Below are 115,343 nucleotides of genomic sequence, written 5' to 3'. Positions count from 1 at the left end.
CTTGAAACACGCCCATCTTAGAAACTGAACAAAGGGATTGCTAATCTGTTTTTGAATATTTTGCCGCCCATGACGAGCCTTTTTTGGAGGCCGAAAGTCTTCAAGAAGCTCGTCCATGAAAGAAAAACCCTCCTGCCGTCCCTTTCGAAACGAATCCGAAGACGGAGGGTTTCCGACTACGAGGGTGATTGGCCTGGAAGAAACCTCATTCACATGCGACAATTCGACACCCTCTACGGTACAGGCTTCCTCAACAGTATTAAATGCCCGATCAATCAGCGTATTAGCCAACAAAATAACCCAATACGGAGATGCCCTCCCGGAATCCCCGTCAAGCATCGCCATCCTATAAGTCGCAAGCATATAAGGGGCAGGCAGCACTTCGATGCCGCAAAGCAGATACCTCCCATGCCCATCATCGCATTCGCGAAGCTGCTCCAAAAACGAACCCGTCCCACAACAAGGATCGATCGGAGTGTTTCCATCATCGAATATGCTTGCGCCGTCGAACTCATCGTCGGCAATTTCATTCGCCAAACGAACGACGCACGAAGCCAACTCGCGAGGCGTGTAGAAGGCACCGTAGTCGAAGCGGGAGTCCGGATCAAACTTCGACAGAAAATGCTCGAAAAGCCCATGATAATCAGGCTGCCTCTTTTGCTCGTCTGTCATATGGACATAAGAAAGGAACCGGATGCACTCATCAGCCCAGGTCATGATAAAATTCTTATCTCCATAAGCTCCGATGCGGTTCATAACCATGAGAAACGGCGACAACGGACGGCACTCGCCTCTTTTGAAAACTAGGAAATTTCTAATCTTTGCATGCTTGTCGTTTGCAGAATCTCTCTCCGAACACACCATCCTATGGGCATACAAGAGGGTGAACATGACCGTCTGCGCCACAAAATCGGCGAAAACTTTCGCCGTTCTCATTCTGAGATCGCCATGCTCGTATACAAATGATTTCAAATCATCCAGCAAGATGATTGCGTCCCGCTCTGCATCGTCTACGGCTTCGTCAAGCGGAACGGAAGCAAATTGAGTTACGATATCTGCAAAGTATCTTGTGCGCAATGCAACCTGCTCCACAAGCGACTCCTCATCGCAGTAACGAGGAACCGGCTCCGAAAAAAACCTGCGCATAACAAATTCGAATTTCGGATTTACCTCAAGATCAGACCAGTTGGAAAACTTCAGAAGCCCCTTATCCACAACGGAAACACATTGCGGTTCGCAACCTTGTTCGAATGCGTAGACAAAGTCGATGCCGTCAGTAATAGCAAGTCGATGACCCAGCGAGAGATACCTGTCAAACTGCCCTTTATATGAAGTCATATCAAAAGGTTCGAGTGAAAGTCCTTTCGCTTCAATATAACCATAAACGCCAAACGTTTCCCTGTCATGGACGCGCCAATCGGGTCTACCCATGCGCGCCTGGTTACGCGGCTCGAACACTACGCAGGTATCCCTTTCTCCTGCGAGCTCGTCGGCAAGCTTTTTGAAAAAACTGTCAAGACACGGATGAAAGGAGAGCTCTGCCGTGTGCTCTCCGTCCATGTTGGCGTCGTTCCATTCCGACTGAAGCTGCTTAAGATAGCCTCTTACTATCTTTTCGAACGACGCCATCTCCCAACCCTTTCTCGTAACAATCGATGATACTTGCCCCTATGAACTCGGCAAGACGCGGAGGCACTGCATTACCTATCTGCCTGGCTATCGCAACCTTCGATCCCGTGAAAGAGAAATCAATCGGAAACGTCTGCAACAACGCTCCTTCTTGAAGGGTAATGCTTCGGGGCTGTTCCGGATGACCGAACTGGCCCCTTGTGAAGCTGTCAAATCGGGCCGTTATGGTCGGAGCAACGTCATCCCAGGCCATTCGACCATAGACGTTTCTATGACCTATTACGGAACTTGATATCTTGTGACAATCGGCTAGAAGATCTTGCGGCAGGCAATCTCTACCCTGACCTTCTTTCAAGGCGTTTATTCTCGCAAGGTTTTTTTCCGACAAACGATCCCTACGGTGCAGAGGATGATCTGGATGGGGGGAGCCATCGAGAGGAGGCTCCGGCAAAAAGGAGATCGCATCTCGGACGGTACGCCGCACACATTTAGGCTCAGGGAACCGATAGGACGATCCCATGTCGTCCCTCTCGCCCACCAGAAACATACGATTCCGACGCTGCGGGACACCGTAGTTTTCCGCATTGAGAATCTTCTTATGAACCCTGTATCCTATCGCCTCCAGATGCCTCACCAAGCGTTGAAGGACGGCAGAACCGCGTTTTCCCTGGATACCAGCAACATTCTCCATAAGGAAGTACATAGGGCGTACTTCTTCGATCAGCCTTCCGTATTGAAGGACCAAACCGTTTCTTTCATCAACATCTTTCCCTATACGTTGAACCGAGAAACCTTGGCAAGGGGGACCCCCTGCAAGAAGAAAGAGTTCCCCTGGTTTCATCTTGAGCCTTTTAAGCAAATTTCCATCAAGCATGTTCTCGATGCCGGCACGCACAATTTCATGCTTGAAATATTTCCCGTTATCCTTCATGGTTTCAATGCACGTTTCGTCGATGTCGAAGCTCAGAAGGAGATCGAAACCGGACCTGCTCAACCCAAGGGACAGCCCTCCGGCCCCGCAAAACCCATCCACGCACGTATATTCCATTTACGAGCGCCTCCTTGCGTTTTTTAAGCCAGCAATAACGCTTGAGTAAGAATTGCTAACAGGAGCTTCCACGCATTGTGTGCCGGAAACGAGTTGCTCAAGGGTTGGCTCCACCGAAAGCAGTTCCACGATCACGCTTGCAGCTATCCCGCAGGATAAGAGCGGCGGAACCGCTTCCCCTATCTGCCGATACACGTCATCCGACCGACCTTCGAATAGAAATCCATCTGGAAAACTTTGCAGACGAGCAGCTTCGCGCGCCGTAAGCCCCCTATTTTGCTCAGGATGGCTATAGCGCCCGCTCGCTGGATTGCGCGCATAATGCGTAATCGTAATCGAGGGCTTATCCCAACTAAGCCTTCCATACACATCGGAAAAGCCCTTTACGCGGGCCAGGCATTCCGGACCAACCCCCTCCGGCAAGCTTCCTCCATCATGGGGAACTTGACGTATCACGTCAATCGTACTGCTCTTATGCGCGACCGCCTTATGCATCTTGTCCTCGGGATCCGCTTCGCCCGCTTCAAGGGGCCTGAGCGCCGCAATCGCCTGACGGACTGTTCGATACTCCGTCGGCGTGTATACCTCATCCGGCAGAAGGAACTCCTTTTTCATGCCCACAACCAAAGATCGAAACCTTTCCTGAGGCACACCGAAAGCCGCTGCATTGTATATCGCCTGTTTGACCGTATAGCCCGACTCCAAAAACACTTCGCGCGCAGATTCGAAATAGCGCCAATGACGCTTGGAAAGAAATTCGGGAACGTTCTCCATTACAAACACATCCGGCTTTGCGGCGGCAACAATATTCGAAAAGGCAATGGCAAGATTGTTCCTCAGATCGTCACCCAAACCCCAATCCTTCTTTCGATGCGATGAGAATCCTTGACAGGGAGCACAGCCTATCAAGATAAGGGGACGCGAAGCGTCGTAGCCTTTCGCTTCGAAAAAGCGCTGAATACTTTCAGCGCTTTTGGATATATCCAAAACATCTTCACAGGTCACAGGAGTGCCGAAGTTCGTCGCATAAGTATTCGCCGAAACTTGATCTATGTCGCATCCAGCCAAAAAGCGAAACAAAGGGACAACCTTGTTAAGCGCCGCAAAGCCAAGCGAAGTGCCGCCAGCACCGCTGAAAAAATCCAGTATCTGAATGGGATTTGAAGCCGACGAAGCCGGTTTGAGCGGCGCAAAGAGGGCCAAGGACTCCATGCTCGCCTCAAAGAGGGCACGCTTCATCGTCCTGAAGTCTTCGCTCTCGACACTTCCGATGGCAACTTGCCGCAGAAGGGAAAACCGCTCTCCGTTCGCCTTTCTTTCCATATCAAATATCACCACCCATTCGTTTCGATTTTGCCCATACGTTCTCTTCAAGGACCCACGAAACGTATTTACGCAATCGGGATACCGGAAACACCTGCAGCCGCATCAAGAGGTGTTGATTGACCTCATAGACGTTTGCCCACTGCAGCCTAGTTGAACTTGAAGATGCGCCGCGCCATCCGATAGCCGGAGATGCCGATCTTGCGGCCCAACTCGGTGGGCAGGTTCGTGCCCATGTTGAGCACGCTGCGGCGGATGCGCCGGTACACGTCCGGGTTGTTCGCCTTCAGATAGCTCCAGATGGCCTCGCGCTCGTCCTCGGCCTCGTCGGTGTCGATCATGCGCAGGAAAATGGAGCAGATGCACATCATCATGGACAGGTAGTTCTCCATGTAGCGCTCCAGGCGCTTCTCGGGCACGCCGTCGGGCAGCCTCACGGCGTCGATCATGAGGCGCGTCACGCGCAGCTGCTGGTCGATGCGGCCCATCATGACGCTCTCGTTGACGCTCTGGTCCTCGCGGCCGATGTAGTAGCGGTACATGTCCACGTCGCGGTAGTAGATGGTCTTCACATGCGGCAGCGGCACGTACACGAACAGGTTGTCCACGTAGAACGTGTGCTTCGGCAGCGTAAGGCCAATCTCGCGCAGAAGCTCGGTGCGGTAGATGACCGAGTGCATGAGCAAATACTGGCTCTGCCCGAAATGCCCCGCCTCGTCCCAGCCGAACTCGCGGCCCTCGGGAAACACGTTGCGGTAATGCATGACCGTGCGCGTGCCCTCATGAACCTTCTCGTACACGTAATTGCCGATCACGAGGTCGGTGGCTTCCTCAAGCTCGTTCTGACGGCGCAGGTAGGCCATGATCTCGCGCATGGCCGCCTCGTCGAGCCAGTCATCGGAATCGACCACCTTGAAGTACCGGCCGGTCGCGTGCGCAAGGCCCGTGTTCACCGCCTCGCCGTGGCCGCCGTTCTCCTGATGCACCGCCCGGATGATGTCGGGATGCTTTGCGGCCCAGGCGTCGGCCTTCGCGGGCGTGTCGTCTTTCGCGGAGCCGTCGTCCACGACGATGATCTCGACGTCGCCCTCGCCGCCGTCGCATTTCAGGATGGACTCGATGCACGCGTCCATGTACTCGGCGGAGTTGTAGCAGGGAACGGCGAAGGTGACGGTCTTCATCGCCGCCCCTCCAAACCGGGCACGAGCTCGTCGGCCAGCGCGAGCGCACGGCCGATGATGACGTCCATGTTGTAGTAGCGGTATTCTGCCAAGCGGCCGAGCGGATGGAAGTTCGCAAGCGGCGCGGTGAGCGCGCGGTAGCGCTCGTAGTGCGCCCGGTTCTCGTCGGAGAGGATGGCGTAGTAGGGAATCTGCCTCAGCGGATCCTCGTAGGGGCGGCTGTACTCCTTCATGATGGTGGTCTTGGGATGCGCCTGACCGGTGAGGTGCTTGAACTCGGTGATGCGCGTGTAGTCCTCGGTCACCGTGAAGTTCACCGTGCCGCAGGGCAGCACGTGCTCGACGTCGTGCGTCTCCCAGGCGAACTCGAGGCTGCGGTACGGAAGGCGGCCGAAGCGCGAAAGGAACAGCTCGTCGAGCGGGCCGGTGTAGACGATCGGCCCCTGGAAGGGCGCGCCCTTGATGAGGATCGCCGAGAGCGGCGCGTCCTCCGCGCCGCTTGCGAACTCGAGGTCGAACACGCTTTCGGCCTCGGTGTTCAGGCACACGAGGATGCCCTCGCTCTCGAGCATGCGCTCGAACAGCGGCGTGTAGCCCTCGGCCGGCATGCCCTGGTAGGCGTCTTGGAAGTAGCGGTTGTCGCGCGAGACGAACACGGGCACGCGCGCCGTCACCGAAGGGTCGACCTCTTCGGGGGTGAGGCCCCACTGCTTCTGCGTGTAGTAGAGGAACACGTTTCTGTACACGAAATCGGCGATCTCGGAGAGCTCAGGATCGTCCTGCTCGCGCAGCTCGGTGATGGTGACCTTGCGCTCGTCGCCGAACGCGTCGATGAGCTTCTGCGTGAGGTGCGCGGCGCGCTCCTCGCCGAAGGCTATCTCCATCGAGTTCTTGTTGAACGGCACGGGAAGGTAGGTGCCGTACCAGTCGGCCAGCACCTCGTGCTCGTAGTCGCGCCACTCGGTGAAGCGGCGCACGTAGTCGAAGGCGCGCTTGTCGTTCGTGTGGAAGATGTGCGGCCCGTAGCGGTGCACGAGCACGCCGGCCTCGTCGAGCTCGTCGTACATGTTGCCGCCGATATGGGAGCGCTTCTCGATGACGAGCACGCGCGCGCCTCCGCGCTCGGCCAGCTCGCGCGCGGCCACGGCGCCGGCGAACCCGCTGCCCACCACCACCGCGTCGAAGTCGCTGCGGTCGAGATCTTTGAAATCGCAGTAACGCACACCCATGGCGCACCCTTCCGTTCGTCGAAAGCGCGCGGACGCACCCGCGCCGCGCATCCTCAAGGGGGCGTTCGGCCCCTCCGATAAACCGGAGGCTATTTTACCGAAAAGCCGGGAAGGTGCGTGGATTATCATACGAAGGAGACAAATCCGGCGAGGAGCGCGCCGAGCGCGGCACGCTCCGACGAAAGGACGGTGCCATGAGTTCATTCCTCGAATCGATGCTGGCCCGCGCCAAGGCAAACAAGCGGACCATCGTGCTGCCCGAAGGCGACGACGAGCGCACGCTCGCCGCAGCCGAGCGCATCCTGGCCGACGGCGTGGCCGACCTTGTCATCTTAGGCGACGCGGAGGCCATCGCGAACAGCGGACACGCGCTCGACGGCGCGAAGATCATCGACCCGCGCGCCTCCGAGCTGCGCGACGAGTTGGCGAGCGAGCTCTTCGAGCTGCGCCGCCACAAGGGCCTCACGGAAGAGGGCGCGCTCGACCTCATGGACGACGTGCTGTACTTCGGCGTGATGATGGTGAAGACCGGCCGCGCCGACGGCATGGTGGCCGGCGCGTGCCATGCCACGGGCGACGTGCTGCGCCCCTGTCTGCAGATCCTCAAGACCGCGCCCGGCGTGAAGCTCGTCAGCTCGTTCTTCGTGATGGTGGTGCCCGATTGCGACCTGGGCCAGAACGGCACGTTCCTCTTCAGCGACTGCGGGCTCGAAGTGCAGCCCGACGCCGAGAAGCTCGCGCACATCGCCGTGAACTCGGCGCGGTCATGGGAGGCGCTCATGGGCACCGAGCCCACCGTGGCGCTGCTGTCGCACTCCACCTACGGCTCGGCGAGAAACGACGACGCGACGAAAGTGGTTGAGGCGGCGGCGCTGGCGCGCGAGCTGGCACCTGAGCTGGCACTTGACGGCGAGCTGCAGCTCGATGCCGCCATCGTGCCCTCCGTGGGAGCGTCGAAGGCGCCCGAGTCCCCCGTGGCGGGTCGCGCGAACGTGCTCGTGTTCCCCGACCTCGACGCGGGCAACATCGGCTACAAGCTGGTGCAGCGGCTTGCGAAGGCCGAGGCGTACGGCCCCATCACGCAGGGCATCGCAGCCCCGGTGAACGACCTCTCGCGCGGCTGCACCGCAGATGACATCGTGGGCGTCATCGCCATCACCTGCGTGCAGGCCCAGAAGGCCGCCGAGTAGGAGCGGGAGGGCCGCCGGAAGGCGGCCCTCCCATGTGAAACGGAGCATCGCGTCTTAGACCGCCGCGTCCCGACGGCCTTTTCCGCGCGAAAAAGAGGCCCGCCGATGCAGCGGCGTCCAGCGACTGCTTCGCGAAGCGACGGCATGCGACAGCATCCCCGTCCTTTTGCCGCGCGCGAACCATGCGGCGGCGGCTCGAACTCCCCGAAAGCGCGGAGGGCCCCGCAGGGCCCTCCGGAAGCGAACTCCCGGCGCATGCGCCGGGGCAGCCGACTCTCATCGCAGGCAGCCGCCGCACCTGGGCAGCCGGCGTCCCTTACGCCAGCACCGACCCCTCGCCGAGCACGCCGCCCGCCACGCCCACCTTCTCATGGACGATCTCGTAGGTGTCGCGGGCGATCATGTACTCCTCGTTCGTGGGGATGATGATGATCTTCACCGGCGAGCTATCGGTTGAGATCTCGCGCTCGAAGCCGCGCTGGCGGTTCTTCTCCTCGTCGAGGATGATGCCGAGCGGCTGCAGCCCCGCGAAGATCATGCGGCGCATCTTCTCGCAGTTCTCGCCGACGCCGGCCGTGAGCACGATGGCGTCCACGCCGCCCATCACGGCGATATAGGAGCCGATGTGCTTCTTCACCGAGTTCGAGTACATGTCGTAGGCCAGCTGCGCGCGCTCGTCGCCGCGTTCGGAGGCGTCGCGGACGCTGCGCAGGTCGTTCGAGATGCCGGATATGCCCAAAAGCCCCGACTTCTTGTTCATGAGGTCGTTCACCTCGGAGGGCGTGAGGTTTTCATGCTCCATGACGAACGGCACGATGGCCGGGTCGATGGCGCCGCAGCGCGTGCCCATCATGAGGCCGTCGAGCGGCGTGAGGCCCATCGAGGTGTCCACCGCCACGCCGTGGTCGATGGCCGACATAGAGCAGCCGTTGCCGAGGTGGCAGGTGATGAGCTTGAGGTCCTCAAGCGGCTCGTCGAGCACGGCGGCCGCGCGTTCGGAGATGTAGCGGTGAGAGGTGCCGTGCGCGCCGTACTTGCGGATGGCGTACTTCTCGTACAGCTCGTAGGGCAAGGGGTACATGTAGGCTTTCGGCGGCAGCGTCTGGAAAAACGACGTGTCGAACACGGCCACCATGGGTACGTCCGGCATGTGCTTGAGGCAGGCGTGGATGCCCATGAGCGCCGCCTTGTTGTGCAGGGGCGCAAGCTCGGCCAGCTCGTCGATCTTGGCGATCACGTCGTCGTCGATGAGCACGGAGCGGTCGAAGTACTTGCCGCCCTGCACGATGCGGTGCCCCACGGCGTCGATCTCGGCAAGCGAGTCGATGGCCTTCGCGGGACCGCTCGTGAGCGACTCCAGAACAAGCGCCATCGCATCGTCGTGGTCGGCCATCTTCGCATCGATGACCTGCTCGTTCTCATCAAGGCCGTGCTTGTGGAACGCCTCGGCCGACCCCACGCGCTCGCATATGCCCTTGGCAAGGAGTTCGTGGCGCTCGACATTGACCAACTGGTACTTCAAGGAAGATGATCCCGCATTGATGACTAGTACGTTCAACGGCCTGCCTCCTTACGCCTATCCTGAAACATCTATTTTAGGTGCAGCCGCCGAACGGTCGGAAGCAGACGAAGCGCCCCGTCGGCAAACGGCGCGCCGCTCGCCGAAAAGGAGCCGGACCGCCCCTCGGTCCGGCTTTGCGGAGAAGCGGCGCCTCAGGCTAGCTTTTCGACGGGTCGCCCGAGTTCATGGGCGCGCCGCCGAGGACGTGCACGTGGATATGGTGCACGGTCTGGCAGGCGTCGTCGTTCGTGTTCACGATCACGCGGTAGCCGCTCTCGGCGACGCCCTTGAGCTCGGCCACCGTGCTCACGGCGTTGAACAGGTGCCCCATCTCGTCGTCGGGGATGTCGTCGCCGATGTTGTCGTAGTGGTTCTTCGGCACGATGAGCGTGTGCACGGGCATCATGGGGCTCACGTCCTCGAACGCGAGCACGCGCTCGTCCTCGTACACCTTCGTCGACGGGATCTCCCCCGCAACGATCTTGCAGAACAGGCAATCGTCCTTGCGCATGGCGCGCTCCTCTCTCATGCTGCGATCCTTCTTCCCATCCGGCGGCCGCGCGGACCGTCGGCAAGCCCCTTTTTCACGAAAGGCTCGTGTCGCGCTTCTCGTCGTCGGGCCCCGGCGCAAGCTCCCCCATGAGCACGTCCACCTTCTGCTGCGCCTCGGACAGGCGCGTCTGCAGCGCCGCGAGCAAGGCCACGCCCCGCTCGTAGCTTCTCAGGCTGTCCTCGAGCTCGAGCGTGTTGCTCTCCAGTACGCCCACGATGCCGTCAAGCTCGGCCATGGCCTCGCGAAACGTCAGATCTTCGATGGGCCGGGGTTCTTCGGCTTCGGTCATGATGGGTCCTTCCACTCCACGATGTCGGTATCGATGCGCCGCGTCGCCTCGACGCGGCAGGACAGCACGCCGTCGGACAGCGACACGTCCAGCGCATCGCCTTGCCTCACGGCCTCCACGCTCTTCACCACGGCGCCCGCCGGCGTACGCGCGATGGCGAAGCCGCGCCCGAGCACGGCGAGCGGGGAGAGGTCGTGCAACCGGGCGGCCGCCACCGCCGCCTCTTGCGCGAAGCGCGGCACGAGCGCGCCGCCGCAGGCCGCAAGCCGCTCGCGGCCGCGCTCGATCTGCGCGCACCCGCGCTCGATGGCGCTCGGCAAGGCGCGCGCAAGGCGCTCTCGCTGCCGCGCCACGGCCACCGCGTCGCGCTCGAGGTTCGCGGGCAGGGCGCGCGCAAGGCGCTCCGCCGCCAGATCGAGCGTCTGCGCCTCGACGGAGAACAAAAGCTGCGCGTCGCGGAACAGAGGCCGCGTGGCGCAGCGGCGCACGTCGGCGGCGGCCCGCTCGAGCGCGCGCTCGGCGCAGACCGACAGCGAGCGCGCCCGCGCGGCGAAATGGCGCTCGAGGCTCTCGCGCGAGGGGCTTGCCGCCTCGGCCGCCGCGGTGGGCGTGGAGGCGCGCACGTCGGCAACCATGTCGGCGATGGAGGTGTCGGGCTCGTGCCCGATGCCGGTGACCACCGGCACGGGGCAGCGCGCGATGGTGCGCGCAAGGCGCTCGTCGTTGAAGGGCATGAGGTCTTCGAACGAGCCTCCGCCGCGAACGACGAGCACCATCTCGACGCCCGCCTCCACCACCCGGCGCAAGCCCTCCACGATGCCCGCCGGCGCCTGCGCGCCCTCCACCGCCACGCCCGCCAGAACGACGCGCGAGAGCGGGAAGCGGCGTCGCAGCGTGCGCAGCACGTCGTGCACGGCATCCCCGCGCGGCGAGGTGACCAGGCCGATAGCGAGAGGGTACGCCGGCAAAGGTCGCTTGCGGCCCGGATCCATGAGCCCTTCGGCCTCGAGCCTGCGCGCCAGCTCGGCCACCTGCTGGCGCAGACGCCCCTCCCCGGCAAGAGACAGGGAGAACACGTCGAAGTTCATGCGCCCCTTCGGCGCGTACAGCGTGAAGCGGCCGGTCAGCTCCACAAGCTGCCCCACGCGCAGCGCAATGCCGGCCGCGTTGAAGCGGTTGTTCCACATCATGCACGGCAGCGCCGCGCGCTCGTCCTTCACCGTGAAGTACACGGCCTTGTAGCCGGGCTTGTTGGACACCTCGGACACCTCGCCCACGAGGCGCACGACCACGCCCTCGAGCGCGCCCTTCGCGAGCGCCATCGCCCCCGATACCGACAGCGCCTCGGACGCCGCCCCTTCCCTCTCTCCGCGCGCCATGGGTAACGGCTACTCGCGGTTCTGGTTGAGCAGCCACAGAAGCTGCAGGATGGAGGTGAGCGCCGCGGCCACGTAGGTGAGCGCGCAAGCGCGCAGCACGCTGAACGACCCCGCCTGCTCGGACTGCGGAAGCCCGGTCGAGCCCATGTAGACCATCGCGCGGCGCGAGGCGTCGAACTCCACCGGAAGGGTGACCAGCTGGAACACCACCACGGCGGCGTACATGACGATCGCGAGCATCGTCAGCTGCGCCATCTGCAAGAACACGCCCAAAAGCAGCAGGAATATCCATGCGTTCGACGCCAGGTTCACCACGGGGACGAGCGCACCGCGGATCTTCATGGGGGCGTAACCCTGCGCGTACTGGTAGGCGTGCCCCACCTCGTGGCAGGCCGTGGCCGTGGCCGTGATGGTGCGGCCCTCGTAGGCATCGGGCGAGAGCGTGACCGAGTTCGTGCGCGGGTCGAAGAAGTCCTGTCCCGGCCCGCCGCGATGCACCTCCACGCCGGAGATGCCGTAGTACGAAAGCATCCGGCGCGCGGCCTCGGCGCCGGTGAGGCCCGTGGAGATGGGCACCCGCGAGTACTTCTTGAGCTGCGAGTTCACGTACCAGGTGGCGAACCCGCCGATGACGAGCGTGACGATGACCAGCATCCAATAGCCGGCGCTAACTCCGAAAAACATGGTTTGGGACACTCCTTCAAAGGATGGCTTGCGCGCGGCCTCCTAGGCCGCCGCCCTCTTTCGTCGTCCATTATACTTGACCGCGGCGGCGGGCCGCCCGCGGTGCCGTCCGAGCGTCAAACTTCCGTAACCTTGATCTCGCCGTTGGAAAGCGACAGCGCGATCTTGCCCTCGAGCAGCCTCAAAAGCTCCTCTCCCACAAGCGAGCGGCGCCAGCCGCGCAGCACATCGACCCCCTCCCGGTAGCCGCGCGCCACCCGCGCGAGGTCGTCGTGGCTGGCCAGCGTGGGAAACGCCACGCCGTTCTGCTTCGCTCGCAAACGCACGAGAGCGCACATGAGGTCGAGCTCCGCGTCCACGTTCGGCTCGTTCTTGCCGCAGCGGTCGGGTTCGGGCCAGGCGTCGGGCGGAGCGTCCAGCGCCGAGGACATGAGGGCCACGACGCATCGCGCGTCCTTCGTCGACAACCGGTCGGACATGCCGCGCACCATGAACAGCTCGTCGATCGTGCGCGCCTCGCGCTTGCACGCCTCCACGATCTGCTCGTCGGTGACCACCCACTTGCGCGGCACGTCGCGCCGCTGCGCCTCCAATTCGCGCCATGCCGCCACTTCGCGGGCGGCCGCGAGCTGGCGGCGCGACAGCTGTGAGACGCGCTTGAGCCGCCGGTAGCGCTCGCGCTCGTTGGTGGCGTAGCGCTTCGGGTCGGCCAGGTCCTCGAAGTCGCGGTCGAGCCACGCAAGGCGCCCCAGCTCCACGAGCTGCGCCCGCATCCGCTCGTACATGCGCGGCAGGTAGGCCACGTCGTCGGCCGCGTACTCCAACTGCGATTCGGACAACGGTCGGCGCGACCAGTCGGTGAACGAGTCGATCTTCTTGAGCGTCACGCCGCACTCGGCGTGCACGAGCGCCGCGTAGCCGATCTGCTGCGTGTGCCCCAGAAGCGCCGCGGCCACCTGCGTGTCGAACAAGGGACGCGGCAGCGTGCCCACCTCGCGCAGCAGTATCTCGAGGTCCTGCCCGCCCGCGTGGAACAGCTTCACCACGGACTCGTTCTCCAGCAACGGCGCCAGCACGCGCAAATCATCGACCTCGAAGGGATCCACGATGGCCGTCTCGTCGTCGGTGGCCAGCTGCAGAAGGCACAGCTTCGCGTAATAGGTCTTCTCGCGCAGAAACTCCGTGTCGATGGCGAGCACGCTCGAGCGCATCGCCCGATTCGCGAACGCCTCGAGATCTTCTTGGTTTGCTATGTACACCGAGGGATCCTCACCGTTCCTTGCCTTGTGTTTCCTGCTCCATGTTGTACCATGCCATCATAGCAATTGAAAGGGTGCCTGTGAAACTGCTCGTCATCAACAACCTGTCCTCGGGCTTCGGCGAGGGTGCCGTCTACGACTTCGCGCGCTCGTTCTCCCGCGACGGCGACGAGGTCTGCCTGCGTTCCACCGACGGCGCGACCGACGTGCGCGACCTGCTTCGCGACGCCGACGCCTTCGACGCGGTGGTGGCGAGCGGCGGCGACGGCACGGTGGCCACGGTGAGCTACCTCTTGGCGAACACGGAGGTGCCGGTGCTGCCCTTCCCCGCCGGAACGGCGAACCTGCTCGCGCTCAACCTGGCCTCGCCGCTCGAGCCGCACGCGCTTGCGAAGATGGTGCGCGAGGGGCGCACGCTCGACTTCGACCTCGGAGAGATCGAAGTGGCCGGACGCAAATTCGGCTTCGGCATCATGGCCGGAGCGGGCTATGACGCCGCCATCATGCACGGCGCCGAGGCGGGCAAGCGCCTGTTCGGCCCCATGGCCTACCTCTCGGCAGCCGTGCTCAACCCGATGCCCCAGAAGTCGCGCTTCTCCATCGAGCTCGACGGGCGCACGGTCGAAAGCGAGGGGCTCGGCATCCTGCTCGCGAACTTCTCGAAGATACAGTTCGACATCGCGGTCACGCACGGCAACGAGCCCCGCGACGGAGAGTTCGACGTGGTGGTGCTCAAGGCCAAGACCGCTTTCGAGCTCATACCCGCCGTGTTCGCGGGCCTGCTCGACCGCGGCGGCGAGTTCCCCGACCGAACGGGCGCGCTCGAGATACATCGCGCGCGCACGGTGCGCGTCGAGGCCGACCCGCCCATGGAGGTGCAGTACGACGGCGAGGCCACGCGCCTCACCACGCCGTTCTCCGCGCGCATCCTGCCCCGCGCCGCCCGCTTCTACGTGAGCGAGGAAGGATGGGGCCTGTTCGCGCAGGAGTAGCGAACAGGCGGCGTGACAGCGGGACGCCGCCGACCGAGGCGTCACTTCCCTTCGGGCTCCTCGTACTCGGGGGCCGCGTCGGCCACCTCCACGTCGCGCGCGTCGATCTCGAGCGGGCGCGAGAACGCTCGGCCAGCCGCATCGGACGTGGCCAGAAGCTCGCGGAACGACGCGGCGTCCTCGCCGGCCACCGGCATCATCACGTACACGTTGCTCCCGATGATGATCGGCTGGATGCGCCCGGCGCCGTCCGGCCCCTCCGAGGCGGACGGCGCATCGGCGGCCTTGGCCTCGGAGCGCTTGAGCTCCTCCATCATCTCGGCGCGCACGGCCTCGATCTGCGCGGCCGTCTCGGTCTTCCAGCGCTCCTTGCGCCATTCCAGGAAGTTCTTGTTGTAGCGCATCTGGATAAGCTCGAGCACGATGCAGAACACCATGGCGAAGTACACCATCAGCTTCTCGAGCGGCATGTGCAGAAGCTCGATGCCGGTGTGGAAGCCCGCGCTGTCGATGACGAGCAAGCAGCCGATGGCCACGATGAACGTGAGCGCGAGCATCTTCATTTCAGGGTGTCCGTTGATGAAGTTCGAAATAGGGTCGATGAAGATCATCATGAGGAACACGGCCAGCATGACGGCGATGATCATGATGATGAGGTGATCGGCCATGCCCACGGCCGTGATGACCGAGTCGATGGAGAACACGAGGTCCATGACCATGATGGTGCCCACGGCCTGCGGCAACGTGATGCGGTGCAGCGCCTTGTGCTCCTCGCAATGCTCGGCCTTGACCTCGGTGAGCTTGAGCGTCTCGCGCAGCTCGGCGACGCCTTTGTAAATGAGATAGCCGCCGCCCACGAGCAGCACGAGGTCGCGCACCGAGAACCCGTGCGCGTACGGCCCCAGATCGACGGTGAACAGGGGCGTGGTCATGTGCACAAGATAGGAGGCGAAGCACAGAAACACGATGCGCATGACGAGCGCGCCGGCCAAGCCGAGTTTGCGGCCGATATGCTGCTTCTCCTCGGGCAGGCGGTTCGTGGTGATCGAGATGAACACGAGGTTGTCAACTCCGAGCACGATCTCCAGGAAGATGAGGGTGATCAGGCTGATCCACGCTTCCGGCGTCGTGAAGATTGAGAGGTCCACGTCTCGTTCGCTCCTATCGTCCGTTGTGCGCAATCCCCGCGAAGCTCCGCAGGGCCCGAAAGAGGAGGAGAATCCACAAAAAAAGACTTATGGCGCCGTGCGATGCGACGGCGCCATGAGTCTCGTTATTTCAGACACGCCAGGCCGCGCGGCCATGATGTTGAACGTGCCGCACGCACCTCGCGGCGCATGCCAACTACTCCCCCATGGGCGTAGGGTATCCTAGCACGACGCCCTGCGCTCGGCAATGCTATAATGCCCAATGCACACAAACCGCTTCGAACATCACGCGACGCGCAGGAGGCGCAATGCTTTTCAACCCCCAGAGAAACGATTACGTCGATGCGGGCGGACCCGTCCGCTACCTCGACGACACCGGCCTCAAGCGGCCGCTCACCGCGCCCCGGCAGCAGATGGCCGCCATGGCCGCCTTCGTGCTCGCCGCCGCCGTCATCGGAGGGATCCTGCTGCACTCCGTGCTCGACGCGGTGAACGGCGGCGCGGCGCGCGCGCAGGCCAGCATGGAAGAGAACCTCGCGCGCGACGTGTCCTACGACCTGCCCGCCCTCGCCGCGCTCGCCTCCTTGGACGACGCCTCCATCAGGCAGACCTTCGCCGACGCCGGATACTCCACGGTGGATCTGTCCACGGAGGAGGAGTTTCCCTCCGGCGGGTTCGAACTGGCCAAGCTGCCCTCCGACGTGAGCACCGTCGACGCCGGCCTCATGTATGCGCAGGGTATCGCGCAGCTGAGCGCAGCCGATGCCGCCCGTCTCCTCAAGGGCTCGTGGACGCTCACCGTCGACCGCAGCGAGGCTTTGAGCATGAACGTGCGCTACGCCGACTTCTCCTCCGGCGACGTGAACGCGGCGGTGCAGGCGGCCGTGGCCGCCGAGGGGTTCGACCCCGCCACCGTCCCCGAGGACGGCCAAGGCGTCGACGAGGTGGGCAACACGTTCATGACGGGCACGGTGGACGTCGACGGATCCACCTACACCTGGCGCGTGTCGGCCATCGCCCTATCCGAAGTGTACGACATCTCCGGTCTGCCCGACTCCGCCGTCTACGTGGGCATCCGCCTGACCGCTTAGAAGGCTCGCCGCTTTCGGCGCCCCGCGCGCCCGAAGCCGATGCTCGGCATCCCAAGCTCCCCGGCACTCCAAGCGCCCCGGCGCCTCCCCTGAGCGCCCCGGGGCGCTCGCATACGGGCAAGACGCGCAGCGAAGCCCCGCCGTCGCCCGGTCCGACCGGCTTCGCCGCACAAGGCAATCGGATCGGACGACAGGGCGGCGGCGGGGCCGCGACAGGCGCAATGGGCGTCGGACGCACCGGAATTCGGAGAGGGCCGGATTCCGCAAGAACGCTCGCGCGCATCGAATCCCCGAAACTCCCCCGTCGCCGCCCAAGGTCGATCAACCTGGTCAGGATCATTCTTAATCGGAAATAGATACAATCCTTCACGCCGAACAGGATTTTCCCCTACTCGAATCGCGGGCGCGCCCCGATAGGCGCGCGCCGCGCGCGGGCGCATGATCTTCTCGCCAAGAAAGGGGGAGGCTCTGTGAAGCTGTCGAACGTCATCGCAGGCGCATCTGCGGCCATCGTGGCCTTCCAGGCCGCCGCGTGCGTGCTTAAGGGCGAGACCGACCTGCTGCGACCGCCCGGCGCCCAAAGCGAGGAGGACTTCCTGTCGCGCTGCGTCAAATGCGGCAAGTGCATCGAGGCGTGCCCCTACCGCTCGCTCTCCCCCGCTTCGCAAGGCGCGGGCGTCGCCGTCGGCACGCCCTGCATCGACGCGCGCGAGCAGGCGTGCCGCCTGTGCGAGGACTTCCCCTGCGTCGCAGCCTGCCCCACCGGCGCGCTGCGCGACGTCGACGGGCGCCGGGACGTGCGGATGGGGATCGCGGTCATCGACGAGGAACTGTGCATCGCGTTTCAGGGCATGCGCTGCGAGGTGTGCTATCGCGCGTGCCCCCTCATCGACGAGGCCATCGTCATCGACTACCGCATGCGCGAGGGAGACGCCATCCACTCGGTGTTCGCGCCCGCCATCGTGCAGGACGCATGCGTGGCATGCGGATTGTGCGTCGAACGCTGCGTGGTGGGCGAGCCGCGAACGGCCATCCGCATCATGTGCGACGCCGAGCGGGCGAGGACGGCGAACGACGGCTCTTGAGAAGGACCGGAGGTCGGAGGGTCGAAGGGCCGACGGCTCGAGCCAAGCGAAGGACGGCGGACAACGTGCCGGGCGACGAGCCGGCGACGGAAAGCAACGGGAGAAACAGGAGGGACGTCATGGACATCACCAGACGACAGTTCGTCAAGGCCACGGCGGTGGCGCTCGCCAGCGCCGCGGCGGCGGGCACCTTGTCGTCGCTCGTCGGATGCGCGAGCGGCTCGGCCCAGGGCGGCGCGCAGGCGGAGGGCCAGAAGTTCACGGCCGTCTGCCGGTTCTGCGGCTGCGGCTGCGGGGTCATCTGCGAGGTGAGGGACAACAAGCTCATCAGCGTCACGGGAGACCCGGACAACGAGTCCAACAGGGGCCTCAACTGCGTCAAAGGCTACTACCTGGGCAAGATCCTCTACGGGGACGACCGCCTGACCGTCCCGCTCATCCGCGACGACGCGTCCACGAAGGGCACGGCGGAAGGGCTGCGCGAGGCCACCTGGGACGAGGCGCTCGAGCTCGTGTCGGCCAAGCTCAAAGAGACGTGGAAGGCGGACAAGAGCCGTCTGGCCTTCTGGCTCTCGGGTCAGCAGCCCATCACCGAGGGCTACGCGTGCGCGAAGTTCATCAAGGCGGGGCTTCTGTCCAACAACGTGGACCCGAACGCGCGGCTGTGCATGGCGAGCGCCGTCGTGAGCTTCATGAACGTGTTCCAAACCGACGAGCCGGCCGGCTCCTACGCCGACCTCGACGAGGCCGACGTGTTCGTCACCTGGGGCGCGAACATGGCCGAGGCGCACCCGATGCTCTACTCGCGCCTGACCGCGCGCAAGCTCTCGGGCGAGGGAGTGCGCCACTACGACCTGGGGACCATCACCACGCGCACGTCCGCGAGCGCCGACAAGACGCTCATCTTCAAGCCGAACACCGACCTGGCCATCGCCAACTGCATCGCGAACCACCTCGTGCAGAACAAGCTCTACGACGAGGCGTTCGTGAACGACCACCTGCAGTTCAAGCAGGGGGCGGAGAACATCGGCAACGCCACCATGGACGACTACGAGCAAACCGAGGCCGGCAAGACCGCCGAGAACGTGAGCGCCATCACCTTCGAGGAGTACGCCGAGCGCCTCTCCCCCTACACGTTCGAATACGTCTCCGAGCTCTCCGGCGTGCCCGCCGAGGACCTGCGCGAGCTGGCCGAGGTGTTCGCCGACCCCGACGCCAAGGTCATGTCGCTGTGGACGATGGGCGTGAACCAGCACAACCGCGGCACGTGGATGAACCACAACATCTACAACATCCACCTGCTCTCGGGCAAGATCGCGCGCCCCGGCTGCGGCCCCTTCTCGCTGACGGGCCAGCCCACCGCCTGCGGCACCGCCCGCGAGGTCGGCACGTTCTGCCACCGCCTTCCCGCCGACCTGCTCGTGGCCAACGAGCAGCACCGCCGCTTCACCGAGGCCGTCTGGGACCTGCCCGAAGGCCACCTCGACGCCATCAAGGCCCCCGGCATGCACACGGTGAAGATGTTCCGCGAGATGTCGAAGGGCAACATCGACTTTCTGTGGAGCGCCCACAACAACTGGGCGCAGTCCATGCCCAACCTCACCCGCTTCCTCGGCATGGGCGACGAGAACCGCGGCATCTTCGACACGTTCATCGTGGTCAACGAGGTCTATCCCACCCTGTCCACCCAATACGCCGACGTGGTGCTGCCCGTTGCGCTGTGGGTGGAGCGCGAGGGGCAGTTCGGCAACGCCGAGCGCCGCACCGCCGTGTTCGAGAAGGCCGTCGACCCGCCGGGAGAGGCCAAGTGGGACCTCTGGGCGTTCATGGAGGTGGCGCGGCGCGTGCTCGACGGCGAGAAGATCGGCGATAAGGACGCCTTCGACCACCTGTTCGGCTTCATCTACGACAAGGACGCCGCCGACTTCAAGGGCGACGACCGCGAGACGAACCGGGCGCTGTGGGAGGAGTACCGCGTCTTCTCGAACCCGTCTTTGAACGAGCAGGCCCAAGCGATCAACGAGAGCGCCAAGCTCAAGATGGAGGCGAAGCAGCTCGCCCCCTACGACGAGTACCTGACGCATCACGGCCTCACCTGGCCCGTGCGCGAGGTCGACGGCACGTGGATGTCCACGAAGTGGCGCTTCGCCGACGGCGCGCAGGCCGACGGCTTCGACGAGGTGGGCGTGGCCACCTACGGCACGCCCGGCCTGGCGGGCGGGGTGAGCTTCTACAAGTCCACCGACATGAGGCCCTCGGTGGTGTTCCGCCCCTACGAGCCGCCGGCGGAGGAGCCCGACGAGGAGTACCCGTTCTACTTCGTCACCGGGCGCCTTCTGGAGCACTGGCACACCGGCACCTTGACCCGCCGCGTGCCCGAGCTCGACCGCGCGCTGCCCGAGGCGCTGCTCAACGTGAGCCCCGAGGACTGCGAGAAGCTCGGCGTGCTGGACGGCGACATGGTGCGCGTGAGGTCGCGCTTCGGCCAGTTCGACATCAAGGTGTCCACGGCCGGGCGCACCGAACCGCCCGCCGGCGTGGTGTTCGCCCCGTTCTTCGCGGAGGAGGCGCTCGTCAACCTCGCGGTGCAGGACACCTACTGCCCGCTGTCGAAAGAGCCCGATTACAAGAAGACCTGCGTGTCCATCGAGAAGATCTAGGGGGACAGGATGAAGAAGCGCATTGTTGCCGCCGCCCTCGCGCTCGCGATGGCGCTGGGAGCGGGAGCCGTCGTCGGATGCAGCGGCCAGCCGCAGAAAGAGGACGTGAACGCCGACGTGCCGCCCGGAGCGCCGCCTTTGATGCCTCCGGGGCACGAGGGCCGCTTCGAGCAGCTCGGCGCGAACGGCTGCTACGGCTGCCACGGGGCGAACGATCTGGCCAACCCCATGCTGACCGGATCGACCGCCCTGCCCGAGGACCATTACGAAGACGGCAGCTCAAGCACGCAGGAGCTCAACCCCACGCACGACCAGTGCATCACCTGCCATTCGCAGGGGTAGTGAAAAACCGCCCCCGGACCGAAGGGTCCGGGGGCTCTCGCCACGCAAGGAGGTCATCATGGTCATTTCGAGCCTGGTCGTCGAGACGACGCCCGAGCGCACCGACGAGGTGGCGCGCGAGCTGTCCGGCCGCGCGGGCGTCGAGGTGCACGAGACGAACGGCTGCAAGCTCGTCGTCACCATCGAGGCCGATACGGTGGACGACTCGCACCGCATCGCGAGCGACTTCATCGGCGTCGCGGGCGTGACCGGGGTCAACCTCGTGTACGCCAACTTCGAGGACGACCCGTCGCTCTATCCGGACGTCGCGCGATGAGCGAGGCGACGAAGAGGCGCCCCGGGCGCTGGACCGTCGCGCGGCGCATCGTGCAGGCAGGCGCCCTCGTCCTGTTCGCCGCGCCGCTCGTCATGGCGGGCTGGGGGCTTCTCGGCATCGGCTTCGGTACGGACGACGCCCTGCCTACGCCGGCCGACCTGCCGTTTTTCGGCAGCCTCTCCTCCACCACCATCCTCGGCGCGGAGGTGCTCGACCCGTTCGCGATGCTCGAGACGATCGCCGCCGCGAAGACGTTCGAGGTCGAGTGGCTCCTCGCTGCGCTGCCGGTGCTCGCGGTGTATGGGCTTGTGCGGGGACGCGCGTTCTGCGGCTGGATCTGCCCCGTGAACCTGCTGCTCGAAGGTGTGGACGCCCTGCGGCGCAAGTTCGGCATCGAGGTGCGCGAGGCTCCCGTGCCGCGCCATGCGAAGCTGTGGATCGCGCTTTGCGTGCTCGCGCTCTCGGCATTGACGAGCGTGCCGGTGTTCGAATCCTTCTCCCCCATCAGCGCCATGAACAAAGGTATCCTCTTCGGGGCGACCGCAGGCGTATGGACGCTTCTGGCCATCGTGCTCGCGGAGCTGTTCTGGGGACGGCGCGTGTGGTGCCGCGCGCTCTGCCCGCTCGGCGGCTTCTACGAAGCGCTCGGCCGCGCGGGCCAGGCGAACGTGAGGATCGACCATAAGGCATGCGTCCGCTGCGACGTGTGCCGGCGGGCGTGCCTGGCCGACCCGGCCATCCTCTCGCCCGCGCTCGACGGAGACGACGTCATCGTGCGCGCCGGCGACTGCATGGCCTGCGGCGCCTGTGTGGACGCCTGCCCTACGCGCGCCCTGTCGCTCGCCCTGGGCCGGACGGCGAAGCCGAAGGCGAAGGCGCACAAGTAGGCGCTCTCCTCCCTCTGGCGCGCTTGGACGCGCGCGAACAGGCGGGGCCCTGCGCGCTGTCAGAACGACCCTGCGGGTTGCTCGAACGGCGCGCGGGACCCCGCCGGCACGCCGGCGCTCGGATGCTCTGCAAGAGACGGGGGCCAAGACGCCATGCGCGGAAGAGGGCGCGTCCGCGCCGCGCGCAGGGGCTACACGTTCAGCAGCTTGTGCCTGAGGGCGTAGTCCACGAGGTCGGCGCGGGTCTTCAGCCCAAGCTTCTGGTAGATCTTGGAACGGTGGGCCTCAACGGTCTTCACCGAGAGGAATATCTGCTCGGATATCTCCTTGTTCGTGTACCCCTTGGCCAGAAGCTGGAGGATCTCCAACTCGCGATTCGACAGCTGGCGGTAGGAACGGTCCTCCTCCCCGCCCTCTCCCACGAGCTGCTTGGTGAGCAGCGCCGTCATCTTCGGGTGGACGTAGCTGCCGCCTTCGGCCACGGCGCGCACCGCAGCTAGGAGCTCTTCGGACGTCGAGTTCTTCAGCACGTAGCCCGCCGCTCCCCCGCGCAGCGTGTAGAACAGGTACTCGGGCTCGGCGAACATCGTGAGGATGACCACTTTGGTGGAAGGCAGGTCCTTCGCGATCTTCTCGCATGCCACAAGGCCGCTTTGGCCGGGAGGCATGGAGATGTCCATGAGCAGGATGTCGGGCTTCTCGCGCGCCGCCACGGCGTAGGCCTGCGCGCCGTCGGCCGCCTCGGCCACCACCTTGATGCCGGGGTCCTGTTCGAGGAGCATCCTGAGGCCCGAGCGGACCACCTCGTGGTCATCGGCCAGCATAACCCGTATCATAGCGCCGCCTCCTTGCCTTCAGCCACGCTCATCGGCGCGACGAGCGTGATCGTCGTGCCTTCGGCTCCCGATCTCAAGCTGAGCATCGCCCCGATCACGCTCGCGCGCTCCCGCATTCCCGCAAGGCCGCATCCGCTCCCCTTGACGGAGGGCTTCTCCGTGTCGAAACCGCACCCATGGTCGATGATGGAGGCGTGCAGCCAGCCGTCGGCGTCCTCGAGGGACAGGTACACCTTGTCCGCACCCGAGTACTTGCACGCGTTCAGGATGGCCTCTTGGCAGATGCGGTAAGCCTGGGTCTCGAGGGCCTGGTCGAAGCGGGTACGGGACAGGTTGCCCTCGAAAACGATCTCCGTGCCGTAGGTGCGCTCGAACACGGCCGCCTGGGAGCGCAGCGCCGCCTCGAATCCCAGATGGTCCAAAGCGGAGGGACGCAGCTCCACCGAGATGTTGTGCAGCTCGTCGAGGATGCGGTCGATAGCGCCGTTCGCCTCGGCGACGAGCGCCGACCCCTCCTCGTCGACATGCGCGGCGAGGCGCCTGATGGAAAGCGACACGGACAAAAGCTCCTGCGCGATGCCGTCGTGCAGCTCGCGCGATATGCGTTTGCGCTCGTCTTCCTGCGCGGCGATGACGCGCGAGAGCTCCGAACGCACGGAAATGGGGTTCGTCTTAGCGTCGGCGCGTCTGCCCGTCACGACGTTCTCGAAGTTCATGAAGTCGCTCGACACGACGTCCATGTCGAGAAGCCGGCCCCCAAGGTGCTCGATCAGGCACCGGTACGCTCCCTCATGGGCCTCGCTCACCGTCCGAAACGCCACGAGCAGCACCGCCACCACGCGCTTGCCCCTCGTGAGCGGCAGGGCGCAGAAGCCGTGCAGGTCTTCGGCGAACACGATAGGGTAAGACGAGTACTCGCGCGGATCGATCTCCTCGTCGATGTTCGAGAACATCATGGGCTTTCCAGACTTGACGGCTATGCCCCCGATGCCGTGGCCGGGCATGAGCACGATGCGCCGATGCCTCTCGCTGGTGGCGCCCGCGCTGTAGACCCATTTGAGCGGCGCGCCGACGAATGCCGTCAGGCCGATGGAGACGAAGTCGAACCCGAAAGCGGCCTTGATCTCCTCGACTGCGGCCGCATACACGCTGTCGCCTCCAGAAAGCGTCTCCTCGCTGAAGTTAGAAGCCCCCATCGAACCTTCGCGCCTCCCACCTTTCCCCTCGCCCTCGCCCCTCGTCGTGCGAACCGCCGCGCTTGCGGGCCTCGCGGTCACCGTGCGCCGACGCCCGTCGCCGTCGATCGCCTCGCCTTGCCATTATCCCTTAAATCGACCGGTTTGCACAGGTTTCAACCCTTCGGTGCCGCTCGATTCGAGGCGACCGGTCCCGCACCGCCGACATCTCGTCCGGAAGCGGTCGTCGCCAGCCGGACGGAAAGCCGTTGAAGAACCGCCGCCCGCAGACGGCGCGCGCATGGTAGCGTGGAGCGAGCCAGCGAGCAGAAAGGAGCCGACCATGGAGTACAAGACCGGCGACAAGCCCGGCGAAGGGGCGTACCGCTGCAAGCACTGCGGCTACGTCGTGCGCCTCGCAAGCGACAAAGAAGCCCTTCCCGCTTGCCCGAACTGCGGGCACCACGAGTTCGAAAAGGTGAAGGGCGACTGATGCGAAAAGCCCCGCCTGTTGAAGGCGGGGCTGCGCGTTTCATGGAGCGGACGACGGGGTTCGAACCCGCGACCCCGACCTTGGCAAGGTCGTGCTCTACCAGCTGAGCCACGTCCGCATATCAACTTGTCAAGCACCGCTTTCGCCAGAAGCGGTTGGAGGCGACGCCCGGATTCGAACCGGGGGTGAAGGCTTTGCAGGCCTCTGCCTTACCACTTGGCCACGTCGCCATCTCGGCGGCACCGTCATGAAAAGGGCCGGCCAAAACCTTTACGTATGACCGGCCTCTCGTAGACGATGGAGCGGACGACGGGGTTCGAACCCGCGACCCCGACCTTGGCAAGGTCGTGCTCTACCAGCTGAGCCACGTCCGCGTCGCGAGGAAATATAATAATGGAACGCATTCGTTCGCGCAAGCCCTGATTTTCGATTTTTTATCCGCAAGAAAGCACGGGCGATGCGGGCAGCGCGGCGGCAACGCAGCAACACGGGCAATGCGGGAGATCGCGCGAAAGCCGCTTTCCCAAGCGCTCGGCGATCGCCCGGGAAAGCAAAGCGGTCGCAGACGGTTTCGAGCACCGCCCTTCCACGCAAAGGGAGAAAAAACACGTCCGCACGTCGAACCGGGAGTCGGAGAGCCGATGCAAGCGCTCGGGGCTCACCCTTTAGTGCTCGATGCGAAACGCCTCCTGTCGCCGCATGGCGAGCATGGGCGTTCGCCGCAGACCGACAAGCTTCCTCACTGCTCGCCGACCGCGTGAACGCACGGCAGGACCGACGCGCACCTCGGATGCGCATCCCAGCTCGGGACACTGCAACCATGGTAATTTTTTCCAAGCTTCCGCACCATATTTTACCAATCTGGTCCATGCAAGGGAGAATCCAACCCTGCCGAAAACCCAAACGGTAATGCATGGAGAGAAATTGATTCATATATTACCGAATTCCTCTGATTCGAGCCGCATCGGAAGCCTGATCGCCTACGTTCGGTAAAATATCAAGAATAGTTCCTGGATTCTTTACCATTCGTTCGTCTAGCTTCGCCGCATGCAAGCAAGGGGCCCGCCGCCTCAATAGCTGCCGCGCTCCCGAGCCCTTCAGCAGCACCAAGAGCCGACGACGCGAGCGCGACCAAAATTGGACGCAAGACGCGATCACCGCTTCTCCCCGCCCAACCGCCTCCATGAGCAATCGAACGCTCGACCGCAACCAAGCCATGAGCCACGACCGGAGCCCCTTCGGGGGGCCTCTCGGGAAAGGAGCAGACCAGACCCAGCCGAACATGTTCGGGTGAATGCGGGAGAAAACACCAAGTGTTCGGATGGCTTCGCGATTCAAGCAGGGCGACCAGGGCGCGACATCTCGCAAGTTTTTTGAAAAGAGCCTTTGACAGAACGCGACGATCTGGTAAACTACTTGCTCGCTGGCACGGAACGACGTTCTGCAGTCTGCGTTCATGGGCGATTAGCTCAGGGGGAGAGCACTACCTTGACACGGTAGGGGTCACAAGTTCAAATCTTGTATCGCCCACCATGAAAGACCAGGTCATCGGATGAGTTTGCCGGTGACCTTTTCTTTTTCCCAAGCCCGAAGGCGCCCTCAGGACGCAATCGGGGCGCACCGGCGCGAACCCGCTCCGTCCCCGCCTCCAAAACCGAGGTCGGCCTCCAGCCCCCTGCGAACAGCTTCCCGCCAGCCGAGCCGCCATGTCGTCCTCCGACAGCGCGCATCGCAGCTGAGCGCGATCGAAGCCGCAGAGGTCGATCGAAGCGCCTCTTGCGGAGCAGCGCTCCGGCGCGCAGGGCCGCGAGCGAGCGCACGGCCTCCGCAGAGACGTCGGCGCACGCTCCTTCGAAAACCACGCGCCCTTCCCTTCGACCGCATCGCGTTAGAGCAGCTCTAACAGATCGGTGAGCCTTCGGATGCGCTCGTAGCCGCAGCCCTCCTCGGCTCCCGCGCGGTCGACGATCACGGGACGGATGCCCGCGGCCGCCGCCCCGTCGCCATCGGCATCGGGCCGGTCCCCCACATGCACGGCCTCGGAAGGCGGCACCCCCAGCGCAGCGCAGGCGGCCTCGAAGATGGCGGGATCGGGCTTGCGGCGTCCGAGCGCCGCGCTCGCCACCACCGCTCCGAAGCGCGGCAGGAGGCGCAACCCTTGCAGCAAGCCCTCCAATCCGGCGTCCCAGTTCGACACGACGCCGAGCGCGAAGCCCCGCTCCTCAAGGCCGTCCAGGCACGCCGAGACGTCGGGATAGACCCCCCACTGCCCCGGCTTCCGGTACGCCTCGTGCACGGCCCGCGCCATCCCCTCGGCATCGTGCTCAAGCCCCATCCGGCGGCACACGAGCCGGTACTGGTCAAGCCATATGGTCGTCGACCCCTCCTGCGAGCACCAGAAGTCGCCGTCGCGACGGTACTCGGCCTCGTAGAACGCCTCCATGGCCGGCATGTGCACGGCAAAGTCGTCTGTGGAAAGCGCATGGCCCCGTTCAGCCGCCACACGCGCCATCGTCTCGGCCACCGACGGGCAGGGTCTGACGAGCGTCGATCCCACGTCGAAGAGCACCTCCCGCACCACAGGCCCCCTCCCCTAGTCCTCGTGGCCGTCGTTCGGCTCGATATGGACGAGCACCTCGATCACGTTCGCGAAGCGCTCCTTGATGTCAGCTTCGACCTCGTCGGCCAAGCGATGGGCGTCGGCCACGGTCATGGAGGGATCCACCAGCACGTGCAGATCCGCATAGACCTCCCCTTCCGTGCCGCGCGTTCGGATGCGGTGGACGCCCCTCACCCCAGGCACTGCCAACGCCGCAGCGCGCAGATCGCCCTCGGGGATGCGCGCGCGGTCGGAGAGCGTGGCGAGCGCGTGCTTGAAGACGTCGTAGGCCGTGGCAAGAATGGCGGCCGTCACCACGAGCGCCATGATCGGATCGGCCATGGGAAACCCGAGCGCCACGGCCGCAAGGCCTGCGATGACGCCCACCGAGACGAGCGCGTCGGAAAGCGTGTGGTTCGCGTCGGCGGCAAGAACCTCGCTTTTGAGGCGCTTGGCGAAGCGCCGCTCGTAGACGGTCACTCCCAGATTGACCGCGAGCGTGCCCGCCATCACGACAAACGACATCGGCCCCACCTCGGCGGTGTACGACCCCGCAGCAAGCTTCGCCGCCGCGCTCGATCCCACCTCGAACGCGGCCAACAGCAAGAGCACGCCGATCACGAGGCTCGCATACGTCTCGAACTTCGCATGCCCGTAGGGATGCCCCGCGTCTGCCGGACGGGCCGCGAGCGAGATGCCGACGAGCCCCACCACATTGCCCGCCGAATCGAACACCGAATGGATGCCGTCGGCCTGCATCGAGGCCGACCCGCTGATCGTTCCCCAGGCGTACTTCGCCGCCGCCACCCCCAGGTTCAGCAGCAAAATGGTCCACAGCACCCGCCGGATGGAGCGCATGCGATCGGAAACCGGATTGTTGGCCGCAAACGCCCGGGCCATGGAAACCCCCTTTCGCAGCCGCCCGATCCGCGATCCGCGCATCCGGCGGACGCGCACCGTCCGGCGAGGCCGGAAAGGCGCGCCTCGAAAACGCGCAGCGGAAAGAGGCGCGCTTCGCGAACGACAAAAAAGCCGGCCATGGCCGGCTTTCGCTTTCATGGTGTCGGAGGCGGGATTTGAACCCGCACACCCGTTAGATGGGCACTAGCACCTCAAGCTAGCGTGTCTGCCGTTCCACCACTCCGACTTGTTGCCCTCAAACGCAACGGTGGTTATTCTACCCGAACCCCTCTTTGTTGTGAAGAGGGAAATTTCGCAAATTTCCCCGCAATCGCCGATCCTCGCGCGCTTGCCGGGCAGATATCGGAGTCCCGTCACGCCCGCAACCCCGTCCGACGCTACCGGACGACCGTGCCTGCGGGCTCTTCGGAATCGGACGGCGCATCAAAGCCAATATCGGCGGGATCCTCCGACACCGCAGCGCAACCCTCACAGCCATCGCACGCGCTTCCTTTCCCGCCCGCACGCTCCCTGAGCCTCATACGCCGCAACGCGATCACGGCAAGCGCCGCCACCAACGCCGCCACGGCCAAACTCGCCGCGCCCGCAGGCCCCGCGCCCAACGCCAGCCCCACGCCGCGCACGGCCAGCGCCGCCGTCCACGCAACCGCAAGCTGCCCGAACGCCATGCCAAGGGCCCAGCGGCCTCCCAACTCGCGCCTCACCGACGCGATGGCCGCGATGCAGGGCGTGTACAGCAGGCAGAACACCAAAAGGCCGATCGCCGCAAGCGGCGTGATGGTCGCCACGAGCGTCGCGGTCGAGCCGAACAGCACCGACAACGTGGAGACAACGCTCTCCTTAGCCATGACGCCCGTGACAAGCGCCGTGGAGACGCGCCAGTCGCCGAAGCCAAGCGGCGCGAACATCGGCGCGATCCACCCCGCCACCACGGCCAGGATGCTGTCCTGCGAATCGGCCACCACGTTCAGCCCGAAGTCGAACGTCTGCAAGAACCAGATGACGATGGTGGCGACGAAGATGACGGTGAACGCGCGCTCGAGGAAGTCCTTCGCCTTCTCCCACAGCATCTGCGCCACGTTGCGCGCGCTCGGCATGCGGTAGCTCGGCAGCTCCATGACGAACGGAACGGCCTCGCCCGAGAACATCGTCGAACGCATGAGAAGGGCCACGAGCACGCCCACCGCGATGCCGCCGAAGTACAGGCCCACCATCACCGCGGCGCCGTTCGCCGGGAAGAAGGCGGCCGTGAAGAACGCGTAGATGGGCAGTTTCGCCGAGCAGCTCATGAACGGCGTGAGCAGAATGGTCATCTTGCGGTCGCGCTCGGACGGCAGCGTGCGGCTGGCCATGACCGCCGGCACCGTGCAGCCGAAACCCACGAGCATGGGCACGATGGAGCGTCCCGACAACCCGATGCGCCGCAGCAGCTTGTCCATGACGAACGCCACGCGCGCCATGTACCCCGAATCCTCCAAAAGCGACAGGAAGAAGAACAGCGTGACGATGGTGGGCAGGAAGCTGAGCACGCTGCCCACGCCGTTGAACACGCCGTCGATGACGAGCGATTGCAGCACCTCGTTCACCTGCGCGGTCGCAAGCCCCGACGCCACTGCGTCGGTGAGCGCGGAGATGCCCGCATCGAGCATCTCCGACAACCACGCCCCCACCACGTTGAACGTGAGCCAGAACACGAGCGCCATGATGGCGACGAACGCGGGGATGGCCGTGAACGGCCCGGTGAGCAGCTTGTCGATGCGCATGCTGCGCGCATGCTCGCGGCTCTCCTGCGGCTTCACCACCGTCCGCTCGCACACCCGCCCGATGAAGCCGAACCTCATATCGGCGATGGCCGCCGAACGGTCAAGGCCGCGCTCGGCTTCCATCTGCGCGATGATGTGCTCGAGCGCGTCCTTCTCGTTCTGATCGAGCTCGAGGCGTTCGAGCACCAGCTCGTCGCCCTCGGCCAGCTTGCTCGCGGCGAAGCGCGGCGGGATGCCCGCGCGCTCGGCGTGATCTTCGATGAGCGCCATGATGCTGTGCAGGCACCGGTGCACGGCACCGCCGTGCTCGTCGGGCGCGCAGAAATCCTGGCGCACGGGCGGCTCTTGGAAGCGCGCGACGTGCAGCGCATGGTCCACCAGCTCGCCGATGCCCTCGTTTTTCGACGCCGAGATGGGCACGACGGGGATGCCCAGCAGCTTCTCCATCTCGTTCACGTGGATGGTGCCGCCGTTGCCCTCCACCTCGTCCATCATGTTGAGGGCCAGCACCATCGGGTAGCCTAGCTCCATGAGCTGCATCGTGAGGTACAGGTTGCGCTCGACGTTCGTGGCGTCCACGATGTTGATGATGCCGCGCGGCCGCTCGTCGAGCAGGAAGCGGCGCGTCACCACCTCTTCGCTCGAGTAGGGAGACATGGAGTAGATGCCCGGCAGGTCGGTGACCAGCGCCTCGGGATGTCCCTTGATGCAGCCGTCCTTGCGGTCCACCGTCACGCCGGGGAAGTTGCCCACGTGCTGGTTCGAACCCGTCAGCTGGTTGAACAGCGTCGTCTTGCCGCAGTTCTGGTTGCCCACGAGCGCGAACGTGAGCGGCGTGCCTTCCGGCAGGGGATGCTCTTTGGAGCGATCATGGAACCTGCCCCCTTCGCCCAAACCCGGATGGGGGACGGGCTTGCCGGAAACGGACCCTTCCGGCGCGTCCGGCGCGTCGCGCACGTCGACGACCTCGATCTTGCGCGCGTCATCGCGCCTGAGCGTCAACTCGTAGCCGCGAACGCGCACCTCGAGAGGATCGCCCAGGGGCGCATGCTTCACCATGGTGGCATCGACCGACGGTACGATGCCCATGTCCAAGAAATGCTGCCGCAGCGACCCCTCGCCGCCCACGGCGGCCACGGTCGCAGTTTTCCCAATGGGAAGATCGTCCAGTGTTGCCAACGTCCGTCTCCTCGTATCGGCGGGACAGCCCCGCCCTGCAGTCTCGCCCGTCAAAAGGCCCGAAGCACATGGTAACCCGAAACCGGCCGCAACGAACGAAAGCCTTTGCGGCAACAAGCGATTCGCCGCAATCCGAAGCCTGGTCGCGCCCGCTGCGAAAAGCCCCCGCGCTTTGGCCGAACGGCTTTTCGAACCGAAGCCCGCACTGCCCTTTCGCCTCCCCGCGCTCGCTTCCCGACTCCATCCCTCGCACCGCGCATCGCGCAAGCACTGAAACGAAATGCCGCCCGAACGGGCGAACCCGCGCGGACGGCACCGGAAAAGCGAGAAGACGCGGCTTGCGGCGGCACGCTATCCGATCGATCCTTTCGGATAGACGATCATGAGCACGATGAGCGACAGCATGAACACGATCGCAAGGGCGATGGTGATGCGGTCGAGGTTCTTCTCGACGATGCTCGTGCCGGTCTGCGTGGAGTACACCGAGCTCGCGATCATGTCGGAGATGCCGGTGCCCTTGCCGGAGTGCAGCAGGATGAACACGATGAGGCCGATGCCCGACAGGACGAGCAGGACGAGCATGATGATGAGGAGCGGATTCAAGGCTTCCCTCTTCCTTCAAACAATGTTGACAACAGTATGCAAGTGGACAAGTATAGCGAAACCCAACCGCAAAGGCAAGGAAGAAGGTGCTCGCCGACCGCAAAGCGCCGCGATCGACGGTCGAAGCAGACGCCCCGAACGAAGTCGCAGAGGGGCACCGCGCGTTCGGCTTGACCGATCGCGCCCCTCTTCGAAGCGCGACAGACGGCCGACCGCCGGAAGCGTCGAACGCGGCGCGGCGCCCGACGGCTCGATCCGCGGGGACGACCGCACAGGCCTCTCCCTTTTCGAAGCGAATCCGGTCAGGTCAGAAGGCTCTTGCCCGTCATGGCCTGCGGCGCGTCGAGGCCCATGAGGGCAAGCAGCGTGGGCGCGATGTCGCAGAGCGCCCCCCGGCGTCCGTCGAGCTCGCGCCCCGTGCCCGCGTAGTCCACCAGGACGAGGGGCACGAGGGCCGTCGTATGGGCCGTATGCGGCGTGCCGTCGTCGGCGATCATCTTGTCGGCGTTGCCGTGGTCGGCCGTCACGAGCGCGACGCCGCCCTTGCGCTCGAGCGCGGCCAGCACCTCGCCCACGCCCGCGTCCACGGCCTCCACGGCCGCCACCGCGGCGGGGATCACGCCCGTGTGCCCCACCATGTCGGGGTTGGCGAAGTTCACGACGTACACGTCGGCCGCGTCAGCGTCGATGGCCGCCGCCAGCGTCCGCGCCACCTCCGGCTCGCTCATCTCGGGCTGCAGGTCGTAGGTGGCCACTTTGGGGCTGGGGATGAGCGCGCGCTCCTCGCCCGCCTTCGGCTCCTCGCGCCCGCCGTTGAAAAAGAACGTCACGTGGGCGTACTTCTCGGTCTCGGCGATGTGGTACTGGCGCAGGCCCGCCGCGGCCAGCACGTCGGCCAGCACGTCCTCGGGAAACTCCTTGGGGAAGGCCACCGGCGCGGGGATGTCCGGGTCGTACTCGGTCAGGCACACGAAACCCACCTGGGGCCACGCCCCGCGCGCGAAGCCGTCGAAGGAGGGATCCGCCATCGCGCGCGTGAGCTCGCGGGCGCGGTCGGGACGGAAGTTGAAGAACACCACGGCGTCGCCGTCGCGCACGCCCCGGCCGGAAAGCGCCACGGGCTCGACGAACTCGTCGGTGACGCCGGCGGCGTAGGAGGCCTCCATCACCTCGCGCGCAGACGCGTCCGTGCGCGGCTCGGCCCGCACCACGGCGCGCCAGGCACGCTCGACGCGCTCCCAACGCTTGTCGCGGTCCATCGCGTAGTAGCGCCCGGAGATGCTGGCGATCTCGACGGCGCAGCCGTCGTCGGCAAGCTCGGCCACCACGGACTCGAGCTCTTCGAGGTAGCCCGCCCCGCTCTTCGGCGGCACGTCGCGGCCGTCCATGAAGCAGTGCAGGGCGATGCGGGCCACGCCGGCGGCCTTCGCGGCGCGCATGAGGGCGTAGAGATGGGCGTTGGAGGAGTGCACGCCCCCGTCGGACACGAGGCCCATGAGGTGCAGCGCCGCTCCAGGTTGGGCGGCCGCCGAGAACGCGCCGCCCAGCACGGGGTTCGCAGCCAGCGAGCCGTCGGCGCAGGCGCGGTTGATGCGCGTGAGCTCCTGGTGGACCACCCGTCCCGCGCCGATGTTGAGGTGCCCCACCTCGGAGTTGCCCATCTGCCCCGCGGGAAGGCCCACGGCCTCGCCCGACGCCTCGAGCCTCGTCCAGGGACGCTCGGCGAAAAGCGCGTCGAGGTTCGGCGTGCGCGCCTGGGAGATGGCGTTTCCGGGCCCCGGCTCGGCAAGGCCGAAGCCGTCCATGATCACGAGGCAGACGGGCAGCGCAAGGCCGTCCTTCGCCGTCCGGGCTTCTTCGAGTCCGCTCATTTCGCTCGCCTCCGCTCGCTTCGACAAGGGGTCACCGGCACGCCTCGACAAGCTGGACGAACGACTCCGCCTTGAGGCTCGCACCGCCCACGAGACCGCCGTCGATGTCCGGCTGGGCCATGAGGCCCTCCACGTTGCCCGGGTTCATGGAGCCGCCGTACAGCACGCGCATGGATTCGGCCGTCTCGGCGCCGAACAGCTCCGCAAGCGTCGCGCGGACGGCGGCGCACACGGCCTGGGCCTGCTCGGGCGTGGCCGTGCGGCCCGTCCCGATGGCCCAAATGGGCTCGTAGGCCACCACGCAGCGCGCGGCGTCGCGCGCGTCCACACCGGCGAACGCGGCGCGCACCTGGGCGGTGACGTACTTCTCGGTGGCGCCCTCTTCGCGCACCGCCAACGACTCGCCCACGCACACGATGGCGTACAGCCCCGCGCCGACGAGGGCCTTCACCTTGCGGTTCACGTCCTCGTTCGTCTCCCCGAACAGCTCGCGGCGCTCGGAATGGCCGACGATCGAGCACGCGCAGCCGATCTCTTTGATCATGGGGACGGACACCTCGCCGGTGAAGGCGCCCTTCGGCTCCCAGTACACGTTCTGCGCGCCGACGGCGATCTTGGTCCTGTCGAAATCGAGCACGGTCTTGGCGGGCTTGAGATCGACGAACGGCGGGCAGATGACGATGTCGAGCGCTTCGGGCCATTCCTTGTCGTACTGGTTCGATATCTCCTGCGTGAGCACCACCGCCTCGCCCACCGTGTTGTTCATCTTCCAATTGCCCGCCATCATCGGCTTGCGTGCCATGGGGCCTTCCTTTCCTTGGTTGTCCGCGCCTTCGCGGCGTCTGCCGAGAAGGCGCTCTGCCGAGCTTCTCGCATCCCGTCCTCAAGCCTGAAAGCCGACCATCCGGACGCCCTTCCCTGGTGCGGGCGCGATCGCGCCGAGGCCTCCGCGCCGACGCGAAGAGCGGCGCGGGAGGCGGCGTTCCTTCGGACGCGACGCCGATGGAAGAGGCGCGCTACCGCAACGCCTCCACGCCCGGCAATTCCTCGCCCTGCACAAGCTCCATCGAGGCGCCGCCGCCGGTGGAGATGAACGTCATCTTCTCGGCAAGGCCGAACTTGTTCACGGCCGCCACGCTGTCGCCGCCGCCGATGATCGTATCCGCGTCGGCGTTGGCCGCCACGGCCTCGGCCACGGCCCGCGTGCCCGCCGCGAACGGCTCCATCTCGAACACGCCCATCGGGCCGTTCCAGAACACGGTCTTCGCCTCGGCCACGGCCTCGGCGTAGAGCTTCGCCGTCTCGGGCCCGATGTCGAGGCCCATCATAGCATCGGGGATGGCGTCGGCCGAAACCGTGAGCGTTTCGGCATCTTCGGCGAAACGGTCGGCGCACACCACGTCCACCGGCAGAAGCAGCCGCACGCCGCGCTCCTCGGCCTTCGCGATCATCGCGCCCGCGCGCTCCACCCAGTCCTCTTCCTTGAGCGACGCGCCCACGGCCTTGCCCTGCGCGAGCAAGAACGTGAAGCACATGCCGCCGCCGATGACGAGCGTGTCGCACGTGTCCATGAGCGCGTCGATGACCTTGATCTTGTCGGACACCTTCGAGCCGCCGAGGATGGCGGCGAAGGGCCGCCTCGGCGCCTCGAGCATGCCCGTGAGCGTGGACACCTCGCGCTGCATGAGGTAGCCCGCGTACGCCGGCAGAAGCGCCGCCACGCCCGCCGTGGAGGCATGCGCCCGGTGCGCAGTGCCGAACGCGTCGTTCACGTACGCCTCGGCCAGCGCCGCCAGCTGCTCGCAGAAGGCGGGGTCGTTTTTCTTCTCGCGCTTGTCGAAGCGCAGGTTCTCCAGCAGAAGCACGTCGCCGTCGCCGAGCGCGGCGGCCTTCGCCTGCGCGTCGGGCCCCACGGTGTCGGCGGCGAAGGCCACGGGGCGGCCCAGAAGCTCGGCGAGGCGCAGCGCGGCGGGGCGCAGCGTGAACGCCTCCTCGAAGCCCTCCCCCGCCGGACGGCCGAGGTGGCTCGCGAGGATGACCCGCGCGCCGTCGCCGACAAGCTTCTCGATGGTGGGCAGCGCCGCGCGGATGCGGGTGTCGTCGGCCACGGCGCCGTCTTTCACCGGCACGTTGAAATCGACGCGCACGAGCACGCGCCTGCCCCGCGCGTCCAGTTCATCGATGGTTTTGATCTCGCTCATCTTCACTTCCTGTCGTGGATCCGCACGCGCCCGCCAGCGAGCGCAGCAATTCGTTCTGCTCCTCGATAAGCCGTATCTGCTCTTTACCCTGGCTCCTCAGATCCATAAGCCACCTCAATGCCAGAAGAGCCGCGATCACGGGCGCAAGGGCGATGGCCGCGGCGAGCGCATGCCATGCGACCTCGCACATGCCCTCCTCCTCTCCCGAAACGTCCCGGGCGAGACGGGCGGCACGAGGCCGCCCGTCGGCCAAGGGGAGGCTAGAGCAGTATCTTCACGAGGTCCTTCACGCGGTTGGAGTAGCCCCACTCGTTGTCGTACCAGCTGATGACCTTGGCGAAGTTGCCCTCGCCGCCCATCACCATGGTCAGGCCCGCGTCGAAGATGGAAGAGTGCGCGTCGCCCACGATGTCGATGGACACGATGGGATCGGTCTGGTACTCCAAGATGCCCGCGAGCGGGCCTTCGGCGGCAGCCTTCATAGCGGCGTTGATCGCCTCGACCGTCGCGGGCTTCTCCAGCTCCACCGTGAGGTCGACCATCGAGCCGTCCGGCGTGGGAACGCGCGTGGCGAAGCCGTCCAGCTTGCCCTTGAGCTCCGGCAGCACGAGCGACACCGCACGCGCGGCGCCCGTGGTGGTGGGGATCATGGACATGGCGGCGGCGCGGGCGCGGCGCAGGTCCTTGTGCGGCAGATCGAGGATCTTCTGGTCGTTGGTGTAGGCGTGGATGGTGTTCATGAACCCGCGCTTGATGCCGAACGTGTCGAGCAGCACCTTGGCCACGGGCGCCAGGCAGTTTGTGGTGCACGAGGCGTTGGAGATGATATGGTGCTTGTCCTTGTCGTAGTCGCCGTCGTTGACGCCCATCACGATGGTGATGTCCTCGCCCTTGGCCGGGCAGGTGATGACGACCTTCTTGGCGCCCGCGTCGATGTGCTTCTGGGCCAGCTCGCCGGTCTTGAAGATGCCGGTGGACTCGACGACCACGTCGACCCCCAGATCGCCCCAGGGCAGGTTGGACGGCTCGCGCTCGGAGAGTACCTTGAACGCATGGCCGTCGGCCACGATGCCGTCCTCGGTGGCCTCCACCGACGCGAACGCACGGCCATGGACGGAGTCGTACTTCAGCAGATGCGCCATCGTGGGGATGTCCCCCAAGTCGTTGACGGCCACGACCTCGAGGTCGGGGTCGTTCGCCATCGCGCGGAACACCAGCCGCCCGATGCGGCCGAATCCGTTGATGCCCACCTTCGTTGCCATGCGTATCTCCTTTCGTCAAGATACTCATTCGCCGTCGAAAAGACACCGCGATCATACCACGAGCGCTCTGCTCAGGCGCGCCTTCGGCCCGCTCTCCCAAGAAAAAGCCGACGAGCGGCGCGCGCCCGCGCCGCAACGTGGGCGCGTCAGCACACGCCGCGGAGCGAGCGCGTCGGCACCGGCACCTCTTCGAGACGCCGCGGCCTGGAACGCGAGCGCATCGACGCAGACGGCGCTTCGCGGCTCTGCGGCCTGAAGCGCGGGGACGCGGCGGCCCGAAGCGCGAGCGCGCGCCTCGAGACGCCGTCAGGCCCCTCCCCGTCCCTGCGCCTCGGCGGCCATCTGCTCGATGCGGCGGACGCGATGGTACACGGCGCTTTTCGACAGCGGCGGGTTCGCGCGCTGCCCGAGCTCCTTGAGCGTGGCGTCGGGATAGGCCACGCGCAGCTTGATGAACTCCTGCAGCGCAGGCGGCAGGTTGCCCATGCCGTGAGCCTCGAGCACCGTGCGGATGGCGAACAGCTGGTCCACCGAGGCGCTCGCGGCCTTCGCCTGGTTGGCGATCTCGGCGTTCGTCTGGCGGTTGACGTCGTTGCGCACGCTTTTGATGACGCGGGCGTTCTCCATCGCGAGCGCGCTTCTGTGCGCCCCGGCGAACGCGAGGAACTCGAGGATGGCGCTTCCGCTTTTGAGGTACACCATGAACGAGCTGCGGCGCTGCATGACGCGCGCGTTGATGCCCTTGCGCTCGAGCAGCTCCACGAGGCCTTCGGCCAAGTCCTCGCTCTCCACGGTGATCTCGAAGTGGAAGTCGCCGCGCGGGTCGGACACGAACCCGCTGCCGAGGAAGGCCCCGCGCAGGTAAGCGGCCATACAGCACTCCTTGGCGACGAGCGCGGGCTTCACGCCCAGCTCAAGGCCGCCCTCGACCGACAGCACGCCCATGTCGGACAGCGATTCGGCCAGCCTCGGCTGGGCCGGCACCTCGATGAGGTAGTTCGGCGTCTTGTGCAGCACGCTTCGGCGCACCGTGAGGTTCGTCTTGAGGTGGTACAGCTCGTGCAGAAGCTTGATGACGAGCCGCGCAACGCTCGGCGCGTCCGTCGCGATCTCGATGCGGTACCTGCCTTGGCCGCTGAAGAACAGCGTGCCCTCGATGCGCACGAGCGCCGCAAGCACAGCCTTGTCGCAGTGCGAGCACGTCGCGGGGACGCGCGCGAGCTCGTCTTTCACCTCCGCCGTGAACGACATAGCCTCAAAACCCCCGCGAACGCGTCGCGCAGAGCGGACGGATCATGCCAGGTGGGACGATGCGGATCGACAAGGTCGCGCGCGATGACCACCGGCCCTTGCGCCTGGACGGCCTGCACGTCGCGATAGTCCACCCGCACGGGACGCACATGGCCGCAGAGGGCCGAATCCGCCAGCCCCGAGGTGGACGCATACTCGGGCTCCGCTCCCGTCGCAGCGCTGAACAGCCCCGTTCCCGGGCTTTCGGGACGCAGCGGCACGGGCGTGTGCACGAGCACGTAATCGATGAGCCCCCGCATGCCGTGGTCCATGAGCGCCTCGACGTGCTCGCGGGCGGTGAGCCCCCACGTCTCGCCCTGCATATCGGCGAGCGAGCACACGAACAGCACCGACCCCCGCGAGGCGCGGACGGCGTCCACCACGCCGGGTACGAGCAGGTTCGGAATGATGGACGTGAACAAGGACCCGGGTCCGAGCACGATGAGGTCGGCTTCGCGGATGGCGTCGAGGGCGGGCGCGAACGGAACGATGCCCCCCTCGGCGCGCAGGCTCACCCGCTCGAGCGCCGTGCGCGAATGGCACGCGACCGCCTGCCCCTCGATGACGCGCCCGTCGCGCGTGCGGGCCACGAGCGTGACGCGGTCGAGCGTGGAGGGGTACACGCGCCCGCGCGCGCGCAAAAGCCGCTCGCAGATGGCGATGGCCTCGGGAAACGACCCCGCCGCATCCTCGAGCGCCGAGAGCATGAGGTTGCCGAGCGCATGATTGCGCGCGAACGGGAAACGGTACTTGAACGCCTTGGTCAGCGGATCGCCCGGATCCGCGGCCATGGCGGCGATGCACTTGCGCACGTCGCCGGGGGGCGTCACGTCGGCCTCCTCGCGCAGGATGCCGGTGGAGCCCCCGTCGTCGGCCATGGCCACGACGGCGCTCGTCTCAAGCCCCATGGACAGAAGCGTGCGGATGGACACGGGCGCGCCCGTGCCGCCGCCGATGACGACGGCGCGCATGAGCTCGCCTTCTGCGACGGGCGGGGCCGTCGGCTCGAGCGCGGCGAAGGCCGCGGTGGCCGACGGATCATGGGTGAAGGGCTGCGACGCCATGGCCCCTCCTCAGCCCCGCGACCCGGATGCGGGGGCGGCGGGAGCGGCGGCGAGGCTTCCGTCGGCGCGTTCGGCCAGCGCGAGGTCGCGATGCGCGATGCTCACGCGGTAGCCCTTCGCCTTGAGGTAGTCGGCGGTGGACTCGGCCAGCGCCACGCTGCGGTGCTGGCCGCCCGTGCATCCCACGGCGATGGCGAGTTGCTGCTTGCCCTCGGCCACGTAGCCGGGCATGACGACGTCGAGCAGCGCGCGCCACTTCTCCTGGAACTCCTCCGTCTCCGGACGGTACAGCACGAAATCGCGCACAGGGGCGTCGAGGCCCGTGAGCGCGCGCAGGTCGGGATCGTAGTAGGGGTTCGGCAGGAAGCGCACGTCCATGACGAGGTCGGCGTCGAGGGGCGAGCCGTGCTTGAACCCGAAGGAGTAGACGGTCACCGAGAGCGCGTCGCGCTCCTCTCCCGGCGCGATGAGGTCGCGGATGGCGGCGCGCAGCTTCGGCGGCAGCATGTCGGTGGTGTCGATGACGTGGTGCGCGCTCGCGCGCAGCTCTTGGAGAAGCTCACGCTCGCGCTCGATGCCCTGGCTGATGGAGCCTCCGTCCTCGCAGAGAGGATGGCGCCGGCGGCTGGACTTGTAGCGCGCGACGAGCTTCTCGTCGGCGGCGTCGAGGAAGATGACGCGATGGTCGATGCCCCGGCGGTTGAGGGCGTCGAGCTCCGAGGCGAGCTGGGGGAAGAAGTCGCGGTTGCGCGCGTCGCACACCACGGCGAGGCGGCGTTTTCCGTCGGGCTGCCCCGGCATGCCGGCGAGCTCGAGCAGGTTGCCGATGAGGCTCGAAGGCAGGTTGTCCACGCAGAAGTAGCCCAGATCCTCGAACGCGTGCATGGCCTCCGTACGGCCCGCGCCACTCATGCCGCTGACGACGACGAGCTCGGGCATATGTTCGAAGGAGGGGTTCTCGCCCTTTCCAACCGGCCTCTTCTGTGTCGTTTCGCCCATGGCGCTATCCTTCCGTCTCGGATCGCACGGCCCCGGCGCTCGCCGCGGTCGCTCGCGAGCACGCGGGGTCGGAGGCCTCGCCGCCCGCATCGCGGCCATCGCCTCCCACGACGCGCTCGTCCTTGCGCTCCCTATTATACTGCTGCAGCACGCGGTAGAGCTCCTCGGCCACCTCTTCGGGCACGACGCGCGCCGCCTTGATCTCCTCGAGCGTGGCGGATTTCAGGTTCCTGAACGACTTGAACGCCTTGAGCAGCGCCTTCTTGCGCACCGGCCCCATGCCCGTCACGTCGTCCAAAATGGATGCCGTCATGCCCTTGCCGCGCAGCTCGCGGTGGAACGTGATGGCGAAGCGGTGCGCCTCGTCGCGGACCTGCTTCACCAGATAGAGCGAGGCCGAGCCGCTCGGCAGCACGACAGGACCCGTGTCCTGCCAGGGCACGAACAGCTCCTCGTCGCGTTTGGCAAGGCCGCACATCGCGATGTCGTCGATGCCCATCTCGTCGAACATCTCGAGCGCCGCGGACAACTGCGGCTTGCCGCCGTCGAGGATGATGAGGTCGGGCTTGCTGCCGAAGCGCGCATCGGCCATGCGCTCGGGCGCGTAGCGACGGCTCATCACCTCCTGCATGCTCAAAAAGTCGTTCGCCTCGTCGAGCGGCGTCTTGATCTTGAAACGACGGTACTGGTTCTTGTCGGGCTTGCCGTTCGTGAACACCACCATCGAGGCCACCGTGTAGGAGCCGTGGATGGTGGAGATGTCGAAGCACTCGATGCGCATCGGCGGCGCATCGAGGGCAAGGGCGCTCTCCAGCTGCAGGAGCGCGTCGTTGATGCGCTTGTCGTCGTAGTTCGTGCGCACTTTGTAGCGCATGAGCGTGTGCTTCGCGTTCGTCTCGGCCATGCCCACGAGCTCGGCCTTCTCGCCCTTGCGCGGCGCGGTGAGGCGCACTTTCGCGCCATGGGGGCTCGCCAGCTTGCTTGTGAGCCACGCCTCCATGGCCTCCTTGTCCTCCGGCGCCTCGCGCAAGATGACCTCGTGCGGGATGGAGGTGGTGGCGTCGTAGTAGCGCAAGAGGAACATATGCAGAAGATCGTCGTCGGGGACGTCCCTGCCGCGGTCGAGCACGAACTCGTTCGAGTTGATGATGCGGCCCTCACGCACCATGAACACGTGCACGCCCGCCACCGTCTCCTCGCGGAAAAGGCCCACCACGTCGGCGTCGAGGTTGCGCGCGGACACGGCATGCTGCCTGTCGGCGAGGCCGTTGATCGTGTCGATGCGGGCCTTGATGCGGGCGGCGCGCTCGAAGTCGAGCTCGGCGGCCGCCTCTTGCATCTCGGCGGTCAGCTCGTCGACGAACTCGCGATGCTGGCCCGACAGGAAGCGCTCGATGCGCTTGACGTTCGCCTTGTACTCTTCGGGCGCGATGCGCCCGCAGCACGCACCCGGGCCGAGGCCCACGTGCGCGTCGAAGCACGGGCGCGCGTCGCGCTCCATGAGGGCCAGCGGATCCTTCTCGAGGCGGCGTTTCAGCTGCCGCCAATCGGCGCACGACGAAGCGCACAGCGGCACCACGCGCCGGGCGATGTCCACCATCTCGCGGGCAGCGCGGCTGTCGGTGTAGGGGCCGAAGTAGCGCGTGTCGGGCCGGTGCTTCTCCCGCGTGTACTTGATGGCGGGGAACACGTCGCCTTTCGTGAGCGCGATGAAGGGGTAGGACTTGTCGTCTTTGAAGTCGGCGTTGAAGAACGGCGCATGCTGGTTGATGAGGTTCTTCTCGAGCACGAGCGATTCGTGCTCGTTCTCCACCACGATGTAGTCGAAGCTGTCGATCTGGTCGACGAGCAGGGGGATCTTCGCGCGCTCGTCCTGGTAGTTCACGTACTGGCGCATGCGGGCGCGCAACTGCTTCGCCTTGCCGACGTAAATGACCTGGCCCTGCGCGTCCTTCCACAGGTACACGCCCGGCAGCGCGGGCACGCTTTCGAGCTCGCGCTTGATGCGATCGAGCTTGGCTTGGCGCTCGGCGGCGGGCACGGCATCCGGATCGAAGGCGCGCACGGCGTCCTCGAGCGCCGGACGGCGGCGGCCCTCGCGCTCGAGGCGTGCGAGGGCGCCGGGGCCGTCGCCTTCCAAGCGCGCGAAGCCGCCCCCGTCGCCGTCGGAAAAAGGAACCTCGCCAGGTTGTCTGCATTGCTCGTCCATGCCGCCAGTATAGCAAACCCGCGAAGCTCCCCGCGCCGCGGCACACAAGGCAAACAGATGTTCCACATGAAACGCGTGCGGCGAAAGCGGGCGGCCTCCGACGGAGATTGCGGAGTCAGATGCGCGCCTCGCGCGAGCATGCCGCGCCCCTCTCGAAAAGCGGCGCGTCGGCAACCGCCCTCACGGCTTCGAGATCGCGCGGGAAGGATCGACGTTGCGCAAAAGCGAGGGGTCGGCGTAAAGCTCGCTCACCATGAGGTCGCGCGAGCGCAGCTCGTGATGCTCGCCCGAAAGCAGGTTCTCAAAGAAGCGGAGCAGATACGACGCATCGGGCATCACTTTCGCCTTGGCGTTTCGGTAGTTCGCACGCACGAGCGCATCCCGAAAATAGCGCGCATGGCGCGCAAACGGCTCGTTGTCCGCATCAAACCCCAGGTAGCGCAGGTAGAGGACCGTGAACACGGCCACCGTGCGCGTGTTGCCCTCCACGAACGGGTGCACTTGCCACAGTCGCGCGACGAACCGAGCAAGGTGGGCGATGCCCTCCTCGTCAAGATCGGCGCCGTACACGTAGCCGAACTCCTCATCGAACAGAAACGCGAGCGACCGTTCCACAAGCGAGGGGTCGGCGTACACCACGCTGTCGCCGTTGAGGACAAGCTCGCTTTTCTGCAGCGCGACGGTTTTGTACCTTCCCGGCTCGTACACCTGGGGGTCAAGGTCGCGAAACAGCTCCTCGTGAATGACGGAGAGCATCGACGGCATGAAAGAGAAGGCCCCGCGCGAGAGCGCTTCCACGATGCGCTGGCTCACCAAGTCGGCCTCGCGGCAATCATCCCCGTCTGCGGCGGTCGCGGCCTGGGAGCCAAAGCCTCGGTGCGGACGCTCGCGGTAGTAGGCGCGCAGAATCCGGCCCGTCTCCTCGATGCCGCGAACGCCGGACGCATGCTCGCGGGCAAGGGAGAGAAGGTAGTCCGACGGAGCCAGCCCGTCAACCTGCTGCAGCCCCGTCGCGACGTCCCAGTAGCCCCGACGCAGGACGGGATCGGCCGTCTCGCGCACGGGCTCGTACGAGAAATCCGATGGGTTGTCCGCGGTCATGCCCTCCCCTTTCCGAAAGACGATGCCGCCAGTATAGCAAACCCGCGAAGCTCCCCGCGCCGCGGCACCAAAGGCAAACAGATGTTCCACATGAAACGCGTGCGGCGAAAGCGGGCTCCGGATGGCCGCGGCTCGAGCAGAAGGCGCTGCAAAGCGGGGGCGGGAAGGCGGCGAAGCGGAAGCGGAGGGCTCCCGGCAGCGCGCGCCTTCGTCGGAGACGTCGGCGCGCGCTCCTGCGGGGCGGCGCTTCGCGGTCGCCGCGGCTACGCGAGATCGCGGTCGGCCGCCCACATGCGGGCGTACTTGCCGCCCCTCGCCAAAAGCTCGTCGTGGGTGCCCTGCTCGAGCACGCGGCCGTCACCGATCACGGCGATGGCGTCCGCCCCGCGCACGATGGGAAGCGTGTGGGCCACCATGACCACCGTCTTGCGATGCGAGAGCAAATTCGCGACGGCCTCCTTCACGGCAAGCTCGTTCTCGATGTCGAGCGACGCCGTGGCCTCGTCCAAAAGCACGATGGGCGCCTCGCGCAAAATCGCCCTCGCTATGGACAGGCGCTGGCGCTCCCCGCCCGAAAGCCTGCCGCCCCCCTCCCCGATGCGCGTCTCGTAGCCTTGGGGAAGCGCGCGGACGAACCCGTCGGCGTTCGCGAGCCGGCAGGCCTCCTCCACCTCCTCGTCGCTCGCGTCGGGGCGGGCGTAGCGGATGTTGGCCCTCACCGTGTCATCGAACAGGAACACCTCCTGGTCGACGATGGACATGCCCGCAAGCACGCTCTCGGGCGCGAAGCCCGCCGTGTCGACGCCCCCGATGCGCACCCTCCCGCGATCCGGCCGGTAGTACTGCGCCACCAGGGAGAGCGCCGTGGACTTGCCGCATCCCGAATCGCCCACGAGCGCGGTGAGCTTGCCCTGCTCGCACACAAGGTCGAGGCCCTCGAACACGGGCGCGTCCGGCTCGTAGGCGAAAAAGACCCCCTCGAGCGAGACGGCCGTGCCGCAGGCGGGCAGCGGCTCGAGGCGGCCCTGCTCCTCAGGCTCCTCGACCACGGCCTGGATGCGCCGTTTGGCTATCATGAGGTTCTTGTAGGCGGTGAGGTCGACGAATATCCCGGTGGTCAGCTTCACGACGAACAGAGGCAGCATGATGATGAGCAGGAAGGACGCGACGTCCAGCTCGCCTGCAAGCCACGCGTCGCCGCACACCAGCATAAGGGCGGGCAGCCCGAGCCCGACGAGCGCGAACACCACCGCGCCGGGAGGCGTGACGGCCGCCTCGTAGCGGTACGAGACGTCGGAGTAAGCGCGCATGCTGGCCACGACCGCCTCGTTGTCAACGCCGCCGACGCCGTAGGCGCGCAGCGTCTGCATGCCCGAGACGTGCTCGACCACCTTGCTCGTGTTCGACGCCTGGATGGCGCTTTTGCGCGCGCCGAAGGTGCGCACCTGCCGCCACGACCACCACAGACCCGGAACGAGCAGGGCGAACATGAGCGCCACGATGATGCCGGCCGGAGCGTGAAGCCAGGTCACGAAGCACGTGAGCATGACGCCGAGCGTGACGTTCTTCACGAGGCTGCCCGTCTTGTGCGTGAGAACCTGCTCGTAGTCGCTCACGTTGGACGTGAGCGCGTTCAGGTAGTCGCCGCTCGTGCGCTCCGTGAAACGCGAAAGCGGTATGCGCTTGATCTTGTCGCCCAGAAAGACGCGGACGTTGCGGCTGACCTCGGCCCCGCCCACCTGCCCTTGCACGTAGCCCCAGCCGTAGACGGCCAGGCGCACCGCGAAGACGGCGGCCAGCGCGCCGGAGACGAGGAGCACCGACCCCAGGTCGAAGCCGCCGGCGAACACCTCTTCGATCACCAGGTAGACGAGGACGAAGTTGCAGCCATCCAGCAACCCTTCGATCACGGTGCAGGCCACCGACGCGTGGATCTTGCTATTCTTCGCGAACACGTTCTCGGCCGCATCAGGCATGGCGGGCCTCCTTTCCGGCAAGCGGCTCGGCAGATGCCGCGCGTGCGCCCGCGGCCGGCGCGACGAAAGAGGGCGCCGAAGGATCGGGCGGCGCAAGAGGATCGGGGGCAGACACCGGATCGGGGGCAGAGGCGCCGGATGCGGAGACGGGGGCGCCTGCCGCAGGCGCGGAAGCCGAAGCCGAAGCGCCGAAGCCGATCTCAAGGCTGCGCGCGCGATCGTAGTCGGCCCAGGCCCGAGCGTAGTAGGGGCATCGCCTGAGCACCTCTTCGTGCTCGCCGACGCAGCTGAGCCGGCCGGCCTCGACGACGGCCACCCGGTCGCACGTCCGCACGACGCCCAGCCGATGGGCCACGACGATGACGGTCTTGCCCGCCGAGAGGTTGGCGATGGCGGCGTCGATCTCCAGCTGGTTTTCGGGATCGGCCGCGCTCGTGGCCTCGTCGAGGATGAGGATGGGCGCGTCCTTCAAGATGGCGCGGGCGATGGCGATGCGCTGGCGCTGACCGCCGGACACCCGGTTGCCGAGCGACCCCATCTCCGTGTCGTAGCCCTGCGGAAGGTCCATGACGAAGTCGTCGATGCGGGCAAGGCGGGCGGCCTCGCGCACCTCCTCGAGCGAAGCGTCCGACCCCATGCGGATGTTCTCGAGGATGCTGCCGCTGGTCAGAAACGTTTTCTGGAACACCACGGCCACGTTGCGCAAAAGGTCGTCGTAGTCGATGTCGCGCACGTCCACGCCGCCTATCCTCACCGTGCCGGCCGTCGCGTCGTAGAATCGGCTGACAAGCTCGACCATCGTCGACTTCCCGGCGCCGCTCGGCCCGACGACGGCCAAGCGCTCCCCCTCGCGCACCGAGAGGTCGATGCCGCTCAGCACCTCGACCGAGCCGTCGTAGGAGAAGCCCACGCCGGAAAGCTCGATGTCCGCGCGGTCGGGAAAGGGCCGCCCACCGCCGAACGCGGGCACGTCCAAAAGCTCCTGCACGCGTCGGGCCCCGCTTCCCACCTGGGCGAGCTTCGTGCCGATCTCCTGGAGCAGGCGTATCTCGGTGAGGTAGAGCGAGCCCACGAACGCGAACAGGAGGTAGGTGGAGCCGGCAACGGCGCCCGTGGCGAACATCCAGCCGCCCAGGGGCACCATGATGAGCAGGCCGCATTCGATCACCACGAGGTAGGCCGCGTAGCCCGGCCCGGTCTTGCGCGCGATCTCGCACCACAGCCCGTGCTCCTCGTCGATGGCCCTGCGGAACCGCGCGAACGAGGCCGTGCCCATGTCGAGGGCCTTGACGGTGCGCATGCCTCCCACGTACTCCACCATGACGGCGTTCATGCGCGCGAGCGCCGCGGTGGCGCGCTCCATGACCTTGCTCATGCGCGAGAAGATGACGCCCAGGATGACCAGGGCGCAGGCGAAGGGGACGAGCGTCGCCAGCGCGAGCGGCGCGTTCACCGAGCACAGGAAGGCGAAGGCCGCGACGGGACCGGTCAGGTACATGAACGCCTCGGGGATGCTGTGCGCCAAGAACAGCTCCAACCGCTCGACGTCCTCCACGAGCACGGTTTTGATCCGGCCAACGCCCCGCTCGTCGAGCGCGCCGAGCGGGGCGTGGGCCAAATGGTCCATCACGCGGCAGCGCACGTCGAAGAGCGTCTTGTACGCGCCTTTGTGGGACAGCACGCTCGAAGCGGCGAAGCACGCGTATTGGAGCACGCAGCCCACGGCGGTGAGCAGGGCGTTGTCGCGCAGGGTCGAGGAGGTGCACGTGCCCTCGTAGGCCGCGCGCATGATGTTGAACACGCCCAGGTACCCCACCATGGTCATCAGCCCTGCGATGGAGGCGCATGCCACCGACGCGAACAGGTAGCGCTTGTTCGCTCCGGCCCACGAGAGCACGAGCGAGAACGGACCGGGGCGCTTGCCCGCGGGCGCGCCCGAGCCGGACGGCGGCGCGGACGACGCGCTCTTCTTTGATTCAATCGGACTTCCCAAAAGGAGCCTCCTTTCCCGATGCTCTTTCGCGAAAGCGAGCATATCCCCCTATGGAATGCGAATAGATGCGAACGGGACGCCATGTCCGAACCACGTCGAATCGCGTCCGATCGGATTGGCGAAAACGACAAGCCCGTCTCGGACGCGCGCCGGCAACGGCCGACCCGCTCGCAACGGCGGGCCCTGAACGGAGAAGGGGCGCTTCGCCCCTCCTCGAGCGCGCCGCCCCCGCCTCGGCGACGGCACCCTCCGCGCTCAGCGCGCCTCGGCGAGCAGCGCGCGCACGCCCGCGAGGTCGCCCTCCACGACGGCCTCGCGCGCGACGCGGCCCTTCTCCACGAGCAGCGCGCGGTCGCAGGCGCGCGCGACGAACTCCAGATCGTGCGTCACCACCAGAACCGCGCGGCCCTCGTCGGCCAGCCGGCGCACCAGATCGGCGACGGCCCTCATGCCGCCCAGGTCGAGCCCGCTCGTCGGCTCGTCGAACACGAGCAGCCGCTTCCCGCTCGCAACGCACGCCGCCACGGCCAGACGCTGCTTCTGCCCGCCCGACAACGTGGCCGGATGGCGCTCCTCAAGCCCGGCGAGGCCCAAGCCCTCGAGGATCTCCCCCACGCGCTTCGCCGGCGGCCGCTCGCGCTTTCCCAGCCCGAACGACACCTCGGCCTCCACGCTGTCGGCGAACAGCTGGTAGTTCACGTCTTGGAACACCATCGAGGCCGCCCGCAAACGCTCCTTCGGCCCGGCGGGCGCGCCGTCGAGCGCCGCCGCGCCCGCCGATTCGCGATGCAGCCCCACCGCCGCACGGCACAGCGTCGACTTCCCCGCGCCGTTCGCGCCCACGAGGGCGACCACCTCCCCGGCGAAAAGCCGGACGTCGGCGCCCCCGAGCGCTTCCCGCCTGCCGTAGGCGGCCTTGACGCCCGACAGCGCGAGCACGGGGCGCCCTCCCGCCGCGGCGCGCCGCCTTGCGCCGGGCCGGCGAGGGGCGGCGCGCACGTCGGACAGGTCGCGCGTGCGCAGGCCGAGGGCGGCCAGCTCTTCGGCGGGAAGCGCCCAGAACGCGTCTTTGCCGAAGCGTCGAACGATGCGGCCCTCCCCCATGACCACGACCTCGTCCACCGCCTCCGACAGCCACCACAGCCGATGCTCGGCGACGAGCACCGCCGTCCCCCTCCTCTTCGCCTCGAGCACGTATCCGGCCAGCGCCTCGATGGACGCCTCGTCGAGGTTGCTCGTCGGCTCGTCCAGCACGAGGTTCGCCGGACGGGCCGCCCACGCGCCCGCGTAGGCGACGCGCTGCTTCTCCCCGCCCGACAGCTCGAAGATGCTACGGTCGGCCAGCGCCTCGAGCCCCAGCTCGGCGATCGTCTCGCGCACCCGCGCGCGCACGCGCTCCTCGGGCCACGCCAAGCTCTCGAGCGCGAAGGCCACCTCTCCCGTGGAGTCCACGTTGAAGAACTGGGTGCGCGGGTTCTGGAACACGCTGCCCACGCGGGCGGCCATCTCCCAGCTCTCGAGGCCCGACGCGTCCCGCCCGTCCACGAGCACGCGTCCCGACAGGTCGCCGGGGAAGAACGCGGGCGCAAGCCCGTTCGCCAGCCGCGTCACCGTGGTCTTGCCGCATCCGGACGGACCGCATACGAGCACGCACCGGCCCGCCTCGACGCTCAGGCTCACGTTCCGCACGCCTTCGGGCGCAGGGCCGGCCCCGGCGCCCCCACGGTAGGAGAAGCTCGCGTCGCACAGCTCGATCATGCGGCCTCACCTCCCCGCGCCGAGCGCGCCGCACGCGATCGCCGCCGCCAAAACGAGCACGCCCGCGGCCACGAGCACGCCGTCGGCGACCCGAAACTCGATATGCGTGAAGCACGTGCGCGGAGCCGGGTTCTCGATGCCGCGGGCGACGCTTGCCATCGACAGCTCGTCGGCCACGTTCGACGCGCCCATCATGAGCGGCACGTACAGGCACTCCACCGTCATGCCCGGACGGCGCAAGAACCCGGCCAGGCTCGGACTCACGCCGCGCATGCGCATGGCGTCTTTGATGAAGCGCCAGTCCTCGCGGATGGCGGGCACATAGCGCAGCATCACGGCCAAGGGGATGGTCACCTGGCGCGGCACGCGCATGCGCGACAGGGCGCTCATGAACTCGTTGACGTGCGTGGTGGACACGACGACCGCCGCCAGAAGCCCGCAGGGAAACACCTTGCGCAAGAGCAGGAAGAACGACGACAGCATGGTTTTGAGCATGCCGGCGTCCAGCTGGGACACCGCGAGCATGCACGCCATCGCCACCGCGTACAGCGCGAGCATGCCGAGCGCAAGGCGCGCCCTCCCCGCCGCGACGCCGAAGGCGACGACGAGCAGCATCATGAGCGCCTCGAACCACAGCCCCGGGGAGAAGAACACCGCGAGCGCCCACAGAAGCAGCAAGGCGAGCCCGGCCCGCGGGTCGGCCCGAAAGGGGCGGCGGGAGCCGCCCGCGCGCAACGCGGCCGAGGCGGAGTCGCGAGGCGGCTTTCGGGAAAGGCGGCCATCCTCGCGCAACGCCTCGCGCGCAACGCGCCCTTCCGAGCCGCGCCGCGCCTCGTCCGCAGCGCGGCCCGCCTCTGCGGCACGACCGCTCATGCGGTGACGCCCGCCTTCTCGAACTGCTTCTTCAAAAGCCTGCGTCCCACGAGCCCGCTTGCGAGGGCGCACGCGAGCGTGAGCGCGACCATGGCCGGAAGCACCCAATCGGCGCCGGTGGCCAGCATCGTGTCCATGTAGGACTGCTCGGTCCCCTTGCCGGTCAGATACGACGCGTAGCCCGACGGATCGATCCACAGCATGAGGTAGGAACCCATGGGGTTGAGCGAGAACACGAGGAAGCTCGCGAGGTTGAGGGCCTTGTTGCGAAACGCGCCCGCGCCGGCCACGAGGTCGGCCGCCACGCCGAGCACGACGAGCGCCACCGACCACAGCCAGTACATGCCCGTCACGAACATGATAAGGCCCTCCACCACGCCGAGGATGACGATGGGGCCGTGCTTGGGCACCTTCGCGACGAGCAGCAGGTACACCGGCCCGGTGAGCAGCGCCGCGCCCGCCGGCATGAGGAAGGTGAGCACGGGATTCGGGGCGAACAGCATGCTGCCCACCATCATGAACACAAAGTACAGCGCGATGAACACGCCGCACGTCACCAGATCGCGGGCGGTGAGCCCCTTCTTGTCGGATTGCATGGCCGAGCGCATGGCGAAACTTCCTCCTTCTTCTTTCTTCGGCTTTTCGTGAACGAGAGATAACCTCAGCTAACAAAAGGGTATGATACGCAGAGGGAGGAGGACGCAGGGCGAGCGCCGCTTCCGCGCGTCCGATCGCCGCATCGTCGCGTCCGATCGTCGCAAAGGCCCGTCCGGCCGTCGGCGAAGGCGTCCGGACGCCCCGCGCGGCGCAGCCGCCGCGCCCGACCGCCGCGGGATCCGGACGTCGGAAGGCGCGTCGTCGCCCAAGCCCGCATCGCGCCGATCGCCGCGAGCCGCACGCGCGCGACGCGCCCGACCGTCCGAGCCTCGGCCGCACGCCGGCCAGACCGCCGCCCCTCGCGGCACCCGACACCGCATCGAAGGGAGAAAGCATGAGCAACCGCCCGCCTTCGCACGACGTCATCCACGCGCCCTCGCTCGCGCGGATCGGGTTCGAGGAGTGCGCGCCGCCCGCAGGGTTCTGCCCTCTGTGGCGCTCGTATCGCGACGACGGGGAGGCGACGGGCAGCTTCCACGTGCTGGCGCCCACGGACCGCTGGCAGATCGCCATCCACGACTTCACGCCGCAACGCGACACCGTCATGGAGTTCGAGCTGCCCGAGTACTTGAGCGTGGCCTGGCACGAGTCCATATCGGGCGAGGAGTTCACGCCGTACCGGCGCCTGCGGGCGCGAAGCATCTGGGGGTTCTACAGCGGCGACGGGGGCTGGCGGGGCCTTGTGCACGGCGGCGTGCCCGTCAGGTCGGTGTCCGTCGAGGTGCGTCCCGAGATGTCGCGCGCTTGGCTCGAAAGCGAGTACGACGGGCAGTTCGAGCGCGTGCGCGACGCCTTCGCCTCGCTCAACGACGGCGACGGGTCGCCCGAGCTGCGCGCGCTGCTCGCAGGGCTGTGGCCCCGGTCGGGCGACGAGCGCCGCAGCCAGCTGTACTACGAGGGCAAGGTGTTCGAGGCCATGGGGCTGATCGTCGAGCGCACGAAGGCGCGCGCAGCCGCGCCGGGGCGCGCCGTCGCGCCCGAGGACCGCGAGCGCATCCGCGAGGTCGCGCTCTACATCGACGACCACTGCGCACGCACCCTCACGGTCGACGACCTCGCACGCGCCGCGTGCATGAGCCCCACGAAGTTCAAGCAGTGCTTCAAAGCCGTCACCGGCTCGACGCTCACGCGCTACGTGCAAGGGCGGCGCGTCGCCCTCGCCGAAGCCCTGCTGCGCCAGCCCGACCTGTCCATCGAGCAGGTGGCCCGCGCCGTGGGCTACGCGTGCGCGAGCCGCTTCAGCGAGCTGTTCCGGCGCGAGACGGGGCTTCTCCCCAGCGAGTACCGCGCAGAGACGCGCTGAGGCCGCTCAACGGAAACGCTGCGCGGCGGCCCGCCGCGCGCCATCGCGCCATCGCGCCGAAAAGCGACGCCCACAAGGCCCGACGCGCGCCGTCTGCGCCGCACGCGGGCAGCGCTTGGCGCGAAGGCGTCGGCCAGGGCGCGGGCGGCCTCGGAGCGGATCTCACATGAGCTGGTGGAACCCTTCTATCAGCACGGGGACGAGCGCCGAGCAGATCACGCCGTTGAGCACCGAGAGCACCACCGTCTCGCCGTTCGTGCAGCGGATCATCATCGGCAGCGTCGTGTCCTCGCTCGTGGCGCCGGCGGGCGCGATGCACGAGGGGTAGTTGAGGTGCCGCGCGATCCACGGGATGCAGAAAAACGACAGCATCTCGCGCAGCAGGTTCGCCAGAAACGTGATGCTGCCCACCTGCGCGCCCGCGATGCCGGTCATCATGACCCCGGCGAGGCTGTACCAGCCCAGCCCCGATGCCACGGCAGCCCCTTCGGGAAGCGAAAGCCCCGCAAGCGGCGCACACAGAAGCCCGCCCACCACCGACCCGGCCACGATGCCGGCGGGGATGACGAGCACGCGCACATGGTACTGCCGGAGCTTCCCGACAAGCCCGCGGCTGCCCCCCACGCTGATGCCGACGAGGAACATGAGCGCGTAGAGGACGGCGTCGGAGCCGCTTGCCACAAGATCGACGGGCGCGATCGAGACGCCCGCGAGGCCGTACGCGACGCCGAGCGAAAGCGCCCCCACCGCCATGCCGATCATGAGGGCTTCGCCGGCGCTCGACGGCGCGTCCTTGCGCGCAGCCTCCATGCGAGGCCCGGCCGGACGGCGCGCGACGTCGCCCATCAGGGCGTTCGTGAGCACGTACACCGCCGCCGTCGACAGCGCCGCGGGCACGACGCAAAACAGCGCGCTCGCCCAGCCCACGACGGCAAGCTCCTCGACGAACCCCTCGCGCCCGCCGAGCGTCGCGCCCATCGCGAAGATGAGCAGGGCCGTGGCCACAAGCGTAAGCTTCTCGACCAGCCCTTTCAGCCGCTCGGGGAACACGGTCGCCCCCACAAGCACGCCCGCCGCCATCGTCGCCAGCACCTCCACGCCGCGCCCTTTCTCTCTTCCGTCGTTTCGCCGGGAGAGAGTATACCCGAACGACGCCCAAACGCCAGGGCGCAAGCCGGAAGGCCTCGCGCGCTTTCGAGCGCATTCCGCTTTCTTTCGCAGACGCCGCGTTTCTCCAAAGCGCGGCGCGAGCCCCATATCCGCATCGCCGAAGCCTTCGGCAACCCGCCCGCGCCGCTAAGGCGCCGCACTCCTCGCTCGAATCGAAGCGCGGACGCCGCCGCCATCCCGCAGACGAGCGCGCCGCCCAGCCGCATCCACGCCCGCCAAGCGCCTCATTCGCTCCCCCACGAGGGCCCGAACGGGGATCACCCCCGGCCGTCTCCCTCCTGCAGAGCCGCGAAGGCGGCCTTCATGGTGGGGTTGTTCCGCGTCAGCCGCTTGATGGTGAGGTCCTGGGCCTTGTCGTTAGCCAGGCGCAGGTTGCGCTCGCTGCCCAAAAGCGCGTCTTTGGTCTTCTGCAAATGGTCGATGGTCTTGTCGATCTCATCGATGGCCTGCTGGAACTTGCGGCTGGCCAGCTCGTAGTTGCGACCGAACTTCGCCTTGAAGTCCTCCATCTGCTCCTCGAAGCGCGTGACGTCGACGTTTTGGCTGCGGGCGCGGGCAAGCTCCGCCTTGTACGTCATAGCCGACAGCGCCGCGTTGCGCAGGATCGAGATGATGGGGATGAAGAACTGCGGGCGCACCACGTACATCTTCTCGTAACGGTAGCCCACGTCCACGATGCCCTCGTTGTACAGCTCGCTCTCGGGCTCCAGGAGCGTGACGAGCACGGCGTACTCGCAGCCCTTCTTGCGCCGGTCGGCGTCGAGCTTCTTGAGGAAGTCCTCGTTTCGGTGCTTCGTGGCCGTCTCGTCGTTCTCGTTCTTCATCTCGAACATGATGGACACCACCTCGGTGCCGTCCTCGTCGCACTCGCGGAACACGTAGTCGCCCTTCGTGCCGTCCACCACGTCGTTGTCCTTCTCGAAGTACGCGCGCGGAAACGCCGTGGCGCGCAGCTTGTTGAACTCGGCCTCGCAGTGCTGCTCAAGCGACTCGCCCACCATCTTCGTGGACAGGCGCGCCTTCATGTCCTTGTAGCGCGCGATCTCCTCGTCTTTGTAGGATATGAGCTCGTCTTTGGCCCGCAGCTTGGTCGCCATCTCCTCGCGCAGAGCGCTCGCCGCGCGCTCCCCTTCGGCGCGCACAAGCTCCACCTGGGCCGCCAGGGCGTCGCGCTCGCGCTCGAGCGCCGCGCGCGCCTCGGCCACCGCCAGCTGCTTCTCCGCGGAGACCGCCGCGTTCTGGACGGACAGCTCGCGCTCGAGCTGCGCGATGCGCGCGTCGCGTTCGGCCGCGGCGTCGGCCAGAGCGCGGGCGTGCTCGGCTTGAACGGCGCGCTCGCGCGCTTTTTGATCGCGCTTGAGGGCCTCGATGCCGGCGGCCCCTTCGCGCTTGGCCGCTTCGAGCAGCGCCTCCAGCTCGGCGATGCGCGCCGCGCTCGAGGCTGCGCCCTCCTGGGCGCGGCTGCGCTCCTGCGCCACCGCCAAACGCACCGCCTGCTCCCGCTGCTCGACCAGGCTCCGCTCGCGCTGCTCAAGCTCCCGGGCGAACTCGCTGTCGCGTATCTGGCTCACGATCTTCGCATAGCCCGTCTCGTCAACCTGAAACACCGTCCCGCACTGGGGGCACTTGATCTCGTTCATGCTCGCTCCTCCTTCGCGTCGAAACGATTCTACCCCATCGCGAAACGCGCAGCCGACCCGCTTTCGGTACAGACGAAAACTTCGAACGCGCTATCATGGCTCCAACGCGCAAAGCCTGCGCTCGGCGCGCCTGCGAGACGGCGCGGCCCGCATCCGACGCGGCGCCCGCCGCAACGGAAGGCGCATGCCGAGCCAAACGCGTTGCAACCGCTCGCGCCGACGCCAAAGCGCACGCGCATGCCGTGCGCAGCGCGTGCGGGACCGCTCCGCCCCGAACGCGACGACGGGCGGTTCCGCGCCGCAACCGACGCAGACGGAGCGGGCCTTTTGTTTCAAAACGTTTAAATCGGCGCGCACGAGCGGCCTCGCTCTCTATAATGAGAACGGTAAGCGCACACGCATGAATGGAGGTTCAACGAAGATGAGCTACGTCGACAGCGTCATCGAGCACGTGAAGGCCAAAAACCCCAACGAGCCCGAGTTCATCCAGGCCGTCACCGAGGTGCTGAAGTCCTTGGAGCCGGTCATCGAGTCGAACCCTGCCTATGAGAAGGCGGGGCTTCTGGAGCGCATCGTCGAGCCGGAGCGCGTCATCATGTTCCGCGTGCCGTGGGTGGCCGACGACGGCACCGTGCAGGTGAACCGCGGGTTCCGCGTGGAGTTCAACAGCGCGCTCGGCCCCTACAAGGGCGGCCTGCGCCTGCATCCTTCGGTGAACCTCGGCATCATCAAGTTCCTCGGATTCGAGCAGATCTTCAAGAACAGTCTGACCACGCTGCCGATGGGCGGCGGCAAGGGCGGCAGCGACTTCGACCCGAAGGGCAAGTCCGACGGCGAGGTCATGCGCTTCTGCCAGTCCTTCATGACGGAGCTGTGCCGCCACATCGGCGCCGACACCGACGTGCCCGCCGGCGACATCGGCACGGGCGCGCGCGAGATCGGCTATATGTTCGGCCAGTACAAGCGCATCCGCAACGAATGGGTGGGCGTGCTCACGGGCAAGGGCCTGTCCTACGGCGGCTCGCTCGCCCGCACCGAGGCCACGGGCTACGGCCTCGTGTACTTCGTGCAGGAGCACCTCGCCTGCCACGGCGACTCCTTCGAGGGCAAGACCGTGGCCGTGTCCGGCTCGGGCAACGTGGCCATCTACGCCACCGAGAAGGCCCAGCAGCTGGGCGCGAAGGTGGTCACGCTCTCCGACTCCACCGGCTGGATCCACGACCCGGCAGGCATCGACGTGGCCCTGGTCAAGCAGATCAAGGAAGTCGAGCGCGGCCGCATCAGCGAGTACGCCAAGCGCCGCGAGGGTGTGGAGTACCACGAGGGCCGCGGCGTGTGGAGCGTGCCGGTGGACATCGCGCTGCCGTGCGCCACGCAGAACGAGCTTCTGATCGACGACGCGAAGCAGCTCGTGGCCAACGGCGTGAAGATCGTGGCCGAGGGCGCGAACATGCCCACCACGATGGACGCCACCGACTACCTCATGGAGAACGGCGTGGTGTTCTGCCCCGGCAAGGCCGCCAACGCCGGCGGCGTGGCCACTTCGGGCCTGGAGATGTCGCAGAACTCCGAGCGCCTGTCGTGGTCGTTCGAGGAAGTGGACGCGAAGCTGCAGGGCATCATGAAGAGCATCTACCACGCGGCCGACGACGCCGCCCGCGAGTTCGGCCACGAGGGCAATTACGTGATGGGCGCCAACATCGCCGGCTTCAAGAAACTCGCCGACGCCATGCTGGCCCAGGGCATCGTGTAAGAAGACTTCTCTATCAGAGGTTTCAAGCGCAAACAAGGGCGCGGTCGCATTGTGGCCGCGCCCTTTCGCCTTCCACGCCCCTTCCGCTTCCGCACACGGCCTTCGCACGACTCGCTTTCCTCTAACGGTAATGAATCGGAAAATTTTTCATGAGATTTTACCGCAAAGGGCACTTGCCGTTGCCCGTTTGCATCTAACGGTAAGACTTGAAGAAGTTTGAGGCGATATTTTACCGTTTACAGACGCAAGTCAAGCTTGAGGGCAGTCTGATAAACCGAAACATGCCATATAGCACCATCTACGGTAAAATATAGCAATATTTTTGCAAATTCATTACCGTTTATGCAAGCATGCGGCGCGCCAGGAGTGCCGAACATCGCAAGCACGTGCGCAAGCGCGCCACCATCTCCGAGCACGCCTCTCCCAGCCGCCCTGATCACGCCATGCGTGCGCCCGCACCAGCCGCGCCGCCGACGCAAAGGAGGCCGTCCGCAGCCGCTCGGCACATGCGAACATGCGGATGAGGCCGTCGGCGCAGCCCGGCCCACGGGCTCCGCTCAGCGCTCGCCTTTCGAGGTGAGGTGCCAGCCGCCGCAATGCGGGCAGCGGTAGCAGTGCAGCCTCGGCGCGCCGTGCGCCGCGCAAGCGCGGGCGGCCTCCGCAGCGTCGTCCCGGCTGCCGTAGCAGTTCTTCGACAGGCACGCCTTCCGCACGAGCGCCTCCTCGCGCTCCTCGGCGCTGCGCTCCTTGCGAGCGCATTCGCGCTCGAAGACATCATCCATGCTTCCAAGGCCCGCCTTGAACGCCGCGGTCCGCTTCGCGTTCGCCGAAGGTTTCCTGCTCGCCATCGCGCGCCTCTCTTTCACCGATCCACCGAATCCGCGAGACCCAGTGTAGCACAACGCCGATTTCCGCTTCGTGCCGGCAAAAAGCGCCGAAAACGCACGAGGCCCCCGGCGCAGCCGTAGCGCCGGGGGCCTCGAAGCCGTTCGCGCGCCTCAAGCGCACGTTGTCGGCAGTCGGCCTAGAACAGCCCTTGCACCACGATGAACAGCGGCGCGAACGTCAGAGAGACGATGGTCATGAGGTTGATGAGGATGTTCATGGACGGACCGGACGTGTCCTTGAACGGATCGCCCACGGTGTCGCCCACGACCGCGGCCTTGTGGGCATCAGAGCCCTTGCCGCCGTGGTACCCCTGCTCGATGTACTTCTTCGCGTTGTCCCACGCGCCGCCGGCGTTGGACATGAAGATGGCCATGAGCATGCCGGTGGACACGGCGCCGGCCAGAAAGCCGCCGAGCATGGCCGGGTTGAAGCAGCCGATGGCAACCGGCACGATGATGGCCAAGCACCCCGGCAGCATCATCTCGCGCAGGGCCGAGGAGGTGGAGATGGCCACGCACTTGTCGTACTCGGGCTCGGCCTCGTATTCCATGATGCCCTTGATCTCACGGAACTGGCGACGCACCTCCTCCACCATCGCATGCGCCGCGCGCGACACGGCACCCATGGTGAGGGCCGCGAACATGAACGGCATCATGGCTCCGATGAAAACGCCGGCCACGATGACGGGATCAGTCAACGTGAGCGCGAAGTCGGGAATGGCATGGTGCATCGTGGCCTGATAGGACACGAAGAGCGAGATGGCCGACAGGCCCGCGGACGCGATGGCGAAGCCCTTCGCGATGGCGGCCGTCGTGTTGCCCACGGCGTCGAGGGCGTCGGTGCGGTCGCGCACCTCCTCGGGCAACCCCGCCATCTCGGCGATGCCGCCCGCGTTGTCGGCCACGGGCCCGTAGGCGTCCACGCCGATGGTGATGGCGGTGTTGGACAGCATGCCCGTGGCGGCCAAGCCCACGCCGAACAGGCCGACGGCGATGCCGCCTTCAGCCGTGGCGTTCGGGAACGCCATGTTCCCAAACGTGTACGCGCCGATGATGGCGAGCGCAACGAGCACGATGGGCGCGATGGTGGAGAGCATTCCCGTGCCCAGGCCCTCGATGATGACCGTGGCCGCGCCCGTGTCGGCGGCGTCGGCGATCTTGTGCACCGGCTTGTACTTGTCGGAGCAGAAGTACTCGGTGATCTTGCCGATGGCGAGCCCCGCCACCAAGCCGCACAGCACCGAGCCGAACAGCCACAGGGGCTGGGCCTCGGCGCTCTGGGAGTTCCAGAGGGCGAACAGGCAGAAGATCACGACGATCTCGATGCCCGCAGCGAGGTACGTGCCGCGGTTGAGGGCCTTGTGCAGCGCGGCACCTTCCTTCGTGCGCACGGCGAACAGACCGATGATGGACGTGATGATGCCGCAGCCGGCGATGATGACCGGGGTCACGAGCGCCCACACGAGGTCACCCGTGGCGAAGTAGCCGCCCAGCGCGCCGAAGGTGGCCGCCAGGATGGTGGGGGCGAGGATCGCGCCCGTGTAGCTCTCGAACAGGTCGGCGCCCATGCCCGCGACATCGCCCACGTTGTCGCCCACGTTGTCGGCGATGGTGGCCGGGTTGCGCGGATCGTCCTCGGGAATGCCCGCTTCCACCTTGCCCACGAGGTCGGCGCCCACGTCGGCGGCCTTCGTGTAGATGCCGCCGCCCACACGCGCGAACAGCGCAACAGCCGACGCGCCGGTGGCGAAGCCCTCCACCATGCCGATGTTCGTGTGCATGAGGCCGGCCAGCTCGGCGTTGATGTCCACGCCCGCCGCCATGCCGAACACCATGGCGATGAGCCACAGCGACAGGCCCATGAGGGCGAACGACGCCACGCACAGGCCCATCGTGAGGCCCGATTTGAAGCTGATGTTGAGCGCCTTCGCGACCGACTCCTCGGCGGCGTGCGCCGTGCGGGTGTTTGCGCGCGTGGCCACGTGCATGCCCACGTAGCCCGCGGCGGCGGACATGACGCCGCCCGTGACGAACGCGAGCGCCGTGATCGGCGACAGGAACACGGCCATGACGACGGCCACGACGATCATGAAGATGACGAGCAGCTTGTACTCGCTCATGAGGAACGCCTTGGCGCCCTGCTGGATCTTGAGCGAGATGCCGTTCATCTTGTCAGGGCCTGGGTCCTGCCTCAGCACCCAGGAACCCAAATAGCCCGCCATGCAGATGCCTATCAAGGCGCACACGGGAGCCATCCATGCGACTGCAGTGGTCACTGATTCCTCCTTGTCCGGACGGATACGAAGCGTGCGGCCTTTGCGCCGGGCATTCGGGCGGAAAAGTCGCAACTGCATTATTGTAGGGGATTTGTTGATGATGTGAAGCCGTATTCGGCGTTTTTCGCCTGACGAGCCTCATCGCTCGACCAACGAAACGCCGCCGCGCACCCACAAGCCCCCCTCCTGGAAAACGGTAGGCGTGGACGCGCCGAAATCGGAAGAACGAGCGGCCCCGGCAAGCCCCTTCGACATCGACCCCAACCGTCGACCAGGCGCTTTCCATGCAACAGAGGCAAGCGGGAGGGCAAGGCTTTCCGACTTCGGTCGTTTCTCGCCATTTGGCGCGAACCGCGACGGCCCCTGGGCGACCGAGACCCCTACAAGTTCTCCCGCACCCAGGCGATGTTGCCCTTGACGGTGGCGATGAGCTCGTCCATGTCGTCGAACGCCCGCATGGGGCGCAGCCAATGGAGGAACTCCACCTTGACGGGCTTTCCGTACAGATCGCCCGAGAAGTCGAGCAGGTGCGCTTCGCAGGTGGCGGTGGCTCGGTCGGCAAACGTGGCGGCCACGCCCACGTTGACGGCGGCCTTGTACCGCGCCCCGCCCACCTCGGCCCAAGCCGCGTACACGCCGTCGCCGAGCGGACGGAGCTGGTCGGGCACCTCGAGGTTGGCCGTGCGGAACCCCAGGTCGGCTCCTTCCCCGCGACCGGGTTCGACGGTCCCGGTCATGAAGTAGGGGCGCCCGAGCAGCCGGTTCGCCTCCTCGATGTCGCCCGCAGCCAGAAGCAGCCGGATGCGCGTGGCCGTGATGGGCGCGCCGTCGTCGCTTTTCAGGCCGTGCGCCCGCACCTTCGTGCCGCCCGCAAGCCCCCAGGCGTCGAGGTCGTCGACGGTGCCGCACGCGCGGGCGCCGAACTTGAAGTCGAACCCCACGTGCAGATACGCCGGAGGCGTCCCGTCGAAGGTCTGCGCAAGGAACTCCGCAGGGCTCGACGCCGCGAACTCGCGGGTGAACGGCAGCACGCACACGGCGTCCACCCCCGTGGACGCGAGCATCGACAGGCGCTCTTCGTTCGTCATGAGCTTCTTGAGGCGCAGCGGATGGAACACCTCGTCGGGATCGATGTCGAACGTGAGCGCGACGCTCCTGCCGCCCGAGCGCGCGGCGGTGTCCCGCGCGCGGTCGAGCAGGAACCGATGTCCCCGGTGCACGCCGTCGAACACGCCGAAGGCGCACGAGGTGCCCTCGAAGAAGCCGTGGTCGAACGCGTCGTCGGCCTTAACAATCTCTGCCACGAGACACCCCCGTCTGAAACACGCAGCGCGCCTTGAACCTGTCGCGCGCCCTGTCGTACCCATAGAGCGCTGCCAGCCTGTTGTCCGAAACGACGGCCACGAGCTCGCCGTCCTTGGGCGGCTCGCAGCTCTCGCGCACGCCCGCCGTGCATGCGCACAGCTCGAGCGCCGACGTCGTGCGGCGACGCTCGAACAAGGGCAGCTCGGCCGATCCGAGAGCCGCGCCGTTGGCCACCCGGGCGGCCATATCCCCCTGCGCGAACGCGAAGCGCGCGCCGAGAAGGCGCACCGGGTCGAGCGCGGCGCGGTCACCGAGGTCGGCAAGCGCCTCCAGACTCACGCACTCCTCGAGGGAAAGCAGGCCGAGCGCCGTGCGCTCAAGCGCGGCCACGTGCGCCGGACAGCCCAGCGCCGCGCCCGCGTCACGGGCGAGGGCGCGGATGTAGGTGCCCTTCGACACGTGGAACTCGACGTCCCACGACGGCAGGTCGCAGCCGTCCGACGCCTCGCGCACCCCCAGGAGGAGCGCGTCGTGCACGACGATGTCGCGCGGCTTGAGCTCGATGATGGAGCCCGAACGAGCCGCCTCGTAGGATTTCGTGCCTCCCACCTTGACAGCCGAGTACGCGGGGGGCATCTGCTTGCGCGCGCCCACGAGGCCCGCGACGAACGCGCGGGCGAATTCGGGATCCAGCACGCACGCCGGCACCGGAGCGGTGCGCAGCACGCGCCCTTCGGCATCGTCGGTGTCGGTGCCCGCGCCGAAGGCGATCCTCACGCGGTAGCGTTTGTCGTGCCCAGTCAGATAGGCACCGAGCCGCGTGGCCGGCCCCACGCACACGGGCAGCACGCCCGTGGCCATCGGATCGAGCGTGCCCGTGTGCCCCACGCGCCGCTCGCCGAAGATGCGCCGGCAGCGGTTCACCACATCGTGCGAGCTCATGCCCGCGGGCTTGTTCACGCCCACCACGAGCGAAAGCCCCGATGTCCCCCGTCTCACGAGCGGCACACCCCCTCGTCTGGCGCGGACGGCGCAGCCGGCGCGTCCGACGAAAGCGGCGCTTGCGACGCGACGGCGACGGCCTCCTCGAGCGCGCGCCCCACGGTCGTCACCGCCTCGGACAGCGGCAGCTCGAGCGTGAACCCGGCGGCCGCCACATGCCCGCCGCCGCCGAAGCGGCGCGCGATGGCCGCCACGTCGGTGCCGTCCTTCGCACGCAGACTGCCGCGCACGGCCCCGTCCTGCTCGCGCAGCACGCACGCCACGCGCACGCCCGCGATCGAACGCAGCGCGTCGATGACGGGCTCCGCATCGGCCTTCGTCGCGCCGAGCGCCTCGAAGTCCTCGCGGGAAAGCCAGCTTTGCGCGATCGCGCCGCCCGCCTCGAGCCTCATCCTGCCGATGGCGACGCCTTCGAGGCGCACCGATGCCTCCGAACGGCTCTGGAACACGGCGCGCGACACGAAGGCCGCATCGGCGCCCGCCGCCGCCATCTCCGACGCAGCACGCAAAGCGGCCGCGTCGGTGTTCTGGTACTGGAAGCGCCCCGTGTCGGTGACGAGGCCGGCGTAGCAGCACAGGGCCACGTCGCCGATGCGGTCCGCGCCGAGCAGTCCCGCAAGCTCCCACACGAGCATGGTCGTGGAGGCCGCGTCGGGGTCCACGTACGTGAGGTCGGCCATCGTCGTCTCCGCCGCGTGATGGTCAACCACCACGGACGTCTCGCTCGCATCGAGCAGCGAGACCGCGTCGCCGATGCGCGCGCGCGTGGGGACGTCGACGGCCACGAACGTCCGCGCAGGGCCGTCGTAGCGCGCCGCCGGCACGAGATCGGCGAAGCCGGGGAGGAAAGAGAGCCGCGCATCCGCCGGCTCGTCTTTCGCGAGCAGGCACGCCACGCGCTTGCCGAGGCCTTTGAGCGCGGCGGCGAGCGCAAGCTGCGAGCCGAGGCAATCGCCGTCGGGGCTCACGTGCCCGCAGATCACGATGTCGTCGGACGCTCTCAGCGCATCGGCGATCGCCGCGAGGTCGGTGTTGGTTTGGGGGGTGGGGGCCATGGACGCTCCCTACTCGCCCGTCGCCGCATCGTCGGCGGACGCCGAGGCGTCGTCGCCGGGCGCATCAGATGCGTCGGACGCTTCGGATGCGCCAGAGGCGTTGCGGGCAGCGTCGCGCTTGAGCGCCGACGCGATGCGCTCGGCCTCGTCCACGCTCGCATCCAAGCGGAAGCGCAGCTCGGGTGCCACGCGCCACGACAGCTGGCGCGCCATGAGCGAGCGGATGCGCCCTGCGGCGACCTTGAACGCCGCCGCGGCCTCCTCGTAGCGGCCCGGCTCGGCGGTGTAGTACACGTTGCACACGCTACGGTCGTAGCTCACCTCGCAGCCCGTGATGGTGACGAGCGCAAGGCGCGGATCGGATATCTCGAACAGGAGGATGCCCGCGATCACCTCGCGAGCCTGCTCGTTGACCTTGCGGTTGGATGAACCCTGCTTCATGGAAAAGAGCTCCTTTCTCGCAGGTTGCGTATCTCGCAGGTTGGCGTTAGTAAGTCAGCGAGGCTGGCTGCGACGCCCGAGTTTCGTGGGATCGCGAAGGCAACGCGTACTCTGGCACGTGTCAAACAGTCCGGCAGACTGCTTGATCCCGCACTACGCGCCCGAGCGGGCGCGCCCTGATCGGCGAAGCCGAGGCAGGGCATTTCGGGATCGCGCGAAGATCGGACGTCGCAACCGGCCGCAACGTCGGCTCGTTGCGGCGGCCGGAAGGCCGCCGCACCCGAACTATTCCGTGCGCTCGACTTCCTTCGAGGTGTAGCCCTCGATGAGGTCGCCCACCTTGAGGTCTTGGAACTTCTCGATGCCGATGCCGCACTCGTAGCCCTGCTTCACGGACTTCACATCGTCCTTGAAGCGACGCAGCGACGCCATCGCGCCCTCGAAGATGACCGTGCCGTCGCGCACGATGCGCACCTTGTCGTCGCGGTGGATCTCGCCTTCGGTGACGTAGCAGCCGGCGATGGTGCCCACCTTCGGCACCTTGAACGTCTCGCGCACCTCGGCGGTGCCGGTGTCCTCCTCCACGATGTCGGGCGAGAGCAGACCCACGCGCGCGGCGTTGATCTCCTCGATGGCCTGATAGATGACGCGGTACAGGCGGATGTCCACCTTTTCCTTCTCGGCTTGCTGCTTGGACTTGCCGGTCGGGCGCACGTTGAAGCCGATGATGATGGCGTCCGAGGCGCTCGCCAGCGTGACGTCCGTCTCGGTGATGCCGCCCACGGCCGAGTGCACGATGTTGATGCGCACCTCGGACTGGTCCATCTTCTCGAACGCGTCGCGCAGCGCCTCGATGGAGCCCTGCACGTCGGCCTTCACGATGAGGTTGAGGTCGGTCTGCTTGCCCTCCTCGATGCGGTTGAACAGGTCGTCCAGGCTCATATGGGACTTCGTCTCCTGCTCGGCCAAACGGGCGCGCAGCGCGCGCTCCTCGGCCAGCTTGCGGGCGTCGCGCTCGTCGGCGAACACGCGGAACTCGTCGCCGGCGGTGGGCACGCTCGACAAGCCGAGGATCTCCACCGGATCGGCGGGACCGGCCGCGTCCACATGGCGGCCGCGCGGATCGACGAGGGCGCGCACGCGCCCGTAGGACGTGCCGGCCACCACGGCGTCGCCCGGATGGAGCGTGCCGCGCTGCACGAGCACGGTGGCCACGGGGCCGCGGCCCTTGTCGAGGTTCGCCTCGATGACGAAGCCGGAAGCCTCGGCGTCGGGGTTGGCCTTGAGCTCGAGCACGTCGGCCTGCAGAAGGATCGTCTCGAGCACGTCGTCGATGTGCAGGCGCTGCTTGGCCGACACCTCCACGAACATGTTCGAGCCGCCCCACTCCTCGGGGATGACGCCGTACTCGGTGAGCTCCTGGCGCACGCGGTCGGGGTTGGCGCCGGCCTTGTCGATCTTGTTCACGGCCACCACGATGGGGACCTCGGCGGCCTTCGCGTGGTTGATGGCCTCGATGGTCTGCGGCATCACGCCGTCGTCGGCGGCCACCACGAGCACGATGACGTCGGTCACCTGGGCGCCGCGGGCGCGCATGGCGGTGAACGCCTCGTGGCCCGGCGTGTCGATGAACGTGATCTGGCGTCCGTTGATGTCCACCACCGACGCGCCGATGTGCTGCGTGATGCCGCCGGCCTCTCCTGCGGCCACGCCCGTGTCGCGGATGGCGTCGAGAAGCGACGTCTTGCCGTGGTCGACGTGGCCCATGACGGTGACCACGGGCGGGCGCGGCTTGAGGTCCTCCTCGCGGTCGTGGTAGACGACGGCGTACTCCTCCTCGGGCGACACGACGCGCACCTTGCGGCCCAGGTCGTCGGCGATGAGCTCGATCATGTCGTCGGCCATCGACTGCGTGAGCGTGAGCACCTGGCCCAGCATGAACAGGCGCTTGATGACGTCGTTGGGCTGCACGCCCAAAAGCTCGGCGAACTTGGCCACGGTCGCGCCCTGGGGGATCTCCACCACGGAGTCATCGAGCACGAGCGTGGGGTCGAGCCCCTTCTCGATGGCCTCGAGCTCGAGGCGCTCGCGGTTGGCGGCCTCGCGCTTCTGCTTGCGCTTCTTGCGGCGGCCCTCCCCCTCGTGCGAGGTGGCGGCGGCCACGGCCGCGCGCGCCTCGGCGAGCACTTTGTCGCGCTGCAGCTTCTCGGCCTGCACGGCCATCTGGGCGTAGCGGTCCTCGGGCTGCGTCTGCTGCTGCTCGAGCTCGGGCACGATCTGCTCGAACGAGGCGCCCCTGCGCCCCTTCTTGGATCCGCGCTCGGGCTTGCCGCCGCGACGCGCGCCCTGGGACTGCGCGGCAGTCTGCTTCTGCTGCGACTCGATGCGCTGCTTCTCGGCCTCGATCTGCGACAGCAGCGAGTCGAAGCTCGACTTCTTCGCGCCGAGCACCGGAGCGGGCTTCTTGGGCGAGGCCGACGCGGACGACTTGCCGCCCTTGGCGCTGCGCTGGCGCAAGGCCTCCTCCACCGCCTGCTTCTTGGCCACCTCGGCGGCGATCTTCGCGGCGCGGGCTCGGGCGCGGGCCTCGGCCGCCTCGCGCGCGACGCGCTCCTTCTCGCTTTCGATCTGGCTTGCCAGGCTTTCGAACGGCGAGGGGGCGGGAGCCTTCTTGGGCGCGCGCTCCGCGGCCTTCGGTGCGCCGTCGGCAGCCTCGCGGCGGGCGCGTTCGGCCTCGCGGGCGGCGCGCTCCTGCTCCACGGCCTCGCGACGGGCGCGCTCCTCCTCGGCGCGCTGGCGCTCGGCGGCGGCGCGCTCCTCGGCGAGCTTCTTCGCCTCCTCGTCCTCGAGCTGGCCGGCGCGCTGCTTGATCTCGGGCTCGAGGTTCTTGCGGATCTTGGCAACGTAGGCGTCGGCGAGCATGCTCGCATGGCTCTTCGCGGGGATCTTCATCTCGTGCAGCTTGTCGAGCAGCTCCTTGCTCGACATGTCGAACTCCTTCGCCAACTCATGTACTCGCATGCTGGCCATATACCACTCCTCTACTTCTTATCTCGCTGTGCGCGCAGCCGCGGCGACCTCGGCGGCGATCCGTTCGTACACATCGCCCTCGAGCGTCGTCCTGAGCGCTCGGTCGAGCTTCTTTCTCTTGCATGCGGCGGCGAAGCACTCCTCGGAGCAGACGTACGCCCCCCTGCCCGGCGCGCGGCCGGTCGCGTCGAAGGCCACGGCTCCGGACGGATCGCGCACGATGCGCAGAAGGGCCACCTTGTCGGCCTGCCTCCCGCATGCGATGCAGCTTCGCTGCCGTTTCACCGTCGCCATGACCTGCCGCCTTTCTCTCCGCGCCCTACGCCTCGTCGAGGTCGGCGTGGATGCCGCAGAAGCGGCTGCCCGGACGAGCGTGGTTGCGGCAGCGGACGCCGTCCTCGCTCACGTGGGCGCACAGCCCCGCCTCGTCGTCGGCGTCCTCTTCGTCGATGAGCATGTTGTCCACCGGCGCGAGCGGCTCGCCGGTGAAGCTCGCGCTCTTGATGTCGATGTGCCAGCCGGTCAGGCGCGCGGCGAGGCGGGCGTTCTGCCCCTCCTTGCCGATGGCCAGGGAAAGCTGGTCGTCGGGCACCACGACGGTGGCGTAGTGGGTGTCCTCGTCGATGAGCACGCGCGTCACCTTCGCCGGCGACAGCGCGTTGGCCACGTACACCTTCGGATCCTCGGCCCACTGGATCACGTCCACGCGCTCGTTGCGCAGCTCCTCCACCACCATGCGCACGCGGCTGCCCTTCGGGCCCACGCAGGCGCCCACCGGATCGAGGTTCGCCTCGCGCGAGGCCACGGCGATCTTGCTGCGCGCGCCCGGCTCGCGGGCGATGGACTTGATCTCCACCATGCCGTCGTAGATCTCCGGCACCTCGATCTCGAAGAGGCGGCGGATGAGGTCCGGATGGGTGCGCGACACCACGATGGCCGGACGGGCCTGCTCGCCGCGCATCTTCGGCGCGTCGGAGTTCGGGTCGCGCACGTCGATGATGAGCACCTTGAGGCGCTGGTTGTGGCGGTAGTGCTCGCCGGCGGGGCGCTCGTTGCGCTCGCCGGGGTTGCGCTTCGCGTCGTAGTGGGGAAGCTCGGCCTCCACGCCGTCGCGGATCTTGATGATGGTGAACTCCGGCGTGCCCTGCAGCACCGTGCCCGTCACGAGGTCGCCCACGCGGCCCGCGAACTCCTCGTAGATGGACTGGCGGCCGGCCTCGCGCACGATGGACGCGATGACGCCCTTGGCGTTCTGGGCGGCGATGCGGCTCACGTCGGCGGGCGTGACGTCGCGCTCCTCGAACTCGCTGTACTCGCCGGTCTCCTCGTCGGGCTCGCCCACGGGCACGAGCTCGTAGACATAGATGCGCCCCGTCTGGCGGTCGATGGTCACGCGGGCGTCCCACTCGAGGTCGAGGATGTGCTGATAGCTTTTCGCAAGCGACGCCTCGAGGCGGTCGATGAGGTAGAACTCGTCGATCTTGCGCTCATGGGCCAGCGCTTGCAAGGCCTCGATCAGTTCTGAAGTTGCCACGTCTTCGCTTCCTTTCCTCCGATGCTCGCTTACGAGCTGAAATCGATCGTGCCCTTGAGGTGGGCGCGCTTGATGCCGTCGAACGGGATGGCCACGTGCTCGCCGTCCACGTCGAGCACGACCTCGTCTCCTTCCGCCGAAACGATCGCGCCCGCGAACGAGCTGCGGCCATCGAGCGGACGCGAGGTCTTGACGACGGCTGTCTGGCCGGCGAAGCGCGCGAAGTGCTCCAAAGTGCGCAGCGGCCGGTCGATGCCGGGAGAAGACACCTCGAGCGAGTACGCGCCGGGGAACGGGTCGAGCTCGTCCATGATCGCGTTGATCCACGCCTGCGCGGACGCGAGCTCGTCGAACCCCACGCCGCCGGGCGTGTCGATGAACACCCGGATCGTCGGCGCCTTCTTCGCGCCCACGACCTCGACCGTCACGATCTCCACCCCCTCGGCCTCGGCGCGAGGCGACAGCGCGTCGAGCAGTTGCCGTTCCTTTCCGCTGAGCACGGGTCGTCCTCCTTCTCCGTCCGGTTCCGCCGTCTGCCCGCCGCGCACGGCGGCCGGGGCCTTACAAACAAAGAAAGCGGGAACAAGCCCACTTTCTCGTGTGTCGAAAGTATGGTGCGCACGGACAGAGCGTCCGCTGCTGCATTGCCTTGCCTTTATACCACACTGGAAACGGTTTGCCTAGTTCGCGCGCATGTTCGGACGCAACTTCTGCACATTTGGCAGGTGCGAGCGGCCTTTGCCGCAACCCGCGGCGGCCCCGAGGGCGGCTGCGGCGAAGCGGCGCCCGCCATTCCCCTCCCCTACTTCCCGGCTTTCACCAGCTCCTCGGCCATCTCGCGCAGATTGAACTTCTGCACCTTCATGGACGGGGTCATGGGGAAGTCGTCCACGAAGAACACGCGCTTGGGAACCTTGTAGCGCGCGATGCGCGGGATGGCGAAGGCGCGCACGTCCTCCTCGGTCATGTCCTCGTGGCCGGGGCGCGTGCGAATGAACGCGCCCACGATCTCGCCGAGACGGGCATCGGAGATGCCCACCACCTGCGCGTCGAGCACGCCGGGCATCGTGAGCAGGAAGTTCTCCACCTCAAGCGGGTAGACGTTCTCGCCGCCGCGGATGATCATGTCCTTGATGCGCCCGGTCACGCGGTAGTAGCCATCCTCGTCCACCATGCCGAGGTCTCCCGAGTGCAGATAGCCGTCCTCATCGATGGCCTCGGCTGTGGCCTCGGGCATCTTGTAGTAGCCCTTCATCACGTTGTAGCCCTTGCAGCACAGCTCCCCCGGCTCGCCCGGCGCGCAGATATGCCCGTCGGTCGGATCCACCACGCGCACATCCACCGGCGGGTGCTTGCGGCCCACCGTCTCGCACTTGTGCTCGACGTCGTCGTCCACCGTGGTCTGCGTGAACACGGGGCTGCATTCCGTAAGACCGTAGCAGATGGTGATCTCGGGCATGTGCATGCGGCCCATGACCTCGCGCATCGTCTCCGGCGGGCAGGACGCGCCGGCCATGATGCCCGTGCGCAGGCTGGTGAGGTCGAACGTGTCGAAGTCGGGGTGGTTCAACTCGGCGATGAACATCGTGGGCACGCCGTACACGGCCGTGGCGCGCTCCTTGTGGATGGCTTGCAGCACGAGCCCCGCGTCGAAGTCCTCCACGATGATCATGGTGGAGCGGTGCGTGAGGCACGCCATCACGCCCAGCACGCAGCCGAAGCAGTGGAAGAACGGCACGGGCAGGCACACGCGGTCCTCGGCACCCAGGCGCTGGCCCTCGCCGATGTAGAAGCCGTTGTTCAGGATGTTGCGGTGCGTGAGCATGACGCCCTTCGGAAATCCCGTGGTGCCGGACGTGTACTGCATCATCACCACGTCGTTGTTGTCGAACCGGGCTTCGGCCTCGGCGAGCGCGCTTTCGGGCACGTGCTGCCCGAGCAGGATGAGCTCGGGCACGCTGTAGCAGCCGCGATGCTTCTCCGGCCCCATGTAGATGATGTGCTTGAGGAACGGATAGGCCTCCGACTCCAGATACCCGCGCGGCTGCGTGAGCGTCTCGGGCACAAGCTCGCGGATGATCTGCAGGTAGTCCACGTCGCGGTAGGCGTCGATGACGCAGAGCGCCTTCATGTCGGACTGCTTCAGCACGTAGTCGAGCTCGTGGCTCTTGTAGATGGGGTTCACCGTGACCATGACCACGCCGATCTTGGCCGTGGCGTACATGAACGTGAGCCAGTCGGGGATGTTGCGCGCCCACACGCCCAGGTGATCGCCCGGTTCCATGCCGATGGCCAAAAGGCCCCGCGCCAGGTTGTCGGTGCGCTCGTCGAAGTCGCGGTAGGTCCAGCGCAGCATGCGGTCGGGGTACACGACGAACTCGTGGTCGGGATCTGCCGCCACTTGGTCGCGGAAGTAGCGTCCGATGGTCTTCTCGGAATGAAGCGGGTAGTCGGGCGATCCGGGGACGGGGCCGGGGATCTGTTCGGTTTCGGGCATGAGGAGCCTCTTTTCTCGCAGGTTCGACCGGATGGGGCAAGACGGCCCGCCCATGCGCCCCGGGGGCGCATGACGGCCGCACGGGTTGGCGTAGCAAGCCAGCAAGGGCGGCTGCGGCGTCGGAATTCGCGGGATCGCGGAGGCAACGCGTGCTTTGGCACGCGCAGAACAGCCCGGTGGACTGTTTGATCCCATACTACGCGCTACGCGACCGAGCGGGCGCGCCCTGATCGACGAAGCCGAGGCAGGGCATTCCGCGATCGCGCGAAGATCGGGTACGGCAGCCAGCCGCAGCGTCAAGTCTGTACTCCGATCGTCAGATCGGGGTATAGACCACGGCCAGGAACTTCGCCTTCTGGCCGTCGTGGGCGCGCACCTGGTGCGGCACGATGGAGTCGTAGTAGATGCTCTCGCCGGGATGCAGCACGTAGACGTCCTTGCCGTACTCGATCTCGATGCAGCCCTCCATGCCGAACAGCCATTCCTCGCCCTCGTGGCCCACGAGCTCGTGGTCGGTCTCGCCCGTGGGGTCCACCGTGATGACGAACGGATCCATGTGGCGCGACGGACGGCCCGCGGCCAAGCTGAAATAGCTGAGGTCGCCGCCCGAGGTGGTCTCGAGGCTGGCGGCGCGCTCGACCTCGGCCATCTGGTCGCGGTCGATGTAGGCGGGTCCCAGATCCTCGTCGTCGTCCATGAGCGTGCCGAGGCGCACGCCCAGCGCGCGCGTGATCTTGATGAGCGGCGCGAGCGACGCGGGCACCTCCCCCGCCTCGAGCCCCTCGATGAGCGCAAGGTCGAGCCCGCACCGGTCGGCCAAATCGCGGCTCGACAGGTGGTGCGCTTCGCGCAACGTGACGATCTTTCTCCCCAGGCGGTTGTTTTGCATGCTCGATCCCCCTCTTCGACGGCGGCCGTTTTCGGTATTCTACCGCACAGAGCGCGACCTTCCCACATGAAAGCCGCTTCACGCCCCGAAACCGCCCATTTGACCCCCCCCTTAAGAAAACGCAACGAAGCCGCCCTCGGGCGGCTTCGCTCGGCAACGGCGCTTGCGCGCACCGGACGCTTACTCGTGGAACAGGGAATGCCTCAGCTCCTCCTCGTCCTTGAACGACAGCGACGTCTGCAGCACGTCGCCGCCGAAGGGCCTGAGGGCCTGGACGAACTTGTCGGTGGTCATGCCGTCGACCACCATGAACACCGCCGCGCTGTCGTCGGTGGACAGAAGGTCGCGCACACGGTCTTGGAAATCGCGATCGACGCCGTGCTTCACGACGAGGCCCGTGAGGGCGCCGATACCGGCCCCGAGCGCCGCGCCGACGAGGGGCACGAAGAACAGAAGGCCGAACAACACGCCCCAGAACAGGCCCCACACCGCGCCCGTTCCCACCTTCGAACCGGGTGTGACCACGTCGTACTTCCCTCCCGAGCGCCGCGCCACCACGGCGACGGACTGCAGGCTGACGATGAGGTCTTGACCGAGATCGAGGATCTTCTCGTACGCGGACTTGGCTTCGGATTCGCTCGGATAACCGAGCACAACGAGCGTACTCATGGGCAGAGCTCCTTTCGATTGGCTGCGTGAGCCCACCCTAACGCCCCGGAGAGGCCCGTGGCGTTAGGCGGCAGATCTGCCGCTCGCCCGTCACCGACCCGTCAGCGCGCCGAGAGCGTCGACAGGTCGTGGCCGTCTGCCGCTTCGCACCCCTCCCCCGATCGAGAAAACTCCGGAACCGCATGCGAATACGCAGCCCCCGATCTCCGTCCTCGGACGCGGAGAAGCACCCGCCAGGCTGGATCCCCATGCGCGCCTCGAGCCCTGTCTCCGTGCGCATCTCGCACCCCGCTCCCTCTCGGCCCGAGCGCGCAGCCGCGAAAAAGGAGGCGCTCGCAGGATGGAGCCTCCCCTGCTCGTCCCCGCACGCATGCGCACGAAAAAGCGCCCCGGACACGACTTGCCGTGTCCGGGGCGCTTCCATTCCGCACGGCTCTTCGCCGCGACTGGGGCGCTCGCCCGCCCGCGCGCCGTCAGCGCACGGCAGGTCCGCTCATGGCGCCTTCGCGCCTACTTCGCGGGGTAGAACCCGCTCGGCTCCTCGCCGAGGTTGATCATGATGTTCTTCGTCTGGCAGTAGTGCTCGAGCATGATCTTGTGCGTCTCGCGGCCGATGCCGGACTCCTTGTAACCGCCGAACGGCGCGCCGGAGGGGATCTGGTTGTAGGTGTTCACCCACATGCGGCCCGTGCGCACGCCACGGGCCACGCGGAAGGCGCGGTTGATGTCGCGCGTCCACACCGCGCCGCCAAGCCCGTACACCGAGTCGTTCGCCAGGTCGATGACCTCCTGCTCGTCCTTGAACTTGATGACCACGGCCACCGGCCCGAAGATCTCCTCCTGCGCCACGCGGCAGGAGTTGCTCGGCACCTCGATGAGCGTGGGCTTCAAGAACGCGCCCTTGGCGCACGCGCCCTCGGTGTAGCGCTCGCCGCCGCACAGCACGCGCCCGCCCTCCTGCTTGGCGATCTCCACGTACTCGAGGATCTTAGCGGCCTGGCGCTCGTCGATCTGGCTGCCCATCTGGGTGTCGTCCTCCCACGGCATGCCGATCTTCACCTTGCCGAACGCCTCGCACGCATCTTCCACGAACTTGTCGTAGATGTCCTCGTGCACGAAGATGCGGCTGCCGGCGCAGCACACCTGCCCCTGGTTGAAGAGGATGCCCAGCTGCACGCCGTCGAGCATCATGTCCCACTTCGCATCGGGGAAGATGATGTTGGCCGACTTGCCGCCCAGCTCGAGCGTGGCTGGGATGAGCCGCTCGGCCGCCGCGCGCGCCACGTCGCGGCCCACCTCGGTGGAGCCGGTGAACGCGAGCTTGCTGATCTTCGGGTTGTCGAGGATGTACTGGCCGGACTTCGAGCCGCGGCCCGTCACCACGTTGAACACGCCGGCCGGAATGACGTCCTGGGTGAGCTTCGCCAGCTCGAGCACCGTGAGCGAGGTGGTGGACGAGGGCTTGAACACCGTGCAGTCGCCCGCCGCCAGAACCGGCGCGAGCTTCCACGCGGCCATGAGGAACGGGAAGTTCCACGGCACGATCTGGCCCACCACGCCGATGGGCTCGTGCAGCACGAGCGACATCATGTTGCCGGGCAGCATATCGGCCTCGCCCGTGTCGGCCAGAAGCACGCCGGCGAAGTAGCGGAAGTGGTCCACCGAGTACGCCACGTCGATGGCGCGCGTCTCGCGGATGGGCTTGCCGTTGTCAAGCGACTCGAGCAGCGCGAACTTCTCCGCGTTCTCCTCGATGAGGTCGGCCACTTTGTTCAGGATGATGGCGCGCTCGGCCTTGGTGGTCTTGCCCCACGTCTCGAAGGCCTTCCACGCCGCGTCGACCGCGCGGTCGACGTCGTCTTTCGTGGCGTCGGCGATGGTCGAGAGCTTCTCGCCGTTGGCCGGGCAGAACACGTCGAGCGTGCCGCCGTCCGAGGCGTCGATCCACTCGCCGCCGATGTAGAGCTGGTAGGATTGCTGAGCAGGATTGTTCATGGCGCGTCCTTTCGCATGGAGGTTGCTCTGCGGGCGACGGCTGCCATTGCGCGCCGTCTCCCAACGCGCATCGGCGACGCGCGTGCCGCGCCCTTCGCCCGCCTTCCGGCCCGTCGGGCCGATGCGGCCACCATACACCCCCGCGCCCTCGAGCGCGGCCCTCGTTTCCGAACGATCATCCGAACGGTGCCGTTTTCTCGATTGCTGCAACTCGGGTAACAATAAGGAAACGAAGCACGTGCAGAACGCCCGGCGAACGGCGGCGCGCCCCGACGGGCGACGAGAGCCCGTCACAGATTCTCGCAGTACCTCTTTTTGCCTGCGCGGTACGCGACGCTGAATCCAACGTAGATGACCGCGATGCTGGCCAAGCCAACGATGAAAAACGCGTTCCATCCGACGTTCTGATACAGAAGCGCCAAGCCCGACGCCGCGAACGCGCCCACCAGGTTCATGGGCATCAGGATGACCGAGTAGATCCTGTCGTACTCCCTGCTGCCGAACAGAAGCCTCGTCACATAAGGGAGCAGCGTGGTCACGAACGGATACACCAGCCCGTAGAACAAGCCGCCTCCGAACAGCACCGGCAAAACGACCGCCTCGCCGCCCGCCCAGATTCCCGCAAGGCCCAAAAACCCTCCGAGGCACCCAACGACGAGAGCCAGCTGCACGGAACGGGACTCGAGCATGCCGATGAGCACCTTGCCACCCGCCATGCCCACCATGACGAACGCCTCGAGCGTCCCCGACATGACCATGAGGCTGCCGATGCTCTCCATGGTCTCGCGATCGACGGCCACGAAGCCCTGGTAGAACGTCGTGAAATGCTGCGGGAATATGCCCCCTATGTTGGCCATGCACCCCGCAAAGACGAGCGCATAGAAATACCAGCAGCGAAACGCCTGCTTGGCAGGGATGCCCGGCAAGGCGCGGGCCTCCGCCCGCTCCGATTCCGCACGGAACTTGGAAAGCAACTCCCCGTAGGCCCTCAGACCGCACTCCTCGGGCCGGGACCTGATGGCGAACAGCGTGAACGGCACGCTCAAGACGAACGCGACGATGCCCAGCACGAGATACACCTCCCGCCAGCCCGACAAATCGCTTCCGAGCAGAAACTGACCCGCGAGGTTGAGGACGGCCCCGCCCGCCCCCGTCATGGCGTAGGAAAGGCCGATCACCAGCCCGAGCCTCTTTTTGAACCAGCGGTTCAAAAGGCCTGCGACCATGAGCCACAGAAGGACGACCTCGCCGAACCCTATAAGGATGCCGGAGACGTACCACTGCCATAACTCGACGTAAAACGACATGGCGGCGTATCCGCAGCTCGTGCACAACGCGGCGACGGTGCAGACGATCCTCATGTCGAAACGCTGCATGAGCCGGCCCGCGATGGGAGAGAACACGACCTCCGACAAGTACACGATCGTCATGTAGAAGGAGACGTCGAACACCTCGACCCCCAGATACTGCGACACGGGCCGATAGCACAGCCCCGGCGTGCTGAACGCGACCGCCGCGCAGCCGAACGTGCAGAACACGCACGTCGCCAGCACGCCCCAATGCCGCGCCGTCATCCCCTGCGTTTGCGCGCTTTCCATGTCGGACCCCCGATCACTCCCCGCCCGTCTGCGCCGGGCGCTCCGAAAACGGGTATCAGTATCCGACAGGTCTTTTCCTTCGTCACCGGATAGATATCGCGAATTGATGCAATATGGATGATTCATAGGAATCATTTATGAATGAATGACCGAATAGAAACAAAAACATGCATCAAATGGGCTATATTGTTTCATTAATTCGCAAACAGGCGCAACCGAAGAGTGCGCCTGCGCCGCGCTCACAGCGCGCGACGACGAGAAAGGAGCCCGCCTTGCCGAACCGAGACACCGAACCCCATTTCGACGCCCTCTCCCTCTTGGCGGGCGTCGACGCGACCGCGTCCCAGCCGTCCGAAGCCGTCGGATCCGACGGAACGCGCATCGTGTTCTACGAACGGGAGAACGAAACGGACGACGGGGCGGCAGGCGAAAAGGCGCGCATGACGTTCACCGGCTGCTTCACCATTGACGGCTTCATGATTCAAAACGCGCAGGGCGTCCCGGTCGACGCGGGCTTCGGCGCCGAGTTCGACGCCGCAGGGGGCCCGAGCAGCGCCTGGGTGTGGTTCTGCCGACCGGTGAACGAGGCGGTGAAGGACAAGTTCGAGGGGTTCTTCAAGGGCACCTTCGACGACGGCGGGATGCGGATGGAGATCGACCCGCACACGTTCCTCGACTTCGCCGACTCGGCGTCGTGGACGGCCTTCGAATGCGAGGACGAAGGGGACGACGGCCCAGCCCTCGTCCCCTAACCGCCGCCAGCCCTCCTACTCGCCGGAAGCGCCCTGCTCGTACTTCTTCATGATGAGCGGGGCCGCGATGTAGACCATGATCTGATCCGTTCCCTCTGCGATCTGAAAGCCCCGGCAGTCCTGCCAGATGGATGACACGCGCTCTTCGCGGGTGTAGCCGCGTCCGCCGAGGATCTGCATGGCGTCGCTGGCGACCTCGGTCGCGGCGTTCGGGACGAAGCGCTTCATCAAAGCGGCGCTCAAACGATCCTGCCTGCCCTGCTCTTGGCTCCATGCGCACTTGTACACGAAGCCGCGCATGGCGTCGAGCTTCACCTCCATGTCGGTGAGCATCTGCTCTATCTGCTGGAAATTCGCTATCTGGGTTCCGAACGCCGTCCTCGCGCGCGCGTAGGCCACCGCATCCTCCATAGCTGCCTGGGCAAGCCCGAGCGCGGTCGCGCACGAGAACAGCCTTCCTATCTCGAACAGATGGAACAGCTGGGGAAACCCTCCGTGCCTGCCATGCAAACGATACCTCTCGTCAAGTTCCACGTTCTCGAACACGCAGGTGGAGAACGGCAAGATGGACTGCCCGATCTTCTGGACGGGATACACCGTGATCCCCTCGAGGTCGCGTGGGACCAGCCAGAAGGACAGCGCTGGGTACCTGCCCGGCTCCTCGTCGCGGTCGATGGCCCCCACCAAGAGGTACGGAGCGTACTCGCCGTTGTTGACGAACGTCTTCACGCCGTCGAGCACGATGCGTCCGTCCACCGTGCGCGCCGAGGTGCGCATGCCCATGGTGTCCGAGCCTCCCTCGGGCTCCGATATGGCGAGCGCGAACGCGAGCCTCCCTTCCTCCTGATAGCTCGCGCGCACGAACTCGAACTGGTCCGACCCGGCGAACTCCTCCATGATCTGAAGGTTGAGGAAGTCGTTGGAAAACGGCAGGACGGCCCCTGCGCATCGCGCGAGCTCTTCGAGCACGAGCGTTTGGGCGAAGATGTCGTAATCGACGTGATTGCGTCGGTGGACCACGCCGTATTCGCCGAAATCCAATTCGACGAACTCTTTGACCACCTCGTCGGGAACGCCCGAGTCGCGCTGCCACTGCCGCACGTCAGACCAGCCAAGGCGGCGCTGCCCAAAGGCGCGCACCTCGGACACCACGCGCCGCTGCTCGTCGGTCAAATCGAAGTCCATCCGTCTCCCTCCTCGAATCGCGAGGTGCCCCGGCATGCGCCCAAGCTCCCTCGATGAGAATCCCACACGAACGCGAGGACTGTGCCATCCGGTCAATTATCGTTCATTGTGGCACGTTCCCTGGGGTTTTCATGGCGAACGACGCGGGAAAACTACGGAAACCCTATCATCATGCATCGACATCGCAAGCCGACGGAGAAGGGTCGGCGAAACCGCCGCCCCTCTGTCCCGACCCGACGAAAGAGAGGCCGCCATGACCGAGCTCTCCCCGAAGCTGATCGAAGGGCTTATGCGCAACGTCCCTCCGTTGCCCGACCTCGAAGGGCGCATCGAGGTGCGCGCATCCGATCCCGGAAGCGTGCGCTACACGATCGACGTTCCCGAATCCCTTTCCAATTACCGAGGAACCGTCCACGGCGGCACCATATCGCTTTTGCTCGAGATCGCCGCGGGGATGGCGACGTACGCGCACGGGGTGGGAAACGTGGCGCTCGCCAATGCGACGAATTTCATCCGAGCCGTCGGCGTCCAGCGCCTGAACGTGTCGGCCAGCACTTCGCACAAGGGACGCAGCACGGCAGTGGTGCACTGCTCCATCGAAACCGAGGAGGGAAAGCTGGTGGCCGAGGCAACCTACACCATGTTCCTCTTCGGGCCGCTCGACCAGCAAGGCTAGCGCACGCCGGGATTGCGGCCCAGATACGGCTCAGGGGGCGGCTCGTTCGGATCGACCGCCCCCACGTAGAACAGCGTGCAGCTCGCCTTCACGCAGAGGCGGCCGGTCGAATCGAGCACCCTTGCGTCCACCAGCGCGGTGGTGCGCCCATCGTGCAGCACGCGCGCCTCGATAACCAGCTCGTCGCCCAGAAGAGCGCCCCGCGTGAAATCGAGCGAGACATGCTGCGTGACGTTGTGCTTGCCCATGGAGTAGCCGGCCATGCAGGCGGTCACGTCGACAAGGAACATGAGGAACCCGCCGTGCGCGCGGCGAAACAGGTTCGCCGCATCCTGGGGCACCTTCACGCTGTTGCGGACGTAGCCGCGACGCAGCAGATCGTTGCGCAGGGCCTTGAACCCGCCGAGGTCGCTCAGATGGTTGAGGCACCCTTCCCGCAGATACGGGGGAAGGGTGCCCTCCTCGATGCGGATGTCCTCCGAATCGTCTTCCATGACGGTCAGCCGTACCGGTACTCCACGCCCATGGTGGGCCGGGGGTTCTCCCACTTCTTGACAATGGTGCCCTCGCAGGCGATGCGGCAGGTGCCGCACTCGAGGCAGCCGGCGTAGTCGAAGGACTTCTTGCCGTCCTCGTCGATCTTGTAGAGCGCCGCCGGGCACACGCGCACGAGCTTGAGGAACTCCTCGTCGTCGGGATCCTCCACCAGCTCGATGTGGGCGCTCTCCTCGTCCACCTCGTACTTGTCGAGCGCCAGGAACTCGTCGACGTTGACCGTGATCTCCCTCACCTTGCTCACAGCGACCTCACCGCCTTCCTCACCTCTCCGGCCAGCCTGAGCAGGCCGCGCTTCTTCACGATGGGCATCATGCGCTTCATGAGCGGCCTCTGCGGCTCGCCGTCCACGCTGAACATGGCGTTGAAGACCTCCCTCGCCATGACCGGGTAGTCGGTGAACATGCTCGACCAGCCCTCCATGGTGTGCGGCCACTTGCGGAACGTCGCGAGGTCCTTGATGACGAAGGAGTCCTCCATGGCCTGCTTGTAGGAGGCGAGGCCCGCCGCGCTCGTGTCGCCCGCGTCGAGCGCCTTGACCGCGGCCTGGCCGGCCATCTGGCCCGACGCCACCGCGAAGTCCATGCCGCGCACCTGGTAGCCCATGTTCATGCACAGCCCCGCCGACTCGCCCGCCACGAGGCAGCCGTCGAAGACGTACCGCGGCACCATGTCGTAGCCGCCCTCGGGCACCATGTGGCCCGAGTGCTCCACGAGCTTCGCTCCCTTGATGACGGGGGCCACGGCCGGATGGTTCTTGAAGTCCTCGAGCATCTGGTAGACCGGGACCTCGTTGGCGCCGTCGGCGGCCGTCGAGATGGTGGCCACGAGGCCGAGCGAGACGGAGTCCTTGTTGGTGTAGAGGAAGCCGCCGCCCACGTTGCCGTGCGTGCAGTCGCCGACGAACAGCATCGCGGCGCCCTCGCCCTCGGGGAGCAGGAACCTGTCCTCGATGACGCCGGAGGGCAGCTCGAGGACCTGCTTGACGCCGACCGCCATCTGGGAGGGCTTGGGGCGCGGGTTGCCCAGGCACCTCTCGGCGAGCACCGTGTTGCAGCCCTCGGCCAGGACGACCACCTGGGCGGTGATCTCGTCCTCGCCGGCGCGCACGCCGCAGACCTTGCCGCCCTCGTCCTTCAGCAGCTCCTCCACCGCGATGCCGCAGATGTACTCCGCTCCCGCCTCCTCCGCCTTCTCGGCCAGCCACTGGTCGAAGGGCGCGCGCAGGACGGAGTAGGAGTCCCTCCCCTCCTCGGCGAGCTCGGGGGAGGTGAAGTCGACGGCAAGCTGGGAGGCCGGGTCCATGAACGCCATGCGCTCGTGGGTGATCCTGCGCTCGAGCGGGGCCTCCCGCTCGAAGTCCGGGAACACCTTCTTGAGCGAGTGCGAGTAGATGCGCCCGCCCGTTATGTTCTTGGCCCCGGCGAAGACGCCGCGCTCGACGACGAGCACGCTCTTGCCGGCCGACGCCGCCGTGTAGGCCGCCACGGCACCGGCGCAGCCGCTGCCCACGACGATGATGTCGAAATCGGTCTCGGACACCTTGGGTCCTTTCTCGTCTGATTCGTCTCGGTTGGAAACCTTGGAAAGCCGGAAAACGGGCTTCGCCCTCGCTCGGCGAAAAAGCAAGGGCGGAGCCTTCCCGCAAGCGCCCCGGAACCGGGGCGCTTGGGCGCTACAGAGCCGCGGTCAGCGCCGGCAGAACCTCTTTGACGTCGCCGACGATGCCGAAGTCGCACTGCTTGAACACCGGGGCGTTCTTGTCCTTGTTCACGGCGACGACGCAGCCGGAGCGGTTCGCGCCCACCATATGCTGCATCTGGCCCGAGATGCCGGCGGCCACGTAGACCTTCGGCGTCACGGTCAGGCCGGACACGCCCACGTACAGCTCGGTGGGCAGCCAGTTCACGCCCTCGGTGAGCGGGCGCGAGCAGGCGATGGCCCCGCCGAGCTTCTCGGCCAGCGCGCGGGCGAGGTCGAGGTCGGCCTCCTCGGCGAAGCCGCGCCCGGCGGCCACCACGACGTCGGACTTGGTCGGATCCGCAGCAGTGCGCTCTCGAGGCTCCACGGCCGTCGCCTTGGCGGCGCGCTCCGGCGCAACCCAGGCGACGTCGACGGCCTCCCCTGCGCCGGAAGCTTGCGCGGCATCGCACACGCCCGCCGCCACGAGGTACACGGCAGTGCCGGCCGCGGGTTTCTGCACGCGCTCGGCCACGCCTCCGAAGTACGTGCCGCGCGCGCCGTCCTGCGTCAGGGCGACCGTCGCGGTCGCAGCCGCGGTGCCCATCTTCGCGGCCAAGCGGCCGGCGATGACCTTGCCGCGGCGGGTCGCCTCGACCAGGACCGCGTCGGACTGCTCGGCGAAGGGAACGAGCGCCAGGTACGCGTCGTCGACGAGCGCGCCTTCGGGCACCGCGACGTTCAGAACCGTGTCGGCGGCGTTGTCGACAACCCCGCCGAAGCAGACCAGCGACACCTCGTCGGCGCCCAGCCCCCGCGCGCCGCCGGCCAGCTCGCGGGCGACGTCGGCATGCTCAGCTATAACCAATGCCTTCATGTTCAGCACCTTCCTTCCCTACAGAGCGGCCTTGATGGCGGCGGCCAACTTCTCGATGGCCCCGTCGTTGGCTGCGTCGACGATCTCCTGCTTGCGCGCGGCCTGCTCGGGAGCCAAGCACTCCACCGTTTCGAGCGCCCGCTCGCACGGGCCGTCCGCAGCGGACACCTCCATCGGCTTCTTGCCGGCGGCGAGGATGTCCTTCATGCCCGGGATGCGCGGCTCGGCCGCATCGGGCGTCACGGACACGACGGCGGGAAGCTCCACCTCCACCGTCTCCGTGCAGTCCTCGAGGGCGCGCACGATAACGGTCGTCGCGCCGTTCACCTCCACCTGGGCGGCGGCGGTCACCACCGGCCAGCCCAGCTTCTCGGCCAGCTGCACGTCCACCTGCTGCGCGTAGTCGTCGGCCGAGCCGTCGCCGCACAGCACGAGGTCGACGTCGCCCGCCTTGGACAGGGCGCCTGCCAACGCCGACGCCGTCGCAGCGGCGTCCAGACCGGCCAGCGCGTCGTCCGCGAGCATGACCAGGCGATCCATGCCGCGGGCCAAAACGTCTTTCTTCAGCTTGGAGTTGTCGATGTCCGAGCCGCCCACGGTCACGGCGACCGTCTCGCCGCCAGAGGCGGCGGCTGCGCGGGCGCCCGCCTCGATGGCGTTCTTGTCGTACTCCGAGATGGTCAGCTTCGCCTTCGAGAAGTCCAGCGTGCGGTCGGACGCGACCTGCACGTCCTGGGAGTCGGGAACGGCCTTGAAGGCCACGGCGATTCTCATGGGTTCCTTCCTTTCCTCAGCGTCCTTTGAAAACGTCGGCAGGGCAAAGCGCCGAAGCGCTACTCCGCGTACTTCTTGGCGACCTGGCGTCCGGCGATATAGGCCATGATCTCATGCGTGCCGCCGCCGAACATGTTGCCGCGCATATCGGCCCACAGACGGCCGACGCGCACCTCGGTGGTGTAGCCGAGGCCCGCGTAGATCTGCAGAGCGCTGTCGGCCACCTCGAAGCAGGAGGAGCAGCCGTACCTCTTCAGCATCGCCGACTCCAATTGCACGGATTGGCCCTCGTCCATCATCCACAGCGTCTTGTACAGCATGTTGCGCGTGTTCTGCACCTTGATCTCCATGTCGGCCAGAAGCTCCTGGATCATCTCCAGACGCGCGATGGGCTTCCCGAAGGCGATGCGCTGGTTTGCGTACTTGGCGGCGTCCTCGAGGGCGGCCTGCGCGAGGCCCACCTGCTCGGCCACGATGTAGGCGCGCTCGACCTCGAAGTTCTTCATGAGCATCATGAAGCCTTCGCCCGGCTTGCCCATGCGCTGGTCCTCGGTCAGAACCACGTCGTCCAGGTACACCTCGCAAAACGGGATGCACTGCTGGCCGATCTTGTGCAGAGGCGCCGTCGAGACGCCCGGAGTGTCCATCTTCACGAGCCACAGGCTCATGCTGCCGTTGTCATGGGAGGGGTCCTCGTCCTTCGCGATGACGATCGTGTAGGGCAGCACGGCGCCCATCGTCACCCAGGTCTTCTGACCGGACAGCTTGTAAGTTCCGTCGGCCTGCTTCTTGGCGACCGTCGTCATGGAGCGGTTGTCGGAGCCCGCCCCCGGCTCGGAGATGGAGAGCGAGGCGATGGGCCAGCCCGTCTCCATGTAGTGCTCCATGGCCTCTTGCTTCTGGGCCTCCGTGCCGAACTCCATGATGTCGAACATGGACAGCGAGTTCTGGTACAGGATGTGCATGCAGCCCGCGCGACGGTACAGCTCCTCGATCATGAGGCCGATGGTCACGCGGTCGGCCGGGATCCCGCCGTACTCCTCCGGGATGCCCATGAGGCCGAACCCGGCGTCGCGGTACGCCTCGGCGATCTCGTCGGGCATGCTGTGCGTCTCGTACATCTGCTTCACAATGTCTTCCGTGAAGTAGCGGTCGCAGAACTCCCGGACGCTCTCCAGAAGCAGCTCCTGCTCGTCGGTCAAAGCGAAGTCCATGTCTCCTCCTCATTCTCGCACCGTTGAACATATGCTGAAAGCCTCGTCGACCAAAAGGCTTCGCAGGCCCCACGGTCGCCATTGACAGCATAGGCACTTGTTTAAAGAGATTTAATGGTCAATTTTCAAATTTTGAGCAAATATTGAACGGGAAAACATACCTATAAGCATTCCTTCGGAATGTCTGACAAAATAATAAGCTCCACTTATATATAGTTCTTTAACTGGCTATCTTTAGAAATACACCCATGACGATTTCAAAAATCCCCGCTTTGGGAGATACCAACAATATGAGACTTATGTTTCAAATTTTATAGACCCCGCAATGAACCGAGCAGATCGACTCCAGCCCGCCGAACGACGCAGAGCCTCGCACCCTTCTCAGTGTTTACTTAATTTTTCAATTTTGTATAAAAATTGTTTCTACAATTTTAAAAAACTATCCGTATAAGACCAAAACGGTCATCAAATTTGCACAGATCAGAAGATATGAATACTAAATCGATAGCTTCCACTTATGAATTCCATTAAAACCGAAAGGCTCATTCTATTAGACCGTGTATCGCGTCTCATCGCACAATACGCTTGCAAGCACGGCCCGGCCAAGCGCAGAGAGAGCCGCTGTTTGGCCAGGTCGAGGGAACGCTTAGGTAACCTGAAGGAGGATTACATGAGCACTTTGTCCACTGAGCAGTTCGATGCGTATCTCAAGCAGATCCGCGAGTTGGCCGAAGGCCCGCTCGAGGAGATGCAGCCGGAGATCGAGGTGACCAACACCTTCCCGGAGAAGTTCTACGAGATCGCCAAGGAGAACGACCTCTACCGCTTCGCGCTGCCCGCAGAGTACGGCGGATGGGACCTCTCCGAGCTCGACATCCTGCGCGTGCAGGAGGAGTTCTCTCGCGGCCCCGGCGGCATGCGCATGCACCTGCACTACGCGGCCGACCTGAACTGGCGCATCCTCGACGACTACGGTTCGGATGAGCTCAAGGCCGAGTACATGAACAAGTTCCAGGACAAGAGCGTGTTCACCTGCTTCGCCCTGACCGAACAGACCGGCGGCACCGGCGCCGACATCCACACCATCGCGGAGAAAGACGAGAACGGCGACTACATCCTCAACGGCGAGAAGTGGCTGATCTCCCACACCGACTGCTGCGAGTTCGCCTACGTCATCGCCGTGACCGATCCCGAGAAGAAGGGCGACGAGCGCCTGTCCGCCTTCTTCGTGCCGGTCGATACCCCCGGCTACGAGGTCACGCCCATGCCCCACATGATGGGCTGCCGCGGCGCAGCGCACACGGGCCTCAAGTTCACCAACATGAAGCTTGACAAGAAGTACTTGCTCGGCGAAGAGGGCCAGGGCATGGAGATCGCCATCCACTCGCTCTCCGTCTCCCGCGCCCACATCGCCGCCTCGAACCTCGGCATGTGCCAGCGCATGCTCGAGATCAGCCTCGCCCGTGCCAACGATCGCGTCACCTTCGGCAAGCCCATCGCCTCCCGCCAGATGATCAAGCGCGAGATCGCCGAGATGCAGACCTACACGCACGCCCTGCGCTGCATGGTCTACGACTTCGGCCGCGAGTACGACGCCGACCCCAACGGCAAGTACATCGAGGAGAAGGCGGCCATGTGCAAGCTGTTCTCCATCTACAGCACGCGCATCGTCTCCGACGGCATGCTCGAGATCTTCGGCGGCGACGGCTACTTCGAGGACTGCCCCTACGGCCCGGTCGAGCGTCTGTACCGCGACGCCCGCGCCATGTGGCTCGAAGAGGGCGCTCCGAACGTGCAGCGCATCACCATTGCCCGCAACTGCCAGAAGTTCGGCGGCAAGGTTGAGTACCAGCTGTAAAGCACCGCGTCGCCTCGCATGAGGCGGATCGACCGAGAACGAACCCACGAACGAGGAAGGAGGGCCGTCGCGCACAAGCAGGGCCCTCCTTTTTCTCTCTCGAACGATCTACACGCACATACCAGGGCTCGGCCCGCGCCGAGCCGAAGAAGGAGGAACCGTAACGATGTTGCCTTTGCAGGGAATCAAGGTCGTCGACCTGACCACCTTCCTCGCCACACCCGCCACCGGCCGCGTGCTGGGCGAGTGGGGCGCCGACGTCATCAAAGTCGAAGCGTTTCGCGGCGACGCGGGCCGAGTGAACCAGGCGGTCGTGTTCGGCATGCCTTCGAGCGACGAGGAGAACCTCGGCTTCGACATGGCCAACATGCACAAGCGCTTCGTCGCGCTCAACCTCAAGAGCGAGAAGGGCCTCGAGGTCATGATGAAGCTGCTGTCGCAGGCCGATATCTTCATCACCAACACGCGCACCAAGTCCTTGGCGAAAATGGGGCTCGACTGGGAAAGCTTGCACGCTAAGTTCCCGCGCCTCATCATGGGCCATGGCCTGGGATACGGCAAGAAGGGACCCGAGAAAGACGCGGCCGGCTTCGACGTGACCTGCTACATGGGTCGCGGCGGCGTGTTCGGCACGACCGTCAACCGAGGCGACTCCCCCATGATCCCCACGAACGGATACGGCGACTTCCAATGCTCGATGTTTTTGGCCGCCGGCCTTCTGGCCGCGGTGCTCGGGCGCGAGAAGACGGGCGAGGGCGACTACGTGACTTGCGCCCTCCAGCATGCCGGCATATACACCCTGTCCACCGGCATGGTGTCGGCCCAGTACGGCAACCCCTACCCGAAGAGCCGCCTCGAGGTGAACAACCCCCTCAACAACGTCTTCCGGTCGAAAGACGACAAGTGGGTGGTGCTGTGCCTGCCCGAGTACGACCGCGACTGGCCGCGCGTCATGAAGCTCATCGGCCGAGAGGAGCTTGCCGAGCATCCCGACTACTCGGTCTGCCAGACCGTCAACGACAAGGGCCTCGCCCCCGAGGTCGTCAAGATCCTCGACGACGGCTTCGCCCAGTTCACGCGCGAAGAGCTCATGAAGATGTTCAAGGAGAACGACTTCCCCTGCGAGCCCGCGCAAACGCCGCTCGACGTGTACGAGGATCAAAACGCGCTCGTGAACGGCTACATCAAGCAAGTCCCCTACCCCGACGGCGGACGTTGGTGCCCCACCATCCCGGTTCAGTTCGAACTCGAGGAGACTAAGGAGCTGCATCCCACCGGAAAGCTGGGCTCCGCGACGGCCGACGTCATGAGAGAGCTCGGCTATACCGATGCCGACATCGAGGCGGCCTTGAGCGAAGGGGCCGTCCAGGGCCCGACCGATCTGGCGGTCCTGCAGGGCAAGGCGTAAGGGTCCTTTTCGCCGCAAGGCGGGGCGGCGCGGTCCGCCCCGCCCCTCTTCGACGATCTCACGGGCGCTTTTCGCCAGCCCTTCGAGATCGCTTCAAATTCGCAAAAAGGGGATGAGCACGTGATCGAGAACCTATCCATCGACGAGCGCGCCAAAAAACGCTATTACGACCTGGGATACTGGTCGAATCGCACCTTGTGCGACGTATGGAACAAGCAAGCGAGCACGTTCCGTGACCGCGTGTACGTGGAAGACGACCTCGGAGGAGCGCTCACTTACGGACAGGTGGACGAGCAGGCGCGCAGACTGGCTTCCTGGTTCGAGGAGGTGGGCGTGAGAAACGGCGACGTGGTGTCGTTCCAGATCCCCAAATGGATCGAGTTCTGCATCGTCTACGTCGCCTGCCTCAAAGCGGGCGCCGTCATGCATCCGATAGCGATGAGATGCAACGGCCGCGATCTCGACTACCTCATCAACCAGGTAGGGGCGAAGGTCTACCTCTGCCCCACGTTCCACCACAAAACCGATTACGAGCAGCAGTACCTCGACGTCGCCGAAAAGCTTCCCACCCTCGAGGCGACGATGCTCATCGACAGGGAGAGGCCCGCCCGAACAGACCTTCCGATTCTCGGCGACGTCCTGAAAACGCATGCGCCCGCAGAGCGCCCGTCCCCGGCAACCTCGGACGAGGTGGCGTGCATCCTGTCCACCTCGGGCACGACCGGACGCCCGAAGGCGGCTTTGTGCACGCACAACACCATCCTCTTCTCGGAGCGCTCCTTCTCCTCCGCCGTCGGCCTCACGCAAGACGACGCGGTGTGGATGCCCTCCCCGCTCAACCATGCGACGGGGCTGTTCCACGGCCTCATCACCCCGATGCTGACGGGCGGCAGAGCGGTGCTGCAGACGAAGTTCGATGCGAAAGAGGCCGTGCGCCTCATCAACGAGAAGCGCTGCACCTGGTCGTGCGGGGCCACCCCGTTCATGCACGACGTGCTGCGCCGCCTCGACGAGTCGAACGAGAGCGTGCCCACCCTGCGCTTCTACCTGTGCGGAGGAGCGCCCGTCCCGCCTGCGATGGTGGAGCACGCGGCGCGCCACGGCATCCTTCTCTGCGAGCTGTACGGCTCCACGGAAAGCTGCCCCCACGTCCACGTCCCCCTCGACAAATGCCTGGAATGGAACGGGCGCTTCTCGGGCATCCCGTACGAGGGGATCGAAGTGCGCGTGGTCGACGAGCAGCGCCGCGAGGTTCCGCGCGGAGTCCAGGGCGAGGAGGCGAGCCGCGGACCGCACCAGTTCGTCGGCTACCTCAACGCTCCCGAGGAAACGGCGCGCGCCCTCGACGACGAAGGCTGGTTCTACAGCGGGGACCTGTGCTGCATGGACGAACAGGGCAGGATCCGCATCAACGGTCGCAAGAAAGAGCTCATCATCCGCGGAGGCGAGAACATCTCCATGCGCGAGGTGGACGATGTCGTGCTCGGCTGCCCCGGCATCGCCGACTACGCGACCGTCGGCGTTCCCGACGAGCGCCTCGGCGAGCGCATCTGCCTTTTCTACGTCGAAGACCCTCGGTGGGAAAAGCCCTTCTCGCTCGACGATGTGAAAGGGCATCTTCGGAAAAAGGGGGTGGCGAAACGCCTGTGGCCCGAGCGCCTCGAGCGCATCGAGGCGATTCCCCGCACCGCCACCGGGAAGGTCAAGCGATACGCGCTCTCCGAAGAGCTCGAACGCCGCCTCAGCGAACGGCCCTCGGCCTCGCCCTGCAAACCCGACGGAGGCGATGCAGACGGGGCGAAGCGGAAGAGCAGATGAGAGACCCTCGGATTGGAGCATGACGATGAGCGACGCGCAGAAGTACAGCATCACCCGCACTCGCGCCACATGGAAGCCGCGCGTGGACGCACGCGATCTCCCCTTCTTCACTGACGAGGACGGCAACGTCCTCGTAGGGGTGTCGGGCGATCAGCAGGCATCCTACACCGGATCGGGGCGCACGCTCGTGGGGATGCCCCCGTACCTGAGCCTTTTGGAAGATCCCGCCCCGTCGGGCCTTGCCCGTCCGAGGCTTCTGACTCGCGACCAGCTACCCGAAGGAGTGAGCGTCGACTACCGCATAGACGGAGGCTTCAACAACAACTGCGTGCTGGCGTCGTGGTCCGTTCCCAAGGAAAGCAGATACGAAGTGGCGTGGATGTGCCTCAAGACGTTCACCGGCATGCAGCTGAAATACGTCATGCCGAAAAAGCACCCTCCCCTCGTGTTCGCCCTCGGAGACGAGGACGCCTTCGCCTACTGCGACAAAAAGCCTTGCGACGAGTGCGCGTTTCGCTGCAAGAACGGCTTCGTCCTCTATGCGGGCGTGCGCGGCCTCGGCATCGTCGCCGTCCCGCTCGACCGCATAAGCTCTCTCAATCTAAAGAAATAGCGCCGTTTTCGCGCGTCGCAAAAGCGGCACGCACCCCGTCGCAAGCCCCGGCACCAAAAGCGAAGGAGGGGCTACTCCTCGCCGCAACGGGGGATCGTCCCTTTCGGAGGGATGAACCCCGCTGCGAACTCGATGAAGCTCTCCAATACCCAAGCGCGGAACTCGTCTTTCTTGTACATCATGTACACGTGATGGAAGTCGTGGGGAACCTCGCGCTCCGTGATGGGGATGTTCGTCAGATTCCTGAACGACTTCAAGCCGATAGTGTACGTGACCAGCGCGCACACTTCCGGACGTGTCGCACGGGAGACCATGCCGCCCAGCGTGATCTCGTCGTCGAACTCCCGACGGACGGGCACGTCGTACCGGTCGCACACCCGTGCCACCTCGTTGCCGATCGGCGTTCCCGTCCGATACGTGTACACGCACAAGCCGCGCAGATCTTCGAGGGAGATCTCTTTGCGCGACGCGAGGGGGCTCCTGGCGTTCACGCTCACCACCAGCTGGTGAGACACCACCGGCTCGCACCCGAACTCTGCCGCATCGGCATCCTTCGCCGCGAACACGACGTCGTACACGTCGTCTTTCAGCCCCTTGATCAGATCGCGCGAGAACCCCTGGGACACGCTGAACTGGACGCCGTCGCCGAACTGCGCCTCGTACGCCCCGATCAGCGCCGGAAGGTAATCGCCGGTGATGGTGTACAGCCCCCCGATCGACAGGCGACCCGACAGGCGGCCCGTGTACTCCTTCATCACCGAAACGCCCTTGTCGAGCTCGCGCAAAGCAGCGTCCACATACGACGCGAACTCCGATCCGTACCTCGTCAGACGGACGTTCCTCCCTTCACGGCGAAACAACGGCACCCCCAGCTCCTTCTGCAGCGAATGGATCGCGTCGGAAAGCGCGGGCTGGGTGATGAACAGCTCCTTCGCGGCGTTGGTGTAATGCTGCAACTCGGCGAGTTTGCGGAAGTAGTAGAGCTGTGAGAGATTCATTGCCCCCCCCCCCCGACGCTGCGCGCCTCGGGTGGTGATCGGAACGGTCTGACAGGGTTTCGCCCCCGTCCGAAGGCTTGCATTATTATACCCCATCCCGGGCCCAGCTCTCGTCGTACTGAGCCGATTCCGCGCATCCGCCACCCTTCCCGAACGCCGCCGGCTGCAGGATCCCCCATACCCGACACGCAGAGCGCATCATAGTTTTCAGAAATGGAAACCCCTGGTATCCACCTGTATTGCAAATTGGATTTTTACCAGGTCGGAATGCATACTGGTAACAGAGAGAGGGGGCTTTAGGACAGGTCCTCTCGCCACAGGATAAGGAGGTTGCACATGAATCCGAACGCCAAGATCACCGACGAGCAGTTTGAGGCGTACCTCAAGCAGGTTCGCGAGCTGGCCGAGGGTCCGTTCGAAGAGATCCAGAAGGAAGTGGAGGTGACCAACACCTTCCCCGAGGAGTTCTACGAGCTCGCCAAGAAGAACGACCTCTACCGCTTCTACCTCCCCTCTGAGTACGGCGGATGGGACCTCAACGAACTCGAGATCCTGCGCGTGCAGGAGGAGTTCTCCCGCGGCCCCGGCGGCATGCGCATGCACCTGCACCATGCAGCCGACATGAACTGGCGCATCCTCGATGACTACGGCAAGCCCGAGCTCAAGGCCAAGTACATGGACAAGTTCCAGGACAAGACGGTCTACTGCAACTTCGCCATCACCGAGCAGACCGGCGGCACCGGCGCCGACCTGCACACCACCGCCCTCAAGGACGCCGACGGCAACTACATCCTCAACGGCGAGAAGTGGCTGATCTCCCACACCGACTGCTCCGACTTCACCTACGTCATCGCCGTCACCGACCCCGACAGCGACAAGGACAGCCGCCTCTCCGCGTTCTTCGTGCCCAACGACGCCCCCGGATTCGAGATCGTGCCCATGCCCCACATGATGGGCTGCAAAGGCGCCGGCCATGCGGGCCTGAAGTTCACCAACGTCAAGCTCGACCCCATCTACCTGCTCGGCGAGGAAGGCCAGGGCATGGAGGTGGCCATCCACTCGCTCTCCGTCTCCCGCGTGCACATCGCCATGTCGAACCTCGGCATGGCCCAGCGCATGCTCGAGATCTCCCTCAAGCGCGCCAACGACCGCAAGACGTTCGGCAAGCCCATCGCCTCGCGCCAGATGATCAAGCAGAAGATCGCCGAGATGCAGAAGATGATCCACGTGCTGCGCTGCGCCATCTACGACTTCGCGCGCGACTTCGACAAGGATCCGCACAACGACTACGTCACCGAGAAGGCCGCCATCTGCAAGCTCTTCTCCATCGACACGGTCAAGCTCGTCTCCGACGAGATGCTTGAGATCTTCGGCGGCGACGGCTACTTCGAGGATTCCCCGTACGGCCCCACCGAGCGCCTCTATCGCGACTGCCGCGCCATGTGGCTCGAAGAGGGCGCACCCTGCGTGCAGCGCATCACCATCGCCCGCGAGACGCAGAACCACGGTGGAAGGATCGAGTACACCTTCTAGGGCCCGGACTTTCGCCCTCTCCTTCAGATGTGCCCGGCGTTCCCTCTGCTTGCACCTTTGGCGACTGCTCGGGATGAAGACGCGCCCCGTGCTCCTCTTCGGAGGGCACGGGGCTTTCGCTCGCAACGCCCCGTTCTCCCGAAAAGCCGGGCCCCATACGCTATACTGCGGTTGTCGACCGTCGAGGAGGACGTATGAACCTTCCCCAACTCTACTACTTCCGCAAGCTCGCCGAGCTGCAGCATTACACCAACGCCGCGAAGGAGCTGTTCATCACCCAGCCAACGCTGTCAAACTCCATCGCCTCGTTGGAAAGGGAGCTGGGAATACCCCTGTTCGAACGCGAAGGGCGCCATGTGCGACTCACGCGCTACGGCAAGGAGTTCTACGAGCACGCGCTCGAAGCGATCAACGCCCTCGAACGCGGCATCGCCCTCGCGAAGGAGCACGCGGGCTCGCCCACGGGGAACGTGGACGTGGGCACCATCTACACCATCCAAGGCGATTACCTCCCCGCGCTCATCAGCGCCTACCGGGCCCAATACGGACAGGGTGCGTCCGTGAACGTGTGCCAAGGGCTCTCGCTTCCGTTGATTGAGGACCTCGAAAGCGACCGATACGAGGTCGTTTTCTGCGCCCAGGTCGAAAACAAGCCCGACCTCACCTTCGTTCCCGTCCTCGCCCAAAGGCTCGTGGCGGTCGTGCATCGCTACCACAAGCTGGCTTGGCGGCCCCAGCTCAGCCTCTCCGATCTGCGAGACGCCTCCCCCATCATCACGTATCCGGAGACGACGCCTATCGGCAAAGAGGTGTCCGAGCTTTTGCGCACGCACGGGGTGACCCCCTCGATGCCCGTCTGCAACGACGAGATCACGCTGGCCAGCATGGTGGACAGCACGGAGGGCGCCGTGGGGGTCGCGCTCGACACGCTTGGCCTCAGGCCGTTTCGCGAGCTTATCACGAAGCGGTTCGTGGAAGTCGAGGACGACTTCCACAAGGTGTGCCTCGCATACAAGACCGGGGCCTACAAGACGCGGGCGACCGAGAACTTCATCGAGTTCGCTCGTCGGTTCGAGTGGCCGTGCTCGTGAAGGAAAGGGCAAAGCCGCGCGATCCCGCCCTCGGCTCCGACGCCGTGGAATTCGACGCATGAAAAAAGGGCGGCCCCGCATCGCAGGGCCGCCCTTTTTTCCGAAGCGTTCGCCTCTCCCTTACTCCGTCCACTCCTTCTGGACGGACTTCGCGTTGGCGAAGCTGTACATGCCGAGCAGGAGCACGACGACCAGCAGCACGAGCGCCACCGTGAACACCGCAGGATACCCGAACGATCCTCCGATGAACGCCCAGATGGTCGATCCGAGGCCGCCGAGCAGGTTCACGAACAGGCTGATGCGGGAATAGATGTCGGTGTATTCGCGCGTGCCGAATATCTGACGCACCACGATGGGGACGAGCACCACGCACGAGGCGAAGAAGAAGCCGTACACCGCGGAGCCCGCGTACAGCATGATCTCGCTGCCCGTCCCGAACCACACGAGCAGCACGCCGATCACGCCGGTCGCGAACGCGGCGAAGAACGAGATCTTGGGGCTCTTGTCAGCCGACACGCCCAAGGCCAGCTTGCAGACGGCCTGGGCCACCATCATGACCGTGGACATCATGACGCCCACGGCGAGCGCGTCGAACGTCACGTCGGTCAGCGACTTCGTGTAGCTGGGGAACTGCTGGGCCACGATGGTCAAAAGGTTGATGATGCCCGCGAACAGGAACACCGCGTAGAACACCGGCGACTTCATGGCCTTCGAGGCGGAGATGCCCACCGCCTTGCCGCCCGTCGCCACAGAGGGCCTCCCGTACGGCAAGACGCCCGCCTCCTGCGGCGTCTTACGGATGCAGAAGATGGTGAACGGCAGCGAGGTGACGAGGGCGATCAGGCCCCACACCATGTAGATGCTCCACACGTCCATGCCGTTGCCGCTCGCGTACAGGGCGTTGAACACCTGCAGCCACAGCGCGCCGCCGATGCCGGTGAACGCCATGCACAAGCCCTGGATGGTTCCTGCCTTCTGGTTGAACCAGCTGTTGCACAGCGCCGGAACGGCCAGCCACAGCAGGCCGACCTCGGCAAGGCCCATCATCGCACCGGCGATGTAGAACACCCACATGCTTTTAAAAACCGAGATGAGCAGAAAGCCGCCGCCGACGAGGATCGCCGAAGCCGATAGGACGACGCGAATGTCGTACTTGGCGAACAGTCGCCCGATGAACGGTGCAGACAGCGCCTCCACGAAGTACAGGACCGTGACGTAAAACGCCCATGTCGCCGTCTCGACGCCAAGCACCTCGGGGACAACCGCCTGAAACGCGCTCCATGTGGAGAACACGAGGGCAGAGCATCCGAGGGTGATCATGATGCCGGTAAGGATGACGAGCACGTGCTTTACGCCCATCTTGTCAGTGTAGGTTGCTTCTCCCAACTCTCTTCCTCCTTCGATACGTATTCCCTGCGGGAATATGCGCGCTTTCGCCTCCAGAGCGCCAGATTCTCTATAGGCGAAAGCGCTATCTTGAGTAGTGCAAAACAACCAAGAACGAACCCACTGCATATAATCCTCTAAGTCTTTTGGTTTTTTTATGGTCAAAATCATGTATTTGATGGCATTACAATAGGGACTTTCTATAATTGCGAGAAAAAAGGGGCCGAAGCGGAAATGATCGGGCGAGCTGTCGGGAAGAGCATTCGCCATCCGCTGGAAGGGGAACACCGTGAGCTCTCTGAACACGATGCAACTTATCGGGGAAACGTTCATCGCCTTGACCGAATCGACGCCTCCCGAGAAGATCTCCATCTCCGACATCGTCTCGGCGTCGGGCAAGAACCGCAAGACGTTCTACTATCATTTCGCAGACAAGAACGCCCTTGTCGCATGGATCTTCCGCCGAGATCTCGGCACTGTTCTGACCAACCGATTCGAAGAATCTCTTCTAGTGTACGAACCGGAAAGGAGCAAAGACGGAGCCTCGTCCTACCCGTTTTACCTGTTCGCCAAACGAGGCGTGCGCTCTCTTGACCACGCGGCCTTCTTCGAGGCGTTCGCAGATTGCATAGAATCCCGCAGAAGGTTCTATGCCAAAGTGCTTCGCGACACGACCCCCGACGGGCTGCGCGAGTACCTGCACCGGCTCTACGTGCCGGCGCTGCGAGACGACGTGCGCTTCATCCTGAGCAACCGCTACCTCAAAGAGGAGAACGTGACGTTTCTCTCGGAATTCTACACAGGGGCGTTTCTGTCCTATTTCTTTCGCCGCACCCTCGAGCTTCCGTCGAGGCCCTTGCGCGCCGACATCGGCCCGTTTGCGAACATCGTCCACACCTCCCTCGAGAACGTGATCAAAGAGCAGCAGCTCAGCCGCATTCTCTGAGCATCGCAAAGCCGAGCGATTATCGCCCCTCCCCCGAAAGCCTCCGATCCGCAATCGACCGCAAACACAAAGTCGCCGCAGCTTTTGAGAAAGGAAACCCCACGAGAAGGGATCACGCATATCGCCCGGTGAAAAAGGGTATGGGACGTAGACTTGGCGAAAGACCTTGATGGTGCGGTTTCGATGGTGTTCGTAAGCCTCGTGATTTTTGCAGTTGATTCTTGCCGATTCCCTATTGACTCAGTTCTGATTTTTGGAAGCGGGAATCAATGACCATCGTGTGCGCCGTTCGGTACACAGCAGTTCCTAGCCCCGATGCCTTGCCGATGATAACGCTTGCGAAAGCTCATCCAGCCTAGTTTCTCCAGCTTGGCGTTGCCGAGCTCCCGCGAGAGCGTCCAACCGTCTGCGATCCCCCAATAAGACTTGCGTGAGCGGAAATCAAGTCGCCTTCGGCGTCGTGCAGCTCTTTACGCGATGATGTCTCGGAGATTCCAACGGCGCTTGGTGCGCCTCATGAGCTCTTCGATCAAAACGTCGGCGAACCCTAACAAGCGAGTTTCTCGCTCTGCTCCCTAAGCCCACGAGAACCTCGGACGATCCGACGATCATGGGAGAAGATTCGCAGTTCTTTCTACCATCTCGCAATAGAGCCACGGGCATCGCCTGAGCCAAAGAAGAACTCGGCAATGATTCCGCGCTCAAAGAGTTCGATCTCGAACGGTTCGCCCAATAACCGGCTTATCACTACGACAACTACAACTTCTCCCATCCGTGTTGCGAGGGAAACGGGCGCACGTAGGGGCTCTTCCGAATCCTCATCGGTCATGACGCCGGCTGCAACCTGGATTGAAAATCCGCGGACGGCGAAGAGAACGACGAAATCAGCCGACTTGCCGTCGAAGAAGGGGCTCTCTCCACGCTCATCTCGATAGTCGTTCGCATCGCAACTCCATGCGACCCGGATAAGCCCCCGAACAGCGAGCTCGCCGTCTCGTTCGGACAGCCTCGATAAGGGATCCCGTTCCAGCCTCTGCGCACCGGATGGAGTAGGTTGGACAACCTCTCGCGCCAGCACAATCTCCGAACACGACCACGATCGAGAAGATCATTTCCAAGACGACATCTCTTGCAGAAAAGCTGTCTTGAGCTCTGCAAGGCTCTTGTAGTATGATCGGACACTCTTCGAGAGGTCATCCGCAAGACCGCGGTCGCCCGGAACGGGTACCAAGACCTCCTTCCAGCGATCACCCAAATCCTCCCTGTTTGTTTGCATGAAGACAACGCGATCCCATTGCGCATGCACATGATCGAGCATAAGCGACCAGGCAATGTAGAAATTATCAAACGGAGCTTCATCCGTAGCGCTAAGAACAAGAACCTCCTTAGTGAAGACCGCCCTTTCCTGCCCAGGAAGTATGACTGCAGGCTCACCGATATTCTTCGAAGCCCTGGCAGGAGTGACGACGTCCCACGGGTTCATACCGCTCGACTCTGCCTTCCAGAACTTCCTGGCAACCACCTCGGAAACCATGTTGGTGCTGTTCGGATTGATCGTGCCACCCCTAATGTCGGACACCTTGATGTAGGGAACAGTGCCGGATCTCATATCCTGAGAAGGGCTCCCATGCCCCGCCTTCACCCTTATCCAACCCGCATCAACAAGAGCGCCGAGGCTTACGGGAGAGCATCCAGGGAGAGACCCCGTCATCCAATTTTTAAGTGTGACCTTGGTTGACTGGTCGCAATAACGGGGAACGCCAATGTACGTCGTCGCCAAGGACATCGCATCCATAAACGAAGCGGTGGATGTCTCGCCATCGCCAGTAAGAAGACTGTCGACATCCATCGCTGCAGCGTCATCGACTTCAGAGGTTCTCGTCATACTTGAAGCATCGATGCGGAAAAGCGTCTCGCCGTCCTTGTTGATCCCGATAGTGGGCGCATTCGAAACCCAAATCTTGCCATCAAGCACCCAAAACGGTTGCTTCGCTCGGGCAGACCTCGAACCGCTCCCCCTTTTAACGAGCACGTAGAAGTTGGTTTTCGCTCGACAGAACCCTTGGAAGGCTTCCATGGGGATATTCAGCACAGCCTTGAGAGCGAACCTTTCATCAAGCCACTCACGGAACCAGGCATAGCTCTTGGAGAAGAAATAAGTCTCAGGGAGCACTATACCCAGCCTTCCGCCCTCATGAAGCAGACGCCAAGCCCTTTCGACGAATACGATGCCTAATTCGGTCTGCATGTACTCATCAGAAGCCTTTCCAGCTTTGGTGTGCATGCAGATGGTGTAACCGCATGCGCTCGCTTCGCTCGCACCAATCTTCAAGTTTTGCCCGAACGGAGGATTTGTAAGGACAACGTCGTACCCATCGTCTCCAAGCGCATCCTCAAGCCCGTGCCTATTGTCTCGCCATTTGGTCTGTCTGATCGAATCACCCAGCTTTATGTGCGTGGAGCCATCACCCATGCCCACCATAAGAGCCCGAGCAAGTTTCACGTTGATATCATCGAGATCGATGCCGTACAGTTTCGCGTTCGCCCACCTGACGGCATCCGCCTCGTTGACGCAACGATGCCACCTGTAGGAACGCCTCGCCCAAGAAACCTCCCGTACCGCACGCAGGGTCGATAACCTTGTCTGTAACGTCTATGCACATCATACGGGTAGCGGCCTGAATCACCCTGCTCGGAGTGAAGTATTGGCCGTCACCATATTTGAGGTTAGCATTGCGGAAGACTTGGAATGCCAGCGAGAGGGTGTCGGGCTTGACATCAACCAGGTCTTTGCGCTGGAGTTCGGCAACCGCCGCATGAATGGTCGTCGAATCGAACAGGATCTCATCGGGCTCGTCATCGTTGAAAAGGTCTCTCCTGTCGAGCTTGTATCTCCTGAACAGAGCGTTGATGACCTCTGCGGTTTCATCGGGGCTATCCAAGATCTGAAAATCAACCTTGGCAGCCCTGAGCGCGCGAGCGTCCGAATCCGACTGCATCTTGATTAGGAGAAGGTTGCAAAGCTGATTCAGCCGCGCATCCGACCGTGTCGACCTACCATCCGAAGACACGATGAGCGCGAGAAGATCCGCAAAGCACGCCCTCAGCTCCGCTAAATCAGGCACGGTCAAATCCTCAACACCGACGTTCTCGCTCATGATCAGGTTCTCCGAAGGCTGCGGCAACGAAGATCCCTTTACCACGGAGAACTCGCCTGAAGGAAGCTTGTAGACACGGGTAAATCTCACGCCATCGGTCAATACGCCCATCCGAACCTTGGGCTCTAGACCCATATAGGTCTCAAGTTCCGAGAGGCCACTGGGGTCTCCCGGCTCCTTGCACTCCACGATTACCTTGCAGTGCTGCCAGTCCCCCTTTCCCTCTCCATTGTCGAAGAGAGCGATATCGACGGGGTATCCTTTGTAGCTTCGTCCAAGCTCTCGCTGCGCAGAATCAGATGGCGTCTTGGGAACCCGCCACTCCTTGTCAGAAGAGTCGGGAGATGGACACTGTATCTGCTCCCTACGCCAACCGAGGTCGATAAGGGCCTTCAATACCGGAAGGCGGGTCAGATGATGCTCCTTGAACGATTCGGATTCGTAAGCCACTGTTTATCCTCCCCTGACTCTGAACGCATCTTGCCAGCCTTCATCCCAAACGAAAACCCGCCCTCGCAAACGACCGTTCGCAGGAAGAAGTTCATGATGATCGATATGAAGGAAACCAGATTGCAAAATCTCAGACACTATTTCACCCTCTGGCACAATCCGGATGGCCGTAGCGAGCGTGACGAACGGCATGACGGTTTCCATATCCCTCGCATACACCACGGCACCATTTTAGCGGACTTCACGACCTACGGCATCCAGTAGCCCACATACGGAGGCCAAAAAACAGGGGCCGCACCCGCGCGGCCCCCTCTCGCAACCTATGCGCGCAGCGGCTACTTGCGCTGCCCCTGCTTGTCGTTGAGCAGACGGTTGAGAGCGTTGAGGTAGGCCTTCGTGGACGACACGACAATGTCGCCGTCGGCGCCGCGGCCCGTGTACACCTCTCCGCTCGGATCGGTCACGCGGATGGTGACCTCGCCGAGCGCGTCGATGCCGCGCGTGACGGACTGCACCGAGAACTCGGTGAGGTCGTTGTCCACCTGCACGATCTTGTTCACGGCCTTGCACATGGCGTCGACCGGGCCCGTGCCCCACTCGCAGGCGGTGACCACCTGGTCGGCCTGGTTGCGCAGCGTGACGGTTGCCGTCGGCGTGAGCGGGAACCCGCAGCTGATCTGCACGCCCTCAAGCGTGTACAGCGCGCTTTCGTTGCGGTCGCGCTCGTTCACGAGGCTCTCCAGATCCTCGTCGTACACTTCCTTCTTCTTGTCGGCCAGGTTGAGGAACGCCTCGTACACCTCGTCGAGCGCTTCGCCCTCAAGCTCGTAGCCCAGCTCCTCCAAACGGTGCCTCAAAGCCGCGTGGCCCGAGCGCGCCGTGAGCACGATCTGGCTCGTGCCCGCGCCCACCTCGGCCGGGTCGATGATCTCGTAGGTGTCGCGCTTCTTGAGCACGCCGTCCTGATGGATGCCGGAGGAGTGCGCGAAGGCGTTCGCGCCCACGATGGCCTTGTTGGCCTGCACGTTCATGCCCGTGATGGACGACACGAGGCGGCTCGCCTTGATGAACTCGCGCGTGTTGACGTCGGTTGCGGCGTCCAGCTCTTCGCCGTGCATGCGGATGCCCATGACCACTTCCTCCATAGCCGTGTTGCCCGCGCGCTCGCCCAGGCCGTTGATGGTGCATTCCACCTGCGTGGCGCCGTTTTTCACGCCGGCCAGCGACAGCGCCGTGGCCATGCCGAGGTCGTTGTGGCAGTGCACCGACACCGTGACGTTCTCGATGCCGTCCACATGGTCCATGAGGTACTTTATGCGCGCCCCGAATTCCTCGGGCAGCGAATAGCCCGTCGTGTCGGGGATGTTCACCACAGTGGCGCCCGCCTTGACGACGGCCTCGATGACGCGCGCAAGGAAGGCGTAGTCGGAGCGCCCCGCGTCCTCGGCGTAGAACTGCACATCCTCGACGAAGTTGCGCGCGTACTTGACGCACTTCACCGCGCGCTCGACGCACTCGTCCTCGGTGATGCGCAGCTTGTCGCGCATATGGCTCGGGCTCACGCCGATGCCCGTGTGGATGCGGGGGCGCTTGGCGTACTTGAGCGCGTCGGCCGCCGCGTCGATGTCCTTCTCCACCGCGCGCGTGAGGCCGCACACCGTGGCCGCGTCGCCCGCGAGCTCGGCGATGCGACGGACGGACTCGAAGTCACCGGGGCTCGAGATGGGGAAGCCCGCCTCGATGACGTCCACGTTCAAACGCAGAAGCTGGCGCGCGACGACGAGCTTCTCCTCCGTGTTCATGGAGGCGCCCGGCGACTGCTCGCCGTCGCGCAGCGTGGTGTCGAAGATGTTGATCTTGCGCGTCATAATCGTGCGTCCTTTCGTTTCGTTGCCCGTCCGCGCCCTTCGCGGATCGCGGACAGGGGTGTGGCGATCGCGCCGACCGTCAAATCCGCGCCTCCGAACCCGCCCGGTCGGCGAAGCGGCGAAGGCGTCCGCGAGGCACAAGCCACCCGCCGCCTGCAAAAGCGGCGGGACGGCAAGGAGTCACAGCCTCACGTGCCAGAGGCTCTTCAGGTCGGAGAGGCCCGCGCGCAGCTTCGCGAGCACCGCGTCGGTCACCTCGCCCTCCACGTTCACGTAGGCGAGCGCGCGCCCGTCCTCGGGAGAAGCGGATATCTGCATCGTCGTGATGTTGATGCCCTCCTCGCCGAGGATGGTGCCGATCACGCCGATCCTGCCCGGAGCGTCGACGTACTCGAACACGAGCGACTGCCCGGCCGGCGCGATGTCGAGCTTGTACCCCAGAAGCGACACGAGCCGCGCGGCCTGGGACTCCCCCGCCAGCGTGCACGCCACCTCCGTGCCGTCGGCCACGATGGACACCCGCGAGGCATAGCCGCCGGCGTCGGGCGCCGAGGCCGTCTCCACCTTGATGCCGTGACGCTTCGCCACCGCATTGGCGTTCACCGGGGTGACCGTGGCGGTGTTCTTGTACGACAAGAGCCCCTTGAGCGTGCCCGCCACGAGGATGGACGGATCCGCGCCGGCCAGCTCGCCGCCGGCGCAAAGCTTCAAGAACTGCGGGATCTCGCCGTGTATCTGCGCGAGCATGCTGCCCATCATCTGGCAAGCGGGCACGTAGGGCCCCACCGCGTCCATGACCTCGGGTGGGACGGGCGCCATGTTGAGCGCCGTGGGGACGATGGAACCCTCCAGGCCCGCCGCCACGTACTCGGCGATCTGCACGCCGGCGCGCTCCTGCGCCTCTCTCGTGCTCGCCCCCAGATGCGGCGTGAGCACGGCGTTATCGAACTCGTGCAAAGGGCTTTCCCGGCACGGCTCGGCCTCGAACACGTCGATGCCCACCGCGCCGATCTTCCCCGCGGCCAAGAAGTCGGCAAGCGACTTCTCCTCGAAGATGCCGCCGCGCGCCGTGTTGACGAGGACGACGCCGTCCTTCATGCGGGCGTACTGGTCCGGCCCGAACATGCCGATCGTCTCCTTCGTCTTGGGAAGGTGGACCGTGATGAAGTCGGCGAGCGGCACGACGGCGTCCACGTCGTCGAAAAGCGCGACGCCCAGCTGCTCGGCGCGCTCGGGGCTGCAGTACGGGTCGTAGCCCACGAGCCTCATGCCGAACGCCCGCGCGCGCTCGGCCACGAGCCCGCCCACGCGGCCCAGACCGAAGATGGCAAGCGTCTTCTCGTACAGCTCGACGCCCGTGAAGCGGCCTCGCTCCCACTCGTGGGCGTGCACGACGGCGTTGGCCTGGGCGACGTTGCGCGCGCAGGCCAGCATGAGCGCCATGGTGTGCTCGGCGGCGCTCACGATGTTGGAGGTGGGCGCGTTGCACACGATGACGCCGCGCTCGGTGGCGGCCTCCACATCCACGTTGTCCACGCCCACGCCCGCGCGCCCGATGACGCGCAGACGCCCGCCCGCCTCGATGACCTCGCGCGTCACCTTCGTGGCCGAGCGCACGATGAGCCCGTCGTAGGCGGGGATGGCCGCGACAAGCTCCTCGGGCGGCATCTTCAGCCTGACGTCGGCCTCGATCCCCCTGTCGCGCAGCATGGAAAGGCCCGCCTCGGCCAGCTTCTCGGTAACCAGCACCTTCTTCGTCATAACGGAAACCACCTTCGAGCATCGCGTTGCCGGATTCGGATCGCGCCTCCCGATGAAAAGCGCGAGCGCTCGGCAGGAGGCGACGTGTCCATGATAGTGCGAATTCCCCCGGACGCGCGGCGCCGCTCGGCGAAAATCGCAGAAAACCGCCCTGCGAGGCGTGCGGCGCGGCCCTTCGCGCCGCACGCGGAAACCGCGTCGGCGCGCCTACTCGTCGCCGCGCTTGATCCAGCTGAACATGCCGCGGATCTTCTCGCCCGTCTTCTCGATCTCGTGCTCGTTGACGGCCGCGCGCTGCTCGAGCAGCCATTGGTGGCCGTTCTCGCAGTCGGCCATGAACTCGCGCGCGAACTCGCCGTTCTGGATGCGCGCGAGGATCTCGCGCATCGCCTTGCGCGACTCCTCGTTGATGACCTTCGGGCCCGCGTAGTACTCGCCGTACTCGGCCGTGTTGGAGATGGAGTAGTTCATGAAGTGGATACCGCTCTCGTACATGAGGTCGACGATCATCTTCATCTCGTGGTACACCTCGAAGTACGCCAGCTCCGGCGGGTAGCCCGCCTCGGTGAGCGTCTCGAAGCCCGCCTTGATCATCTCCACGAGGCCGCCGCACAAAACCGCCTGCTCGCCGAACAGGTCCTCTTCCGTCTCCTCCTTGAACGTGGCCTTGATGATGCCCGAGCGAGCGCCGCCCACGCCCCAGCAGTACGACAGCACCACGTCCCACGCGTCGCCGGTGGCGTCCTGCGCCACGCAGGCCAGATCGGGCACGCCCGAGCCCTCCGTGAACTGGCGGCGCACGATGTGGCCGGGGCCCTTCGGCGCGCACATGACCACGTTCACGTCCTCAGGCGGCACGATGTAGCCGTAATGGATGTTGAAGCCGTGGGCGAACGCGAGCGTGTCGCCCGCCTTGAGATGCGCCTCGATGTGATCCTTGTACACCTGCGCCTGCAGCTCGTCGGGCACGAGGATCATGATGAGGTCGGCTTCCTCGGCGGCCTCGTCCATCGTGCAGACCTTCAGGCCCGCCTCCTCGGCCGCGGCCCACGACGACGAGCCCTCGCGCAGACCCACGCGCACGTCGCAGCCGGAGTCCATGAGGTTGAGGGCATGGGCGTGGCCCTGGCTCCCGTATCCGATGACGGCGATCTTGCGTCCCTGGATGATCTGCGGATCGACGTCCTGCTCGTAATAGATGGTGACAGCCATGTTCTCTCTTCCTTTCTTGTTGGCTGCGGTTACCTTTCTTGTCCCGCCGCTCTGGCAAGCGGCGACGAGGCCGGCGTTGCAGGGCGCCGAGGCGCCCGGTCGCGCCGCCCCAAGCCCTCCTCGCGAGCCGAAGGCGCGCTTCGCCGAGCTTTCACGGCGATCTCGAGGGCCGAGGCGACCCTCGCCGGCTTTGCTAAACCGGGGGCGCTCACGCGTCCTTGCTGTTGCGCGACATCGCGATCTTTCCCGTGCGCGTGATCTCCTTGATGCCGTAGGCGCGGAAGAGGTCCTCCATGCCCTTGAGCTTGCTCTCGTCGCCGGTGGCCTCGATGGTGAGCGAGCTTCTGCCCACGTCGACGATCTTCGCGCGGAACACGTTCGCGATCTCGATGATCTCGCCCCGGCGGTCGGGGGGCGCGTTCACCTTGAAGAGCACCAGCTCGCGTTCGATGGCCCCCTCGTCGGTGAGGTCGGTGATCTTGTGCACGCTGATCAGCTTGTGCAGCTGCTTGGTGATCTGCTCGTAGGCCACCTCGTCGGCCTTCACGATGGCCGTGACGCGCGACATGGTGGCGTCCTCGGTGGGGCCCACGGACAGCGATTCGATGTTGAATCCGCGCCGCGAGATGAGGCCCGTCACGCGCGACAGCACGCCGGGCTTGTTCTCCACCAAGACGGACAGGATGTGCCTCATCGGTCCTCCCCCTTCCCGCCGCGCTCGTCGGACGCGTCGGGCACGCCCTCGCGCACGGCCCCCACGGCCGCGTCGATGGCCCCGATCACGTCGTCGAGCGCGCGACCCGGCGCCACCATGGGGTACACGTTCTGCTCGCGGGAGACGGCCACGTCGAGCAGATAGGGGCCGTCGCTTTCCAGCATGCGCGCAAGCGCCTCGTCCACCTCGTCGGGTCGCTCCACGCGCTCGGCCCGCCAGCCGTACGCCTCGGCCAGCTTAACGAAGTCCGGGCACGCGTCCAGAAGCGTGGAGGAGTAGCGCTCGTCGTAGAACAGCTTCTGCCATTGGTGCACCATGCCGAGGCACCGGTTGTCCAAGACGAGCACCTTCACCGGCACCCGGTGGACGGACGCCGTGGCCATCTCCTGGCTGTTCATCTGCAAAGACCCGTCGCCGGCCACGCACACCACCGTCTTGTCGGGGCATCCGAAGGCGGCTCCGATGGCGGCCGGGAACCCGAACCCCATCGTGCCCAGGCCACCGGAGGACAGAAAGCTGCGCGGCACCTCGCGCGCGATGTGCTGCGCGGCCCACATCTGATGCTGGCCCACCTCGGTCACGACAATGCTCTTCTCGGGATCAAGCGCGTCGGAAAGCCTTTCCATGACCACCTCCGGCACGATCTCGCCGGGGTTGTCGCCCACGTTGGGATGGTAGAACGGATGGCGCTCGCGCCATTCGGCGATCCGGGCCAACCATTCCTCCGTGGCAGGGCGGGCGCCCTCCTTGGAAAGCTGGGCGACGACGCCTTCGAGCACGCCCTTGAGGTCGCCCACGATGGGCACCTGCACCTCGCGCACCTTGCCGATCTCGGCCGGGTCGATGTCGATGTGGATGACGTCGGCGTGCGGCGCGAACTCGTCGAGCTTGCCCGTCACGCGGTCGGAGAAACGCGCCCCCGCCGCGATGATGAGGTCGCTTTCGGTCATGGCGAGGTTCGCGTACTTCGAGCCGTGCATGCCCACGGGGCCCAGGTTGAGCGGATGCGACGCGGGAAACGCCCCTTTTCCCATGAGCGTGGTGACCACGGGTATCCGCATGGCCTCGGACAACTCCACAAGCTCTTGGGACGCGCCCGAGGACACCGCGCCGCCGCCCACGTACAGGACGGGGCGCTTCGCCTGCCCGATGCGGGCGACCGCTTGCTTGACCTGCTTCGCGTTGCCGCGGTAGGTGGGCTTGTACGAGGGCAGGCTGACCTCGTCGGGATACTCGAACGCGAGCCGCTCGCTGGCCACGTCGCTCGGCACGTCGATGAGCACGGGGCCGGGGCGGCCCGTCTTGGCGATGTGGAACGCCTCGCGAAACGTGCCCGCGAGTTCGTCGGCGGACTGCAAAAGGTAGCTGTGCTTGACGACGGGCATCGTGATGCCCACGATGTCGGACTCCTGGAACGAGTCCGTCCCGATGACGCCGCGCGGCACCTGGCCCGTGATCACCACGAGCGGGATCGAGTCCATGTAGGCCGTCGCGATGCCGGTGACCGTGTTCGTGGCGCCCGGTCCGCTCGTCACGATGGCCACGCCCACGTCCCCCGTGGCGCGCGCGTAGCCGTCGGCCTCGTGCACCGCCCCCTGCTCGTGGCGCGCGAGCACGTGGGTGATCTGGTCGGAGTCGTACAGCGCGTCGTAGATCTTGATGGCCTGGCCGCCCGGGTATCCGAAGACGAGCCGGACGCCCTCGGCCTCGAGCGACGCCACCACGGCCTGCGCGCCCGTCATCTCGAGGCCCTGCTTCGCCGTGCGGCTCCCGAGGCCGCGCGGCGCGCCCTTGGCGGCGGCCGTCGCGGGCCGGGGCCGTTCGTTCGCTGGCTTCGTCATGACACGTACGCCCCCTCGTCGGCCGACGAGACGAGCTTGGCGTACTTCGCCAGCACGCCGTGGTCGTGCTTCTGCGCCGGCGGCTGCCACGCCGCGCGTCGGCGCGCGAGCTCGTCGTCGTCCACCTGCAGCGTGAGCGCCCCTCCCTCGATGTCGACGGTGATGAGGTCCCCTTCCTCGATGAGCGCGATGGGGCCGCCCGCCGCGGCCTCGGGGCTCACGTGCCCCACGGCCGGCCCCTTCGTCGCGCCCGAGAAGCGCCCGTCGGTGATGAGCGCCACGGACGTGGACAGGCCCATCCCGCAGATGGCCGAAGTGGGCGTGAGCATCTCGCGCATGCCCGGGCCGCCCTTCGGGCCCTCGTAGCGGATGACCACCACATCGCCGGCCACGATCCGTCCGGCATTGATGGCCGCGCACGCCTCCTCCTCGCTCTCGAACACGCGCGCGGGGCCGGTGTGCTTGAGCATGGAGGGATCCACGGCGCTCTTCTTCACGATGGCCCCGTTGGGCGCGATGTTGCCGTGCAAGACGCGCAAGGCGCCCACCGGGGAGAACGGGTTGTCGTGCGCGCGGCACACCTCGCCGTCGGCCGGACGGGCGCAGTCGCGCAGATACTCGTCGAGCGGCCCCATGCAGGTGAGCGCGCTGCGGTCGAGCAGCCCCAGCTCGGCCAGCTCGTGCATCACCACCGGCACGCCGCCCACCTCGTACAGGTCGGAAAGCGGGCGCGGGCCCGAGGGGGCCAGCTTCACGAGGTGCGGCGTGCGCGCGCTCGCGGCGTCCCAGTCATCCATCGTGATGGGATGCCCCGCCTCGCGCGCGATGGCCGTGAGGTGCAGCACCGTGTTCGTGGAGCCGCCGAAGGCCATGTCGCACTCCATGGCGTTGTGGATGGCCGCCGCGCTCACGATGTCGCGGGCGCGCACGCCCTTCTCCAGAAGCTCCATGACCTTCATGCCCGCGCGCTTCGCGAGGCGGATGCGCTCGGAGTACACGGCGGGGACGGTGCCGTTGCCGGGAAGCGCGATGCCGAGGGCCTCACACAAACAGTTCATCGAGTTCGCCGTGAAAAGCCCCGAGCAGCTGCCGCAGGTGGGGCACGCGTGGTCCTCGTGGTACTTCAGCTCGTCCTCGGTCATCGTGCCCGCCTGCACCCGGCCCGCGCCGTCGAAGAGCGTGTTGAGGTCGGTGGAGGGGCCGCGACCGCCCGGACGGGTGCCGGCGAGCATCGGGCCGCCCGAGACGAACACCGTGGGGATGTTCACGCGCAGCGCGCCCAAGAGCATCCCCGGCACCACCTTGTCGCAGTTGGGGATGCACACCATCGCGTCGAAGGCGTGGCCCTGCACGGCGCATTCCACGCTGTCGGCGATGACCTCGCGCGACACGAGCGAGTAGTGCATGCCGTCGTGGTTCATGGCGATGCCGTCGCACACGCCGATGGTGGATATCTCGAAGGGCACGCCGCCGGCCAGGTAGATGCCGGCCTTCACGGCCTCGGCGATCTTGTCGAGGTTGTTGTGGCCGGGGATGATGTCGTTGCGCGAGTTCATCACCGCGATGAGCGGGCTCTCCAACTCCTCGTCGGTGACCCCGTCGGCCTTGAGCAGGCTGCGGTGGGGGGCGCGCGCCGTGCCGCATCGCACGGCATCGCTTCTCAGCTGCATGCGTCCGATCCTTTCTCCCGATGCCGCGCCCTGCCGGCCGCGGCGTTTCCGCCCATAAAAAAATCCCGCTGCAGGCAGGCTGCACCAGGACCTCAGAAGGAAGGAGGACGCGCCGCCGACGCACGCGCGCCGCGGCTGCTCTCGATCGGACCGATAACGGAGTCGCCGGTTCAGCCTACTTGCCCCGCGCGCCGTCGGAGATCGTCCGAGTGCGTCGCGCAACGTTCGCGCCGAACTGCTCGGAGGTGGCGTTCAGGCCGCCCACCGCCGGCTCGCAGCAACCGCCGGCTCTCTGGAGATGGGTTCGTCCCTACTGTCCTCGTCAACGCATTTCGCCTATGAACTTGTCGAGCGGAAGTATACCCCCGCGCCCATCCTTTCCCGCGCGCGCCGCGCGCGCCCTTCACAAAAGCCACAAACCGCATCGCGCCCCAAGCTCACCTTGGCGCGCACGAAGCGCCCTCGCGCCCTGGCGCGCTCGAAACGGCCTCGCACCTGACACCCTCTCCCGGACGTCCCCTTCGGGCGAAAGCCCATCGGGTCGCCGAGCCCGAGAGGCCGCGCGGAAGCAGCCGGGCGACGGCGATTCGGGAGCGGGGCGGGTTTCGCGCCCGAAAGCGCCCCGTGCGCGAAAAGGAGGGATCGCCGCCGCCTCCGCGCCGGCGCGCGAAGGCGCGCCCCTCCGTCCATCGTCGCGCGCGGCAAGTCCCGTCCGCTTCCCGATGCGGGCCTTCGCCCTCGCAACGTGTCGGACGGCTGACCGATCGGCCAAGGCAGGGAAACGGCTGGCCGAACGCGTGCAGGGCGAGCGTGCCCGCGTCGTACACTCGCCTTCCACCACGGGGCCCCGCGCAGGGGCCCCTCCCGTCTGGAACCGAGAAAGGAGGCATCCGCATGGCGTACCGGGCGATCCCCTACCTCGTCACCCGCAGCGCGAAACGCGAGGCGCGCACCGATCCGTACGCGACCGAGCGGAGAAGCCTCCCCAACCGCACCCACGGCATCTCCTACGCCTCGTCCCCGTGCCGCTCCGCACGCATCAGGACCTACACCCCCTCCGAGGCCGTCCGTCCCGCAAGCGCCTCTGCGCAAAGCGCGCTGCCCGAGGCCGTCGACCTCAAACGCGTGCTCGCCGCCGTGCTCGTCATGCTGCTCGTCTTCATCCTGTCGGCGTTTCTGGGCATATACGCGGCCCGCGCCGCGAGCAGCCTCCTCGGCGACGAGGCGGGCGCGTTCGCAAACCCCTTCGGCGCAGACAACGAGACGCGCGCCGAAAGCCTGAGCGCGCCGCAGTCGACCTGGGAGGAGGGCAACGTTCCCGAGCTTTACCAAGACGACCCCCAGTGGGCCGACCGGCCTTACGGATCGAGCACCATCGGAGCGGCGGGCGCGGCACCCGTGTGCCTGGCCATGGTGCGCGTGGCCGTGACCGGCGATGTCCAAACCGACCCCATCGACGTGGCGTCGTTCTCGCAGCGCAGCGGCTACGCCGACTCGCCCGACGCCACCGCCCTGCTCACCGGCGGAGCGGCAGAGCTCGGCCTCGCCGTGAGCGCCGTGGACGCGAGCGAGATGGCCCTGCGTCGCGAGATCGTGGCGGGGCGGCCCGTCATCGCCGTCGTGGGCGCGGGGGTGTTCGGCCCCTCGGCCACCTACGTGGTGCTCTCGGACATCGACGAGGGCGGGCGGCTCGTGATGAACGACCCGCTCAGCGACGAGCGCACCTCGCGCCGCTGGACCTTCGACGAGGTGCTCGGCCAAACGACCGCACTGTGGTCGTACGCGAGCGCCGGCTAGCGCATGCTCGCAAGGCCGTCCTGGCGGGCCACCTGCACGCGCGCCGAATGGCCCGCGCGCTCGACCACCTCGGCCAGCGCCTCCCCCGGAAGTCGATAGGTGTTGTTGTTCTGCGAGACGTGAAGGGCCGTCACCTGCTCGAGCGCGTCCGACAACAGCGCCTTCAGCTCCTCGGCCGCCTGCGCGTTCGACAGATGGCCCTGGTCGGACGCCACGCGGCGCTTGACCGGATAGGGATACGGGCCGTCCCAGAGCATCCGCTCGTCGTGGTTGCTCTCGAGCGCGAGCAGCCTCGCGCCGCGCAGGGCCTCGTGCGCCTCCCCCGTCACGACGCCCGTGTCGGTCATGAACCCGACGACGTCGCCCCCTTCTGCCTCGAACCGAAACCCGCACGACGACGCCGCGTCGTGCGAGGTGCGGAAGACGTGCGCCTGCATGCCCGCGAGCGAGAGCGCGTCCCCCGCGCGAAGCTCGCGCATGTCGCACGTCCCTTCGAGCGCGGCGATCTCCTTGCTGGCCGCGCGCACGGCGGAGTCGGCGTACACCGTCGGCTCGACGCCGAGCTTCGCAAGGCCGCGCATCACCACGCCGAGGCCCTTCGTGTGGTCGGTGTGCTCGTGCGTCACGAGGACGGCCGCAAGCCGCGCCGGATCGAACCCCGCCTCCTCACAGCGCGCGAAGAAGTCGCGCTTGCAGATGCCGCAGTCCACGAGCACGCCCGCGCCCGTCGCCGCGTCCTCGACGACGGCCGCATTGCCGCGGCTCCCGCTTGCCAGCACGTGCACCGCCAGCCGACGTTCCATGACAGCCCTCCCCGCCTTCTACAGCTGCTCGATCACGCCCACGACCAGGCGCGCGAAGTCGGCTTTGCGCGCTTTGGCCACGTCGAGCACCTCCGCGCCCGTGGGGCTCGCCCCCTCGATGCCGCAGCCCATGTTCGACACGAGCGATATGCCGAGCACCCGCAGCCCGACATGCCGCGCGGCGATGACCTCCTCGCACACGCTCATGGCCACCGTGTCGGCACCCCACGAGCGGAACATCCGGATCTCGGCCGGCGTCTCGAAGCTCGGACCGAGCGCGCCGAGGTACACGCCCTCCTGCACGCGGATGCCGCGCTCGGCGGCCACGTCGTGGGCGATGGCGCGCAGCTCGGGGTCGAACGCGTCTTTCATGGAGAAGAAGCGGTCGGAAAGGTTCGCCGGATCGGGCGCGGCGACGGGGTTGCGCCCGGTGAAGTTGATCTGGTCGCCCATGATGCAGAAGTCGCCCACCTCGTAGTCCGGGTTGAGCGCGCCGGCCGCGTTCGTGGTGATGAGCGTGCGCACGCCGAGGCGCTCCATGAGCCACACGGGATACGCCACCTCCTGCGCGTCGTTGCCCTCGTAGCCGTGCAGACGGCCCTGCATGGCCAGCACGCATTTGCCGCCGAGGGTGCCGCACACGAAGCGGCCCACATGCCCCTCGGCCGTGCTCGTCTTCATGCGGGGAACCTCGACGTAGGGAACGCGCGCCGCGTCCTCGATCTCGTCGGCGAGCGGGTTCAGGCCCGAGCCCAGCACGAGCCCGACCGTCGGCTTACGGCCCTCCAGCCGCCGGCGCAGCACGTAGGCCGACAGCGTGAGGTTGTCGTCGAGGATGTTGCGTTCGAGCATGGCGCGTCCTTTCCCGATGGGCTTCCCGTACGTTCGCCCCCAGTATAGCGGCAACCCTGCCGGCACGACGCTCGGTCGCGGCCGACCGGACGCCACCGCGGATGCAACGTCGCTCCAAAAACACACTTTCAGACCCGTTTATGTGTTTTTCAGGCGACAATGGCCTGCACGGAGGCTCGGCGGCCCGTCAGCACACGGGGGCGGCCGGCCAAATCGCGCGCCACCCGCACGTCCGCGAATCCGGCGGCGCGAGCCAATGCGGCCGCCTCGTCCAGATGCCCCTCGTGCAGCTCGAAGGCGAAGGCGCCGCCCGGCTTGAGCGCGCGGGCGCACCACGGCAGCAAGCGACGCAGCACGTCCAAGCCGTCGGCCCCGCCGTCGAGCGCGAGCGCAGGCTCGAAGTCGGCCACCTCGCGCGGGATATCGGAGAGCACGGAGGTGGGCACGTACGGCGGGTTCGACACGACGAGGTCGAGCCGGCCCATCGCGCTCGCGGGAACGCCCTGGCCCAAGTCGCACTGCACCACCCGCACGCGGTCGGACAGGCCGAGAGCGTCGACGTTCTCGCGCGCGAGCGCCACCGCCTCCGGCGCGATGTCGGTGGCGATGACGCGCGTGCGCGGATGCTCGTAGGCGATCGAGCACGCGATGCAGCCGGATCCCGTGCACAGGTCGGCCACGAACAGCGGCGCGGCAACGGGCCCGGAATCGTCCGAGGAAGCGGAGGAGGCGCGGGGGCCGGGGACGTCCGAGAACGCGGCGGACGGTTCGGCGGCGGGCCGATCGGCCTCGGCTGCATCCTGCGCGGCGCGGGCCGCGAGCAGCTCCTCGGCTTCGGCTTCGGTCATGCGCGAGTCGAGCGCGCGCGGCCTGCCCACCGCGGGCAGAAGGGAGAGCGCCTCGCTCACCAGCACCTCGGTCTCGGGACGGGGGATGAGCACGCCAGGGCGCACCTTCACCGCGACATGGCGAAACGCCACCTCGCCGGTGATGTACTGCAAAGGCTCGCCCCTGCCCCGCCGCGACACGTAGCCGCGCAGCGTGTCGCGCTCCTTGAGCGACAGCGGCCGCTCCAGTCCGGTGTACAGCTCGATCCGGCGAAGCCCGCACGCCTCGCCGAGCAGCCATTCCGCCGACAGGCGCGGGTTCTCGTCGCCCTTGCGCCCAAGGTAGCCCACCGTCCAATCGAGGGCGGCCTTGACGGTCCAGATGTCGTGTTCAACCATGGATTTCAACCTCACAGGTTGGCGTAGCCAGTCAGCGAGGACGGCTGCGGCATCCAAGATTCGCGGGATCGCGGAAACGAAGCGTGCTTCGGTACGCGAGTTTCCGCGATCCCGCGAAGATTGGGCGCTGCAGCCGTCCGCAGCGTCGGCGGGTCCCGCCGTTCGTAGAATAGCGGACCTTACACGGCCGCTTCGAGCTTCTGCGCGCGGTCGGCAGCTTGCAGGGCCGTGATGACGTCCCCCAGCCCGTCTCCCAGAAGCACCCCGTTGTAGGTGCCGTTGAACCCGATGCGGTGGTCGGTCACGCGGTCCTGCGGTCCGTTGTAGGTGCGGATCTTCTCCGAGCGGTCGCCCGAGCCGATCTGCGCCAAGCGCTCGGCGCCCTCGGCGGCCTGCTGCTCGGCGAGCATCTTCTCGTAGAGGCGCGCGCGCAAAACGGCCATCGCCGCGATCTTGTTCTGCAGCTGGCTCTTCTGGTCCTGCGACTGCACCACGAGCCCCGTGGGAAGATGCGTGATGCGCACGGCCGAGTCGGTGGTGTTCACGCACTGGCCGCCGGGGCCGCCGGCGCGGTACACGTCGATGCGCAGGTCGTTCTCGTTGATCTCCACCTCCACCTCGTCGGCTTCGGGCAGCACGGCCACGGTGGCCGTGGAGGTGTGGATGCGGCCTTGGCTCTCGGTCTTGGGCACGCGCTGGACGCGATGCACGCCGCTTTCGAACTTCATGACCGAGTACACCTTGTCGCCCTTCACCTTGAACTGGATCTCCTTGTAGCCGCCCGCCTCGGAGGGCGACACGTCCATCGTCTCGGTCTTCCACCCCTGCGCGGAGGCGAAGCGCTCGTACATCTTGTACAGGTCGCCCGCGAAGATAGCCGCCTCGTCGCCGCCGGCCGCCGCGCGGATCTCCACGATGATGTCCTTCTCGTCGGCCGGGTCGGCCGGGATGAGCATGAACTTGATGTCCTCTTCCAGCTGGGGCAGCCGCGCCTCGATGCCGGCGATCTCCTCCTGCGCGAACTCCTTCATGTCTGCGTCGGCCAGCATCTCCTTGGCCGCGGCCAAGTCGTCGGTGGCCTGGACGTACTCGCGCGCCTTGGCCGCGAGCGGCCCCTGGCTCGCGTACTCCTTCGCCAGGCGGTTGTACTCCTTCTGGTCGGCGAGGACGGCCGGGTCGCCCATGCGGCCCTGCAGGTCCTCGTAGGCCCGGATGATCTTCTCGAGCTTCTCTCGCATATCGGTCTCTTGCATGATGTGCGCCGTCCTCCATGACGTGGCCCTTGAGCGCCGCCTCGTGCGACGCTCGAAGCGCCCGCCTCGCATGGCGAGGGCGGGCGCTCGCGGTTAACCGGTACATGATAGCAGATCGCCATCGCGCATGCAGCATCCCGCAGAAGGATGCGGTGGAAAGCCACCGGACAGGTCGGCGCGCCGGTTTCGCGCCCCGGCTCGAAGCGCGCTAAATGGCCAGGTACTCGGCAGCCTCCTCGGCGCACAGCGCCCCGTCGGCCACGGCGGTGACCACCTGGCGCAGAACCTTCGTGCGCACGTCGCCGGCCGCGTAGACGCCCGGCACCTCGGTCGTGCCCGTCTCGTCGGCCACGATGTAGCCCGTCTCGTCAAGCGTGAGCGCGTCGTCAAGAAACTCGGTGTTCGGCTCGGTGCCCACGGCCACGAACAGACCGTTCACGGCGATGTCGCGCTCCTCGCCCGTCTCGAGCATCTCGATGCGCACGCCCGCGAGCGCCCCTTCGTCGGCCACGAGCTTTCGGGGAACGGCGTTCCACACGAACTCGACGTTCGGCAGATCCTCCAGGCGCTTGTGGTAGATGGCCGTTGCGCGCAGCTTGTCGCGCCGGTGCACGAGGTAGACCTTCTCGCAGATGCGCGACAGGTAGATGGCGTCGGCGGCGGCCGTGTTGCCGCCCCCCACTACCATGACAGACTTGCCGCGGAAGAAGCTGCCGTCGCAGGTGGCGCAGTACGACACGCCGCGACCCTGCAGCTCTTCCTCGAGGTCGAGCCCCAGCTTGCGCGGCCGCGCCCCCGTGGCAATGATCACGCTTTTGGCCCGGTACTCGCCGAAGGCCGTCCTGAGCACCTTGGGGTTCTGCGTGAAGTCGACGGAGGACACCTCCTCCCCCACGTGGTTCACGCCGAAGCGGTCGGCGTGCTGCTTCATGGCGAATGCCAGCTCGAAGCCGTTCGAGCCGTCCGGGAAGCCGGGGTAGTTCTCCATGTGCTCGGTCTGCGCGAGCTGGCCGCCAGGAGCGATGCGCTCGAACAGCACCGCCTCGAGGCCCGCGCGCGCGGCGTACAGCCCCGCCGTGAGCCCCGCCGGGCCCGCTCCGATGACGGCGACGTCGATGACGCCTCCGGAACCCTCCTTGCACGCCGCAGACGTCTCGTTGGCTGTTTGCTTCTCGTTCATGAGTCTCCTCCTGTGAATCGCGTCGCTTTTTCGGCACAGTATAAGCGACGGCGCGGAATTGTCATCGAATCGGAAGCACTATGCGCCAAATCTCCGACCAGAGGAACGGACCAGCAGGAGCGCGGGAGAGGGCGGCAGATTGGAAACGGGCAGACCGAGGAGCGACGGAACGCAACAGGACAGAAGCTATCCGTCAGGGCGCGCACACAGGCTCCCGAAGAATCCGGTCCAAACAGCCCCCTTTACGACCGTCTGAGCTGCTCGGCCCATACGAAGCCGGTCGGATCGAGGCGCGAGCCGAATGTGCGGCGGTTCGCCGCCCGCCCTCGCCTCACGGCCCCTCGACGGCCTCTTCACGGCTCGGCGCGTCCACCCCCATCGCGAGCGCATGCGCTACCATGTACCGCATTGAGAAGACGTCGCGAGAAAGGACCCCGCCATGCGCGACCGGAAAGCCGAAGCCCCCGCCAGCCCCTCGTC

Annotated in this window: 93 protein-coding genes, 5 tRNA genes and 1 pseudogene (1 of these 99 running past the window's edge); 23 read left to right on the top strand and 76 right to left on the bottom strand. The window is 66.0% G+C overall.

The genetic code is table 11. The features are described 5' to 3' along the window. The 5 genes from C2L80_RS01165 to glf all read right to left on the bottom strand — a co-directional run. A protein-coding gene (locus C2L80_RS01165; RefSeq protein ID WP_103262446.1) for a type ISP restriction/modification enzyme crosses the window boundary here: on the bottom strand, positions 1-1,629 show its 5' end (the start). It extends 1,638 nt beyond the left edge of the window; only the first 1,629 of its 3,267 coding nucleotides appear in the window; its start codon is at positions 1,627-1,629; the stop codon falls past the left edge of the window. Continuing rightward, positions 1,592-2,677, bottom strand: coding sequence for a DNA cytosine methyltransferase (locus C2L80_RS01160; RefSeq protein ID WP_087196189.1), 1,086 nt, complete (start codon positions 2,675-2,677; stop codon positions 1,592-1,594). Before C2L80_RS01160 ends, C2L80_RS01165 begins: the two co-directional genes overlap by 38 nt. Beyond that, the gene (locus tag C2L80_RS01155; RefSeq protein WP_087196187.1) at positions 2,678-4,012 is read right to left on the bottom strand and encodes a DNA cytosine methyltransferase; all 1,335 of its coding nucleotides are present in this window, start codon (positions 4,010-4,012) and stop codon (positions 2,678-2,680) included. A 137-nt stretch (positions 4,013-4,149) separates the two neighbouring features. After that, positions 4,150-5,181, bottom strand: coding sequence for a glycosyltransferase family 2 protein (locus tag C2L80_RS01150; protein WP_087196185.1), 1,032 nt, complete (start codon positions 5,179-5,181; stop codon positions 4,150-4,152). Continuing rightward, positions 5,178-6,410 carry a UDP-galactopyranose mutase gene (gene glf / locus C2L80_RS01145; protein ID WP_087196183.1) on the bottom strand — a complete coding sequence of 411 codons (1,233 nt, stop codon included), beginning with the start codon at positions 6,408-6,410 and terminating at the stop codon, positions 5,178-5,180. Before glf ends, C2L80_RS01150 begins: the two co-directional genes overlap by 4 nt. 194 nt (positions 6,411-6,604) lie before the next feature. On the opposite strand from glf, the gene pta reads away from it, so the two are divergent. After that, entirely contained in the window at positions 6,605-7,600 is a 996-nt protein-coding gene (gene pta / locus C2L80_RS01140; RefSeq protein ID WP_087196182.1) for a phosphate acetyltransferase, read from the top strand. Between the two features lie 316 nt (positions 7,601-7,916). Here pta and C2L80_RS01135 read toward each other — a convergent pair whose 3' ends face one another. From C2L80_RS01135 to rnd, 6 genes are all read right to left on the bottom strand, one after another. Continuing rightward, a complete protein-coding gene (locus tag C2L80_RS01135; RefSeq protein ID WP_087196180.1) occupies positions 7,917-9,158 on the bottom strand; it encodes an acetate/propionate family kinase in 1,242 nt (413 codons plus the stop codon). Positions 9,159-9,318: 160 nt separating this feature from the next. Continuing rightward, positions 9,319-9,672, bottom strand: a complete 354-nt coding sequence (locus tag C2L80_RS01130) for a histidine triad nucleotide-binding protein (protein ID WP_087196238.1) — start codon at positions 9,670-9,672, stop codon at positions 9,319-9,321. A 73-nt stretch (positions 9,673-9,745) separates the two neighbouring features. Beyond that, on the bottom strand, positions 9,746-10,003 hold the full coding sequence (xseB, locus tag C2L80_RS01125) for an exodeoxyribonuclease VII small subunit (protein ID WP_087196179.1): 258 nt from the start codon (positions 10,001-10,003) through the stop codon (positions 9,746-9,748). Beyond that, a complete protein-coding gene (gene xseA, locus C2L80_RS01120; protein ID WP_087196177.1) occupies positions 10,000-11,382 on the bottom strand; it encodes an exodeoxyribonuclease VII large subunit in 1,383 nt (460 codons plus the stop codon). Before xseA ends, xseB begins: the two co-directional genes overlap by 4 nt. Before the next feature lie 9 nt (positions 11,383-11,391). Then, positions 11,392-12,066, bottom strand: a complete 675-nt coding sequence (locus C2L80_RS01115) for a zinc metallopeptidase (RefSeq protein WP_087196175.1) — start codon at positions 12,064-12,066, stop codon at positions 11,392-11,394. Positions 12,067-12,182: 116 nt separating this feature from the next. Continuing rightward, entirely contained in the window at positions 12,183-13,325 is a 1,143-nt protein-coding gene (rnd, locus tag C2L80_RS01110; RefSeq protein WP_087196173.1) for a ribonuclease D, read from the bottom strand. Between the two features lie 80 nt (positions 13,326-13,405). Between rnd and C2L80_RS01105 the strand changes: the two genes are divergently transcribed. Continuing rightward, positions 13,406-14,317, top strand: a complete 912-nt coding sequence (locus C2L80_RS01105) for a diacylglycerol/lipid kinase family protein (RefSeq protein WP_087196172.1) — start codon at positions 13,406-13,408, stop codon at positions 14,315-14,317. Between the two features lie 41 nt (positions 14,318-14,358). Here the strand turns inward: C2L80_RS01105 and C2L80_RS01100 are convergent, their stop codons facing one another. After that, positions 14,359-15,465, bottom strand: a complete 1,107-nt coding sequence (locus C2L80_RS01100; RefSeq protein WP_087196170.1) for a TerC family protein — start codon at positions 15,463-15,465, stop codon at positions 14,359-14,361. A gap of 308 nt (positions 15,466-15,773) precedes the next feature. On the opposite strand from C2L80_RS01100, the gene C2L80_RS01095 reads away from it, so the two are divergent. The 6 genes from C2L80_RS01095 to C2L80_RS01070 all read left to right on the top strand — a co-directional run bounded on the left by C2L80_RS01095 (position 15,774) and on the right by C2L80_RS01070 (position 21,846). After that, the gene (locus C2L80_RS01095) at positions 15,774-16,556 is read left to right on the top strand and encodes a teichoic acid transporter (protein WP_087196168.1); all 783 of its coding nucleotides are present in this window, start codon (positions 15,774-15,776) and stop codon (positions 16,554-16,556) included. Between the two features lie 470 nt (positions 16,557-17,026). Next, positions 17,027-17,641 carry a 4Fe-4S dicluster domain-containing protein gene (locus C2L80_RS01090; RefSeq protein WP_103262445.1) on the top strand — a complete coding sequence of 205 codons (615 nt, stop codon included), beginning with the start codon at positions 17,027-17,029 and terminating at the stop codon, positions 17,639-17,641. Between the two features lie 119 nt (positions 17,642-17,760). Next, the gene (locus C2L80_RS01085) at positions 17,761-20,301 is read left to right on the top strand and encodes a molybdopterin-dependent oxidoreductase (protein ID WP_092200398.1); all 2,541 of its coding nucleotides are present in this window, start codon (positions 17,761-17,763) and stop codon (positions 20,299-20,301) included. Between the two features lie 9 nt (positions 20,302-20,310). Continuing rightward, the gene (locus C2L80_RS01080) at positions 20,311-20,643 is read left to right on the top strand and encodes a nitrate reductase cytochrome c-type subunit (RefSeq protein WP_092200401.1); all 333 of its coding nucleotides are present in this window, start codon (positions 20,311-20,313) and stop codon (positions 20,641-20,643) included. A gap of 58 nt (positions 20,644-20,701) precedes the next feature. After that, the gene (locus tag C2L80_RS01075) at positions 20,702-20,959 is read left to right on the top strand and encodes a chaperone NapD (protein ID WP_092200404.1); all 258 of its coding nucleotides are present in this window, start codon (positions 20,702-20,704) and stop codon (positions 20,957-20,959) included. Further along, a complete protein-coding gene (locus C2L80_RS01070) occupies positions 20,956-21,846 on the top strand; it encodes a 4Fe-4S binding protein (protein WP_092200407.1) in 891 nt (296 codons plus the stop codon). The genes C2L80_RS01075 and C2L80_RS01070 overlap by 4 nt, the downstream gene beginning before the upstream one ends. Before the next feature lie 191 nt (positions 21,847-22,037). Here the strand turns inward: C2L80_RS01070 and C2L80_RS01065 are convergent, their stop codons facing one another. Beyond that, positions 22,038-22,682: a response regulator gene (locus C2L80_RS01065; RefSeq protein ID WP_092200410.1), complete on the bottom strand. Its 645-nt coding sequence runs from the start codon at positions 22,680-22,682 to the stop codon at positions 22,038-22,040. Beyond that, a complete protein-coding gene (locus tag C2L80_RS01060; protein ID WP_092200413.1) occupies positions 22,679-23,878 on the bottom strand; it encodes a GAF domain-containing sensor histidine kinase in 1,200 nt (399 codons plus the stop codon). The genes C2L80_RS01065 and C2L80_RS01060 overlap by 4 nt, the downstream gene beginning before the upstream one ends. Here C2L80_RS01060 and C2L80_RS14620 point away from each other — a divergent pair. Continuing rightward, positions 23,772-24,350 carry a zinc ribbon-containing protein gene (locus C2L80_RS14620; RefSeq protein WP_338049459.1) on the top strand — a complete coding sequence of 193 codons (579 nt, stop codon included), beginning with the start codon at positions 23,772-23,774 and terminating at the stop codon, positions 24,348-24,350. The two genes, C2L80_RS01060 and C2L80_RS14620, sit on opposite strands and share 107 nt — an antisense overlap. Before the next feature lie 42 nt (positions 24,351-24,392). Here C2L80_RS14620 and C2L80_RS01050 read toward each other — a convergent pair. The 3 genes from C2L80_RS01050 to C2L80_RS01040 form a co-directional block, all read right to left on the bottom strand. Further along, positions 24,393-24,468: transfer RNA gene (locus C2L80_RS01050), tRNA-Gly, on the bottom strand. A gap of 38 nt (positions 24,469-24,506) precedes the next feature. Then, positions 24,507-24,580 (bottom strand) — tRNA-Cys (locus tag C2L80_RS01045). Between the two features lie 68 nt (positions 24,581-24,648). Continuing rightward, positions 24,649-24,724 (bottom strand) — tRNA-Gly (locus tag C2L80_RS01040). A gap of 1,084 nt (positions 24,725-25,808) precedes the next feature. Between C2L80_RS01040 and C2L80_RS01035 the strand changes: the two genes are divergently transcribed. Then, positions 25,809-25,883 (top strand) — tRNA-Val (locus C2L80_RS01035). Between the two features lie 355 nt (positions 25,884-26,238). Here the strand turns inward: C2L80_RS01035 and C2L80_RS01030 are convergent. The 20 genes from C2L80_RS01030 to C2L80_RS00935 all read right to left on the bottom strand — a co-directional run bounded on the left by C2L80_RS01030 (position 26,239) and on the right by C2L80_RS00935 (position 50,620). Next, positions 26,239-26,928, bottom strand: a complete 690-nt coding sequence (locus C2L80_RS01030) for an HAD family hydrolase (RefSeq protein ID WP_224759234.1) — start codon at positions 26,926-26,928, stop codon at positions 26,239-26,241. A 15-nt stretch (positions 26,929-26,943) separates the two neighbouring features. Continuing rightward, positions 26,944-27,849, bottom strand: a complete 906-nt coding sequence (locus tag C2L80_RS01025; RefSeq protein ID WP_087196152.1) for a cation diffusion facilitator family transporter — start codon at positions 27,847-27,849, stop codon at positions 26,944-26,946. Between the two features lie 158 nt (positions 27,850-28,007). Then, a tRNA-Leu gene (locus tag C2L80_RS01020) sits at positions 28,008-28,096 on the bottom strand. 151 nt (positions 28,097-28,247) lie between these two features. After that, complete coding sequence (feoB, locus tag C2L80_RS01015) at positions 28,248-30,812, bottom strand: ferrous iron transport protein B (protein WP_087196151.1); 2,565 nt, start codon at positions 30,810-30,812, stop codon at positions 28,248-28,250. A 351-nt stretch (positions 30,813-31,163) separates the two neighbouring features. Beyond that, positions 31,164-31,415 carry a preprotein translocase subunit SecG gene (gene secG / locus C2L80_RS01010; RefSeq protein ID WP_087196149.1) on the bottom strand — a complete coding sequence of 84 codons (252 nt, stop codon included), beginning with the start codon at positions 31,413-31,415 and terminating at the stop codon, positions 31,164-31,166. Between the two features lie 302 nt (positions 31,416-31,717). After that, the gene (gene gpmI, locus C2L80_RS01005) at positions 31,718-33,286 is read right to left on the bottom strand and encodes a 2,3-bisphosphoglycerate-independent phosphoglycerate mutase (protein WP_087196147.1); all 1,569 of its coding nucleotides are present in this window, start codon (positions 33,284-33,286) and stop codon (positions 31,718-31,720) included. A 31-nt stretch (positions 33,287-33,317) separates the two neighbouring features. Further along, on the bottom strand, positions 33,318-34,088 hold the full coding sequence (tpiA, locus tag C2L80_RS01000; protein WP_087196145.1) for a triose-phosphate isomerase: 771 nt from the start codon (positions 34,086-34,088) through the stop codon (positions 33,318-33,320). Between the two features lie 214 nt (positions 34,089-34,302). Further along, positions 34,303-35,487 (bottom strand): phosphoglycerate kinase, encoded by a 1,185-nt coding sequence (locus C2L80_RS00995; RefSeq protein ID WP_087196143.1) that lies wholly within the window; start codon positions 35,485-35,487, stop codon positions 34,303-34,305. Continuing rightward, complete coding sequence (locus C2L80_RS00990; RefSeq protein WP_087196141.1) at positions 35,462-35,677, bottom strand: hypothetical protein; 216 nt, start codon at positions 35,675-35,677, stop codon at positions 35,462-35,464. Before C2L80_RS00990 ends, C2L80_RS00995 begins: the two co-directional genes overlap by 26 nt. Before the next feature lie 70 nt (positions 35,678-35,747). Then, positions 35,748-36,749, bottom strand: a complete 1,002-nt coding sequence (gene gap / locus C2L80_RS00985) for a type I glyceraldehyde-3-phosphate dehydrogenase (protein WP_087196139.1) — start codon at positions 36,747-36,749, stop codon at positions 35,748-35,750. Between the two features lie 306 nt (positions 36,750-37,055). Then, on the bottom strand, positions 37,056-38,000 hold the full coding sequence (whiA, locus tag C2L80_RS00980) for a DNA-binding protein WhiA (protein ID WP_087196137.1): 945 nt from the start codon (positions 37,998-38,000) through the stop codon (positions 37,056-37,058). Next, complete coding sequence (locus C2L80_RS00975) at positions 37,979-39,103, bottom strand: gluconeogenesis factor YvcK family protein (protein ID WP_087196136.1); 1,125 nt, start codon at positions 39,101-39,103, stop codon at positions 37,979-37,981. Before C2L80_RS00975 ends, whiA begins: the two co-directional genes overlap by 22 nt. A 9-nt stretch (positions 39,104-39,112) precedes the next feature. Continuing rightward, positions 39,113-40,102 carry an RNase adapter RapZ gene (rapZ, locus tag C2L80_RS00970; RefSeq protein WP_087196135.1) on the bottom strand — a complete coding sequence of 330 codons (990 nt, stop codon included), beginning with the start codon at positions 40,100-40,102 and terminating at the stop codon, positions 39,113-39,115. Between the two features lie 4 nt (positions 40,103-40,106). Next, positions 40,107-42,311 (bottom strand): excinuclease ABC subunit UvrC, encoded by a 2,205-nt coding sequence (gene uvrC / locus C2L80_RS00965; RefSeq protein ID WP_239938627.1) that lies wholly within the window; start codon positions 42,309-42,311, stop codon positions 40,107-40,109. Positions 42,312-42,491: 180 nt separating this feature from the next. Beyond that, positions 42,492-43,412, bottom strand: coding sequence for a Fic family protein (locus C2L80_RS00960; RefSeq protein WP_087196134.1), 921 nt, complete (start codon positions 43,410-43,412; stop codon positions 42,492-42,494). Between the two features lie 263 nt (positions 43,413-43,675). Continuing rightward, positions 43,676-45,388, bottom strand: a complete 1,713-nt coding sequence (locus C2L80_RS14235; protein WP_087196133.1) for an ABC transporter ATP-binding protein — start codon at positions 45,386-45,388, stop codon at positions 43,676-43,678. Next, on the bottom strand, positions 45,381-47,381 hold the full coding sequence (locus tag C2L80_RS14230) for an ABC transporter ATP-binding protein (RefSeq protein WP_239938625.1): 2,001 nt from the start codon (positions 47,379-47,381) through the stop codon (positions 45,381-45,383). The genes C2L80_RS14235 and C2L80_RS14230 overlap by 8 nt, the downstream gene beginning before the upstream one ends. A 255-nt stretch (positions 47,382-47,636) precedes the next feature. Then, entirely contained in the window at positions 47,637-49,139 is a 1,503-nt protein-coding gene (locus C2L80_RS00945; protein WP_087196131.1) for an ABC transporter ATP-binding protein, read from the bottom strand. Positions 49,140-49,145: 6 nt separating this feature from the next. Further along, positions 49,146-50,012 (bottom strand): energy-coupling factor transporter transmembrane component T, encoded by an 867-nt coding sequence (locus C2L80_RS00940; protein WP_103262443.1) that lies wholly within the window; start codon positions 50,010-50,012, stop codon positions 49,146-49,148. Beyond that, the gene (locus C2L80_RS00935) at positions 50,009-50,620 is read right to left on the bottom strand and encodes an MptD family putative ECF transporter S component (RefSeq protein ID WP_103262442.1); all 612 of its coding nucleotides are present in this window, start codon (positions 50,618-50,620) and stop codon (positions 50,009-50,011) included. Before C2L80_RS00935 ends, C2L80_RS00940 begins: the two co-directional genes overlap by 4 nt. A 383-nt stretch (positions 50,621-51,003) precedes the next feature. Here C2L80_RS00935 and C2L80_RS00930 point away from each other — a divergent pair, with 383 nt between their 5' ends. Next, positions 51,004-51,972, top strand: a complete 969-nt coding sequence (locus tag C2L80_RS00930) for an AraC family transcriptional regulator (RefSeq protein ID WP_103262441.1) — start codon at positions 51,004-51,006, stop codon at positions 51,970-51,972. A 162-nt stretch (positions 51,973-52,134) separates the two neighbouring features. Here C2L80_RS00930 and C2L80_RS00925 read toward each other — a convergent pair whose 3' ends face one another. Together C2L80_RS00925 and C2L80_RS00920 are read right to left on the bottom strand one after the other, a co-directional pair. Beyond that, a complete protein-coding gene (locus C2L80_RS00925) occupies positions 52,135-53,070 on the bottom strand; it encodes a LysO family transporter (RefSeq protein WP_103262440.1) in 936 nt (311 codons plus the stop codon). Positions 53,071-53,399: 329 nt separating this feature from the next. Beyond that, complete coding sequence (locus C2L80_RS00920) at positions 53,400-54,782, bottom strand: DUF2130 domain-containing protein (protein ID WP_103262439.1); 1,383 nt, start codon at positions 54,780-54,782, stop codon at positions 53,400-53,402. 421 nt (positions 54,783-55,203) lie between these two features. On the opposite strand from C2L80_RS00920, the gene gdhA reads away from it, so the two are divergent. Continuing rightward, on the top strand, positions 55,204-56,535 hold the full coding sequence (gene gdhA / locus C2L80_RS00915; RefSeq protein ID WP_103262438.1) for an NADP-specific glutamate dehydrogenase: 1,332 nt from the start codon (positions 55,204-55,206) through the stop codon (positions 56,533-56,535). A 557-nt stretch (positions 56,536-57,092) separates the two neighbouring features. On the opposite strand, the gene C2L80_RS00910 is transcribed toward gdhA, so the two are convergent. The 15 genes from C2L80_RS00910 to C2L80_RS00835 form a co-directional block, all read right to left on the bottom strand. Beyond that, positions 57,093-57,317: a hypothetical protein gene (locus C2L80_RS00910; protein WP_239938623.1), complete on the bottom strand. Its 225-nt coding sequence runs from the start codon at positions 57,315-57,317 to the stop codon at positions 57,093-57,095. Between the two features lie 242 nt (positions 57,318-57,559). Then, positions 57,560-59,677, bottom strand: coding sequence for a sodium-translocating pyrophosphatase (locus tag C2L80_RS00905; RefSeq protein ID WP_191383333.1), 2,118 nt, complete (start codon positions 59,675-59,677; stop codon positions 57,560-57,562). Between the two features lie 401 nt (positions 59,678-60,078). Continuing rightward, positions 60,079-61,002, bottom strand: a complete 924-nt coding sequence (gene ribF / locus C2L80_RS00900) for a riboflavin biosynthesis protein RibF (RefSeq protein ID WP_103262435.1) — start codon at positions 61,000-61,002, stop codon at positions 60,079-60,081. Continuing rightward, a complete protein-coding gene (gene truB, locus C2L80_RS00895; protein ID WP_239938621.1) occupies positions 60,986-62,002 on the bottom strand; it encodes a tRNA pseudouridine(55) synthase TruB in 1,017 nt (338 codons plus the stop codon). Before truB ends, ribF begins: the two co-directional genes overlap by 17 nt. Further along, positions 61,999-63,060, bottom strand: coding sequence for a DHH family phosphoesterase (locus C2L80_RS00890; protein ID WP_103262433.1), 1,062 nt, complete (start codon positions 63,058-63,060; stop codon positions 61,999-62,001). Before C2L80_RS00890 ends, truB begins: the two co-directional genes overlap by 4 nt. 9 nt (positions 63,061-63,069) lie before the next feature. Beyond that, the gene (gene rbfA, locus C2L80_RS00885; protein ID WP_092197445.1) at positions 63,070-63,501 is read right to left on the bottom strand and encodes a 30S ribosome-binding factor RbfA; all 432 of its coding nucleotides are present in this window, start codon (positions 63,499-63,501) and stop codon (positions 63,070-63,072) included. A 285-nt stretch (positions 63,502-63,786) separates the two neighbouring features. Next, a complete protein-coding gene (gene infB / locus C2L80_RS00880; RefSeq protein WP_103262432.1) occupies positions 63,787-66,531 on the bottom strand; it encodes a translation initiation factor IF-2 in 2,745 nt (914 codons plus the stop codon). A gap of 18 nt (positions 66,532-66,549) precedes the next feature. Continuing rightward, complete coding sequence (gene rnpM, locus C2L80_RS00875; RefSeq protein ID WP_087195803.1) at positions 66,550-66,825, bottom strand: RNase P modulator RnpM; 276 nt, start codon at positions 66,823-66,825, stop codon at positions 66,550-66,552. A 25-nt stretch (positions 66,826-66,850) separates the two neighbouring features. Beyond that, entirely contained in the window at positions 66,851-68,065 is a 1,215-nt protein-coding gene (gene nusA, locus C2L80_RS00870) for a transcription termination factor NusA (RefSeq protein ID WP_092197449.1), read from the bottom strand. A 29-nt stretch (positions 68,066-68,094) separates the two neighbouring features. Then, the gene (locus C2L80_RS00865; RefSeq protein WP_103262431.1) at positions 68,095-68,565 is read right to left on the bottom strand and encodes a ribosome maturation factor RimP; all 471 of its coding nucleotides are present in this window, start codon (positions 68,563-68,565) and stop codon (positions 68,095-68,097) included. A 302-nt stretch (positions 68,566-68,867) separates the two neighbouring features. Then, positions 68,868-70,562, bottom strand: a complete 1,695-nt coding sequence (locus C2L80_RS00860; protein ID WP_103262430.1) for an AMP-binding protein — start codon at positions 70,560-70,562, stop codon at positions 68,868-68,870. A 316-nt stretch (positions 70,563-70,878) separates the two neighbouring features. Next, positions 70,879-71,451 (bottom strand): cupin domain-containing protein, encoded by a 573-nt coding sequence (locus tag C2L80_RS00855; RefSeq protein WP_092197455.1) that lies wholly within the window; start codon positions 71,449-71,451, stop codon positions 70,879-70,881. Positions 71,452-71,631: 180 nt separating this feature from the next. Beyond that, positions 71,632-72,120: a DUF1269 domain-containing protein gene (locus C2L80_RS00850; protein ID WP_087195808.1), complete on the bottom strand. Its 489-nt coding sequence runs from the start codon at positions 72,118-72,120 to the stop codon at positions 71,632-71,634. A gap of 510 nt (positions 72,121-72,630) precedes the next feature. Beyond that, positions 72,631-74,115, bottom strand: a complete 1,485-nt coding sequence (locus tag C2L80_RS00840) for an aldehyde dehydrogenase family protein (RefSeq protein WP_092197471.1) — start codon at positions 74,113-74,115, stop codon at positions 72,631-72,633. A 290-nt stretch (positions 74,116-74,405) separates the two neighbouring features. Next, positions 74,406-75,713, bottom strand: coding sequence for an MFS transporter (locus C2L80_RS00835; RefSeq protein WP_157941001.1), 1,308 nt, complete (start codon positions 75,711-75,713; stop codon positions 74,406-74,408). A 272-nt stretch (positions 75,714-75,985) separates the two neighbouring features. Here C2L80_RS00835 and C2L80_RS00830 point away from each other — a divergent pair, with 272 nt between their 5' ends. Then, positions 75,986-76,465, top strand: a complete 480-nt coding sequence (locus C2L80_RS00830; protein ID WP_092197461.1) for a hypothetical protein — start codon at positions 75,986-75,988, stop codon at positions 76,463-76,465. Positions 76,466-76,480: 15 nt separating this feature from the next. On the opposite strand, the gene C2L80_RS00825 is transcribed toward C2L80_RS00830, so the two are convergent. Beyond that, a complete protein-coding gene (locus C2L80_RS00825) occupies positions 76,481-77,650 on the bottom strand; it encodes an acyl-CoA dehydrogenase family protein (RefSeq protein WP_103262428.1) in 1,170 nt (389 codons plus the stop codon). Positions 77,651-77,903: 253 nt separating this feature from the next. On the opposite strand from C2L80_RS00825, the gene C2L80_RS00820 reads away from it, so the two are divergent. Beyond that, a complete protein-coding gene (locus tag C2L80_RS00820) occupies positions 77,904-78,326 on the top strand; it encodes a PaaI family thioesterase (RefSeq protein ID WP_092197465.1) in 423 nt (140 codons plus the stop codon). On the opposite strand, the gene C2L80_RS00815 is transcribed toward C2L80_RS00820, so the two are convergent. The 6 genes from C2L80_RS00815 to C2L80_RS00790 all read right to left on the bottom strand — a co-directional run bounded on the left by C2L80_RS00815 (position 78,323) and on the right by C2L80_RS00790 (position 83,426). After that, entirely contained in the window at positions 78,323-78,820 is a 498-nt protein-coding gene (locus C2L80_RS00815; protein ID WP_103262427.1) for a PaaI family thioesterase, read from the bottom strand. The two genes, C2L80_RS00820 and C2L80_RS00815, sit on opposite strands and share 4 nt — an antisense overlap. Positions 78,821-78,825: 5 nt before the next feature. Continuing rightward, positions 78,826-79,125 carry a ferredoxin family protein gene (locus C2L80_RS00810; protein ID WP_103262426.1) on the bottom strand — a complete coding sequence of 100 codons (300 nt, stop codon included), beginning with the start codon at positions 79,123-79,125 and terminating at the stop codon, positions 78,826-78,828. After that, entirely contained in the window at positions 79,122-80,423 is a 1,302-nt protein-coding gene (locus C2L80_RS00805; RefSeq protein WP_103262425.1) for an FAD-dependent oxidoreductase, read from the bottom strand. Before C2L80_RS00805 ends, C2L80_RS00810 begins: the two co-directional genes overlap by 4 nt. A gap of 133 nt (positions 80,424-80,556) precedes the next feature. Beyond that, positions 80,557-81,438: an electron transfer flavoprotein subunit alpha/FixB family protein gene (locus C2L80_RS00800; RefSeq protein ID WP_103262424.1), complete on the bottom strand. Its 882-nt coding sequence runs from the start codon at positions 81,436-81,438 to the stop codon at positions 80,557-80,559. An 18-nt stretch (positions 81,439-81,456) separates the two neighbouring features. Beyond that, on the bottom strand, positions 81,457-82,212 hold the full coding sequence (locus tag C2L80_RS00795; protein ID WP_103262423.1) for an adenine nucleotide alpha hydrolase family protein: 756 nt from the start codon (positions 82,210-82,212) through the stop codon (positions 81,457-81,459). A gap of 59 nt (positions 82,213-82,271) precedes the next feature. After that, positions 82,272-83,426 carry an acyl-CoA dehydrogenase family protein gene (locus C2L80_RS00790; protein WP_103262422.1) on the bottom strand — a complete coding sequence of 385 codons (1,155 nt, stop codon included), beginning with the start codon at positions 83,424-83,426 and terminating at the stop codon, positions 82,272-82,274. 670 nt (positions 83,427-84,096) lie between these two features. Between C2L80_RS00790 and C2L80_RS00785 the strand changes: the two genes are divergently transcribed. From C2L80_RS00785 to C2L80_RS00770, 4 genes are all read left to right on the top strand, one after another. After that, on the top strand, positions 84,097-85,284 hold the full coding sequence (locus tag C2L80_RS00785; RefSeq protein WP_103262421.1) for an acyl-CoA dehydrogenase family protein: 1,188 nt from the start codon (positions 84,097-84,099) through the stop codon (positions 85,282-85,284). A gap of 166 nt (positions 85,285-85,450) precedes the next feature. Then, positions 85,451-86,692 (top strand): CaiB/BaiF CoA transferase family protein, encoded by a 1,242-nt coding sequence (locus C2L80_RS00780; protein WP_103262420.1) that lies wholly within the window; start codon positions 85,451-85,453, stop codon positions 86,690-86,692. Between the two features lie 120 nt (positions 86,693-86,812). Continuing rightward, positions 86,813-88,510 carry a medium-chain fatty-acid--CoA ligase gene (gene fadK, locus C2L80_RS00775; RefSeq protein ID WP_103262419.1) on the top strand — a complete coding sequence of 566 codons (1,698 nt, stop codon included), beginning with the start codon at positions 86,813-86,815 and terminating at the stop codon, positions 88,508-88,510. A gap of 19 nt (positions 88,511-88,529) precedes the next feature. Then, positions 88,530-89,123, top strand: coding sequence for a hypothetical protein (locus tag C2L80_RS00770; protein WP_239938619.1), 594 nt, complete (start codon positions 88,530-88,532; stop codon positions 89,121-89,123). Positions 89,124-89,194: 71 nt separating this feature from the next. Here C2L80_RS00770 and C2L80_RS00765 read toward each other — a convergent pair whose 3' ends face one another. Beyond that, positions 89,195-90,121 carry a LysR family transcriptional regulator gene (locus C2L80_RS00765; protein WP_103262418.1) on the bottom strand — a complete coding sequence of 309 codons (927 nt, stop codon included), beginning with the start codon at positions 90,119-90,121 and terminating at the stop codon, positions 89,195-89,197. A gap of 336 nt (positions 90,122-90,457) precedes the next feature. On the opposite strand from C2L80_RS00765, the gene C2L80_RS00760 reads away from it, so the two are divergent. Together C2L80_RS00760 and C2L80_RS00755 are read left to right on the top strand one after the other, a co-directional pair. Then, a complete protein-coding gene (locus C2L80_RS00760) occupies positions 90,458-91,654 on the top strand; it encodes an acyl-CoA dehydrogenase family protein (protein WP_103262417.1) in 1,197 nt (398 codons plus the stop codon). 194 nt (positions 91,655-91,848) lie between these two features. Further along, the gene (locus C2L80_RS00755) at positions 91,849-92,745 is read left to right on the top strand and encodes a LysR family transcriptional regulator (RefSeq protein WP_103262416.1); all 897 of its coding nucleotides are present in this window, start codon (positions 91,849-91,851) and stop codon (positions 92,743-92,745) included. Between the two features lie 120 nt (positions 92,746-92,865). Here C2L80_RS00755 and C2L80_RS00750 read toward each other — a convergent pair whose 3' ends face one another. Continuing rightward, complete coding sequence (locus C2L80_RS00750; RefSeq protein WP_103262415.1) at positions 92,866-94,131, bottom strand: MFS transporter; 1,266 nt, start codon at positions 94,129-94,131, stop codon at positions 92,866-92,868. Between the two features lie 289 nt (positions 94,132-94,420). Here C2L80_RS00750 and C2L80_RS00745 point away from each other — a divergent pair, with 289 nt between their 5' ends. Beyond that, positions 94,421-95,077 (top strand): TetR family transcriptional regulator, encoded by a 657-nt coding sequence (locus tag C2L80_RS00745; RefSeq protein WP_103262414.1) that lies wholly within the window; start codon positions 94,421-94,423, stop codon positions 95,075-95,077. Between the two features lie 1,108 nt (positions 95,078-96,185). Here C2L80_RS00745 and C2L80_RS14110 read toward each other — a convergent pair. Then, complete coding sequence (locus C2L80_RS14110) at positions 96,186-97,580, bottom strand: Eco57I restriction-modification methylase domain-containing protein (RefSeq protein WP_275668718.1); 1,395 nt, start codon at positions 97,578-97,580, stop codon at positions 96,186-96,188. 7 nt (positions 97,581-97,587) lie between these two features. After that, positions 97,588-98,685 carry an N-6 DNA methylase gene (locus C2L80_RS14515; protein ID WP_204600496.1) on the bottom strand — a complete coding sequence of 366 codons (1,098 nt, stop codon included), beginning with the start codon at positions 98,683-98,685 and terminating at the stop codon, positions 97,588-97,590. Positions 98,686-98,778: 93 nt separating this feature from the next. On the opposite strand from C2L80_RS14515, the gene C2L80_RS13810 reads away from it, so the two are divergent. Continuing rightward, the gene (locus C2L80_RS13810) at positions 98,779-98,949 is read left to right on the top strand and encodes a hypothetical protein (protein WP_157941000.1); all 171 of its coding nucleotides are present in this window, start codon (positions 98,779-98,781) and stop codon (positions 98,947-98,949) included. Positions 98,950-99,020: 71 nt separating this feature from the next. Here C2L80_RS13810 and C2L80_RS00730 read toward each other — a convergent pair whose 3' ends face one another. The 6 genes and pseudogenes from C2L80_RS00730 to ilvD form a co-directional block, all read right to left on the bottom strand. After that, the gene (locus tag C2L80_RS00730) at positions 99,021-100,553 is read right to left on the bottom strand and encodes a 2-isopropylmalate synthase (protein ID WP_103262412.1); all 1,533 of its coding nucleotides are present in this window, start codon (positions 100,551-100,553) and stop codon (positions 99,021-99,023) included. A gap of 180 nt (positions 100,554-100,733) precedes the next feature. Next, positions 100,734-102,314: a phosphoglycerate dehydrogenase gene (gene serA, locus C2L80_RS00725; protein WP_103262411.1), complete on the bottom strand. Its 1,581-nt coding sequence runs from the start codon at positions 102,312-102,314 to the stop codon at positions 100,734-100,736. A 207-nt stretch (positions 102,315-102,521) separates the two neighbouring features. Beyond that, a pseudogene (gene ilvC / locus C2L80_RS00720) lies at positions 102,522-103,553 on the bottom strand (ketol-acid reductoisomerase); the annotation flags it as partial. Between the two features lie 181 nt (positions 103,554-103,734). Then, positions 103,735-104,220: an acetolactate synthase small subunit gene (ilvN, locus tag C2L80_RS00715; protein ID WP_087195873.1), complete on the bottom strand. Its 486-nt coding sequence runs from the start codon at positions 104,218-104,220 to the stop codon at positions 103,735-103,737. Next, positions 104,217-106,082: a biosynthetic-type acetolactate synthase large subunit gene (ilvB, locus tag C2L80_RS00710; RefSeq protein ID WP_103262410.1), complete on the bottom strand. Its 1,866-nt coding sequence runs from the start codon at positions 106,080-106,082 to the stop codon at positions 104,217-104,219. The genes ilvN and ilvB overlap by 4 nt, the downstream gene beginning before the upstream one ends. Next, positions 106,079-107,752, bottom strand: a complete 1,674-nt coding sequence (gene ilvD, locus C2L80_RS00705; RefSeq protein ID WP_103262409.1) for a dihydroxy-acid dehydratase — start codon at positions 107,750-107,752, stop codon at positions 106,079-106,081. Before ilvD ends, ilvB begins: the two co-directional genes overlap by 4 nt. An 894-nt stretch (positions 107,753-108,646) precedes the next feature. On the opposite strand from ilvD, the gene C2L80_RS00700 reads away from it, so the two are divergent. Further along, on the top strand, positions 108,647-109,549 hold the full coding sequence (locus tag C2L80_RS00700) for a cysteine peptidase family C39 domain-containing protein (protein WP_103262408.1): 903 nt from the start codon (positions 108,647-108,649) through the stop codon (positions 109,547-109,549). Here C2L80_RS00700 and C2L80_RS00695 read toward each other — a convergent pair. From C2L80_RS00695 to trxB, 5 genes are all read right to left on the bottom strand, one after another. Then, positions 109,546-110,352 (bottom strand): MBL fold metallo-hydrolase, encoded by an 807-nt coding sequence (locus tag C2L80_RS00695; protein ID WP_103262407.1) that lies wholly within the window; start codon positions 110,350-110,352, stop codon positions 109,546-109,548. The genes C2L80_RS00700 and C2L80_RS00695 overlap by 4 nt on opposite strands. 18 nt (positions 110,353-110,370) lie before the next feature. Then, positions 110,371-111,204: a purine-nucleoside phosphorylase gene (locus tag C2L80_RS00690; RefSeq protein WP_103262406.1), complete on the bottom strand. Its 834-nt coding sequence runs from the start codon at positions 111,202-111,204 to the stop codon at positions 110,371-110,373. A gap of 149 nt (positions 111,205-111,353) precedes the next feature. Continuing rightward, positions 111,354-112,430 carry a N5-glutamine methyltransferase family protein gene (locus C2L80_RS00685; protein ID WP_103262405.1) on the bottom strand — a complete coding sequence of 359 codons (1,077 nt, stop codon included), beginning with the start codon at positions 112,428-112,430 and terminating at the stop codon, positions 111,354-111,356. Positions 112,431-112,609: 179 nt separating this feature from the next. Further along, positions 112,610-113,683, bottom strand: coding sequence for a peptide chain release factor 1 (gene prfA / locus C2L80_RS00680; protein WP_239938617.1), 1,074 nt, complete (start codon positions 113,681-113,683; stop codon positions 112,610-112,612). Positions 113,684-113,891: 208 nt separating this feature from the next. Continuing rightward, a complete protein-coding gene (gene trxB / locus C2L80_RS00675) occupies positions 113,892-114,863 on the bottom strand; it encodes a thioredoxin-disulfide reductase (protein ID WP_103262404.1) in 972 nt (323 codons plus the stop codon). Positions 114,864-115,343 lie beyond the last annotated feature (480 nt).

This window comes from Rubneribacter badeniensis (assembly GCF_002899695.1).
Taxonomy (GTDB): domain Bacteria; phylum Actinomycetota; class Coriobacteriia; order Coriobacteriales; family Eggerthellaceae; genus Rubneribacter; species Rubneribacter badeniensis.
Note: the sequence above shows the minus strand (reverse complement) of the source record. Positions and strands in the feature narration are given on the sequence as shown.

Coding starts and splice junctions, on each gene's coding strand:
- rapZ (WP_087196135.1), bottom strand. CDS start 40,102: ATGGGCGAAACGACACAGAAGAGGCCGGTTGGAAAGGGCGAGAACCCC.
- C2L80_RS00890 (WP_103262433.1), bottom strand. CDS start 63,060: ATGGCCCCCACCCCCCAAACCAACACCGACCTCGCGGCGATCGCCGAT.
- tpiA (WP_087196145.1), bottom strand. CDS start 34,088: ATGGCACGCAAGCCGATGATGGCGGGCAATTGGAAGATGAACAACACG.
- C2L80_RS00765 (WP_103262418.1), bottom strand. CDS start 90,121: ATGAATCTCTCACAGCTCTACTACTTCCGCAAACTCGCCGAGTTGCAG.
- C2L80_RS00695 (WP_103262407.1), bottom strand. CDS start 110,352: ATGGAACGTCGGCTGGCGGTGCACGTGCTGGCAAGCGGGAGCCGCGGC.
- C2L80_RS01080 (WP_092200401.1), top strand. CDS start 20,311: ATGAAGAAGCGCATTGTTGCCGCCGCCCTCGCGCTCGCGATGGCGCTG.
- ilvB (WP_103262410.1), bottom strand. CDS start 106,082: ATGACGAAGCCAGCGAACGAACGGCCCCGGCCCGCGACGGCCGCCGCC.
- C2L80_RS14235 (WP_087196133.1), bottom strand. CDS start 45,388: ATGCCTGATGCGGCCGAGAACGTGTTCGCGAAGAATAGCAAGATCCAC.
- C2L80_RS00940 (WP_103262443.1), bottom strand. CDS start 50,012: ATGAGCGGTCGTGCCGCAGAGGCGGGCCGCGCTGCGGACGAGGCGCGG.
- C2L80_RS01070 (WP_092200407.1), top strand. CDS start 20,956: ATGAGCGAGGCGACGAAGAGGCGCCCCGGGCGCTGGACCGTCGCGCGG.
- trxB (WP_103262404.1), bottom strand. CDS start 114,863: ATGAACGAGAAGCAAACAGCCAACGAGACGTCTGCGGCGTGCAAGGAG.
- prfA (WP_239938617.1), bottom strand. CDS start 113,683: ATGCAAGAGACCGATATGCGAGAGAAGCTCGAGAAGATCATCCGGGCC.
- C2L80_RS00820 (WP_092197465.1), top strand. CDS start 77,904: ATGACCGAGCTCTCCCCGAAGCTGATCGAAGGGCTTATGCGCAACGTC.
- C2L80_RS00835 (WP_157941001.1), bottom strand. CDS start 75,713: ATGGAAAGCGCGCAAACGCAGGGGATGACGGCGCGGCATTGGGGCGTG.
- C2L80_RS00990 (WP_087196141.1), bottom strand. CDS start 35,677: ATGTGCGAGGTCGCATGGCATGCGCTCGCCGCGGCCATCGCCCTTGCG.
- C2L80_RS01065 (WP_092200410.1), bottom strand. CDS start 22,682: ATGATACGGGTTATGCTGGCCGATGACCACGAGGTGGTCCGCTCGGGC.
- C2L80_RS00780 (WP_103262420.1), top strand. CDS start 85,451: ATGTTGCCTTTGCAGGGAATCAAGGTCGTCGACCTGACCACCTTCCTC.
- C2L80_RS00860 (WP_103262430.1), bottom strand. CDS start 70,562: ATGCCCGAAACCGAACAGATCCCCGGCCCCGTCCCCGGATCGCCCGAC.
- C2L80_RS01095 (WP_087196168.1), top strand. CDS start 15,774: ATGCTTTTCAACCCCCAGAGAAACGATTACGTCGATGCGGGCGGACCC.
- C2L80_RS13810 (WP_157941000.1), top strand. CDS start 98,779: ATGATGATCGATATGAAGGAAACCAGATTGCAAAATCTCAGACACTAT.
- infB (WP_103262432.1), bottom strand. CDS start 66,531: ATGGCCAGCATGCGAGTACATGAGTTGGCGAAGGAGTTCGACATGTCG.
- C2L80_RS00945 (WP_087196131.1), bottom strand. CDS start 49,139: ATGATCGAGCTGTGCGACGCGAGCTTCTCCTACCGTGGGGGCGCCGGG.
- C2L80_RS00800 (WP_103262424.1), bottom strand. CDS start 81,438: ATGAAGGCATTGGTTATAGCTGAGCATGCCGACGTCGCCCGCGAGCTG.
- C2L80_RS00755 (WP_103262416.1), top strand. CDS start 91,849: ATGAACCTTCCCCAACTCTACTACTTCCGCAAGCTCGCCGAGCTGCAG.
- C2L80_RS01085 (WP_092200398.1), top strand. CDS start 17,761: ATGGACATCACCAGACGACAGTTCGTCAAGGCCACGGCGGTGGCGCTC.
- gpmI (WP_087196147.1), bottom strand. CDS start 33,286: ATGAGCGGACTCGAAGAAGCCCGGACGGCGAAGGACGGCCTTGCGCTG.
- C2L80_RS01160 (WP_087196189.1), bottom strand. CDS start 2,677: ATGGAATATACGTGCGTGGATGGGTTTTGCGGGGCCGGAGGGCTGTCC.
- whiA (WP_087196137.1), bottom strand. CDS start 38,000: ATGTCGTTCACGGCGGAGGTGAAAGACGAGCTCGCGCGCGTCCCCGCG.
- C2L80_RS00700 (WP_103262408.1), top strand. CDS start 108,647: ATGGCGTACCGGGCGATCCCCTACCTCGTCACCCGCAGCGCGAAACGC.
- C2L80_RS00910 (WP_239938623.1), bottom strand. CDS start 57,317: ATGGATGATGTCTTCGAGCGCGAATGCGCTCGCAAGGAGCGCAGCGCC.
- ilvD (WP_103262409.1), bottom strand. CDS start 107,752: ATGCAGCTGAGAAGCGATGCCGTGCGATGCGGCACGGCGCGCGCCCCC.
- ilvN (WP_087195873.1), bottom strand. CDS start 104,220: ATGAGGCACATCCTGTCCGTCTTGGTGGAGAACAAGCCCGGCGTGCTG.
- C2L80_RS01115 (WP_087196175.1), bottom strand. CDS start 12,066: ATGTTTTTCGGAGTTAGCGCCGGCTATTGGATGCTGGTCATCGTCACG.
- C2L80_RS00790 (WP_103262422.1), bottom strand. CDS start 83,426: ATGGACTTCGCTTTGACCGACGAGCAGGAGCTGCTTCTGGAGAGCGTC.
- C2L80_RS01060 (WP_092200413.1), bottom strand. CDS start 23,878: ATGGGGGCTTCTAACTTCAGCGAGGAGACGCTTTCTGGAGGCGACAGC.
- C2L80_RS01025 (WP_087196152.1), bottom strand. CDS start 27,849: ATGGCCCGGGCGTTTGCGGCCAACAATCCGGTTTCCGATCGCATGCGC.
- rnpM (WP_087195803.1), bottom strand. CDS start 66,825: ATGGCGACGGTGAAACGGCAGCGAAGCTGCATCGCATGCGGGAGGCAG.
- C2L80_RS01150 (WP_087196185.1), bottom strand. CDS start 5,181: ATGAAGACCGTCACCTTCGCCGTTCCCTGCTACAACTCCGCCGAGTAC.
- C2L80_RS00815 (WP_103262427.1), bottom strand. CDS start 78,820: ATGGAAGACGATTCGGAGGACATCCGCATCGAGGAGGGCACCCTTCCC.
- rbfA (WP_092197445.1), bottom strand. CDS start 63,501: ATGAAGCAGGGTTCATCCAACCGCAAGGTCAACGAGCAGGCTCGCGAG.
- C2L80_RS01075 (WP_092200404.1), top strand. CDS start 20,702: ATGGTCATTTCGAGCCTGGTCGTCGAGACGACGCCCGAGCGCACCGAC.
- serA (WP_103262411.1), bottom strand. CDS start 102,314: ATGACGAAGAAGGTGCTGGTTACCGAGAAGCTGGCCGAGGCGGGCCTT.
- C2L80_RS14620 (WP_338049459.1), top strand. CDS start 23,772: ATGGAGACGAAGTCGAACCCGAAAGCGGCCTTGATCTCCTCGACTGCG.
- C2L80_RS00840 (WP_092197471.1), bottom strand. CDS start 74,115: ATGAACAATCCTGCTCAGCAATCCTACCAGCTCTACATCGGCGGCGAG.
- C2L80_RS00930 (WP_103262441.1), top strand. CDS start 51,004: ATGAGCAACCGCCCGCCTTCGCACGACGTCATCCACGCGCCCTCGCTC.
- xseB (WP_087196179.1), bottom strand. CDS start 10,003: ATGACCGAAGCCGAAGAACCCCGGCCCATCGAAGATCTGACGTTTCGC.
- C2L80_RS00935 (WP_103262442.1), bottom strand. CDS start 50,620: ATGCGCTCGGCCATGCAATCCGACAAGAAGGGGCTCACCGCCCGCGAT.
- C2L80_RS00730 (WP_103262412.1), bottom strand. CDS start 100,553: ATGACGCGCAAGATCAACATCTTCGACACCACGCTGCGCGACGGCGAG.
- uvrC (WP_239938627.1), bottom strand. CDS start 42,311: ATGGACGAGCAATGCAGACAACCTGGCGAGGTTCCTTTTTCCGACGGC.
- C2L80_RS00690 (WP_103262406.1), bottom strand. CDS start 111,204: ATGCTCGAACGCAACATCCTCGACGACAACCTCACGCTGTCGGCCTAC.
- C2L80_RS00855 (WP_092197455.1), bottom strand. CDS start 71,451: ATGCAAAACAACCGCCTGGGGAGAAAGATCGTCACGTTGCGCGAAGCG.
- C2L80_RS00975 (WP_087196136.1), bottom strand. CDS start 39,103: ATGGCGTCGCAGCCCTTCACCCATGATCCGTCGGCCACCGCGGCCTTC.
- C2L80_RS00825 (WP_103262428.1), bottom strand. CDS start 77,650: ATGGACTTCGATTTGACCGACGAGCAGCGGCGCGTGGTGTCCGAGGTG.
- gdhA (WP_103262438.1), top strand. CDS start 55,204: ATGAGCTACGTCGACAGCGTCATCGAGCACGTGAAGGCCAAAAACCCC.
- C2L80_RS00920 (WP_103262439.1), bottom strand. CDS start 54,782: ATGAACGAGATCAAGTGCCCCCAGTGCGGGACGGTGTTTCAGGTTGAC.
- gap (WP_087196139.1), bottom strand. CDS start 36,749: ATGGCAACGAAGGTGGGCATCAACGGATTCGGCCGCATCGGGCGGCTG.
- xseA (WP_087196177.1), bottom strand. CDS start 11,382: ATGGCGCGCGGAGAGAGGGAAGGGGCGGCGTCCGAGGCGCTGTCGGTA.
- pta (WP_087196182.1), top strand. CDS start 6,605: ATGAGTTCATTCCTCGAATCGATGCTGGCCCGCGCCAAGGCAAACAAG.
- C2L80_RS00785 (WP_103262421.1), top strand. CDS start 84,097: ATGAGCACTTTGTCCACTGAGCAGTTCGATGCGTATCTCAAGCAGATC.
- C2L80_RS00850 (WP_087195808.1), bottom strand. CDS start 72,120: ATGAGTACGCTCGTTGTGCTCGGTTATCCGAGCGAATCCGAAGCCAAG.
- C2L80_RS00795 (WP_103262423.1), bottom strand. CDS start 82,212: ATGAGAATCGCCGTGGCCTTCAAGGCCGTTCCCGACTCCCAGGACGTG.
- C2L80_RS00685 (WP_103262405.1), bottom strand. CDS start 112,430: ATGGTTGAACACGACATCTGGACCGTCAAGGCCGCCCTCGATTGGACG.
- glf (WP_087196183.1), bottom strand. CDS start 6,410: ATGGGTGTGCGTTACTGCGATTTCAAAGATCTCGACCGCAGCGACTTC.
- C2L80_RS00770 (WP_239938619.1), top strand. CDS start 88,530: ATGACGATGAGCGACGCGCAGAAGTACAGCATCACCCGCACTCGCGCC.
- C2L80_RS00905 (WP_191383333.1), bottom strand. CDS start 59,677: ATGGCTCCCGTGTGCGCCTTGATAGGCATCTGCATGGCGGGCTATTTG.
- C2L80_RS00760 (WP_103262417.1), top strand. CDS start 90,458: ATGAATCCGAACGCCAAGATCACCGACGAGCAGTTTGAGGCGTACCTC.
- C2L80_RS00960 (WP_087196134.1), bottom strand. CDS start 43,412: ATGACCGCGGACAACCCATCGGATTTCTCGTACGAGCCCGTGCGCGAG.
- C2L80_RS00995 (WP_087196143.1), bottom strand. CDS start 35,487: ATGAGCGAGATCAAAACCATCGATGAACTGGACGCGCGGGGCAGGCGC.
- C2L80_RS01130 (WP_087196238.1), bottom strand. CDS start 9,672: ATGCGCAAGGACGATTGCCTGTTCTGCAAGATCGTTGCGGGGGAGATC.